63 protein-coding genes and 1 riboswitch (1 of these 64 running past the window's edge) are annotated in these 115343 nt (G+C 40.4%); of the genes, 17 read left to right on the top strand and 46 right to left on the bottom strand.

The window, feature by feature from the left end; all coding sequences use genetic code 11:
* The 4 genes from FLL46_RS26200 to FLL46_RS26185 all read right to left on the bottom strand — a co-directional run.
* Nucleotides 1–812, bottom strand: the beginning of a protein-coding gene (locus FLL46_RS26200; RefSeq protein WP_142935287.1) for a non-ribosomal peptide synthetase. It extends 6556 nt beyond the left edge of the window; only the first 812 of its 7368 coding nucleotides appear in the window; it begins with the start codon at nucleotides 810–812; the stop codon falls past the left edge of the window.
* Nucleotides 809–2644, bottom strand: a complete 1836-nt coding sequence (locus tag FLL46_RS26195; protein WP_142935285.1) for a non-ribosomal peptide synthetase — start codon at nucleotides 2642–2644, stop codon at nucleotides 809–811. Before FLL46_RS26195 ends, FLL46_RS26200 begins: the two co-directional genes overlap by 4 nt.
* A gap of 112 nt (nucleotides 2645–2756) precedes the next feature.
* Entirely contained in the window at nucleotides 2757–13574 is a 10818-nt protein-coding gene (locus FLL46_RS26190) for a non-ribosomal peptide synthetase (RefSeq protein WP_168204328.1), read from the bottom strand.
* A gap of 7 nt (nucleotides 13575–13581) precedes the next feature.
* Nucleotides 13582–16842: a condensation domain-containing protein gene (locus FLL46_RS26185; protein ID WP_142935282.1), complete on the bottom strand. Its 3261-nt coding sequence runs from the start codon at nucleotides 16840–16842 to the stop codon at nucleotides 13582–13584.
* A gap of 400 nt (nucleotides 16843–17242) precedes the next feature.
* Between FLL46_RS26185 and FLL46_RS26180 the strand changes: the two genes are divergently transcribed.
* Nucleotides 17243–17701, top strand: a complete 459-nt coding sequence (locus FLL46_RS26180; RefSeq protein WP_142935280.1) for a hypothetical protein — start codon at nucleotides 17243–17245, stop codon at nucleotides 17699–17701.
* 85 nt (nucleotides 17702–17786) lie between these two features.
* On the opposite strand, the gene FLL46_RS26175 is transcribed toward FLL46_RS26180, so the two are convergent.
* The 20 genes from FLL46_RS26175 to FLL46_RS26080 form a co-directional block, all read right to left on the bottom strand.
* Complete coding sequence (locus tag FLL46_RS26175) at nucleotides 17787–18758, bottom strand: TauD/TfdA family dioxygenase (protein WP_142935278.1); 972 nt, start codon at nucleotides 18756–18758, stop codon at nucleotides 17787–17789.
* 30 nt (nucleotides 18759–18788) lie between these two features.
* Nucleotides 18789–21182, bottom strand: coding sequence for an ADOP family duplicated permease (locus FLL46_RS26170; protein ID WP_142935276.1), 2394 nt, complete (start codon nucleotides 21180–21182; stop codon nucleotides 18789–18791).
* Nucleotides 21182–21964 (bottom strand): ABC transporter ATP-binding protein, encoded by a 783-nt coding sequence (locus FLL46_RS26165; protein ID WP_142935275.1) that lies wholly within the window; start codon nucleotides 21962–21964, stop codon nucleotides 21182–21184. Before FLL46_RS26165 ends, FLL46_RS26170 begins: the two co-directional genes overlap by 1 nt.
* 128 nt (nucleotides 21965–22092) lie before the next feature.
* Nucleotides 22093–23223: an efflux RND transporter periplasmic adaptor subunit gene (locus FLL46_RS26160; RefSeq protein ID WP_168204327.1), complete on the bottom strand. Its 1131-nt coding sequence runs from the start codon at nucleotides 23221–23223 to the stop codon at nucleotides 22093–22095.
* A gap of 205 nt (nucleotides 23224–23428) precedes the next feature.
* Nucleotides 23429–23845, bottom strand: a complete 417-nt coding sequence (locus tag FLL46_RS26155; protein ID WP_142935271.1) for an avidin/streptavidin family protein — start codon at nucleotides 23843–23845, stop codon at nucleotides 23429–23431.
* Between the two features lie 212 nt (nucleotides 23846–24057).
* Nucleotides 24058–25068, bottom strand: a complete 1011-nt coding sequence (locus tag FLL46_RS26150; protein WP_142935269.1) for a fatty acid desaturase family protein — start codon at nucleotides 25066–25068, stop codon at nucleotides 24058–24060.
* 86 nt (nucleotides 25069–25154) lie between these two features.
* Nucleotides 25155–26963 (bottom strand): cyclic peptide export ABC transporter, encoded by a 1809-nt coding sequence (locus FLL46_RS26145; RefSeq protein ID WP_142935267.1) that lies wholly within the window; start codon nucleotides 26961–26963, stop codon nucleotides 25155–25157.
* A gap of 113 nt (nucleotides 26964–27076) precedes the next feature.
* Nucleotides 27077–29509: a penicillin acylase family protein gene (locus tag FLL46_RS26140; protein ID WP_142935265.1), complete on the bottom strand. Its 2433-nt coding sequence runs from the start codon at nucleotides 29507–29509 to the stop codon at nucleotides 27077–27079.
* Between the two features lie 48 nt (nucleotides 29510–29557).
* Nucleotides 29558–31117, bottom strand: a complete 1560-nt coding sequence (locus FLL46_RS26135) for a condensation domain-containing protein (protein WP_142935263.1) — start codon at nucleotides 31115–31117, stop codon at nucleotides 29558–29560.
* Nucleotides 31118–31128: 11 nt separating this feature from the next.
* Entirely contained in the window at nucleotides 31129–32640 is a 1512-nt protein-coding gene (gene hutH, locus FLL46_RS26130) for a histidine ammonia-lyase (RefSeq protein WP_142935262.1), read from the bottom strand.
* 23 nt (nucleotides 32641–32663) lie between these two features.
* Nucleotides 32664–38120 (bottom strand): AMP-binding protein, encoded by a 5457-nt coding sequence (locus FLL46_RS26125; RefSeq protein WP_142935260.1) that lies wholly within the window; start codon nucleotides 38118–38120, stop codon nucleotides 32664–32666.
* Between the two features lie 42 nt (nucleotides 38121–38162).
* Complete coding sequence (locus FLL46_RS26120) at nucleotides 38163–39098, bottom strand: TauD/TfdA family dioxygenase (protein ID WP_168204326.1); 936 nt, start codon at nucleotides 39096–39098, stop codon at nucleotides 38163–38165.
* Nucleotides 39099–39304: 206 nt separating this feature from the next.
* Nucleotides 39305–48304: a non-ribosomal peptide synthetase gene (locus FLL46_RS26115; RefSeq protein ID WP_142935258.1), complete on the bottom strand. Its 9000-nt coding sequence runs from the start codon at nucleotides 48302–48304 to the stop codon at nucleotides 39305–39307.
* A gap of 375 nt (nucleotides 48305–48679) precedes the next feature.
* The gene (locus FLL46_RS26110; RefSeq protein WP_142935256.1) at nucleotides 48680–56155 is read right to left on the bottom strand and encodes a non-ribosomal peptide synthetase; all 7476 of its coding nucleotides are present in this window, start codon (nucleotides 56153–56155) and stop codon (nucleotides 48680–48682) included.
* Nucleotides 56156–56301: 146 nt separating this feature from the next.
* The gene (locus FLL46_RS26105) at nucleotides 56302–57219 is read right to left on the bottom strand and encodes a chlorinating enzyme (protein WP_142935254.1); all 918 of its coding nucleotides are present in this window, start codon (nucleotides 57217–57219) and stop codon (nucleotides 56302–56304) included.
* Between the two features lie 46 nt (nucleotides 57220–57265).
* Nucleotides 57266–57526 carry an acyl carrier protein gene (locus FLL46_RS26100; protein WP_142935252.1) on the bottom strand — a complete coding sequence of 87 codons (261 nt, stop codon included), beginning with the start codon at nucleotides 57524–57526 and terminating at the stop codon, nucleotides 57266–57268.
* A gap of 17 nt (nucleotides 57527–57543) precedes the next feature.
* Entirely contained in the window at nucleotides 57544–59064 is a 1521-nt protein-coding gene (locus tag FLL46_RS26095; protein ID WP_142935250.1) for an amino acid adenylation domain-containing protein, read from the bottom strand.
* The gene (locus FLL46_RS26090; protein ID WP_142935249.1) at nucleotides 59039–59878 is read right to left on the bottom strand and encodes an alpha/beta fold hydrolase; all 840 of its coding nucleotides are present in this window, start codon (nucleotides 59876–59878) and stop codon (nucleotides 59039–59041) included. The genes FLL46_RS26095 and FLL46_RS26090 overlap by 26 nt, the downstream gene beginning before the upstream one ends.
* Before the next feature lie 647 nt (nucleotides 59879–60525).
* Nucleotides 60526–60627, bottom strand: coding sequence for an MbtH family NRPS accessory protein (locus FLL46_RS27980; RefSeq protein WP_210418827.1), 102 nt, complete (start codon nucleotides 60625–60627; stop codon nucleotides 60526–60528).
* Between the two features lie 1216 nt (nucleotides 60628–61843).
* On the bottom strand, nucleotides 61844–62719 hold the full coding sequence (locus FLL46_RS26080; RefSeq protein WP_142935247.1) for a LysR family transcriptional regulator: 876 nt from the start codon (nucleotides 62717–62719) through the stop codon (nucleotides 61844–61846).
* Nucleotides 62720–62845: 126 nt separating this feature from the next.
* Between FLL46_RS26080 and FLL46_RS26075 the strand changes: the two genes are divergently transcribed.
* Nucleotides 62846–63688 carry a PhzF family phenazine biosynthesis protein gene (locus FLL46_RS26075; protein ID WP_142935245.1) on the top strand — a complete coding sequence of 281 codons (843 nt, stop codon included), beginning with the start codon at nucleotides 62846–62848 and terminating at the stop codon, nucleotides 63686–63688.
* A gap of 476 nt (nucleotides 63689–64164) precedes the next feature.
* Nucleotides 64165–65793, top strand: a complete 1629-nt coding sequence (locus tag FLL46_RS26070) for an ABC transporter substrate binding protein (protein ID WP_142935244.1) — start codon at nucleotides 64165–64167, stop codon at nucleotides 65791–65793.
* Nucleotides 65794–65810: 17 nt separating this feature from the next.
* On the opposite strand, the gene FLL46_RS26065 is transcribed toward FLL46_RS26070, so the two are convergent.
* The 13 genes from FLL46_RS26065 to FLL46_RS26005 all read right to left on the bottom strand — a co-directional run bounded on the left by FLL46_RS26065 (nucleotide 65811) and on the right by FLL46_RS26005 (nucleotide 83870).
* The gene (locus FLL46_RS26065) at nucleotides 65811–67673 is read right to left on the bottom strand and encodes a radical SAM protein (RefSeq protein ID WP_142935242.1); all 1863 of its coding nucleotides are present in this window, start codon (nucleotides 67671–67673) and stop codon (nucleotides 65811–65813) included.
* Nucleotides 67674–67686: 13 nt separating this feature from the next.
* Nucleotides 67687–68517, bottom strand: coding sequence for a hypothetical protein (locus FLL46_RS26060; RefSeq protein ID WP_142935240.1), 831 nt, complete (start codon nucleotides 68515–68517; stop codon nucleotides 67687–67689).
* 9 nt (nucleotides 68518–68526) lie between these two features.
* Nucleotides 68527–68895 carry a hypothetical protein gene (locus FLL46_RS26055; protein WP_142935238.1) on the bottom strand — a complete coding sequence of 123 codons (369 nt, stop codon included), beginning with the start codon at nucleotides 68893–68895 and terminating at the stop codon, nucleotides 68527–68529.
* 335 nt (nucleotides 68896–69230) lie between these two features.
* On the bottom strand, nucleotides 69231–71174 hold the full coding sequence (locus tag FLL46_RS26050; RefSeq protein WP_142935236.1) for a J domain-containing protein: 1944 nt from the start codon (nucleotides 71172–71174) through the stop codon (nucleotides 69231–69233).
* Nucleotides 71171–72871: a molecular chaperone HscC gene (locus tag FLL46_RS26045; protein WP_142935234.1), complete on the bottom strand. Its 1701-nt coding sequence runs from the start codon at nucleotides 72869–72871 to the stop codon at nucleotides 71171–71173. The genes FLL46_RS26050 and FLL46_RS26045 overlap by 4 nt, the downstream gene beginning before the upstream one ends.
* A gap of 454 nt (nucleotides 72872–73325) precedes the next feature.
* Complete coding sequence (locus FLL46_RS26040) at nucleotides 73326–76655, bottom strand: hypothetical protein (RefSeq protein WP_142935232.1); 3330 nt, start codon at nucleotides 76653–76655, stop codon at nucleotides 73326–73328.
* Between the two features lie 23 nt (nucleotides 76656–76678).
* On the bottom strand, nucleotides 76679–77416 hold the full coding sequence (locus FLL46_RS26035; protein ID WP_168204325.1) for an RNA ligase family protein: 738 nt from the start codon (nucleotides 77414–77416) through the stop codon (nucleotides 76679–76681).
* A 10-nt stretch (nucleotides 77417–77426) separates the two neighbouring features.
* The gene (locus tag FLL46_RS26030; protein ID WP_142935228.1) at nucleotides 77427–78710 is read right to left on the bottom strand and encodes an AAA family ATPase; all 1284 of its coding nucleotides are present in this window, start codon (nucleotides 78708–78710) and stop codon (nucleotides 77427–77429) included.
* The gene (locus FLL46_RS26025; protein WP_142935226.1) at nucleotides 78697–79371 is read right to left on the bottom strand and encodes an RNA ligase family protein; all 675 of its coding nucleotides are present in this window, start codon (nucleotides 79369–79371) and stop codon (nucleotides 78697–78699) included. The genes FLL46_RS26030 and FLL46_RS26025 overlap by 14 nt, the downstream gene beginning before the upstream one ends.
* Before the next feature lie 179 nt (nucleotides 79372–79550).
* Nucleotides 79551–80120: a 3'-5' exonuclease gene (locus tag FLL46_RS26020; RefSeq protein ID WP_142935224.1), complete on the bottom strand. Its 570-nt coding sequence runs from the start codon at nucleotides 80118–80120 to the stop codon at nucleotides 79551–79553.
* A gap of 79 nt (nucleotides 80121–80199) precedes the next feature.
* Nucleotides 80200–82284: a TerD family protein gene (locus tag FLL46_RS26015; RefSeq protein WP_142935222.1), complete on the bottom strand. Its 2085-nt coding sequence runs from the start codon at nucleotides 82282–82284 to the stop codon at nucleotides 80200–80202.
* Between the two features lie 416 nt (nucleotides 82285–82700).
* Nucleotides 82701–83324: a nucleotidyltransferase gene (locus tag FLL46_RS26010; protein WP_142935221.1), complete on the bottom strand. Its 624-nt coding sequence runs from the start codon at nucleotides 83322–83324 to the stop codon at nucleotides 82701–82703.
* A 57-nt stretch (nucleotides 83325–83381) separates the two neighbouring features.
* Nucleotides 83382–83870, bottom strand: a complete 489-nt coding sequence (locus FLL46_RS26005) for an HD domain-containing protein (protein ID WP_246119408.1) — start codon at nucleotides 83868–83870, stop codon at nucleotides 83382–83384.
* Nucleotides 83871–84273: 403 nt separating this feature from the next.
* On the opposite strand from FLL46_RS26005, the gene FLL46_RS26000 reads away from it, so the two are divergent.
* Both FLL46_RS26000 and FLL46_RS25995 read left to right on the top strand, forming a co-directional pair.
* A complete protein-coding gene (locus tag FLL46_RS26000) occupies nucleotides 84274–85200 on the top strand; it encodes an ABC transporter ATP-binding protein (protein ID WP_142935219.1) in 927 nt (308 codons plus the stop codon).
* Entirely contained in the window at nucleotides 85197–85958 is a 762-nt protein-coding gene (locus tag FLL46_RS25995) for an ABC transporter permease (protein ID WP_142935217.1), read from the top strand. Before FLL46_RS26000 ends, FLL46_RS25995 begins: the two co-directional genes overlap by 4 nt.
* Before the next feature lie 118 nt (nucleotides 85959–86076).
* Here FLL46_RS25995 and FLL46_RS25990 read toward each other — a convergent pair whose 3' ends face one another.
* Nucleotides 86077–86355 (bottom strand): helix-turn-helix transcriptional regulator, encoded by a 279-nt coding sequence (locus FLL46_RS25990; RefSeq protein ID WP_210418826.1) that lies wholly within the window; start codon nucleotides 86353–86355, stop codon nucleotides 86077–86079.
* Nucleotides 86356–86491: 136 nt separating this feature from the next.
* On the opposite strand from FLL46_RS25990, the gene FLL46_RS27485 reads away from it, so the two are divergent.
* Nucleotides 86492–87346, top strand: coding sequence for a glycine-rich domain-containing protein (locus FLL46_RS27485; protein WP_210418825.1), 855 nt, complete (start codon nucleotides 86492–86494; stop codon nucleotides 87344–87346).
* Nucleotides 87347–87488: 142 nt separating this feature from the next.
* Here FLL46_RS27485 and FLL46_RS25980 read toward each other — a convergent pair whose 3' ends face one another.
* Entirely contained in the window at nucleotides 87489–88583 is a 1095-nt protein-coding gene (locus tag FLL46_RS25980; RefSeq protein WP_142935213.1) for a hypothetical protein, read from the bottom strand.
* Between the two features lie 685 nt (nucleotides 88584–89268).
* Between FLL46_RS25980 and FLL46_RS25975 the strand changes: the two genes are divergently transcribed.
* Nucleotides 89269–89499: a hypothetical protein gene (locus tag FLL46_RS25975; RefSeq protein ID WP_142935212.1), complete on the top strand. Its 231-nt coding sequence runs from the start codon at nucleotides 89269–89271 to the stop codon at nucleotides 89497–89499.
* Between the two features lie 195 nt (nucleotides 89500–89694).
* Here FLL46_RS25975 and FLL46_RS25970 read toward each other — a convergent pair whose 3' ends face one another.
* Nucleotides 89695–90171, bottom strand: a complete 477-nt coding sequence (locus FLL46_RS25970) for a nuclear transport factor 2 family protein (RefSeq protein WP_142935210.1) — start codon at nucleotides 90169–90171, stop codon at nucleotides 89695–89697.
* A gap of 620 nt (nucleotides 90172–90791) precedes the next feature.
* On the opposite strand from FLL46_RS25970, the gene FLL46_RS25960 reads away from it, so the two are divergent.
* From FLL46_RS25960 to FLL46_RS25945, 4 genes are all read left to right on the top strand, one after another.
* Nucleotides 90792–94127, top strand: coding sequence for a VPS10 domain-containing protein (locus tag FLL46_RS25960; protein WP_142935206.1), 3336 nt, complete (start codon nucleotides 90792–90794; stop codon nucleotides 94125–94127).
* 684 nt (nucleotides 94128–94811) lie between these two features.
* On the top strand, nucleotides 94812–97376 hold the full coding sequence (locus FLL46_RS25955; protein ID WP_142935204.1) for a glycosyl hydrolase family 18 protein: 2565 nt from the start codon (nucleotides 94812–94814) through the stop codon (nucleotides 97374–97376).
* Nucleotides 97377–97532: 156 nt separating this feature from the next.
* On the top strand, nucleotides 97533–99449 hold the full coding sequence (locus FLL46_RS25950) for a glycoside hydrolase family 19 protein (RefSeq protein ID WP_142935202.1): 1917 nt from the start codon (nucleotides 97533–97535) through the stop codon (nucleotides 99447–99449).
* Between the two features lie 78 nt (nucleotides 99450–99527).
* Nucleotides 99528–102854, top strand: coding sequence for a glycosyl hydrolase family 18 protein (locus tag FLL46_RS25945; RefSeq protein WP_210418824.1), 3327 nt, complete (start codon nucleotides 99528–99530; stop codon nucleotides 102852–102854).
* 182 nt (nucleotides 102855–103036) lie between these two features.
* Here FLL46_RS25945 and FLL46_RS25940 read toward each other — a convergent pair whose 3' ends face one another.
* From FLL46_RS25940 to FLL46_RS25930, 3 genes are all read right to left on the bottom strand, one after another.
* Entirely contained in the window at nucleotides 103037–103633 is a 597-nt protein-coding gene (locus FLL46_RS25940; protein ID WP_142935200.1) for a hypothetical protein, read from the bottom strand.
* A 4-nt stretch (nucleotides 103634–103637) separates the two neighbouring features.
* The gene (locus FLL46_RS25935) at nucleotides 103638–104231 is read right to left on the bottom strand and encodes a hypothetical protein (protein WP_142935199.1); all 594 of its coding nucleotides are present in this window, start codon (nucleotides 104229–104231) and stop codon (nucleotides 103638–103640) included.
* A 175-nt stretch (nucleotides 104232–104406) separates the two neighbouring features.
* Nucleotides 104407–104946: a TFIIB-type zinc ribbon-containing protein gene (locus FLL46_RS25930; RefSeq protein WP_142935197.1), complete on the bottom strand. Its 540-nt coding sequence runs from the start codon at nucleotides 104944–104946 to the stop codon at nucleotides 104407–104409.
* Nucleotides 104947–105115: 169 nt separating this feature from the next.
* Nucleotides 105116–105292, top strand: a riboswitch (FMN riboswitch).
* A 134-nt stretch (nucleotides 105293–105426) separates the two neighbouring features.
* On the opposite strand from FLL46_RS25930, the gene ribB reads away from it, so the two are divergent.
* Nucleotides 105427–106170, top strand: coding sequence for a 3,4-dihydroxy-2-butanone-4-phosphate synthase (ribB, locus tag FLL46_RS25925; RefSeq protein ID WP_142935195.1), 744 nt, complete (start codon nucleotides 105427–105429; stop codon nucleotides 106168–106170).
* A gap of 149 nt (nucleotides 106171–106319) precedes the next feature.
* Here the strand turns inward: ribB and FLL46_RS25920 are convergent, their stop codons facing one another.
* On the bottom strand, nucleotides 106320–107024 hold the full coding sequence (locus tag FLL46_RS25920; RefSeq protein ID WP_142935194.1) for a putative porin: 705 nt from the start codon (nucleotides 107022–107024) through the stop codon (nucleotides 106320–106322).
* A 454-nt stretch (nucleotides 107025–107478) separates the two neighbouring features.
* Between FLL46_RS25920 and FLL46_RS25915 the strand changes: the two genes are divergently transcribed.
* From FLL46_RS25915 to FLL46_RS25895, 5 genes are all read left to right on the top strand, one after another.
* Nucleotides 107479–108441, top strand: a complete 963-nt coding sequence (locus FLL46_RS25915) for a DUF3179 domain-containing protein (RefSeq protein ID WP_142935192.1) — start codon at nucleotides 107479–107481, stop codon at nucleotides 108439–108441.
* A 226-nt stretch (nucleotides 108442–108667) separates the two neighbouring features.
* Nucleotides 108668–110095 carry a 30S ribosomal protein S12 methylthiotransferase RimO gene (gene rimO / locus FLL46_RS25910; protein ID WP_142935191.1) on the top strand — a complete coding sequence of 476 codons (1428 nt, stop codon included), beginning with the start codon at nucleotides 108668–108670 and terminating at the stop codon, nucleotides 110093–110095.
* A gap of 68 nt (nucleotides 110096–110163) precedes the next feature.
* Nucleotides 110164–111675, top strand: a complete 1512-nt coding sequence (locus FLL46_RS25905) for a B12-binding domain-containing radical SAM protein (RefSeq protein ID WP_142935189.1) — start codon at nucleotides 110164–110166, stop codon at nucleotides 111673–111675.
* A gap of 54 nt (nucleotides 111676–111729) precedes the next feature.
* Nucleotides 111730–112209 carry a GNAT family N-acetyltransferase gene (locus FLL46_RS25900; protein WP_142935187.1) on the top strand — a complete coding sequence of 160 codons (480 nt, stop codon included), beginning with the start codon at nucleotides 111730–111732 and terminating at the stop codon, nucleotides 112207–112209.
* Between the two features lie 307 nt (nucleotides 112210–112516).
* Complete coding sequence (locus FLL46_RS25895) at nucleotides 112517–113812, top strand: hypothetical protein (protein WP_142935186.1); 1296 nt, start codon at nucleotides 112517–112519, stop codon at nucleotides 113810–113812.
* Nucleotides 113813–113926: 114 nt separating this feature from the next.
* Here the strand turns inward: FLL46_RS25895 and bamJ are convergent, their stop codons facing one another.
* Together bamJ and FLL46_RS25885 are read right to left on the bottom strand one after the other, a co-directional pair.
* A complete protein-coding gene (gene bamJ / locus FLL46_RS25890; protein ID WP_142935184.1) occupies nucleotides 113927–114547 on the bottom strand; it encodes a BamJ family beta-barrel-assembly machinery protein in 621 nt (206 codons plus the stop codon).
* 421 nt (nucleotides 114548–114968) lie between these two features.
* On the bottom strand, nucleotides 114969–115283 hold the full coding sequence (locus FLL46_RS25885) for a DUF7683 domain-containing protein (RefSeq protein ID WP_142935182.1): 315 nt from the start codon (nucleotides 115281–115283) through the stop codon (nucleotides 114969–114971).
* Between the last annotated feature and the right edge of the window lie 60 nt (nucleotides 115284–115343).

The raw sequence follows: 115343 nt of genomic DNA, 5'->3' as shown, positions 1-115343 counted from the left end.
GCTAAGCTATGAACGTCAGGGATATTTTGGAGTTTATTCTCCCAGTATTGTAAATGTTTCGATAAAACCTCTCCCCTGAAAAAATTTCTTTCCCAATGGGCATAGTCTGCAAATTGGTAATTTAACTCAGGTAAAGGTCTCCCCTTATTTGACGTGTAATAGATATAAAAATGAAGAAACTCTTTTTTGAAAATGTCCTGCGACCACCCATCAGAAGCGATGTGATGTATATTAACTATCAAGTAGCTTTCATTCTCTTTGACATAACATAAATCGACTTTCAATATTTTCCCTTTACTTAAATTAAAAACATGCCCTGCACTAGCGTCTACGACACTCTGGACTTTTTTATGTGCAAGCTGCTGGGGAAAAGTCTTGAAATCATGGAGTTCAATTGAAGCAGCGACAGGTTCATTGATGACCTGATAGACGATCCCCTCAGACTCTATATAGTTAGTCCTCAAACTATGATGTCGTTCAATTAAATCACTTAGTGATTTATTAATTGCATTGATATCTACGATTTCTCGGATGGGTAAGCAGCTTACCATATTGTAGTTACTGCTCCCTTCTAGCATGGTATCGATAAACCACAAACGCTGCTGGGAAAAACTGGAAGGGGCTAGCTGTTTGTTTGAAATAATACCTAACTCTTTATAACAAGATAAAATAGCGCCCTTTTCTTTTTTTAATTCTGCCTTTATTTCATCTGTAATAGATTCTTGTTTACTTTTAATTAGCAGCTTCTCATTTTTTAACTCTACGTAAATGGATAGCTCTTTGTACCTAACTAAGTTTTTTATTATTTTCATAATTCGAACTCGTCCCACTTTTCCTTGCTCGTTGTTTCTTTGGATACTTCGTGTAACCGTGCCTGTAGTTTTCTGGCGACAACATCACTCTGTTCTTCTATTGTTTCACAACCGATAAAATCCAGGGATAAAAAACTAGTTTTAAACTCACTATTAATACCTTTTACGATGTGAATCAACGATAGCGAATCCCCTCCCAATCTAAAGTAATTATCGTCAATGGAAATTTGACGGTTAACATTAAGATGACTCCCCCATATCGCCAACATCCTCTTTTCAATATCATTAGTTGGTTCTAAGTATTTTTTATTAAATAATGCAGTTGGTTCAGGAAGACTGTTTCTATCTATTTTTCCGTTTGCAGTTAATGGCAACTCATCTATCAATATGATGCTGCCAGGTATCATATACTCAGGCAACTGCGTTTTTAAAAAATCAAAAAGGTCACCAATGACATTCGCTTTATCGTAGTACTCATGTTTGGTGATGTAAGCAACAATTTTCGGGAGAGAAGTATCAATCCCATGCGCTGTAACATAGACATTTTCAATAGCACGGTGAGACATGATAATATTTTTTATTTCATTTAACTCTATCCGGTAACCACGAATGTTAAGTTGATCATCCTCCCTCCCTATATATTCAATATTTCCATCGTCCAGGTACCGAGCGATATCACCGGTTTCATACAATCTTATTAAACCTATTGTTTTAACGTGATGAGTAATAAACTTTTGTTGGGTTAACTTTTCGTTATTCATGTAACCCAGTGCTAAGCTATCCCCACTTATATATAACTTGCCCATTTCATTTTGCTTACACAAAGTCATGTCATCATTCAGGATTAGTAATTTATTATTAGCGATTACACGCCCAATGGGGACTGAAGGATGCTCTTTTAAATTGGCGCAGTCGAAAGCGCTGACTTCAACAGTGGCTTCTGTAGGTCCGTACATATTTAGCAAACGCGCATAAGGTATTTTTTGGTAGAAAGTTTCAACATGATTAATTTGTAATGCTTCACCACTGCAAATGACACACTTAATGTTTTTTGAAAAATGAGTACCAGGATGCCGCAGAAAAACATCTAGCATAGAAGGCACAAAGTGAACTAAATTAATCCTGTATTCCTCCATCAGTTCACTAATATAAACCGGGTCTTTGTGACCTTCTGGTTCAGCAATGACTAAAGTTCCCCCAAAGCACAATGTCCATATTATTTCTCTTACCGATACATCAAAGTTAAATGGGGTTTTAAACAGAACTCTTTCACCGCTAGCCAATGGATATATATCTTGCATCGCCAGTACATAACCTACCAGTGAATGATGGCTGATCTTGACTCCTTTAGGTCTTCCCGTTGTGCCGGATGTGTACATTACATAGGCAAGTCGGTCAGCAGCATCAACGCTATCAGGTTCAAAAGCCAAAAATATTTGTTGATTATGCGTTTTTCCCTGGTGTTCCTCGAGACAAACAATTTCGTAATTATTACGATAACAATTCGCATATTTATTACTGGTTAGAAGAGTCCTGACATTGCTATTTTCTAACATATAAGTAACCCGTGCATGGGGTAACGAAGGGTCAATGGGTAGATAAGCATGCCCAGACATAATAACCGCCCATACGGACTCAACCATATCGACTGATCTGTCGAGTAAAATACCTATGACTTCGCTGCTATTCTTAGCCTGAATTAAACTAGCTAAATAGTTTGCTCTTCTATTTAACTCGTCGTAACTATACTGCTTCTCTTTATCAATCAAGGCAACATTTTCTGAATTTTTACCTGCTTCCTGTTTGAACAATTCGTAGACTAGTTTATCCATAACATCCTCAAGAAAATGTTAACGAGAAGAAAATATTAACGAGTGGACACTTAAAAGCTTAGAATCACTTTACTGACTAACCTGAACTCAAGATCAGTAATCACTTTCAGGCTTATATTTCAAATTCGACATCTGTATCTTCATCCATATGCTTTATTGCTTTTTCATCGGGAAGATCACCCTGGCTAAGTTTCACTTCAATAAAATCAGATAATTTTTTAATATCGGGATAAATGAATAGATCTTTGACTTGAATCGAAACGTCTAGCTCTTCCTTAATTTTCGCCAAGATTCTTACGGCAAGTAACGAGTGTCCACCTATTTCAAAGAAGTTGCTGGTTATACTAATTGAGTGTGTCTCTAAATCTAGTAGCTCGCCCCAAATACTCACTAGAACTCGTTCGGTTTCGGTACTCGGTTCGACATATTCTGTTTGAAACGAACGCCCCTCAGGCAAAGGCAACGCACTTTTATCAATCTCACCATCGACTGTTAACGGCCACTGTTCCAGGAACATCAACACAGACGGAAGCAAAACGTCCGGTGACTGTTGCTTTAAATACTGCCTGAGAGCTTCCTCATTAACCAGTGCTTCATCATTTGCTATCGACTCTCGTATCACGTAAGTCACCAGTAACGGGACAGGCTGCACTTGCTCTGGTAATAAGGTGACAACTTCCTTAACCATTGGATGCTCTAACAGTCGTGCCTCTATCTCGACTGTCTTAATTCGAAAATTCCGCTGCCTCGGCTGCTCTTTTACCCGACCAACAAACGCCAGCTCGCCATCCGACATGTAACGCACTTTATTCCCAGTGCGATATAACCGCTCTCCAGGAATTTCGCTAAAAGGGTTTGGCACAAATCGTGTGGCAGTCAAAGGCGCTTTATTCAAATAATCTTTTGGTAAGCTACTTCCACCCAGATATAACTCGCCAATTGTTCCAACTGGAACAAGCCTGTTATCAGCCATAACATAACGCGTCATATTTGATAAGCGCTGGTTAATCGGAGCGTATGTCTCTATCGAGGTTTTTGCGGTTAATTCAACAGGCTCCTTTTCTTGCTTAAAGACTAATGATGCGCCTTTGACTAACGTATTCCATATTTCATAGCAGGATAAACCCGTCGATGAATCTGACATTTGAACTATCGGTTTTTCATTTTCAGGGTTGGTTGAAACGCTATTTCCAACTCCCTCGCCGGGGCTAACTAAACTCACAATACTTTCATGATTGACCGATAAACCCGCCGGTATACTGACATCATTCGGCGCATAGATGACTGATGCCAGGTCTAACGGGCTTGACGAGATAACAGGATTGTCCCTCATCGAGTCTCCCGCTTTTCGAACCCAGTCACCGTCTAAATCGAGCCAGTTGAGTCTTCGTGTTGCTTCACCGCTTGTAGCATCAATATACATTTCGGTTAAGCACTGAGCGCGATTCAAACCAGACTGAAATAGGATTAACTCAATATCACTATCCTCAATCAGATACTTCAATCTCAGAGATGGAAACTCCGGTTCAAGAAGAACATAACACCCTCCGGCTTTTAAAATACCCAAAAATCCAACCAGCATTTCTAACGAATGTTCAGCATAAATTCCCACTCGAACCCCTGGCTTGATCCCTTGCTCAATCAAATGATGGGCTAGTTGGTTGGCACGGTGATTTAATTCGCCATAGCTTGTTCGTTGGGTTCCACATGCAACCGCGATTGCATCGGGTGTTCGCGCTACCTGCAACTCAAATAATTCCTGAACGCATTTATCTTTTGGATAGTTAGCCTCGGTATCATTCATCTCATAAGTGAGATGATGGATTTCTTGTCTGGATAATATCGATAAATCAGATAATTTCGATTCCGGATTTTCTGCTAAATCATTTAACAAACGAGTTAAATGCTTACCTAACATTTCAATATGCACTTGAGTAAAAAGCGAGGTGTCATACCCCCAGAAAAAGTTGATCCCCTCTTTGGACTCCTGGGCACTGATCTCTAAATCAAATTTGGTAACCACTTCATTGCTATCTAAGGGTTTAAAATGCACACCGGGAATGGTTAGCTCATTCTGCCCATTGGTATTCATGGTAAACAGTATTTGAAATAACGGCGTATGCTGTGTGCTCCGGGGAACATTACAATGATCGACAAGTTGCTCAAACGGAATATCCTGGTGCGATTGTGCCTCGAGATTAATAGTTCGAATATGTGCTAAATAATCGGCTATTGTGTCATGGTTGGTATTCGCTCGAAGCACTAGCGTATTAGCGAAAAAACCTATCAGCGGTTCAAGCTCTGCCTGCAACCGGTTGGCGACCGGAGTACCAATAACAATATCCTTGTTATTACTATGCCGAGATAAAACTAACGCTAATGCACCATGCAATAACATAAAAGTCGTCAGCCGGTGTGTCTTGGCAATTTGTTGCAATCGGTGAGTTAAGTCCGCGTCTAGCCGACATGTTACAACTCCCCCTTGATGGGCTTTCATTTCAGGTCGGTGGTAATCCAATGGCAGGCTATGAACCGCTGGTACATTCTCCAGCTGTTTTCTCCAGTAGTTCAATTGCCTGTCCAGTACTTCACCAACTAACCAGTGATTTTGCCAATGGGCATAATCAGCATATTGAATTTCAAGCGGCGGTAACGGGTCACTCGTTCCCTCAATAATAGCTTGATATTGAAACGCAAACTCCAGTAATAAAACTGCAATTGACCATCCATCAGAAGCAATGTGATGCATGTTAAATAGCAAAATACCTTGATTGCTGGATCCTGATGTTGAGAGATGAAGATAAGTGCTTCTGACCATTAAGTCCTGACTGAGATCAAACACTTTCATACTATCTTCTCTCATCAACGATTTGATTTTAGCCTGTTGTGTCTTTTCATCCAGAGCAGTTAAATCATGACGAATTAACTGGAATTTAAACTCGGGTTGAATAACTTGCAAAAGGTTTTCACCATCGGCTCTAAATACCGTTCTGAGCGTTTCGTGGCGCTGTACGATTTGAGTAATCGCTTGCTCTGCAGCATTTAGATTAAAGTCGCCTTCAACCTGCAAAGCAACAGGCATATTATATTCTGCACTCCCTTCTTGCAGTTGATCAATAAACCATAATCTTTGTTGCGCAAATGAGGCAATAACCGGCTCATCTGGTTGACGTTCAACAGGTGTCACAACACTCCTTAAGGTTGCATTAAAACCTGCATCAATTAACTTTGCTAAAGCACGAATAGTTGATGATTCGAAAATAACTTTGATAGCCAGCTCTTGATGCAGTCTGATGCGAATATCTGACACCAAACGAACAGCCAGCAATGAGTGACCACCTAGCTCAAAGAAGTTGGCCGTGACGCTGATAGCATCGGCAGGCAGCTTCAGCAGCTCAGCCCATATGGAGACAAGAATACTTTCGCTCTCACTTTCCGGCGCGATATATTCGTCCTGTAATAATACGGCTTCGGGTGCAGGCAGTGCCTTTTTATCAATTTTACCATTAGGTGTCAGCGGGAATTCATCCAATATGACAAAAGCACTGGGTAACATATAACTTGGCAATCTGTTTTGTAGATTGTCTCGAAGCTCTACAACAAGTTTTGTTTCATCTTCTGATTTAACCTGAGCCAGGTAAGCTATTATACTTTTTTGTCCAACCTCATCTTCACGCACAACCACCACACAAGAAGCCACACTTTCACAGGCGGACAACTGATTTTCAATTTCGCCAAGTTCAATCCGAAAACCACGGATTTTTACCTGCTCATCAATTCGCCCTATAAATGCTAAATTACCATCAGGTAAATAACGCACTAAATCACCAGTCTTGTATAGACGATCATCCGCTTTGTCACTAAAAGGATTAGGAACAAATTTTTCTGCCGTTAATTCAGGTTGGTTAAGATAACCTCTGGCCAGGCCTGCACCTCCAATATACAGTTCCCCAATACTCCCAAACGGCAATAATTGTTGCTTATCGTTTAAAATATAATGGCTATAGTTTTTTAGGGGCCCTCCTAAAGAAAGAGTATCCTGAGACAAGTCATCAACGGTAATTGCTTTGACTAAAGACCAAACCGATGCCTCTGTGGGACCGTAACAGTTCCATAGTTGATGGCTTCTAGCTAACAGTTGCTTAGCCAAACAAATTGGTAATGTTTCTCCACCAGATAAAACAACAAGATCGGTTTTACCAGACCAATTAGCATTTATTAGCAATTCCCAGGTCGCGGGAGTTGCTTGCATACCCTTGATATCATGTTCTTCGAGTAATTGAATTAAACGAATCGGATCAAGACTATCTGCTTTGGATGCCAGGACCACTTGTCCACCTTGAGAAATTGGACCCAATATTTCTAATGATGCAATATCAAACGAAATGGTTGTGACCGCAAGCAGCTTAGAAGGATAGCAAAATATCGAAGGAAACTTATCATTCATTGACATCAAAAAATTAACCAGCGCACTATGCTCAACCATTACTCCTTTCGGATTTCCAGTTGAACCAGAAGTGTAAATCACATAAGCCAAAGGTTTTTTTACTAGTTTTCTGATCTTTGCAGGGTTAGTTTTAGGGTAGTCAAGCAAAGACATTGTAAAACTCTTTAAATCTAGTTCCACTACCTGCACATCATTACTCAAACTAAATTTTTCAGTTAAATCTGACTGAGTCAGTAAATGCTTTATGTTGCTATCCTTTATCATATATTCCAGTCGCGCTTTCGGATAACCTGGATCGAGCGGAACATAAGAACCACCAGCTTTAAGAATCGCAAGAATACCTATCACCATTTCCAAACTACGTTCAACACAAATACCCACCAAATCTTCAGCTTCAAGCCCTCGCTCCTGAAGATAATGTGCTAATTGATTGGACGACTCATTAAGCGCCTGATAGGTTAGATGTTTATCCTCAAACCAAATGGCAATATTATCGGGCGTTTTATTAACTTGTGCTTCAAACAATTCATGAATACATTTATCTTCTGGATGATCGGCCCATGTATCATTCATTTGTTGTGTCAAATGATGGATTTCACGTGTTGAAAGCATCGATAATTCAAACAGTTTCGATTCTGGCTTTTCTGCAATGCAGGTTAATAGGCGATTCAAATGCTCATGCAATTTTTCAATATGCGCCTGAGTAAAAAGCGAAACGTCGTAAATCCATTCAAAACTCAACCCCGCTTCTGACTCTCGAGCGCCAATTTCTAAGTCAAACTTAGCAACAACATCAGTGCTTTTTAAATTTTCGAAACTCAGCCCGGGAATATCTAACTCACCCTGTTCGCTTGCGTCCATGGTAAACAGTATTTGAAATAATGGTGAGTGCTGTGTACTTCGCTGAACCTTCAAATGCTCGACCAACTGCTCAAACGGAATATCCTGATGTGACTGCGCATCGAGATTAACTTTCCGAATATGTGTTAAATAATCAGTTAATGTGTCGTACCGAGTATCAACTCTAAGCACCAGAGTATTCACAAAAAAACCAATCAATAATTCTAGTTCCGCCTGTTGTCTATTCGCGACAGGTGTACCGATAACGATATCATGATGATTACTGTGTCTCGATAAAACGATAGCTAACGCAGCGTGAATTAACATGAAAATAGTCACTTCATTCTCTCTCGCTACATGTCGCAATCGATTAGTTACTTCGCTTGAAAGCCGTCCTCCAACCATTTTGCCGATATGCTGTTTTGTATCCGGACGTGAAAAATCCAGAGGAAGGTTATGAACCACAGGCACATCATCTAACTGTTGCTTCCAATAAGCCAGCTGACTCTCCAAAACTTCGCCTTGCAACCAATCTCTTTGCCACTGTGAATAGTCAACATATTGGATTGCAAGGGGCGGTATCGGATCGGTTTTTCCTTGTTGTATAGCCTGATACTGAATAACAAATTCGTTCACTAAAACACCAATCGACCAACCATCTGATGCGATATGGTGTATATTAAACAGTAATACACCCTCTCCTTTTTCTCCTTTACCTTGTAGATGAATATAAGATACTCTCACCATTAAATCTTTGCATAGATCGAATATTTTACTTGTATCCTTTGCGATTAACTTTTGCAGTTCTTGTTCCTGTATTTCTTTTTCTAAGCCACTTAAATCATAACGAGCCAATTGAAATTGAAATTCATTAAGAATAACCTGTACAGGCCCAGAAGCCCGTTCCTTAAAAACAGTGCGCAAAGATTCATGTCGGAGAATAATGCGTTTAACGGATTGTTCAGCTGCATCAATATCAAATGAACCCTTTACCAACAATGCTATTGGCGTATTATATTGAGAACTCCCCTCTTCCAATCGATCGATAAACCACAACCGTTGTTGAGCAAAAGACAGCGTAGATTCAAATATATCCTGATTTCTTTTTCGGGCAGTTATCGGTGGCAACACCTTATTTAACAGTGTTTTTTCCTCAGATTTCTCAATCCGCTCAGATAAACTTTTGATTGTGGCAAATTCAAACAAATCTTTAACTGATAATTCAATATTAAGTGTTTCTCTGATTTCATTAATCAAACGAACGACTAAAAGAGAATGTCCTCCAATCGAAAAGAAATTGGATTCCGTACTAACTTTGGGTTGATCGAGTACCTTTTGCCAAATCAATTGTAATTTCTGTTCCAACTCAGACTTCGCTGCCACATAATTTCCTGTGTCAATTGCAGTTAATTTTGGCAAAGCCGACTTGTCTATTTTCCCACTATTGGTCAAGGGAAAATGCTCTAAAAGTAAATAAGCACGAGGCAGCATAAATTCAGGAAGCCGTTGTTCTAATTGCCTCTTTAGTTGCGGAACTAACTGATGGGAAATAGTCCTTAACTGGGGAGCATTCGTCCGTTGCTTCTGCTGATAAGGCTGAAATGCCATAACGCCTGGTCTCCGCAGAACTTTATTATCAATAAATATGAGATCTAAATGCTCAAGCTTATCTTGTCCCCAAGTCGCTTTCATTTGATAACCGAATTGAGCCGCAAGCTGTTTTAAATTCGCCAGCTCATCCCAGTCAGCCACGCGTATCTCGCTCTTAGTTGCTGGCAAATCAAAATCTTTATTAGTACGTAAATCTTCGTCAGCTAATATATCCTTATGTATTCGCTGGTTTCGAAATCCGGTAACGCCAAAACAATCTTTCGGCTTTTGAGTAAACAAATCTTTTAACTGGTTTGTATTTTCCCAGTGATGCCATTGTTCTACCTGTGTATTTTTGCCAGTTTTTTTATGCAGCACAACATCGTAACGATAGCGCATCATTTCGTTCATGGCGACACCGTCTTTAACCATAATATCAACCTGATCGATACAAGGTTCTATTTCGGGTAGTGACGAGAAAAAGCTTGGACTAATCAATAATTCGGTTTCATTTTGAGAGGCGGTTTGAGAAGTTTGACGTATTGACTCGACACTAGCATTTTCTTCCGCTTGAAATATTGCCACTGAAGAAGAAAAGGCGCCGAGCAGGTCCATATTACGCAAGTCACCTAAGAAGATTTTCCCTCCATCAACTAAGCAAGTCAGGGTGTCATGAATAACTTTGGATAAATAATTAGCACCGGGAAAATACTGGATCACTGAATTTATTACAATGACGTCAAATTTGCCACCGATAAACTCGGATAATTCACGCGCATCTCCTTGTCTCAACTGAATGTGATTCCATCCTCGTTGAGTGACACCTTCTCTTACTTTACCCAAAGCGCTTGAAGAGATATCGGTTGCTACAACATACTCACACTCATCAGCATAACGATACAATAACATACCGGTGCCCACACCAATTTCAAGTACCCGCTTGGGTTTGAATTCTTTTATCGATTCTATTGTACCGTTAACCCACTCTTCCATCTCAGAATAGGGAATTTGTTCATCTCGATAGCTACAATTCCATCCAGTAATGTCTAGCGTTATCTCTCCACTTGTGGAACTAATACTTTCGATTTTTGTTTGAGAATAGGAATCATCAAATAATTGTGTCCAGTCATCGACACTTTCATTCTGAACGGTACCATCCTGAGCTTCAAGCAAATTACGCGTCGGAAGCAAATAGGCCGCCAAGCTTTTATCTCCCCCTGAAGATTCTTGAACAAGCACAACAGCTTGTTCAATATCCACATTTTGTTGCAACAGACTCTCAATCTCGCCCAGCTCAATTCTAAATCCCCGAATTTTAACCTGATCGTCAATTCGTCCTGCAAATTCAAGCTCACCATTGCTAAGATAACGAACTAAATCACCTGTGCGATACAACCTGGCAGATTGATCATTGTTGTATTGATTATCGATAAAGTATTTTTGGGTTAATTCAGGGTTATTTAAGTAACCTCTGGCCAGTCCTTTGCCTGAAATACAAAGTTCTCCATAAGCTCCGTGGGGTGCGATTTCCAAATTTTCATCCAATACAAAACATTTTACATTCTCGATGGGTGATCCAATAGATAATTGTTTATCGGTTGGTTTAATCTGACTTATTGTCGCAACAACCGTGTTTTCTGTAGGTCCATAAGCATTATAAAAATTCCTGCCTTCCGCCCATTTTTGAGCCAGTGCTAGTGAAACACTTTCTCCCCCGACAGCTAAAGTTTTCACGCTGCTGAAATCCTCAATCGTCAGCGTTTGTAACATTGCTGGCGAAATGAAACTATAAGTGATCTGGTGACGTTTAGCGTATTCTCCAAGTAACTTAGGTGATAACCGAACATGCTGTTGCACAATGTATAGTGTCGCCCCAGCACTTAAGGCCATACTCCAGTCCCAAACAGCTGCATCAAAACCAAATGAGGCTGATTGCAATACCCGACTTCTTTTATTAAGACCAAATAACCTTACCTGTGATACTGCAAGATTAACTAAACCTGAGTGCTCAAGCATCACTCCTTTCGGCATTCCAGCTGATCCAGAAGTATAAATAATATAAGCTAAGTTAGTCGGCTCTTGATCTGTCGTACGACTAAGATTAGTCAGAGGAAAAGTCTCTATTTTTTTCTGCAAATGAGCGGTGTCTAATTCAATCAGAGTGATGTCTTTCGATAGTTCTAATTCGGTCGTTAAACCTGTTTGCGATAATAAATATTTTACGCCAGAGTCTTTCAGCATATATTGCTTTCGCGCTGTTGGATAATTCGGTTCTATCGAAACGTATGCTCCGCCCGCTTTTAATATTGCCAAGATCCCCACAATCAGGTCCAATGAGCGGTTAATACAAATTCCAACTAATATTTCAGCACCAATCCCTTGCTCGCGTAAATAATGAGCCAGTCGATTGACTCGTTCATTAAGAGCTCGGTAAGTTAGTTTATTGTCGTTAAATACAACGGCGATATTTTCTGGATTCAGAGATACTTGCTGTTCAAATATTTCATGGATCAATTTGTCTTCTGGATATGCAACACTCGTCTCATTTAACTCATGAACCAAATGGTGAATTTCACTCGCCGACAACATTGATAAGTCTCGAATATTTGCATCAGGAGCATCAGCTATTTCTTCCAGTAAGCACATTAAATGTTCGTTTAAGCTTTCTACTCTTTCGGGGGAAAATAATAATTTGTCATAAACCCAGGAAATACCAATTCGTCCCTCGGAAACTGTCGCTGTAATATCCAAATCAAATCGAGATGTCGCCTCAAAACGATTAACCTGGGTGAATTGTAAGCTCGGCAAGCTTAAAGTATTTTCTTCGGTCGTATCCATACTGAAAACGATCTGAAAAAGTGGCGTATGCTGGTTACTGCGTGGAACTCCACAATGCTCTACCAAGTAATCAAAAGGTACGCTTTGATTGTCTTGAGCTTCCAGATTTACCTGTCTGACGTGTCTCAAATAATCAGAGAATCCTTTGTAATTTGTGCTAACCCGAAGTACTAATAAATTAACAAAAAAACCAATTAACGGATTCAATTCCGTCTGCATCCTGTTCGCTACTGCCGTCCCTATAACAACATCATGGCTTCGGCTATGACGAGATAAAACCAATGCTAATGCAGCATGAAGCAGCATAAATGGCGTAACTTCATTTTCCAACGCTAACTGATTTATTCGTTGACTGAGCTCAGTAGAAAGATCGCCCGAAACGACTCCCCCTAAATTTCCTCTTGTTTCTGGCCGCGAATAGTCAAGTGGTAAACCGTGAAGCACAGGAACATCGGCAAGTTGTTGCTTCCAATAGGCAAGTTGTTTTTCAAATGACTTTCCATTCATTCTTTCTTTTTGCCAAAGAGCGTAATCAGCATACTGAATGGTGAGTGGAATAGCGGGATCAGGCTTATTTTGCGAAAGAGCTCCATATTGTTCAATGAACTCGTTGACTAACACTCCCAAAGACCAACCGTCAGAAGCGATATGGTGGATATTAAACAAAAGAATACCTTGTTGATTTTCACCGCTCCCCTGTAGATGTATATAAGTCGTCCGAAGCATCAAATCCTGACTTAAATCGAAAACGCGATACATATCCTCATGGACCAAAAATTTCATTCGACTATTCTGTTTTTCTTTCTCCATATTTCTCAAGTCATGGCGAACAATACGAAAGTCAAATTCATCTCTTATCATTTGAAAAGGCTCACCGTTTCGCTCGATAAAAACTGTACGCAAACTTTCATGACGAACAATAATTCTTCTTAGCGCACGCTCTGCTATTTCGACATTAAATTTTCCCACAACGCTAAGAGCTCTGGGCATATTGTATTCAACGCTACCGCCTTCCATTTGATCGATAAACCACAAACGCTGCTGGGCAAATGATAAAGGCAATTCAATATTATCAAGTGCTCGCTGATGCCTGGAGAGTATTTTATTTGACTTTATTTTATCTTTCTTTTTCTTTTCTGCGAGGAGTTTTACCAGTTTCGCTCTACTAGAAAGCTTATCCGCCGCAACACTTTGTTCAGACTTGATAATTGTCATATCTTTGTTAATCCCCATATTCTTCATCAGATAATTTAACTAACATTGCTTCAACTTCTTCATCGGACAGCTCATCAGTTTCTTTTTCAGCTTCTTTCAGGAATATGTCGTTATTTCGTATCAACTCGTCTATTCTGCGACTACAATCCGCTAACACAGGATTGTTAAAAATATCACCGATGGTTAGATCGATTAACAGGCGTTCGTTCACGGCAGATAATAATCTTACTGATAATAGAGAATGCCCTCCTATCTCAAAAAAATTAGCCGTGGAACTTATCTTCTCTGGTTTTAATTTAAGTAATTGCGCCCAGATATCTGTAAGTAGCTTCTCCGTTTTTGTTTCCGGCGCAATGTATTCTCCCTGAGGAAACATGCTGTCGATTGTAGGCAACGCACTTTTATCGATCTCACCATCACTCGTTAACGGCCACTGTTCCAGGAACATCAACACAGACGGAAGCAGAATGTCCGGTGACTGTTGCTTTAAATACTGCCTGAGAGCTTCCTCATTAACCGGTGTCTCATCATTTGCTACCGGCTCTCGTATCACGTAAGCCACCAGTAACGGGACAGGCAGCACTTGCTCTGGTAATAAGGTGACAACTTCCTTAACCATTGGATGCTCTAACAGTCGTGCCTCTATCTCGGCTGTCTCAATTCGAAAATTCCGCTGCCTCGGCTGCTCTTTTACCCGACCAACAAACGCCAGCTCGCCATCTGACATGTAACGCACTTTATTCCCAGTGCGATATAACCGGTCTCCAGAAGTTTCGCTAAAAGGGTTTGGCACAAATCGTGTGGCAGTCAAAGCCGCTTTATTCAAATAATCTTTTGGTAAGCTACTTCCCCCCAGATATAACTCGCCAATTGTCCCAACTGGGACAAGCCTGTTATCGGCCATAACATAACGCGTCATATTTGATAAGCGTTGGTTAATCGGAGCGTATGCCTCTATCGAGGTTTTTGCGGTTAATTCAACAGGCTCCTTTTCTTGCTTAAAGACTAACGATGCGCCTTTGACTAACGTTTTCCATATTTCATAGCAGGATAAACCTGTCGATGAGTCTGGCATTTGAACTGTCGGTTTTTCATTTTCAGGGTTGGTTGAAACGCTATTTCCAACTCCCTCGCCGGGGCTAACCAAACTCACAATACTTTCATGATTGACCGATAAACCCGCCGGTATACTGACATCATTCGGCGCATAGATGACTGATGCCAGGTCTAACGGGCTTGACGAGGTAACAGGATTGTCCCTCATCGAGTCTCCCGCTTTTCGAACCCAGTCACCGTCTAAATCTATCCAGTTGAGTCTTCGTGTTGCTTCACCGCTTGTAGCATCAATATACATTTCGGTTAAGCACTGAGCACGATTCAAACCAGACTGAAATAGGATTAACTCAATATCACTATCCTCAATCAGATACTTCAATCTCAGAGATGGAAACTCTGGCTCAAGAAGAACATAACACCCTCCGGCTTTTAAAATTCCCAAGAATCCAACCAGCATTTCTAACGAATGTTCGGCATAAATTCCCACTCGAACCCCTGGCTTGATCCCTTGCTCAATCAAATGATGGGATAGTTGGTTGGCCCGGTGATTTAATTCGCCATAGCTTGTTCGTTGGGTTCCACATACAACCGCGATTGCATCGGGTGTTCGCGCTACCTGCAACTCAAATAATTCCTGAACGCATTTATCTTTTGGATAGTTAGCCTCGGTATCATTCCACTCGACTAATTGCTGATGCTCCTCTGCGGAACTCATAATTGGCAAATCAGACACTCTGGCTTGCGGTTTAGCGAGAATGTTTTTCAGCAAAACTTCAAAATGATTTGCCATTCTCTCAATAGTTGAAGCATTAAATAGTGCTGTCGCGTAGGTCCAATAGAGACACAATAAACCGTCTCGTTCACTTATATTTAAAGTTAAATCAAACTTAGCCACTGAATTAGATAGCTCAACATTTTTTACTTTAATATCAGCTAGCTCTAACTCTTCTATCTTGTTGTTGTCCATAGCCAACATAATCTGAAAAACTGGTGAGTGAGCTAAATTTCGTTCCGGTTGTAGTTCATCTACCAGCTTCTCAAAAGGCAATTCCTGGTGTTCGTAAGCGCTCAATAAATAGCGCTTGCTACGCTCCAATAAAACTTCAAAAGTGGGGTTATCAGATAAATCAGTGCGCAATACCAGAGTATTGACAAAAAAGCCAACCAAAGGGTCCAGTTCAACCTGATCTCGATTAGCTACAGGGCTTCCAATCAGGATATCTTCTTCGTTGGAGTAGCGCCCCAATAACACAGCCAAAGCCGAATTTAAAACCATAAACAAAGTCGCGCTATGCTTGTGTGCAAGTGAATTCAAACCTACCAGGATATCTGTGCCAAGTTTTTTTTGAAAGCTTGAACCTCTGTAATCTTGCTCTGCCAATCGAGAATGATCCAGTGGAATGCTATGAACTTCTGGCAAATCTCTTAATTGCTTTTTCCAGAAATTTAAGTGATGTTCATAGCATTCTCCTTTAAGCCAATTCCTTTGCCAATGGGCATAGTCGGCATACTGAATTTCCAGGTCGTCCAAAGGAATATCTTTACGATTTACATAGGCGTCATATAATGCACTTAACTCCTTGACCAATATGATCTGAGACCATCCATCCGAAGCGATATGATGCATTGTCACTATCATAATGTGAGATTCTTTCGCTCTCTTAAGAATCTGAACACGCAACATTAAGTCCTTGCTCAAATCAAATGGTTTCGAAGCCTCACCTTGGTAAATTTTTTTAAGCCTTTCTTCTTGTTTTTCATTCGATAAACTAGATAAATCAATCAGTGGAATCGAGAAACCATCGTGATTTCGAATGACTTGAAAGGGTTCTCCTTCCGGCGTTGAGTGAATCGTTGTTCGTATTACCTGGTGGCGCTCAATAATCTTTTTAAACGCTTGTCTAATAGCGTCAACATTCAACCCACCGTTTAACTCCAATGCCATTATCATGTTATATTGAGCGCTACTTGATTGCATCCTATCAATAAACCAAAGGCGATTCTGAGAACAAGACAAGTAGGCTAATTGAGTGCACGAACTTATCTTTAACTCTTCCAACAACTGGAGGATTTTCGCCTTATTTTCCTTTAAAAAAAGCTCATCCTGGCTATCAATAAAACCATCAGACGAAGAAACAACTAGCTGCTTAGCATCAATTTGAACGTCAATTCCTTTTGTAACTAGCTCGATAATTCTTTCTATTATTTCCATTCAGCTCAACCTCTTAAATATTTCCTAATTATTTTTATAAATCCTTGCATCTCTATGTAGCACAGGAGCAAAAACACTTTCTTATCAAATCACTCAATTTCATACATTCATGATGACTTTCGGGGTTATTAATGTATTCAGCACTACTGATTAACAACGCATAATTATTTTTTGCCCCCCTAATTACGACCATTAATGTTATTCAATTTAAAACCACAAAGCAGGCCTTCCCATCAATCAAATATACTCGTAAAATAGAACAGCGATTGGGGCGATAATAAATGCCTTAGTATTTATTACAAAAAAATGAAAACTGTATGAGATAAACTCCAGTTTAAGAAATACTCATTATCAGTTATTAGAAAGTATCGACTATCAAAATTAAAATGGAGTTGCAAATATGAAACAATTTCCTAATAAAAATATTTTCCTTCAACTTTTTCATCTCGGACTTATCATTTATGTCGCAGTGGCGTTAATTACTGTAGTCAAAAAGTTGTTTGTCGATGTTCAAGACATTGAGAGTCAATGTAGCCGCTTTACTTGTTTAGGTGAATGGACTGTTCAAGCTTATGCTTTAGCTGGAATATCTGCGCTAGTCGTCGTCATTTTCTCAATTCGTTGGTCAACAAGTGTACAAAATCGAAAAATAGGAGAACTGATAGAATGGAGTAAACTTCAGTCGTGGCAATTTAAAACGTTTGCAATAACTAAAGAGAACCCTGAAAACCATGTTCATTGTTTGCTTTGTAGTGAAAAAATACACGTTACTGAAGATCCTAAATATGGAAAAGGCTATTCCAACGAAGATCAAACCTGGATGTGTCAAAACTGTTATGGAAATCATATCAAAAATTGACAAAATGACTCTACGACATGAACGAAATAAAGCAGCCGAACATTATTACCCTATCTTAATTCCTGTTTTGGCGTACAGGCTCGGTTTAGGCAAAGGCTGCTGCTACCTTTCTGAAACCGGATCCAGGAGTCCAATTACTTACCGAGTGAGCCCAAGTTAAATTGTTTTGGATAATGAACTCTCCCGGTTGTAGTTTACGCGTAATTTTACACTTAAATAACTTTTCATAATCGCTTCCAAAGTGTCTCACTCGTCGCTCGTTTGAATCGTCTAATATTTTAACATCACAGTTATCAGGTGGTAGTTTAAGTAAACCATCTTGTTCTAAAAGCTGACTGTATGCCGTTACTGAATCATAATCGACACTTTCAATTGTATCCCAGTAAACAAATACTTCATTGTCTAGCAACCTGGAATAAGTTTTTCGAGGTTTAGCCAATACATCAAAAATCGTGAAGTAAGGGCTGACTTTAATTTCCTTTAATATTTCATCGTCATCTTTTAAAACATCTTCTGGCATGTTCAAATGAGCCATTACTTTTATCTGCTCAATTTCGGTGCGAGTTAATTCCTTTGTCGCTTTGCCACGAGTTAGCAACTCTCTTAGTTCCCCCCAAATTTCGCTGGATTGATCCACATTCATAAGAATTGTCTCGCCACCATCCGTACTATTTTCATAACAATAAAAAGACGCCAATTGCAAATTCGAAAAGCTTCCGCCTTCAGAATGCGGTGGTATAAACTGATAGTCTTTACGCTTATTGACACTCATGTAATAGCGTCCGATATTCTCTCTATGCCCTTTACTTGAAGCAAACGCTGCCTGCACTTCTAACGACTCAGCTAATCCAAACTTCGCTGCGATGGAATACATTAAACTATCTGCTTCATGTGGTTCAATGCCTTGTACCAAAACCACTTGATCTTTTTTTAGTAAACCAACAATCAGTTCCTCATTTTTATCGTCAGAACCCAAAGCTACAAGGCGACTCCGATCTTCCGAAATACAATTTTTTGTTTCGGTACAAAGCAATTCAGCATCATTCTTATTTATCATTAATTTGACCGCTCCATGATATATTGAGGTTTATTGGTTATTTAAAGCAACGCCTGGGGATATTTTGGAGGCTCTTATCGCCGGGCCGGTAGGTGCTAAGATACCAACCAATAAAATAATACCGGTAGCGCCCATATACGTCATCGCATCCCAGGCATCGACGCCAAACAGAAAGCTACTTATCAAGTTTGCCGAAATCGCCGACACCAGCAGTCCAGCAGCAATCCCAATTAACACTGGTCTGGTTGAGTCTTTTAAAATTAGAAAACGGATAGTTTTAGGTTTAGCACCAACAGCGATACGCACCGCAACTTCATGTGTCCTTTGACTGATCATATAATTACTAAGGCCATAGATGCCGACGACGGCCAACAGTATTGTGAAAATTGAAAACCCAAGCAAAATCTGTAGCAACGATCTTTGTTTCGCAACTGACTTATTAATTAAGTCAGTTAGTGCATGAAGTTCAATCATTGGAATTGAATTATCAATTTTTGCCAACACCTGAGACATTTCTTTCAACATTTTCTGCGGGCTGAGATAGTTCGATTTTACTACGAAAGTATAACCACCAAATCCAAGTTGAGGCATGAACATAAACATTTCTGGTTTTATCTCAGCATCCAGGTTCGCATGTCGGTTGTCTTCGACAACGCCAACAACAGTGAATTCAATTCTGTCACCCAAACGAGGAAAGCGTATTTTCTTTCCAAGTGGACTCTCATTTGGCCAGCTTTCTTCAGCCATAGCGCGATTAATGATAACAACTTTCGTTTCATCCATTTGATCGCGTTCTTCAAATAAACGGCCCTCAAGCAAAGGGATCTCTAGTAAACCGAAATAACCTTTACTAACCGAGCGCAAAAAAGTTCGAGTTTCTACGCCTATAGGTAACGGTTTTTGTCCGGTGAAAGTGTAAGATTCGAAAACACGCTGCTGGGTTGTAACCGGACCAAAAGGAATAGAACTAATGCTCTCAGCTCCCGCAACACCAGGTATTTCTCGCAACCCTTGTAAAATAGATTGATAAAAATCTATTCTAGCTTTGTCTACATAAGCTTCTTTTGCCCAAACGTGACCGGTAACAATTCCCTGGTCATTAAAGCCAGTCTCCTGTTGAATTGTCTTTACGTAGCTTCTCAACAACAGACCAACAGCGATTAGTAACACCAGTGAAAACCCGACTTCAATGGAAATAAGAAGTTTCCGAAGATTTAGACTGCCTGACGTTCCACTTAAGCGGCCACTTCCTTGTTTTATGCTGTCAATCAGTTTTTCAGGTTGCACGATTTTATAGCTTGGGATCAGTGCTGAGACCAGGCTGACAACCGCAGCTAATCCAAACGAAAAGAGCCATGCGACTATATCAATTTGTATTTCCTCACTTCGTGGCAAAGATGTTGAAACCAGCTCCAACACTAACTCTAATAACCAGATTGAAACCAAAATTGACACTAATCCAGCAACAGTTGCGAGCAACATATTTTCGACAAGTAATTGTTTCAACAATCGTAATTTTGTAGCTCCGAGAGCCACTCGCACTGAAAGTTCATGCATCCTATTATGGTAGTAAGCAAAAGTTAAATTGATTATGTTCAGTATTGCTACAATCAATAATGCAAGTACACCTGCCATAATTAATCCAAGACGCGAAGATACAGAATCCGTTATTTGCTGATGATAGGATGCGAAATTGATTTGAGTATTCTCAACCATTTTATTCGCAATTAAAGCAAGTGACTCTAGATGTTGTTCTTTCATCGCAGGCGTCATATTATCACCGAGTCGACCAACAACTTCTCCACCACGATAAAATGTATCGATTGGTTGAAATACTTTTGCTGTGGGTGCTAAAAATTTAGCGAAGTTTTCAGGCATCACGGCCAACACTGTGTGAGGTTTTTTGTTTAAACTTATCGCTTTGCCAATAATCTCAGCGTCTGAAGAAAAATGTTGCTGCCATACCTCGTAGGTAATAACGATAGCATTACGACCGATATCATCCTTGTTGAACCATCTTCCCATCATTGGCTGAACACCCAACACAGACAAAAAATTATGACTGACCATTAAACTGGTTGCATAAACAGGAGTGTCACTTTCAGTAATGACTGAAGATTCGAAAGTGAAAAATGCCATATCGAGTTCTTCCAACTCTAAGTCTTGCCATTGTTGGTATAAATTAAACTCTATCCATTCATATGGACTACTCTTGCCAGTATTCGCATCCTTTCCGGCTACTTCGATCAATTGATGGGCTTTCGGTACCGGTAGTGGTTGCAAAAGAACCTGGTTAGTCAAACTAACCATCGTAGTAGTAACCGATACACTTAAAATCATGGTCAATAGGACAACCACCGAGTATTTTGGATTTTGAATTAAACTACGAAATCCAATGTTGCATTCTCTCAAAAAGTTTCTCATCACTCCTCCTCAACCACGGCTTCCTCAAGGCTCGATAACGATTTGGTTGCTTCTAGTACTCTATTTGGTGTATCTACAGAGCTCTTGTGATTACTCTTTTCATTTCGAATTTTTCCATCTACCAACTGAATTTCGCGATGAGCAAATTGCGCAAATCGTGGGTCATGTGTCACCATGCAAATAGTTGTCCCATTTTTATTTAGATCGTCTAACAATTGCATCACATCTTCACCATTTTTAGAATCCAGATTTCCGGTCGGTTCATCAGCTAATAACAAAGAGGGTTTTCCGACAATCGCTCTTGCAACAGCAATCCTCTGTTGTTGCCCTCCAGATAATTGATGTGGCCAATGATCTTTTCTATGAGCCATGTTTACCTCTTCAAGTGCAGACAAGACTCTGTCATTAACTTCGTTCTTATCAAGATCTTCCCTGTAAATCAGTGGTAATTGAACATTTTCAAAAATACTTAAATTTGCGATAAGATTAAACGATTGAAAAACGAAACCGATTTCTTTGCATCTTAATTCAGCTTTTTGGTTAATATCCCAATCTTCCACAGAAATTCCGTTTATTTGGTAATTACCGCTAGTAGGAAAATCTAGTAGTCCAAGAATTGAGAGTAAAGTAGATTTTCCACAACCTGAGGCACCGGTAATTGCAAGGTACTCTTTTTCGTAAATATCTAAATTAATATCCGATAGAGCGTGCGTTGTCACTTCATCTGCTTGAAATATTTTGCCGATACCCTGTAAGCGAATCAAAAGATTTGAATCTGTCATAAGCTGAAATCCTTTAAAGTCTATCTAGTTAACCCCGGTTCGGGATAATAAAAGCTATCCAGCACAATCATTTTTTTGTAATGGATTAATTGTTAACATTTTCTAGCTTTTCTTATCCCAAGCTGGGGTTAGTTAATTTTTATTAGCGGGTGCTCAATAAAATCGCTAACATCAGACACGATCACTTTTTCGCCTGCTGCGACGCCACTTAGCACTTCAACAAGCTTGACAGAAGTTCTACCAAGCTTTACCTCCCTGCGTTCAGCAGTTTCTTTTCTATCATCAAGCACAAAAAGAGATACCTGGTGTTGCGTAGACACAGAACTAGGACGATCGATGTAAAGCGTTTGTGCTATATGCTCTACTTCGATGATCGCGGTAATACTTTGATCTGGTCGCGTACCCTTGGGAAGTTCATTGATTTGAACATCGACTTGCACATTGCCGGCTTTAACTCTTGGGTCAACTCTAACTATTTCGCCCATGGTCTTTCCATTACGGGTATCAATTTCTACTTTTAACCCGACTGTGAGATCTTTCGCCTGTACTTCTTGCACATCAAGCTCAGCTAACAAAGGCCATGCCTTGGCTACTCGAGCGATATTACTTCCAATCTCTAATCGTTCACCTTCCTCAACGGTTAAATCCTGCAAAACCCCCGACAACCCTGCTCTGATTTTAAGTTGGTCAACTAGCCTTTGACTACTCTCCACTTTATACTTTAGCTGCTCAACAAATGCTTTTTCTGAATCCAATTGTGCAGTATGTGATTTATTCAAATATGGCAGGCGCTCCTTCAACATTTTTAGTCGAGATTTAGTAACTCTCGTTGCCTGGAGTACTTTGAGAAAATCCAATTTTCCTACAACATTCCGATCGACCAATTTCCGCTGAGCATTTTCAATTTCTTGCGCAGACTCATATTCCAACTGCGCCTGTCTGATTGAAAAATCATACTGTAATCTTTCATCAGTTAATTTTGCCTGTAAAGAGACCAGTTTGGCTTCCGCCACTTTTAAGTCTGACTGGCTTCGGAGTAGGTTCCTAACCAGTAATGGATTACTTAACTCAACTAAGACTGTTTCCGATTCGACAATAACGCCGGGTTTGACAAGAACCTGTTCTACAACGCCACTTGCTTCTGATGTAACCCGACGATCAATCATTGAAACCAGTTTGCCAACCCCTCTCACCTTGCGTTTAAAATCCCCCGCAGTCACTTCGCTAACCCACATTGTTGACGAGTCAATAGTGGGCATAGCATTGCCTATAAAAATGGGAAGTGAGATCAAGAGTACAACTACGATTATACTACTTGCGACAATATATAAGGTGCGCGCCTTTCTCCATTTTTGAGTTTGTTTTGGCGCGGGAACGTCCATCTTATATTTTCCTTCTTGCTAGTTATAGCGCTCTTTAAAAACACGCCTTATTGATTAAAACAACAAGTATTTTAGCCGTTAGCTATTTAGGGAAGAAAGTTATCGAACCTGTGCTCAATCGTTCGTTCGCAGGGGATTTATTCATTCTCACCTGATGCCAGATGAAATCCAACTGAGGTTTTCCATTGACTTTATTACACATACCAATCCAGGAACTTATACTTGTCCATCCTTGCCACCGGACTGCGAAAGTGACTGCATTAGATGAGTTAACCCAACCCTTGGCGACATATTTGGTAGCGTCGATAGACGCAGGAAGTTGATAAAAGCCACTCAATTCCCCAGTTTTAACATCGGCTTTTTCGATAGTAAATATTCGACCAGAAGAATTAGTCCATACTCCTGCAAGGTTGTCACAATCAGTGGCTTTTTTTGCGTAGGTTGGCATTGAGAAAACGGTAGAAACAAACAGACTAATGACAATAAAACTTCTTTTCATAACAATATCTCCATTTAGTGATAATTAAAGTGATTTATTCGCCTAAAATCTCATTAGGCTACAGCTCTATTGATGTAATTCTGAGTGGTGAAATGCAAAATATTTTTTTCTTATAACTTAAAAAAATATAATTTATTATCTATTACGTTGGTTACTTTGTAAATCGAATAATACGTAAATAGCGTTACATTAAAAATATTTAGTGTTGCAAACTAATAAGTGACGACATTATTTATAATATGAAAATAGCTACGATAAACATTTGTCGTATTGTACTGACCGCCTTCTTTTATTACCGTATGTAACTTCTTTAAATTGTAGTATGGAACATTAGGGTACAAGTGATGTTCGATATGATAATTAGCTCTGTGAGGGTGAAAAAAGTAAGCTTGAAGCGGGTTAATAATTGTGCGCGTTGTTAACATGGAATTATCATCCACTTTCAACCCGCCATGCTCACAAACACCTCGTATTCGAAAAAACACAAACAATATACTGAACATTGGAAGAAGCCATAAGATTGGGTACATTAACGTAGCGTCTAACAAATAGAAAAAGAGGATGATTATTCCATTACCCAGGAGCATCGAACTAAGCACCATATATTTGGGCAGCTTATGTGGGTGAGTACGCCTTCCTTTAACGTTCCCCCCGCTATTTTTTATTTCAATTTTTTCGAGCTCCAGGTCTTCCTTTTCGGCTTTTAATTTGTCGGCAATCCGTTTTTCTTCCTCTTCCTTTTTTGCCTCCTCGTCTCTTTCTTTTCTTCTCCTTACCTTTTTTGCAAACGCGACAATAAAAAGTTTCATATAACGAAAATAGGAATAGCAAAAAAGATCCTCTAGCAACTCAACAGCAAATTTACTTTTTTTCAGCGGATACTGGTCGTCATCCGAAGTCGGATGTCGGTGATGATTAAGGTGGTTACTACGATAAACAAATAGCGAAAATAGCGCGGGACCGGCAATTGCAAATTGGCCAATATAATTATTAACTAAAATTGAAGAGTGAAGACCAAAGTGTGCCGCTTCGTGCATCATCATATAGAGAGCATGCTGACATCGAGCGATAAAGACCATAGCAATCAAATAAAACAACCAATGGTCCACCATTATAGCAACGTAAAAGGCCGCAAAGATTTGCAACCAATCTAAAGCCAACGACAAAATCGCATAATTAGGTCTAATTTTCTTTAGTCGCTGAATTTCCTGTTCATTTACCATTAGCACCGCACCTCAAAAATATTCTGGCTAAACTTTATTTATTAGGATATATAAGAATCGACACTGATTAGATAGAGAACCAGTAGTTAGGCAAGTTGCTCTTCAGTAAGTTGTACCTCGGAAACTTCTGCTTCGACAGATTTTTTATCTTTAGTCGTTATGTCTCTAATTTTTCCATTTTCCATAGTGACTAATTTATCTGCGTGTTTGAAATACCTGTCATCATGGGTTATCACCACAACCGTTTTTTGTTTTTGCTTTAAATCACCAAGAATTTTTGTATAAAATATTTCCTTAAACTCTGGGTCCTGATCCGCAGCCCATTCGTCAAATATATATAAGTCTCGATCTTCTAAAAATGAAACCAGAAGTGCTAATCGCTTTCTCTGGCCACCAGATAAATCTATCGTTGAAAACTCATTATCATTAACTGATAGCTTATCATCTAATTGGAAATATTTAAGATAGCTCTCGGCCGTTTCGGTGAGCTCCGATGTTTTCGCGTCCAGTATTTCGTCAAATAAATAGAAGTCCAGGTAAATAGCAGAAATGATTTGACGATAGTCTGCCGTATTTTTGTCACAAATAACACTATCTCCAAAGACAAGATGACCTTCTTCGGGTTTGTACAGAAGAGCCAAAACTTTTGCTAATGTAGATTTCCCTGAACCGTTACCACCAACAATAAAAGTAGTTTCACCTCGATTTAACTCCAGTTGAATAGGCCCAATTGAAAAATTTGTACCTGCAAAATTATCAGCGGTTGATAAATCGGATGGCTCTAGTTCAGATGACTCAAAATCATTAGCATCTGAAATATCCGCATTTTCGAGTTGGTTCTTGTATGTAAATACCACATCATTCAATATGATTTTATCCCATGGTGCTATTTTCTGATTTTCAATTTGAGTATTTTCTGCAGGGTAGTCGTTGAATAAATCATGTACTTTTTTGAGTGAAATTCTAGCCAGCGGTAACGCAGGCAAAACATTGAGTAGTTCAGCGATAGGACCTCTCATATAAAGTAGCGCCATGATTATTCCAATCAGTTCAGCCGTATCAATAGCATAATAATTTTGAATAACAAAAACGACTAACCCTATCACCATAAAACTAAGCAAATCTCCGTACGAAATTGCCAGATACATTGTATACCACCCTTTTCTGGCTCCACTTCTAATTTCATCTTCGGTAGAGCGCAGCTTTTCCTGGTAGAAATATTCTCGTTTTGAATCGTTAAGTTTAAGTTCTTTAGAACCAAGAATTAACCCGCGGATAGACTCTTGCAGTATTTCAGTATAGTGCCTCGCATGACGAAAAAACCTTACTGAGAGGATCATCGGAATATGATAACTCACTATCGCCAGAAATATTGTCAGGATTAGTAATAAGAAGACTTCAACATTCAAGTAAACAAGAAATCCGAGAAGACCAATGATAGTCACTATGTTAATCAATATGACGGGTAACACTCGAACGCCTCCAATAATATTACCAATATCAGTCGTTAATCTAACAATAAGATTTGAATGGCCTATCGACTCAATGTCTCTTATTCTCAATTTGGCTATATGCCGATACATACGCAACCGCAATGCTCGAGTCGCATCGATAGAAACATTACTCATTATGATTTGTGAACCAGCCTTCGAAATCATAATGGTCAAAAATAAGCATAGATATGCAACGGCAAATCGAATATTTGATACTTCCAGAGATAGGAAAGTCGCGCTTGAATCACTTGTTGATTGAAATAACCGAGTGCTTGCTTCCTCTAACGATATTAATATCAGTGGCATTAAGAAAGCAAAACTCAAACCCGCAATGATACCCAAAAGGAGCGAAGCAAATACCTTGTTTGGGGATTGTTTTACAAGTATGTCAAAGAGGCTCATTTTTATACCTACTAAAGTTTAATAATTTTGATTTGAATCGTTCGGGCTAACTGCTTTCATCGACCTGTCATCCGGAATAGTTAATTCAGCACAATTGATCTAATATTCGATAGTTATTGAGGGAGTAATATCAGCTTTTCACCTTCACCATCACTCAATTTCATTTTAATAAAAGACATATCACGATGCGCTTCAAGCGAGTCATTGTAGTGGGCGCTGAAGATGTTTCCTGACTGACCTGGAGTAATGCTAAATCGACTTTTATCTAAATTGCCGAGGTCGACTAATTGGCGATAAGTTGCACCTACATATTGTTCATAACCATCAGTCATCGAAAACGATGATTCGCCAAGATTGATAGTATAGTTATCACCAACAGAGGGAATTCTTTCATCGAAGATAATATCGAGCAGATTTAAACGGCTAAAAGGTGTGTGGGGAAAATAAGCCTGATGCACTTGCTGCCACTCCCAGTCATCCATACTACTGCCTACAAATTTTTCGAGTGTTGATATCGTGTCATCCAAAGCTGCAGATATGGTGTCTTCACAACTCTCTCTGTTAACCGTCCTTACGTTATCGCACCACTTAACGTCCTTGTTTTTTAATACTTTTAAATAAAACGAGTGAGGGATATCATCGACTGCCGCCAGCAAATAATCAGCTCTCGAGGCATTAAGTAAATCCCCCCATAAGTCATCTTGTAGCAGTTTTCCTCGAAAACTCATATACCAGGTTTCAAAAATAGTAGCGCCGACACTTTCCAGTCCGAACTCTCCATTCCAGTTTTTCAAATAGCTTAACGCTTCTGCTTGTTTATCATCAGCCGGCTCAACGGCTAACAGGTAAGGTAAGAGTTCCACCGCAGCGAGACTTAAGCGATCTCCCTGTATTACTTTCATTTGTTCTAAATTCAACTCTTTGGGAGTTTGTTCTATAAATTGTTGTAGCTTCTCAGCAATTCTATCTGCCCTATGTGACGAGGGCCAATCAGCGGTAACGAAATAAGGATAAGAGTTATCAACAAGTCTCTGGTTAGCTAAGACTAAATAACCATTTTGAGGGTTAAAGGCGTTTGGATTTTCCTCGAAAGGAACATAGCCCCTCCAATCTTCATCACTATTCCATCCGTTGTTGGGAGCAGTTCCGTAACCTTGTTTTCTGATTGGAATCTTACCGCCAACCAACATGCCGATGTTATTTTTCTTATCAGCGTATACAAAAGCCAGTGTGGGGGTAACTGCCAGCTTTACGGCACTGTTAAATTCAGGCCAGTCACTGGCATAGTTTATTTGTAATAGAGCCTCATAGGTTTTGTCTTGAGGATCGAAGCCAGTCCACTTTAGCGAGATAAGCTGGTTAGAGGAAATTCCTATTACATCACTGATTATTGGACCATGGATGGTACTGCGTGCTCTCCACTTTTGCGGTGGAATAGCAGCTCTAAGAAACGATGGAAAATCTTGCTTAACCAAAATAGTTTCTTCGACAATTTCCATCTCTCGAGTTTCGCCATCGTAAATATATTGGTCGGGATTAGTGACTTTGACTTGCTCGATATATAAGTCCTGTACATCTGCAGCAAATGATGCACCTCCCCAACTGATAAAATCATTATGACCGAAAACAATAAAAGGCAGCCCGGGAAAGGTAGCACCTACCGCATTTAAATTACCACCTTTTAAATGCGCTAAATAAAACATTGACGGCGTTTTCATTTGCACATGTGGGTCATTCGCTAACAAAGGTAATCCGCTTTCAGTATAATCCCCGGAAACAACCCAGGCATTACTGCCGATATGATTCCCATTCGTCGTAGTCTGTTGTTGGAACTCCTGGGTAAACGATCTGAGCTCGGCCAAAGATTGATATAGTTCGATTTCACCATGCTCGGTAATACTCTGTTGAATACTGTTCTCGCCGAAAAACAAAGCCTGGGCTTTTGACTCTCCAAGTTCATGGGTTAACAACAACCTGTCAATCTCTGTTTTGTAATTGCTCGATAAATTCCAGGCGATCACTTTCAGCCATACCAGCGAATCGATCGGCGTCCATTTTTCAGGTTGGACATCAAACGCAACAAATTCAATAGGCAATTCATGGTCATCTGATAAAAGCCACGCATTTATCCCGGCGGAATACGCGTACAACGATTGCTGCGCGAACTCACTCAATTGAGAAAAATGTTGTTCGGCTAATCTTCTAAACCCTAAGGTACGCATCATTTTATCGTTCGATAGACTTTCACTACCAAATATTTCGCTTAGACGTCCAGATCCCAATCGACGTTGAATTTCAAGTTGCCATAAACGATCTTGTGCATGTAAATATCCAATGCTGAAAAAAGCATCAAGATCATTCTCTGCGCTAACATGAGGTACGCCCCATTTATCCCGAACAATCTCAACTTTGGCTTTAATCCCTTCTATGTGATTCGTACCATTGGTCATTGGAAGACTGGCATTAAAATGAATCAACAGGCCGACCAATGCCAGCCCTACTGGTAATATCACGAAGATTAAAAAACGAATTAGTATCGGTTTCACAATATCATCCTACTATTATTTGTTTGATCATCAATTATTAACTATCAGTTATTCCGTGGCGGCGTCTTTCATTCTGGGAGAGCGATAGCTTATTCCCGGTTTTAATGTTTTGCTGGAACGCTGTTTTCTTTTTTGCCGCCTGACAGCACGCTCTTGTTGTTTAACAAGTGCCTTGATTTGTAAAATCGATTTTTCAGGGCATGCAACTGCAACAGATAAAATATTTTCGAAAACATCAACGATACGTTGTGCAGTTGAAGGTTCGAAATACTCAAGGGAATATTCTAGCCAGCCTTCGATTATCGAGTCTCTTAACGTTAGGTCAATCAAAAGTTCAAACTTCGAAGTTCCCCTGGAAAAAGGTTTTAACTTCATTTTTACTTCCGGTAGCTTTAGGTCCTGTATCGGTGCGTTTTGGAGTACAAGCTTTACCTGAAAAATAGGCGATATGCCTGAGACTCTATCGTGCTTCATTAAATCGACAACCCGGTCGAATGGAAAAGCTTGATGTTCAAAGGCTCGATAACTCAAGTCGCTGACATGAGTGGCAAATTGCTTAAAGGTGCAACTTTCATCAATTTTACAGCGCAATACCAACTGATTAACAAAAAAACCGATTAACTGCTCTGACTCAGCATTAGGACGGTTGGCAATATCGGTTCCAACACAAATATCGTCATCATCACCTAAGTAGTTTAATCCAATATAGAAAGCCGAAAGCAGTGTTATAAATAACGTTCCCCTTTCATCTAACTCTCGGCTTCTCGCAACGGTGTTATCGCTTAATTCCTTCGAAAGGCGAATAGGAATTCGATCGCCTTTGAAAGTGGGAGCATTAACGATATTTTGATCTCTTGGTAATGAAATCCTTTGTTTCGCGCCTTGTAATTCCTTCTTCCAGAAGCTGGACAACTTATCGAGGTAGCTCCCTGATAACATTTGCTTTTCCCAAAGTGCATAGTCTGAATATTGAATAGGAAGTGGTTCCAATCTTCCTTTTTTCCCCACTAAAAAATTCTCATAGAGAATTTTCAATTCACTCAAAAGAACCCCCATTGACCAGCCATCACTGACAATATGGTGCATAAAGAATATTAGCAGGTGTTTATTAGTGCCAGTTTTGATTAACGTTGCTTTACATAAGTGATCATTGGATAAATCAACTTCTGCGGAAGCATCTTCCTTGTAGAGTTGGTAGACTCTTTCATTAACTGTTGCAGATGGCAAATCAGAAAGGTCAATCATATCAATGGGGAACTCATCGACTTGTTGGATTATTTGAACGGGTACGCCATCGACTGTCCGAAATTTTGTTCTTAGCACCTCATGCCTTTGTTGAATTTGTGAAAGCGCTGACTTTAGTGCATTAAAATTAAGTTCTCCTTCTAATTCAAGAAGAATAGGTTCATTATAAAATGAGTTTTCGTTCGAAGAAGTATGCAGAAACCAAAGCCTTTGTTGTGCATAAGAAAGTCCCCTCCCTTCCTCTGCATTATCTTTCTCAATTCGAAAAACGGGGAATAGCGATTCTGGTAAGCAAGCTTTATCCATCATTAGTTTAACCAAACTAACTTGTGGCATTGAAAGTAGCGGTATATTATCTTTCATCGACTAAAGCTCTACTCTAAATCCTTCGACCACTGAGTTCGATTTTCACGAAAAAAGCTGACGGACTTGTTAATATCTTCAGCTTGAAACCGATCATCTACAAGTTCGGGCACAACCTCTCTAAACGCATCATAAACCTGTTCCGTGAATGACGATTTAATCAATCCAGTATTGAGGCTAATAGCCTGCATCGCGGTTAACAACTCGATTCCCAATATATGTTCTGTGTTTTCTACGATTTGCTGCAACTTATAACCGCTTGTTCCACCCATGCTGACGTGATCTTCTTGCAGTTGACAGGTTGGAATTGTGTCGACGCTAGCAGGTGTGCTTAATACTTTATTTTCGTTAAGTAGTGCTGCAGATGTATATTGAGGAATCATCAGTCCTGAATTTAATCCAGGTTTCTTGATCAAATAATGAGGTAAGCCGTGCTGACCTGAGAGTAATTGATAAGTTCTTCGTTCTGAAATATTCGATAAAATTGTAGTGCTTGCCGCCAAATGATCCATTGTTAATGCGGCACTCGCACCATGCAGGTTTCCGCAAGTTAGGACTTCGTCAGTCTCGTAGAAAAACAATGGATTATCGGATACGCTATTGCAATCATTTTCAATCACTTCTTTAGCATAAGAAAATGCTTTTCGAACTGCCCCATGCACTTGCGGCACACACCGAAATGAATAAGGGTCTTCTTTAGGTGGATCGCACTGTGGCAAACTAAAATGATTGCTCCCGGCCAATAGTTTATTCAGATTATTCGCGACATGAATTCTTTCCTTATGTCGGGAAAGTTCATGAAGTCTCACCTGATAAAAAGTATTTGCTGTACTAAATCCTTGCATAGATAGTGCTGCAATTAAGTCTGCAGATTTAATGAGCTCTTCAATGGTCCATAAACTTTGAACGGCCATTGCGTCGAGATATTGGATACCGTTGGTAAGCGCAAGTCCCTCCTTTGGTTTTAACCTTAATGGTTGCAAATCAACAGAGCTTAAAGCGACAGAGGCATCAACGATCTTACTATCTAGATACATTTCTCCCAAACCGATAACAGGTAATGACATGTGTGCTAACGGTGAAAGATCACCGCTAGCGCCAACGGTTCCTTTCTTAGGAATAACCGGTGTTATTTTGTGATTCCAAAAGTCTATTAGTCGCTGCACAACTTCGAGACTGATTCCACAATGCCCAGTACGAAATGTTAATAATTTGATAAACATTACCAATCTGGAAAGTTCCTCAGATATTGGTTCGCCAACACCACACGCGTGCGACATCAATTGTCGATGTTGTAGTTCTGATAAATTTTGTGGCGAGATTTTCGTATTACAAAGGGAACCAAACCCTGTATTAACGCCATATATGGGTTTTTCTGACTCTTGAATTTCCTTGATATATGCTGCGCCTGAACTAATTTTACTGGCGATGGAATCCGACAACTTAATTTTCACATTTGAGCGAACAATATTTTTAATTTCTTCCAGCGTATACTTTTTCTCTGTTATTACATGTGTTTCCACTCTATGACTCCTTGTAATCGGCTCTAGGATTGAAGTTCTAAAATTTTTTCTTTTACTTGTTTGGGATTAAGCTGGATGACTTCCGCTATTATTTCCTGCACCAGTTTATTGTTATCTCGAGACACTTGAAGTCTTTTCCGTTCAAGATTTAGCGCTAAGCTCTCTATCGATTTAGCATCTGTGATATCCTGCAATCGAATATCCAGGCCGTAGTTTTTGTTGATATAATTAATGCATCTCATTGCTAAAAGAGAGTTACCGCCGGCATCGAAGAAGCTGCTATTGACATCGACCATGTCTATCTTAAGTACATTTTTGACAACATCGATAAAATCACCTTCGTTTCGATTAGATGACAAAGGTTGCTCGAATGTTGCGAGAACTTTCATCGATGAATTATTTGCCAACGCTCCTCTATCTACTTTCGAATTGAGATTTCTTGGTAGTCGCGGTAACGAGTAATATAAAGATGGTATCATCGAAGCTGGAATCTGTTTCGCCAGATGCTCTTTCAACTCGGCAAGTAGCTTGCTCTGAGTATTAATTTCGCCAGGCGCGTCATTTTCAGGATGGTTTCTGAATACAACACAAGCACACAAACGTATGTCGCCTTCATCAAATTTCTTAATAAAAGTGCTAGCTTCAACAATTGAGCCGCAAGTTAAAATATTTCTATCGATTTCTTCAAGCTCTATCCTGACGCCATTAACTTTTACCTGGTTATCCTTCCGACCCTCAACAAACAGCTTCCCCTGAAAATCAAATCTACCAAGATCCCCACTGCGGAACACCTTTCCTCTTTTGCTAAAAGGTAGGTCGCTAGAAAACAAGTGACAAAAAGACTTCTTTGTTAACTCTTCCAGTTTCAAATATCCACTTGACAACGCGCTTCCACCGATACAAATCTCTCCAACCTCTCCTTCACTACAAAGCTCATTATTTTCGTTTAGTAAGAAAATCACTCTCTCATCAATTGGTTCACCAATTGAAATCGGATCTGTAGCAGTAGCACTGTTAACTTCATTATGGGTCGCCGCGACGCATTCGGTGGGACCATAAACATTATGAATTTTTGCGCAGGGAAACATCTTAGACGCCATAGCTACCACGTCAGCAGTTAAAGCTTCTCCGACAAATAATATGTTTTTTAACTGGAAGGAATCCCTGGTAGTTAGGTAATCCGAGGATTGAAAAAATATCTCTGCCAGTTGTCTAAAATAACTAGGAACTAATTGAATTACATTAATTTTTTCATCCGCTAATTGGCGCATCAATTGTACAGGGTCTTTCTTAACACACGAATCGGCTAAAGCCAGCGAGGCACCAAAACACAAGGCACCGAAAATTTCACAAAGTGCAACATCAAACCCCATGCTTGCTTGTTGTGCTACAGTCACGTTATTTTCAATTTGGACAGCCTTGGCTTGCCATTGAATAAATGAAACTAAACTTGCGTGTCGATGAACAATGGCTTTAGGCTTTCCCGTTGTACCAGATGTGTAAGCGTAATACGCTATATCCTTACCGCTAATGGGTAAGTCCAGGCGATTTGTCGATTCAGCTTTGACAAGCTGCTTCAGGCTCCCCGACTCGATATCAACTATTTTCGCGTCTTTACTTGAGCTACTAATTGAATCACTTAGAAATTTAAATGCTTCCTTGTCAGAAGAACTATTCAGAAAAATTAGCGCCGGCTCACAATCCTGAACAACATACTGTATTCGTTCCATAGGCTGCTCTTCGGAAAGACAAACGAAAGTCACGCCGGCCTTAGACAAAGCGATTAGAACACAGATAACTTCAACATTTGCAGCTGCAACAACAAGTGCCGGGCCGGAGACAGAACTATTACACTTAGTAACAAAAATATAACGTGCAATTTGATTTGAATAATCTTCAATTTGGCGGTATCGTATTTTGTTTTTCTTGTAACTTAAAGCAACTAATTCCGGCGTATCATCGCACTGCCTCTCGAAAAGTTGATGTAAGGATGGGAAATTTTCAATCTGCTTTTCAATGGGAGTTAAGCAGTTAGTAGATACTTTTTCTATGTCCAGCTGGGCAACAGCATCTGCAATTGGATTTTGTAAATTATCACAAAACCATGTCAAGAATTGAATCCAGCCATCTCCCAAATATTCAGCGAACTCTCTGTGAACAAGATCCTCACGATAGATAAGTTCCGCCTTCAGTTTATTTCGCGACTCTGTGAGCCGTAACTCAATCGGAAACTGGTTATACTCTTCTTCTATCCTTCTACTCTCTAACTTAACTGGACCAAGCGTACACTCAACTTCATCTTCAGCATGAAGAGCAAAATCTGAAAGAACACCACCTAATTTCTCGGAAACCGAAAGATAGGTCAGGATCACATCAAACAATCCGTTTCTATTTAATAGATTCTGACTACTTTGTTGTTCGACTATTTCCGCGATCGGCAGCGAACCATGCGACAAAGCTTCATTGATCAAACGCTCTGTTTTTGAAATAAAATCAATAACGGTTAAGGATTGTTCCACCTGCTGAACCAACGGAACAGGATTAACGCAATATCCGAACAGAGATTGAAATGCGCTTTTGTTTCTTTGATTCAATGCTGTGCCTATCGCAACTACGTCTTGTTTTAACTGTTGTGCGATAAAAGCCTGTAAAGATGCTAATAACAAAGTATAAGTTGAAAACTGACACTTACTTTTGATCGCCTTCAAACGTTTAAACAATATCGCAGAAATCGGCAACTTTTTATTTCGAGAACGATACTTCTCGCTACACCTAGTTTTTTTGCCAGAAAAAAAGTTTAGCCTGGTAATAGGGTTTTGAGCGAGATGAGCCCGCCAGTACTTTCTATCTTCTTCTGCCTTTGTTGACGAACTATATTGAGTTTGATTATCGACAAAATTAGTGAAGTTCCCTCTTTCCCGTCGTGCAACTACTTCGTCACCCAGGATAGTTGAAAGATCTTCATAAAGAATAGCTAATGACTGGAAATCACAAATAATATGATGAAACACAAATAGTAAAACCGGCTTTTCCGCGTTGGAAAAAAATACTATCCGATAGAGTTTCTCATCATACAATTCGAAAGCTTTATTCGCCCATTGATTAAGACTAAGGTTAAGTGCTTTCTCATCCAGTTTTTCGCTGACAATTTGAACAGGCACAGCATCGTCTTGTTTAAAAGTCTGAACTACGTTCCCCATATCATCAACATTGATGATGATATTCAACGCAGGATGAATTTCTTGTAACTTCTTAAAGGCACTTTCAATATTCGCCAAATCAAATGGAGAGTTCAGGTTAAATGCCCTGGATATATGATATAAAGAACTCTGTGGGCTCCTATTTTGTAAATACCAGAGAGATTCCTGACTTTTGGTCAAACACATCGAAAGACTGTTTGTATCAATTGCTCTCTTTCCAGAATCCTTTTGTTGTGATTTTGGTTGTGACTCTGTAATTAGATGCAGCAGTTCGTCATAACCACTGTTGTCAATCAATTGCTGAAGCTCCAACTCAACATTAAACACATCTTCTAACTGGCTTTTAAGCTGCATGGTTAATATCGAGTCGAGTCCTAATCTGTCAATCGAATTTACTGCGAAAACTTGTTGAACCGGCAGGTCACAGCATTGTGAAATAGTCAGGCAAAGCTGCTTTCTCAAGTTAGTGCCATCTGTGTGTTTTTCGAAAATACCTATACTTTGCTCTTCATTAAAAGTTTTCTGTAAACTCTCCGGTGTTGCGAGTTCTTCGTGGATAATTTGCAACTTCTGCTCTTTTAACATTTTTTTGCAGGCGCTGCGTTGAATTTTACCGCTACTTGTTTTCGTTATAGTGCCACGTTTAATCAAGACGACTTTATAGGGTCTGATATAAAAATCAGTAAATATTTTATCGCTTATATCACGAGCAATTTGTTTCCGGTTGTTTCTCGAATTGTTGTTTATTTCCTGAACGACAATCAGCTGCTCCTTTCCTTCAAACTCAAGCGAGAAACTGGCACCACTACCATGACGGAGCGAAATATTCGCAGACCACACACTCGATTCGATATCCTGCGGGAAATAATTTCTCCCATTAATAATAATGAGATCTTTCAAACGTCCCGATACATAAAGGTGCCCATCATGCATAAAACCCAGATCGCCGGTTCGATAAACTTTTTTCTCGTTGGCTTCAATCGTAACGAAACTTTTTCTGGTTAAGGCTCTATTATTCCAATAGCCTCGTGTTATATTTGGACCTGATACGCAAATTTCCCCAATTTCGTTTTCAGCACAAGGTTGGCTTGATTCTTCTCGTAAGATATACAGATTTTGATCAAAAAGAAGGTTACCACAGCTGACAATTTGTCTCGCTCCAGGAGAGTTTTCGGCCACTTGTTTAACTTGCATTTGTTGCAACTTTTTATCGCTCACATTTAATATCTTTGTGCCTTTATCAGCTTCACACCCGCTCACAATCAGGGTTGCTTCCGCTAGCCCATAACAAGGACTTAATGCCTTAGGAGAAAACCCATATTGAATTGATTGGCTCAGGAAGTTATCGAGCGTTTTCGCTTGAATTGGTTCTGCACCGCAAAATGCTGTTCGCCAACTACTTAAATCGATTCGGTGCTCCTTCGAGCGTTTTAATCGGCGAGCCAGTAATTCAAATGCAAAATTGGGTCCTCCATTAACGGTTCCTCTGTAGTAGGATATCGCCTTAAGCCAATTAAGAGGCTCTCTTACAAAATGGTAAGGGTCCATAAAAACACAATGCATGCTGGCATAGACCGTTTGCAATAAACACCCCACCAATCCCATATCATGATGAAATGGTAACCAGCTGACACAAACTGAGTCTCGACCAGTCAGAAAAACACGACAGATTATTTTCTCGTTTGCCATCAAGTTAGCATGAGTAATCATGACTCCTTTAGGAGTACCAGTTGAGCCTGACGTATATTGCAATAACGCTATGTCAGAGCCACAAGGAAAATCATTTTTTAAGTCCTTCGTATCTGCTGGATTACACTGCTCGACTATTAGCCAGTTATCTTCATTTTCGAAAAACTCATCCGTGGAAGAAAGAAAATCACTACTTCGGATGTCAGAAAGAACCTTACTAGTAGTCAGGGCTAGTGACGGTTGACAATCTTTAATGACAGACACTAGACGCTTTGATAAAACTGGATTAGTCGGTGGGTAGACCGGCACTGCGATCATGCGAGCATAAAAGCAAGCGAATAACGAATAAATGTATTCAAGCCCATTGGGCGCAACAATTAGCACCCTGGAACCAGGCTTATAATGCGTTAGATATTGTTCTGCAATAGCTTTAGCAGTATCATTGAGTTCAGCAAAAGTTATCACTGACTCGTCGCTCTTTCCATCTTTAAGAAAAGTAAATAATTTACGATCAGGGTGAATCTTCGCATACGAAGCCAACACTTCAACCATTGAGCTTAATTTATCCATATTTAAGCCATTAACAATCATAACGTATCCTGAAATATCATCTTATTGTATCTCTACTTTTTCTCACTGTTCTAAGCTGTCGACCAGGTGTTTTTTCGAATAACAAAGCTCTCCCATTCCAACCCAAATGGTTCGATTACCACTATAAGTTTCACGAGCGTGAGAAAAGAGCATATTGTCCACTAACAATACATCCCCTTGATTCCAGTCGAATGTAATCCTCTCAGCTTCGTAAGCACCTCTGATTGTCGCAATAACTTCGTCTTCTATTGGTTCACCGTCTCCATAGTAAGTCTGGTTAGGCAAATTATCCTGGCCATAGTAATCGAGTAGATTTTTAGATAGCTCTTCGCCAAGCGTCGAGACATGAAAAAATGCAGCATGATTAAACCAAACAAGAGATTGCGTTTCGGGGTGCCGCAATATTGCTTCCCTGACGCTCGTTATTTCGAGTTGACTTTCATCTTTCCACTTAAAGTCAATTGCCTGTTTTCGACAGTAGTCCTCTACCTGTTTTTTGTCTTCCAGTTGAAAAACGTCTTGCCAGGTTAGTCCATGAGTTGGACTAAAATTTCTAACGTATTTAACTTTTCTTTTATGAAAGTTTTCCTTTATTGGTTGAGGTATCCGGTCGAATACCCTTCGCATATCTGCTATTGGCGTTCTCCCATCACATTGAGCTGGCAGCCTACAATAAAACATAAGTACCTTCGGCCAGCTTGACTGATATGAATTCTCATTATGAAAAAATATCTCTTGATGGCTAGGGTAATCTGTCGACGTATATACTTTGTCGTCTATTTTTGTTCGTGGCGAAGACCTTTCTTTATACTCTAAAGGGTGCTTACAAACCTTATTTAATACCAAAGAAACTTGCGACGCAGAAAACTCGGAAAAACCTCGAAATAACACGGCACCGTCTGTATGAAGTTTTTTCTTCCAAAGGCTCTCGTTTTCCGTCAGCCAATCTAGTAAGTCTAATTTATTATCGTTTGACATTATCACTACTGGAAGTGATTTGGCGCCACTTTGCGCATATTTTATTTGCACAGTCTTGCGCGGCGAGTATGGAACTCTTTTGACCGAAAGAGGGCTAATTTTAGATTGGTTATTTCGCATTAGTTTGGTTTTGGCTAGATTAGGTTATGATAAAAAATCAGGTTGTGATAAAGAGCAGTTTTCAGTTGTTTTTCTATAAGCTTTTTCTAAAGGTTTTTATTTTTCAGGCTGCCCTTTCGAATCCCCTTGAGCAATTCAGCTTTTGAATTTTGAAACTTTTCAACTTCGCCTTTTTTGCTTTTGTCCGCTTCATTCTTGATGATATCAACATAATAGCTAAGGCGTTGCTCAGTACCAGACACCAATAAATTTGCGAGTAGTCGATATTGTTGGATGATGTTCAGAATAGTCGACTGTTCAAATAAGTTGCTGTCATATTCGACCGAAAATTTTATACCTTCGTCGGAGTCGATAGCGTTCAGAAGGAATTCAAACTTCGAAGTACCTCTGATGATATCAACAGGCTGAAACTTGAGTTGGTCAAATGAGAACTCAGACAACGCATTATCCTGAAATACAAATTTTACCTGAAAGATCGATGCTTCACTTCTCACTTTATTTGAGAGCACTCTATCAATTATCAACTCATAAGGTGCATCTTGATGGAGAGAGCCTTCCAGAAAGTTTTCGCGAATAGTTTCAAGCATTTCACTCATCGTAGACTCTGCTGAAAAGTCAGTTTTTAACACAAGTTGATTGACAAAAATCCCTATCAACCTTTCCGTTTCCACACGGCTACGGTTCGCGGTATCGGTGCCAACAACAATTTCTCTATTTCCACTTCTGGCGTATAACAAGGTCTTAAACAACGTCATCAATGTTATAAAAAGCGTCACGCGGTGTTCTTTGCTAACAGTTTTCAGTTTCTTACTGAGGTCGATGTCGAATTCGAAAAATTCAGTCTCGCCTTTATATTCTCTAATTCTTCCTCTTTCGTTATCCGGCACGATTAAGTCTGTTTTCCGATGATTTCTTAAGCGTTCTTGCCAGTAATCTAATGACTCATTAAAAGCACCTGATTCGACTAGTTTATTTTGCCAGCTCACATAATCCAGATATTCAATTTGTGGCACTTCTAATTGAGCTTTACTATTAGCTTTTATGGATTGATAAACACGGGTGAGATCTTGCAATAAAACTCGAAGAGACCAACCATCTGAAATAAGGTGATGCAGTACCAGCGCCAGTATATGCGTATCTTTGTCCAGCGGAATTAAAATAGCGCGGGCCAGATATCCATCCGAGAGGTTAAAGGGTTTCCGTACAGCATCTTCAGCTAATCTCAACCAATCTTGCGTATCATTTTTAGCTATGACCTCAATATCAAATGGTTTATATTCTCCGACCTGCTGCACCGGTACATTGTTGTCGATAAAAAACTTTAACCTCAGTGTTTGATGCACTTTCACTAGTTCATCGAAACTTTTGCACAATATATCGACATCCAGATCTCCGCTAATTTTAATTACTGCCGGCTCATTGTAAATTGAACGGTTTCCAGAAAGCTCATCTGCAAACCATATCCCCTGCTGCGACGCGGACAGTATTTCACAGGGTGACGAATTAGCTCGCTTTTCGATACTTGCGAAGCCCGACTTTTTATTTAATGAAAAACTGGAAATAAATAGGGCGAATGATGCCGGTGTCGGTGCTTCGAATAAACTTTTCAACGGAATTTCGAGGCGGAATACCTTTCGCATCTGTGCAATTGCCTGGCTAGCCTGGATGGAAAAGCCCCCGAGCTCAAAGAAATTATCGTGAGGTTGCATTTCCGCTCTCTTCAGCACCTCTGCCCAGATACTTGCAATAAGTGTTACAACATCACTGCTTGCCTCAGTTCTAACTAGATTCTTATTAGTTGCTGTTAGCCTTGGAGCCGGAAAAGCATTACGATCGAGTTTTCCATTAGCTGTTTTGGGGAAAACATCAATAGTTTGAATGATTGTTGGGCGCATATATTCAGGCAACTCTTGAACTAGATACTGCCTTACATCACGCTCAATAAATTCAACACCGGGCTTAACGATCAAGTATCCGACCAAACCTGAAATTAAACTATTATCTTCGTCGAAATAAGGCAAAACAACAGATTCTGAAATACTAACGTGATTATTGAGGACGGCTTCAATGTCTCCCGGTTCAATCCGATACCCTCGCAATTTGATCTGATTATCAGCACGATTTAAAAACTCGATTTCGCCGTTTTGCTTCAACCTGGCAACGTCTCCGGTCATATATAATCGCGATTCAGGATCAGGCGAAAAGGGATTTCTTTTAAAACGTCTACGAGTTTGCTCCTTCAAATTTTGATAGCCGTCGGCAATTCCATCACCACCGAGATATAAATCACCATAGACATCCCGCGGAAGTAATTGCATCTCTTGCCCTAAAATATATGCGGTGGTATTTAAGATTGGCTTACCAATCGTGACTGTATCATTTGCTGATTCAAACTGTTTTACCGTTGACCAGATTGTCGCTTCTGTAGGACCATACATATTCATCAGTGTCTTTGGTGGAAGCGTTTGTTGTAGACGGTCAGCTAGACTTTGAGGAAGTGACTCACCACCGACTAACATTTTTTTTATGCCGGAGAGCGCTTGCAATGCATTTTCTTGTTTTGCGATTGACGCAGCCAGGCCTGGCGTCATTTGGATATGAGTTATATTATGCCGCTTAATTTGAGCAGTAATGGAATAATCAACCTGAATTGACTCTTCTGCTTTCAAAATCGTCTTTGCTTTATTAAGAAATTCCAGGCCGCGCATGACTTTATCTGTTTCGATACCGAAATCAATTAAACAGCATACCTCGTCAACCCCCAATGTTGTCAGCCGATCGATTTTTTGGGCGCATTGGGTGGGAGTGCCAAACAAGCCGCTTTGATTATAATAGCGTTCAAAGCCAAACTTGAGTACCTCACCGAGATCCTCTGTTGACAAACTCTCAGTCATCTCGAGATTACTCAACAGGCTTTTTGCGAGCCCGACGGAATTGCGCAAATAATTAATGAGAGGCTCTTGCACTATATCTTTAATTTCGTCCGTATCATCCCAGACAAATGTATGAATCATTAAAGAAACCTGTCCGGAATCAGGGTCATAGCCAGCTTTTTCCCTTGCCGCTCGATATAATCGAATTTTTTCCATCAAGTCCTCTTCCGACTGTCCAAGAAAATGGGTGAGCACATTGGCTCCAGCGGCACCAGCAGCTTCAAAAGTTGCTGGGTTACCAGCTGCAGTAAACCAGAAAGGTAATTTTGACTGTACCGGTTTTGGAAAAAGTTCAACCTCAAATTCCTTATTACTTCTTTCTATCACTTGTTTTTCACCGGACCAAAGTCGATGTATAAAACTCAGCCCGCTGCGCAGCACCTCGATCCGTTTCTCATAATTTTCCGGCGCAAAAACAAAATCATTTGCATGCCACCCTGACGCGAGTGAAAGTCCAATTCTACCGTTCGAAAGATTATCAACCACCGACCATTCCTCTGCGACTCTAATTGGATCGTGAATTGGTAATACAACGCTCCCTGAGCGGATGTGAACCTTATTCGTTGTTGAAGCGACTGCTGCGGCCAGTATCGCCGGGTTCGGGTAGAGCCCACCAAAAGAATGAAAATGTCTTTCTGGTATCCACACAGCTTCAAAATCGTTATCATCGGCAAAACCGGACCCGCCTAATAGCAATTCATATTTCTCGCTTCCAGGGTTAACAGAGTTACTGTCTGCTGCAAAATAAAATAAACTAAATTTCGGACAACGTCCGCTGCGCTTCTTCGAAGTTGGGCTACTGACTAATTTGCTATCTTCAATAGTTTGTAATACCAGGGTAAGACCTCGAGTTATACTCCAGAAAATTTCTAATACCGAAATATCAAAAGATAGGTTAGTTAATGCCAACCAGGAATCTTCCGGTTTGGCTTCGCCGATTTCCAGGTCCATTGCTGCGAGGAAATTAGAGACACTCTTTTGAGTAATTCGAACACCTTTAGGTTTTCCGGTAGAGCCAGAAGTAAAAATAATATAACAAAGGTCATCAATTGAATGCTCTTGTTGAATTGGTTCTGCCGAATGGCCCAGTATTTCTTCCCAGGACTGGTCCAATGAAATGATATTTGAAGTGACCCCTTCTAGCTCACTGGCATTCGAAGACAGTGTCAGCATGCAAGATAAACTCACAGATTCGGTGATATTTAGAACTCGATTACGAGGCAAACCTAAATCAAAAGGAACATAATGTGCGCCTATTTTCAATATTGCTAATAGTGAAACGATCATCTTTTCAGACCGATCAAGACAAACACCAATCGAGTCGTTACTTTTAACACCAGTGGATAATAAATAGTGCGCAAACGCGTTTGACATCTGTTCGAGCTGTTGATAGGTATATTGTTCGTTTTTAACTTTAAGTGCTATTTTTTCCGGGAATTGTGCCGCGGCTCTCTCAAATTGTTTATCGACACGTACATAGTTCAACTTGTCGTTCGTCGGCCCACAAGCATCACTGAGAATTTTCTTTTGCGTGGCATTATCCAGCAATTGAGCGTTCAGGTATTTTCCTTCTGGTTGATTTACCATATTCTCCAGTGTATTTTGGTACATAAGAGAAAACTCCTGGACCGCCAGTTTAGAAAAGCACTTCCCTGAACACGCTAAACTACAGTGAACTCTATCGGTCATTGGATCAATATGGAAGTTTCCGACAAAAGGAAAACTGGAGACTTCGTGTGGAATCAGCTCTTGAAACTCAAGCTCTCCGGCTTCAAATGCTTTATCAAAAATATGATAGTGTGTATAGTAAAATAGCGAGTCTGAAATGGGATTGCCATTGTTCATTTCGCGCATTTTTCCTAAAGGAAACCGTCTAAATGGTAAAGACTTCTTTTCTAACTCAAATACATTTTTCGCAAGGTTAGCCCATGTATCTCCAGTTAACTTAATCCGCATCGGAATACTGTTAATAAACAGGCCAAGTATTTTATCGCCTTCTTCCGTTTCCAGTCGCCCTGAGGAAACCATACAGGTGGTAACATCGGATTGATTGGATAGAAAACTAAGTACTCTAAGATGCGCAGCCAAAAGTATATTTTTAACCGGCACATTTATCTTTGAGGACAACGCCTTAATTTGATCGGATAAGACCAAATCGATATTGACAGGCTGTACATGAACAACGGATTCATTACCGTCAGATATATTTTTTGGTAGCTTTGTAAATTCGAAATTATCAATTACAGATTCTCTCCAATAATCGCTAAATTCCTGATTGTCAATTGCCTCCTTTTCCAATTTGACATACTCATAAAATTGTTTTTCAGGTTTAGGAATATCGAACGGCTCGCCTTCGACCAGATTCAGGTACTGTATGAAAAGCTCGCTCAACATAGTTGCGTCACTCCAGCCGTCTATGATGGAGTGATGGAAACTTAGCGTAAATTGAATCAGGTCTTTACCCCGTTTGTGGACATAAAATCTCGCTAAAGGCGGTTGGCCGATATTAAATCCTCTCGACTTTTCATTGGTGATCCAGTCTTGAATGATTTCATTTTGTCGAGTCGCCGTTTGCTCACTGATATCTTCAAACTCGATGATTCTCGCAGGCTCTCGATGAACTAACTGCAAAGGTTCGCTGAAACTGGATAAATCAAACGTGGTTCTAAGCACCTGATGTCGCAAACAGAGCTCCCGCGCTACTCTCTCCATAATCGAGAAATCAACTTTACAGCGTAGTCGATAACTAAAAATATCGTGGTAGACCGAGGTGGCTTTCGCGTCAATTTCATTGTGGTAAATCATTCCACCTTGCAGTACCGTTATGGGGTATGCATCTTCAATTCCTTTTGGTACACGCTGTTTGTCGGCCTCAGAGATCAGACTAAATGGTGAATACCCTTCATGCTTTTTGTCTTCACTTTCCGCTTCAGACAAGTTATTTTTTGATAAGCTATTTTTAGATAAATTTTTCAATAAACTTCTAATGGTTGGAAAGGAAAACATCTGTTCGATGTTGAACTCTATATTCTCTTTTTTCGCCAACGCGATAACCTGGATGCTTCGAATGGAATCGCCTCCTGCAGCAAAATAATTATCTTCCACACCGATTGGTTGCGCGTCGTTTTTGCCTCGGTTTAAAACGCTTTCCCATATGTTACACAAGACAATTTCCTCAGCAGTCACAGGTTCGATATAAACTCGTCGCTGTGCCGGGTCAGGTAATTCCTCTATCGCCACTTTTCCGTGCGCATTTAAGGGTAAGTCATCAAGCGACACCCAGAGGTCTGGAACCATATAGTCAGGCAATATCTTCAACAATTCTTGCTTCAGCTGTTCAAGCTCTTTGTGAGAAAAACCGATATGCTCAATCTCTTTTTCCCGAACAATATAGGCAACCAACTGTTTAGCAGTATTCGCTACATCATCAGCTGAACGGGTCGTTACGCAAACTCGATCCACCCCCGATAATTGTAAAATCGATGATTCAACCTCTCCCAGTTCAACACGGTAACCGTTAATTTTAACCTGATAATCTAATCTTCCTTGAAACTCAAGCCGACCGTCAGACCGGAATCTTACAATGTCACCAGTTCTGTATAAGCGTTCGGGTTCCTTTCCAGCCGCTACTATTTTACTGAGAAATGCTTCATTGGTTGCTGTTGAATTATTTAGATAACCTTTCGCAAGTCCAGTTCCAGCAATGTGCAGTTCGCCGGAATTCCCTATAGGGACGACTTTGCCTAAATCATCCAAAACATATAAACGAGTATTTGAAATCGGACGACCGATTGCAACTGAACGGTTACTCTTATAATTATTGTTATCAAAAACACTGGACTCGAAACCACTATTTACAAAATCGTACTCAAGCGGATCAATCTGTTCTACGCAACAACCAACAGTAGCTTCCGTTGGCCCATATTCGTTAAATAGCCGAGTATTAGTCGCGTAAGTTATCCAGGGTTTTATCTGCCGCACAAGTAAAGATTCACCACCAATGACAATAGTACGAACACAGTTCGACATCGCTTCATGAGACAATCGAGAATTCAAAACTTCAAGGTGTGAAGGGGTCAGTTTTAAAAGCGAATAGTCATCGCCCGTTGACAAAAATTGAATTAGTCCTTCAATACCATCTTTTTCTTTAATTAAAATGGCTCTTTGGCCAATTACTAGTGGACATAGCAGGCTGGTTACAGTCAAGTCGAAACTAATGGACGAGTGGACTAGACTTCCCTTCCCCTCGGCTATTTTATAATTGGTTATCGCGTGACTAATGTAATTTAAAACACTTTCATGGGTAATCACTGTCCCCTTCGGTTTACCGGTGGAACCTGAAGTGTAAATAAGATAAATCGTATCTTGAGGTTTAATCTGATTAGCCGGGTTAGTTTTTGCCATCGATGCACAATCAGCTTCGACTTGATCCCACATAAGGAAATTGAGTTGCGCGTCAGGCTCGACCACAATTGATGATAGTTCATTAGAAACGAATATTTTTGTTACCGCAGCATCATTGATCATATATCTTAACCGCGCACGGGGATAGCTGATATCGAGTGGGAGGTAGGCTCCGCCGGCCTTGAGTACACCTAAAAGAGCAACCACCATCTCAGAATTACGATGCATGCATATCCCAACAATCTCGCCAGCTTTTAGACCGATTGATTGAAGATAAAATGCTAACTGATTTGCCTTTTCGTTTAGCGCTTTATAAGTAAGCTCAATTCCATTATGCTCTAACGCGATAGCATTCGGCGTTAAAGCTGACTGATGCTCAAACCAGCAGTGATAACTATCAAAAGGTTGTGGTTGCTGCGAAGTACGATTCCATTGTTCGATTTGTTTATCTGTTTCTTCTCGTGATATTAAGTTAAGCGTATGATTCTTTCCCTCTGCCTCTAGAAGGATTTGGCTCAACACCCTCACAAATCTCGAGCTCAGCAACTCTATGTCCGAGAGCTCAAAGCTGTCTTTATTAAATATCAGGCTAAAAGATAGTGAATCAATATTCTCTTGAATTGAAAGCTTTAAACTAAAAGGTTCAGCGGTGCTAGTGGTTCGTAAAACTCTCGCGTTCATATCCGCAGTAAACGCATCTTGATATAACTCTGAATACTCGAAGGCATAGGGAGAAAATACTAAACCCTTAACTGAAGTGTTCTCTAATATATCCCAACTGAAGTACTCCTGAATGTCAGATATCTCTTCGTAGTCCAATAGAATATCTTGTTTGGCATCATCAAAACTCGTATTGCCGAATGTATTAATCACGACAGGTATCGTTTTACTGAAGGCACCACACGATGTTTTAAGTTCGTCAGTAATCCGCCCTGAAAAAGAAAAACCAACTGAAAGCTTGGAAAATTGACCTAATTTCAACAGGAATAGACTCCAGAGAACGACGCAATCGTTTTTGCTTAGACTTTTACTTTTCGAGTGCAACTGTTCGGGCAAGTCGATATCAAACCGATCTATTCTCAGCAGGTCTTCAGTATCATAACCTTTGTCAAATGGTATCTTGTCTGGAGTTTTTGTTGATAAATTTCTATCGCGAAATAGTGACCGCTCTTGTAGCGCTTCATCGCAGGATAGTAATTCAATCTGCCATTGAGCTAAGTCCGCATATTGTAAAACTTCCTGAGTATCTTTTTTAGCAAGCGGATCGTTGAGGGGATATTCCAGATATAAACTGGAAGCTTCTTCTAACAGGTTTTTCAGTGTCAAAGTATCAGCAATATAGGCTGGTGCTGTGATGGCCAGAACAGTACTTCCATCTTCAACGCGATAAAACTGCAACTGAAGTGAGGGTTCAAAAGGTGGGCTTTGGCTAAAATCAGGTTGAATATCACCACTGTTTAAGAGTTCTTGCAAAGTAGCTCGTGAGAATTTGTCATAATGCTCTACTTTAAACTCTCCTCTTTCGATTATTTTTTGAAATGGTTCTGTCTCTCCTTGCGGACAAATTAGCCTTGTTTTAAATATCTCATATTGCTCGAACAAAAACTCGAAACACTCTGATAACTTGCTACTATCGAGTTGTCTTTCGAATAAGATCAACAACTGCGAAAACGGGAAAGCCCCTGTTCCTTTTTTAACGATCTTCCACAAGCGAGTTTGCTGTGGTGATGCAGGGAAAACATTATCCATTGTTATTTTCTCCTAGACGCAGTTGGATTACACGATCAATTTGTGACATGTAAAACCAATAGTTATAAAAAACCCGGCCAGTAAAAATACTGATAAGGAATGAGCAAACACTTGAATGATTATATTTTTTTTGCATTTAACTTATTTTAATCAACCATGAAAATACTTAGGCGAGATGATTTTTAATGGAAATTAAAGACTAACTTTTACTTACTAACCTGAATTCTGGATAAGAGTAACCATCCAGCATGACGATATTGGCAGCTCCCCGCGCTGGCGAGCCTTTATAAAAATTTTCCCCATTAATACATAACGATAACTTTGTAATTATTTGATCAGTTGGGATTTTCTGCTTCCTCTTATCCCAAACTCAGGCTAACTAATTTTCAACACCAATTTGTCAGTTGAATTTCGCTTCCTTACAACTTTTGATGAGCGCACCGTTATTCTCTTAGTTATTTTCCTGGAAAACCTATCTCCATCTTGATGAGATTTTGATGAGTTTTCATTGGCAACTGACGCTGCACCAACTTTCTCAGACAACTTAGAAATGGTTGGCGTGTCAAAAACATCACGCACATTGAAGTAAATTTTCTTTTCTCTCAGCCGGGAAACAAACTGTAAACAAGATAAAGAGTCCCCTCCAAGATGAAAGAAGTTACTATTTATTCCGACTCTATCAACCTTCAAAACTTGTCGACAAACTGAACAAAGAATGTTCTCCAACTCATTTCTCGGTGGAATGTATGTATCATCAGCCGAACCAAGATTTAGCTCAGGGAGTTGCTCTCGATCTATCTTACCCGACGGTGTTAAAGGGAAGGCATCGACAAAAACATAAAAGTTGGGAATCATATAGTCCGCTAGCCTTCTCTGTAAAAAGCCTCGAAGACTATCTGACAATTCCAGCTCATTGCTCACCTTCCGCTTTTCAGCGATATTCTTGTTGGTCTCCTGATCATTAGCGGCCGTTTCGCTAGCATTTATAACGTTAATGTGCTGCTCGGGTTCCAGCACGATATAAGCAACCAACTTGTCGCCGAGCGTCTGATCAGATCTTAACAAAACAACGCCAGAACTAACTAAAGGGTGATTGCAAATTTCATTTTCAATTTCACTCAGCTCAACTCTAAAACCACGAATACTGACCTGATCATCAGTACGTGTTATAAAACATAAGTTATCGCTATCGCACCACCGAACAATATCGCCAGTTTTGTACATATAATCGTTCGAGCTTTGTGAAAATGGGTTCTTAACAAATCTATCATCAGTTAATTCAGGACGATTCAGGTATCCGCTTGACAGATATTTACCGCCAATAAAAAGCTCACCGGAAACACCGTCAGGTACTAACGCATATTCTTTATTGAGCACATACATCTCTCGACCTTTCATGGCTCGACCTATCGGTACACTGGGCACGTTTTCACTAATTGTTTGATTTAGAAAGAAACCATGAGCAAGCGATGTAATGACAGTTTCCGTTGGACCATAAGCGTTAACAACTCGACAAGATAATCCAGCCTTTTTTAAATGCTGATAGGTCTGCAGACTTAACCTCTCTCCCCCAAGTATTAGTAGACGAATATCATTTCTCAAATATTCGAACGGTGACGACTTTTCTTCGAAAAGCGCGGAAATATAAGCAGGTGGCAAGTCCAGAATAGTAATATTGTTTTCGCTGCAAAAATAATCAAAATCGCTTCCCTGCATTATCCCCTGATTGTACATACACAAACTCGCACCGGCACTCAGTGCGCAAAAAATCTGCTCTTGAGTCGCGTCCACACCAACAGTAGAAAATTGCAGTACTCTATCCTCTTTAGAATACTCGTAGAAACTCATCATCCCTTTTATGTGGCCTGATAAGTGACCGTGTTTAACCATAACCCCTTTAGGTTTTCCTGTTGACCCAGAGGTATATATCACATAGGCCAGCTTTTCGTGGTCCAGTTTAGCCGTATCCAAATTAATAATTTCACTACAGGATTGCTGAAGCTCTCCCTGCAAGTTCTCTTCGTCGATACACAAGACTTTGCCACTATAAATGGGAAGCCGCGCAGCTAGCTCTTGGTCAGTTATTATCACGGCTAAATTAGCGTCCTCAACCATATACTCAATTCGCGAAGCTGGATAATCGGGATCCATCGGCAGGAAGGCACAGCCGGCTTTTAACAAAGCAATTGAAGAAGTTACAAAACTTGTTGAACCACTTAAAAATAAACCAACTATCTCACCGGGTTTGACCATTCTTGTTCCAACGAGATAATTAGCGAGGCGATTCGCTTTATCGTTGAGTTGTCGATAGGAGAGTTCGAGTTCCTGTTCAACAACGGCGACTCTTTCAGGATGCAAACCAGCTTGTTTCTCAAATAGTTGATGCACACAAAGCTCATGCTGCTGATTAGCTTCTTCATTGCAGGATCGCGCAAACATCCTGCGTTCTTCCTGATGAGGAAGTATTGAGTAAGAATAAACATTTCTATCAGCATTAGCCGAGATCTGATGAAGCAGCAGCGCAAAACCATCAACGATAAGCTGCATTCCAGACTCGGAATATAAAGCACCGTTATAGGCTAGGCTTAAATTGTATTTATTTTCATTATCCTCACGCTGAATACTTAACCACAAATTAAACTTAGCCTTAATCTTTTCCTGTTGACCAGGTAGATAAATAACACGTTGAGAAACTTCGGGATCGGTTACTTTATGGTCCAAATTGAGAAAGATCCGGCAGTTAGATAACTCCTCGCGTGAGTTAGAATCTTTCATATGAGCAATGATTGATTCAAATGACAAATCACGATACGGAAGATCTCGTTTTGACTCCTCAATATGCTTTTTGATCAATGCTGTAAAACTAAGTTTGCTGTTTATATCAGTTCGAATGGCGATGGTACTGATTAGTTTCAGTACAAGAGCGTCACTGGCTTTTACATTAAGACTATTTTCTACGCGGCGAATAAGTACTTTATCCTCGTTACCATGCCGACAGAGTAGTATCGAAAATAAACATTCAAATAACATTAAATCTGAAATTTGGTATTCGTTACAAATTGACTCAATTTTCTTGGATAAATCACTTTCTAAAATGCTCGCAACACTTTTTTCAATGAAGCCCTTAACTTGATAGCTTTTACCAACAAGGGGTAAGTGTGGCGGTTTGGGACAATTCGACAACCGCTTTTCCCAATACGAGAGTTTTTTAGAACCCGGTTGGTTTAACCAATAGTCTTTTCTCCATTGAATGAGGTCAGAATAGAAAACCGAGCCTCTCTTTGCGCATAACTCAGACTCTAAATATTGTCGAGTCGAACAGCTATAAACTGAATCAAACTCGCAATCAACTGACTGGCTAATTTCCTCTAACAACTCCGCAAACAATAAGCTGTAACACTCATTCTGCTCAGCGGTAAACTGACTGGCGTTACACTCTACTTCACCAGTTAGTAACTTTGATTCAGGATCAATATTAAAATGAACGACTAACGGGAAACTACTACGTTCATACGGTCTCGTTTCCAAGAGTTTGATCCCTGTCTGCTGATAAATTCCCTCAAGATTGTGATAGTCAGTGAAGTAAAACAGCGCATCAGAAACGGAATCTAATCCAGTAAAGGTTTTCATTTTTCCATAAGGGTAACGGCGATATTTCATACATTGATTTTCTTCGGAAAACGTTTCCTCAATCAATTTCCGCCAAGTCGCTTTGCGTAGCCCTCCAAACTTAATTCTTAAAGGAATACTATTAATAAAAAGCCCCAAAACTTGATCACCATCCTCACTCACCGGTCTGCCGGCAGAAACCAGGCAAGTGGTTATGTCATCTTGAGCAGCTATTAAGTTCAAGACTCTCATATGGGCCGTTAAAAGCAGTGTCTTCAATGGAACACCGATTGTTTTTGCGATAGCCTTTAAATTATTAGAAACAGGCTCCTCGATAACAATTTGTTGACTATGAACTTTACTGGTTACTTTATTTCTAGATACATTCTTAAGGGCCGGTATAGAGGTATAACTCAGATCTTTCAGCTTATCTCGCCAAAACTGCTTGAACTCAGGGTCATCGAGAGCACTTAGCTCAAGCTTAACGAAATCGCTAAACTTCGATGAAAGAGTTCGTTCTGGAAGCTCTTTTTCTTGAGACAAACTAATGATTGCCGTTAACAACTCGGTTAATAAAATTGCATCACTCCAACCATCAATAATAGAGTGGTGAAAACTTATTGAAAACTGAATTTCTCTGTCGGAAAGCAAGTGAATAAAACATCGCACTAAAGGTAGTTCAGAAATATCGAACCCGGTTTCCTTTTCGCGCTGTATCATGAGTTCAATTTCTGCTTGTTGCCGTTCGTCATTTAGACCTTTAAGGTCTCGAATCACCAAGCTTTCTTCATTTCCTCTTTTATGGACCAATTGCAAAGGATGTTCAAATTCCGACAGAGAAAAGGTCGTCCGTAAGACCGGGTGTTTTCGTAAAATATGCCGATAAGCTTTTCTAATCACCAAGTGGTCGACTTTCAAGTTTTCTGGAAGCATTAAGCGATAGCTAAAGATGTCATGATATAACTTCTCATCCTCGTAAAACTGGTTGTGATAAATCATTCCCTGTTGAAGTGTCGTCAGCGGATAGGCATCCTCGACTGTATCAGGAAGACGCGCACGGCAATCCAAGGTTATCATTTCAAATGGTAGAGTATGGCATTCTTCTTCAGCCTCATTACTTTCACCAATCACCTGAACCAGTTCTGCAATGGTAGGGTTGCTAAAAAGCTGATTGAGAGTGAATACGATACCTTGTTCTCTGGCAGCTGAAATCAAACTGATACTCCGAATAGAATCTCCCCCCAGCTCAAAATAGTTATCCTTTACACCGATCCTTTCGGCGCCAAGGAAGCGCTGCCATAAGTTAACAAGTGCTTGTTCAGTATTAGTCCGTGCTGATACATAAGCTTGTTTATTCTGAGGCAAAGGTAGTTTTTCTTTATCTAGTTTTCCATGCTTATTTAATGGCAAGAAATCCAGCGCGACCCAATGGACCGGGATCATATATTCTGGGATGCTTTCGGCCAACCTCCGCTTTAAAGTTGTGAACAAATCAGGAATCTTAACTTCGCTTTTTACAATATAAGCAACAAGCCCCAATCTTCCATTTTGCGGAGTTTCAATATTTTCGGTTTCGCTATTTTGGATTCCAGTCTTCTTGTTTCCAGACTCTAGTAATCGAACAACAACTTCTTCGACTCCTCTACTGTTCTGCAAAATCGCTTCGATTTCCCCAAGCTCAACCCTGTATCCACGTAACTTAACCTGTTCATCACATCGCCCTTCAAAACTCAGACGACCATCTTCAAGATATTTAGCCAGATCTCCCGTACGATAAAGTTTTTGGTCAGCCTTGCGCCCCATAAGAATAAATGCCTTTTCGGTCATATCGGGGCGATTATGGTATTCGAGCGCTAGTCCCATCCCTTCAATATAGAGTTCGCCGATAACACCTATCGGCACTTCGTTTTGCGATTGATCCAGAACGTGGAGTTTCGTGTTGTGTATGGGTTTGCCAATTGGCACCATCCCGGTTAAAGCTGGATCATGTTGCCGTATTTTTTCAATACAACAACCGACTGTCGCTTCTGTTGGACCATATTCGTTGACGATTGTCATCCCTGGATTATTTATCAACCATGGATTAATTCTATGCCAACTAAGTGCCTCACCACCGACGACTATCACCCTGACCGCATTTTTCATGTTCTCGTGAGAGAGAGCCGCATTAAGCATTTCCAGATGCGAAGGTGTAACTTTCAACAACGTATAATTGTTGTTTTTTGACAGGCGATTTATCAAACCTTCAATCCCTTCTTCCTCTGGAATAAGAATAACCGACTGACCTACAGAAAGCGGCGCTAAGAGACTGGTAACCGTTAGATCGAAACTGATTGAGGAATGAACAAGAGAACCATTACCCTCAGCTAGCTCATATTCAACACCCGCCCATTTAACGTAGTTATAAAGACTTCGGTGAGAAATAACGACTCCTTTTGGTACGCCCGTCGATCCGGAGGTATAAATCGTATAAGCCGCTTGCTCACTTAATACCGAAAGCTGAAGATTATTATTTGGGTACTTCTTTATTTGCTCGCCAATATCATCTAAATTGAGCGTTTCATTGAAGTTAAAAAGATTACCAGACCGGCTGTTCACGATCGTCAGTTTAATCGCTGAGTTATCTGCTATGTAGCTGATTCTCTTTGCAGGATACTCAGGGTCAATCGGGACATAGGCTGCACCAGCTTTCAATATGCCTAACAATGCCACCACCAGATCAATTGAGCGGCCTAATGAAACACCAACGTAGTCACCTAAACTCACTCCTCTATCAATCAGCAAACGTGCAAACTGGTTTGCCTTTGCGTTTAATTCGGTATATGAAAGCTTGTGTTCCTGAAAAACAACAGCGGTATTCTCGGGTGTATCGCCTGCTTGCTTTTCAAAAAGTTGATGGAAAGGTATTAGCTGTTCGAAATGCCGACTTGTAAGATTCCAGTTCTGCTGGTTTTCTCTCTCCCAGGGTAATGTCAGGTCGAGTTGTGACAGCTTTACATTAAAGTTTGATCGAACCTGGTTAAGAACTTTAATATAACGTTCTTTCAAATGTTCAATAGTCTCTGAGAAATAGAGGTCTGGATTATACGAAAAACTCAAGTAAGTTTTTTGATTATACTTTTTAATACTGCACTTAAGTAAGTAAGGCTCAACTTGAAATATTGCCTTTATCCATTTAGTACTCGCAATACCTTGTTCCTTGCTATCTAGATCGTGAAATTCAAAACTGTTAAAACAATAAGAACTCGCGTTGCTAGCATCGGCACTTTTAAGTTCATTCCATCTAAAGCATTCCTGGTATTGCTCACCTTCCGATACTGTAGCAGTAATATTATTAAGAAATTCCTCGAATGTACTCATCCAATCGAACTCAAAAGAAATCGGTAGTGTTAAACTCAGATTACCAATTGCGTCTTTAAGATCATCGAGAGTTCGCCCGGAACACAACTTGCCAACAGAGACTCTTTCACAGCTTGAAAGCTTTGCAATGCAAAGAACCCAGATGCTTAAGAATAAATCTTCGTTTAACTTACTTTGGTCCGAAAAGTTATCACATGACAATAAATAATCGGCAGTTACAACAGAACTAAAATGAGGCTCTGACTTAAGTACTTTTCCATCCAATAGCGGTTGACTTCCAATGGTTGGACAATCTAGTTTTCTCCAATACTTGAGGCCTTCTTTTCCGAGTTCTTCATCCTGTAATTGATTTAGCCATTCAGATAGATCGGCATACTGCAAAATGCCTTCTTGTCCGCTTTGAATACAGTTTTCAGGCCGTCCGTCAATAGACCTGGCTAATAACTGTACTGTTTCTAAATCAACGATTTCCGGCGGCGCCACAAAGTATATTCCGCAGAGTTTTTCACTCGACTGATAAATGTACAGACCAACTCGGCGGTCATCACTTTCAATAGTATTTCGACGTAAGCTTTCTTTTTTTTGCAATAGTTCCTGTACACTAATCTCGTTACTGAGCTCCAACTGCATTTGAACTTGAGGGGCAATTACCTGGACATTTTCTCCGTTAGCGTGGCGTTGTATTTTTGTTCGAAATATTTCGAACTCCTCCATCCGACTGACTAGCTGAGTTTGAAGAGACTCTAATGAAGAATGCCAGGGCATTTCCCATTCACATTCACACATTAAACTCTTTCTGCTCTCCGAAGAAAAAGAACTAAGCCGAGCCTGTTGTGGAGATAGCCTGGAGATTTCTGGCTCAGATATATCTTTCGATAACATCCAAATACCTCAATTTTTTCAATGGCATATATTCAGTAAAAAAGGTCAAGTTTTTCTCACGTTTAACAAAAGGTGCGAGTTTCCAATATTTCGATGAATCTAAACATCTGAACTATTAAGTCAATCGAAATGGAGGATTTCAGTCACTAGTCTTCAGAAGCAAATACGTAACCTCTTGTATTCGAGTTTAGTATTTTATTGTGTTGATAATCATCTTCCCCAGAAACTAATACTGTTCCATATTTTTCAAGTGACAAAACCGTTCCATATTCATCAACAGTATCTGTATCTGGATAGACCTTTACACAAGTGGGTACATATCTCGCAGTAAAGCCTAAACGGGTTTTGTTTGTTGTCGTATTCGGGAAAGATGAATGCATTAAAGTCGACCAAAAAATGACAAATTGCCCTGCTTTCATCGTTATTGATGCGGCTGCTGATTCATCAGGCACAAAGCTAGGATCTTTTTGTAAATTTCGATAGTCATATCCAAAAAAACCTCTTTTAATTCCGTCCTTTTCAAGCTTATTGACTTCTTCTGGCTTATAAGCCATTTCTTTCGACTCGTCATAAAACATTTCTTCTTGCGTACCGGGAATGAACCTGAGACATCCATTTTCCTCGTTAGCTTCGGTTACCGCAGTCCAAACAGTAACGGCACCGCCGAACTCAGAGCTGGGCCATTCTATTTGTGGTGCGCCTGAAGCGTGGGCAAAAGTATCGGCCTGATGCCAGTCGGTACCTTCATCGCCAGGGTATTTGGGAAACAACTCTGAACGCCAGCATAAAATGTCAGGCCCTAAAATGCTTTCCAATTTGTCGAGAATTCGTCTTTGCATGATATGCTGACTAAAGAAATCAATGTCTAAATGTCGATCATAACCTGCCAGCAAGCTGGTATGATCTAAGTCGTAAACCGCGAATTCTCTATCAAACATTTGCGGCCTGAGCTTCTTATAGGTTTCTCCAATCTCTTCAGGGCTATAAAGATCAAATGGGCCGATGTAACCATTTTTTCTAAATGCCGCTAGCTCATCTTCACTCAAACCATATTTTTTATCCATAACAAGACCCACCCTCGATTAATTTGAATATTAAAAATCAAAAAACTTAAACACTAGACTCTTCTACTGAAAGTTCACGTGCTTTTTCTTCGTATACTTCAACCCATTCTTTTACTGTCGGAGCTCCCATCAGTTTGCTCGTTGAAACCTCAAGCCCTAGAGCCTTTTCAATCACTATTTGTAGCTCTACAACTGTCAATGAAGACACGCCAAGCTCGAAAAAATCTTCGTCTTCAGTCAGGTCTTTCATGATTTCTTTTTCTCTGAAAAAACCTAGTATCTTGCTGCTAATTGAACCTTCTATCATTTTATTTCTCCCTATTCTCACCCTTCTATTGTGCTTAAGAATTTTCTGGTATCTATTTTCCCATTATCATTGATTGGTAATTGGGAATTAAAAACGAATTGATCCGGAATCATGTATTTAGGAATAACTAGTTCAAGGCTTGCTTTCATCTTTTTTATGTCGGGTTCAAGGCCTTCAGTAGTTTGAATGTGAGCCACCAATAATTGATCCCCCGACGAAAATTTTTTAGTAATCACGAGTGCGTCGCTAACATTTTCTAACTCAACAATATGAGTCTTGATTTCCTCTAGAGAAACACGATAACCTCGAATTTTCACCTGATTATCTTTTCTACCGATAAACGCCAATTCTCCGTTAGCATTTTCCTTCACCAGATCCCCGGTTCGATAGATCAAGTCGGGCGATATGTCTTTGTTAATAAAAAAGGCATCTCCTTGGTTTTCTTCATTCAGATACCCAAGTGCGACACCTGGCCCACTAACGTATAACTCGCCTACCTGTCCACTCTCAACAATGTTAAAAGCGTCGTCAAGTATATGAAGTGTCGTGCCTGAGATCGCCTTTCCGATGGGCACATTGCCGGAAGGTTTATTCTCCAAAGTCATTAAATGACAACATGTAAAAGTGGTATTCTCTGTCGGTCCATAGCCGTTAATAACTGTTATATTTGGAAAGGTATCCAAAACTTTGTTAACGTACTTGGGATTAAGAACGTCTCCTCCTGCTAACAACACGCGCAAGGGTTCCAGTGCTTCAATAAACTTATCGGTAACCAGGTGAAACAACGCAGCTGTCAGCCAAAGGATTGTTACCTCATTATTCCTGATATCGCTTTTTAGAACATTTGGATCGACTACAGTGCCAGAATAAGGAACCAATGTTGCACTGTTAAGCAATGCTCCCCACACTTCAAAGGTCGAAGCATCAAACGAAGGTGGTGCAAATTGTAAAATTCGGTCCGACATCTTAATTTGAATATAGTTCGTCTCTCTGACTAACCTGATCACTGCACGGTGCGGTACCAAAACACCTTTAGGTGCTCCTGTGGAACCTGAAGTAAACATGACATATGCACCATCGTCTTCTGCTGAAGAATAGCTATTAAATTCTTCGAGATTAGAATTAAACAACGAACTTTCATTAGCTATCAGCGACTTCAATCCATTTGAATAGTCGTTACAAGAAGCGTCTTTTGAAATTATAACTTTAACTTTTGCGGTCTCTAAGATTGCCTTGTTTCTTGAGGCCGGGCTTGCATCGTCAATTGGCAGATACGCTGCTCCGCACTTTAATATTGCTAACATCGAAATAATTAACTCTGCCGAATGACTAAAAGCAATTGCAACTATGTCACTGTGTTGAACCCCAATACCTTGAAGATATTTTGCCAAATAGTTCGCTCTCTCATTCAAATCCTTATAGGTAATATCCTGGCCCGAAAATCTGATAGCCAAACCATTTGGGCTTTGCCTTGCTAGATGCTCAAAAACTTTATGGATGCTTATCATCTTATTAGGCGGCATTTGATTTTTCGACACACAGGTAATTCCAAATGGTCACCATCACACTCGAGTCTTCTCTTAAAATGCCGTAATGATCAGCTTCCGGATCGATGTAAACTTCCGAATTTGGCATGAGTTCGTGAATTTTTTCTGTACTAGTCGCATTAGCTTGCACATCACGCTCACCGCTTATCAACAGCGTTTTATGCGCGACAAAACGAGCTAGTTTTTCAAAGTTGACATCTTTGTATGCGAGGTAGTTTGCCGCATAGCGCCGCAAATAAGCCAATTCAGTAAATGGTAGGTCGATTCCATCAGGTCGGTTGGCACTTTCTTCAAATCTCTGACTTTTTATTTTTTCAAAAACTAGCTTTAAATGTTCTTCGTCGCTTGCTGCAAGCGACAATAAACTATCGATTTCCATTGCGAACTGGGTCGTACACGCAGCGTCATTTAGCATTGTATATTCGCCATGAACCAGGATGAGATCATCGATTAATTGAGGAAAGCGATTCGCCGCAGCCAGAGCAAGTCCTGCTCCAGAGCAATAACCAACCATTATAAATTTTTTTACAGGGCATTCAGTAAGTATCGTGCGTAAGTCTAGAATATGGTTTTCGATATCGAATTCATTCTCTGTAACTCCACGATCTTCCGAATCTAAAATCGAACGAGTTTCCCAGGTAATAACGTTATAACCAGGTCCGAAAAAATCGAAAAAGTGTTTTGCCATCGATAACTTAAGACCGAATGGAATGATCAGTGCGATCCAGGGCTTTCCCGGTTGCGATTCACTGACAGCATAATTGAGCTCGAAGCCATCATGGCTTTGGATTTTTTTCTCTTGCATGAATTTACCTACCTTTTTCTTCTTTTACATTTCCATATTTCATCAAGTCGACATCATTACCTTTAGTCGTTAAAGCCAGCGTGGCGATTATCCCTTACAACTAATTTTCTACCGCGTCATAACTAATGATTCTTACAACTCTGCCAAGGTTTCGTGAGATAATTCAATGGTCATAAAGCTACCGAAAGTTGTAATAATGAAAGCTTGGAAAACTAACGAAATACGAGAAAATTACTTGACGCTTAGCCACTTACATTTCGCTTGTTTTCCCCAAGCCACCAAAATTGAGATGCAACAATCCCGTCACTTCTTGTCATGATTTTTTCAAAACTCGAAGTTAGTATCGATTAGGTTTTTAGTTCTTTCTAGAAACTGACGACAAAGACTTATCGCATTAACTAGTTACTTGAGAGTTAGTTTTTTACGACATAAAGATTCATAGTTCCTTAGTTTGAGTTAGCATAAATTCCTGTTCAATAAGACCTTCACTAAGCTATCGTTTTATAGCCTCCATAGCGTGCTTATTCCTTCACTTGTTTATTTTTTGTGACATTTATTCCAAGTGTTTGCGTAAACTTAGAGGGCGTATATCAATCCAGATATTGTCAATATTGTGCAAGGCATTCCGCTTTAGCTCCTGAAGCTCCTTAGTTCCTCCAGCCTAAAGCATTTTTCCTATCAGCTAACCAATTAGAGTATTGTGCTTCTCCATAAGTGACAACATTATAAGTTCGATTAGCTTCGTCCATATCCTCGATCTTAGTAATGATAACTCATTGAATTGTGATTAAATTTTGTTTGATTTGATTGACTTCAGATGAAGGCACGCTACCGCCCTAAGGTAACCGCTCCCCAACGGTATTAAATCGTCCATATTTTTATGCCTCTCCCAAAAGGCTTTTTTTATTCCATATGATTTTGGAAAATTGAAAATATTAAACGACATTCGAATATGTCGAATGGCATTCGAAAATATCAAACAATATTCAAATACATCAAACAACACTCAAATACATCAAACAACATTTGAAAATACGTGAAGATGCGATGAGAAAACTCACCGTTTTATTGTGAACGCGATCGCCTAGAATCAATCGCTAAAAACAAAAAATGCCGCCCCCAGCATTTACTTTTTGTTTTATATTTTATACAGGTTCATGTATAACATCTCGCGCTACACATTTCTATCTCAGAAATTAAAAACAATATTTTTTTTTGCAAAAAATCTCACATAAGAGATACATAATTACAAGAACATTTAAATTAAATTTCAATTTGAGTTTTTTTAAACAAATAGCAATTCGATTCAAATATATTTTCAGAAAAAATCTATTTTTGAAATCATCAGTAACGCAACATTCAGTTCGAAGTGACAACTTTTTGAACATCAAAATACATTTCGAAAAGAGATTTTTTTTTGTCGAACACAAAACTTTTTGGCGCAATAGCCAATTCTTTATTGAGCTCAATTAAGACTTATCGAATTGGTTGCAACTTACCTACATATCTAAATTCAAGCAAGGTATCTCATACGACAATTCATGACATTGACTCGGAGCTTTATCTTTCTGATACGTGCATAGCTATACAATTTTTGTTCTAAGTGGAACTGAATGTCAGGCTCTTTGACAGGACGAGAAATCTACCAGATAGGCGATTAGTTTTTTAGCGAAGCCCATGTCCAGCATCAATGTGCTAACGAAAATTAACGTTCTGTAAAGTCGGAAGATTATTATCTATAGATTCTCAAGAGACTGTTCGAACGACTTGATTTAACTCTTATCAATTTACCTTTTTTCATAACCAGTTTCTTGTGTCTGAAATATTTTTGTCTGAGTGACCTTCTACAAGAACAATATCGACGAGCCTTTTCAGCAAAAGTGTGCCCCACTTATCTTTCATCAACTTTGCCACATTTTTTGGTGGCAGTAGAGATAGCTTCCAGCGGAGTACGTCCAGACCAGTTCAAGCATACCTCGAATTTTCTCCCTGAATAAGCGACCGTTTACTTTCCAACAGCCCCATCAAATATTCCTTACAAGCCCTGACTCTCGCTGTTGCTCGTAAATCAACATGGTTTAAAACCCAAACACCCCAGTTTGAAGTGCCGATATCTCTGTCTAATCTGAATAGTCCTGGCTGAGTATCTCCGATAAAACATGGCAACTTAGCTAATCCTAAACCGCTGGCCGCGGCGACAGCCATCGATCCAACATCATCCACTCGAACAGATACCTTTGCATTTTTAAAATGTTCTTTCACCCACTGGGGTGATGAAACTTCGCTCTGGAATAAAATGACTTTTACGTTTTTAGAAATGTTTTCCAGCATCGATTGAGAGGCATATATTCCATGTCGTAATTTCATAATTTCTCGACCAACTAAATATTCAGGCGGGTTTGGCGTCATTCGAATCGCGAGATCGGCTTCCATCGCCACTAAATCAACTAAGTCCTTGGTCATCAAAAGCTGCATATCAATATTCGGAAAACGATGGCAAAATTCGCCGATATCAGGAATGATTAATCGATTTGCTAACTCAAATGCGACTGTCAATTTAAGCGGCCCGGCTAAAGCAGAATCAAGGTTTGCGGCCTGGCGATCAATGCTGCCAACTTTTTCTTCCATTGATGTCACGAGATCGAGTAAATTTTCCGCGGCTTGCGTCATAGAGTATCCGTTCCTGGTCCGGTCAAATAAGCGGGTTCCCAAACTTTGCTCTAATGCTTGAATGCGACGAGCCACCGTCATGTGCTTCACGCCAAGCACTCTTCCAGCGGCGCTGACAGTGCCCTCTCTGGACAAAACTAAAAAATATTTAAGGTCGTTCCAGTTTATCATTTCAATTTTCCTAAATTTCTTCTAATGCACATTTTTGAACATATGATGATTATAATAGATTATTTACGCACAATTAAGAACAAGCTATCTTATCGACATGACTGACCAACTACTCAGGAAAAATTCATGAAATCTAGTTCGCTAAAACGCCTAACGGCATTCACTAACAATCCCGAAGGTGGAAATCCTGCCGGCGTGTGGGTTGGAGAGTCGCTCCCAGACCAGGATGAAATGCAGCGTATTGCTGCCGAAGTCGGATTTTCGGAAACAGCATTTGTTGCCCCCTCGTCAGGAAAAAATAGAACCGTACGTTATTACAGCCCAGAAGCCGAAGTCCCCTTTTGTGGACATGCCACCATCGCAACTGGCGTTGCTATCGGACAAGAAAGTGGAGATGGAACCTATTTATTTGAAACCAAAGTTGGGGATATCCCTGTCACTGTCGCAACAAGTGACGGTATAACTAGCGCATCCTTAACTTCTGTTGAACCAAGGTATATGCACGCACCGCAATCTCTGGTAAAAGATGCTATGGCAGCCCTTGGCTGGGAAGAAAACGAATTGGATCCATTGATCCCTCCGGCAAGAGCATTTGGCGGCGTTTGGCACCTTGTACTGGCAGTAAAATCGAAAAAACGGTTAGATGATTTGCAATATGATTTTGAAAAACTAAAAACTATCATGTTGCAAGATGAACTAACCACCCTACAGCTGGTCTGGCGCGAAAATACTCGATTATTCCACTCGCGCAATCCATTTCCTGTGGGCGGTGTTGTCGAAGATTCAGCAACCGGTGCAGCCGCGGCAGCGCTCGGCGGTTATTTACGAGAGGCAAACCTGATCGAAGCGCCTGCAGAAATTAATATTCTTCAAGGCGAAGTAATGGGCAGGCCCAGCCAATTGAAAGTAACCATTCCTGCCGGAGGTGGAATTACCGTAGCAGGTTCTGCGGTCCAGCTACCGGAATGATTTCTTTTCTCTAAAGATATCAAACAATCCCCTGTACTCAACGAAATACCAACCATTTGCTGAATGAGAACAAACAGGGGAAATCTAACTTTAGTTCCGATTACAAATTAATAGAGTCAGAGTAATACATTCTCTGACAATCTCGCCTAATTTCTTTTCAAATTTCATCGCTTAAAAAATTCAAATATAGATGCAATCACAACTAAAGCTCAATCAATATCCCCTCAATCCCATGTAACATTAAAAATCATGTTTGGCTCTCTTGCGTCTTTTATTTATATCTCAAAAGGAAATCTTATGTTCTATAATTAACCAAAGTTCGAGATAAAAAAACCGAAAGAATTATCAATTCTGATTATTGGTAATTGATGAATTATTTGTTAACAGCAAGTAGCATAAATTCAAGTAAATCAATTCGATAAGAATATAAGCCAAGTTTTAATAACTCGTTTATATAATCGGGAAGTAACCACTTAATGAAACCAGGTAGTAAGCTTATATTTTTAAACACTGTATTTTTTATCAGTTTGTTTCTGAATCAAAGCTTACTTGCAAATGAAACAAAAAAACGCGTTTTGGTTCTTCACGCCTATCATCAAGGGTTTCATTGGACAGACCGAATAATGGCCGGTATTAAGTCAGTATTTGATGAACAAAATGACATCGAGCTATTTATCAATTATATGGACACGAAGCGACGATCCGGTCCGTTTTATTTCAAACAGCTAAGAGATCTTTATGCGACTAAATATCAGTTCGTGAAATTCGATGCAATCATTTCCTCAGACGATCATGCTCTCGATTTTTTGCTCAAGTACCGAGACGACTTGTTCCCAGAAACACCGGTTATATTCTCAGGTTTAAATGCTTTTTCGCAAGACAGATTGCAAGGGCAAAAAAATTTCACCGGCGTTTATGAATCTTATGACGTAGCCGGGACCATAGAACTAATGCTAAAGCTGCATCCAGGTACGAAAACAATCAACGCGATTACCGATGAAACTCGCTCGGGTTATATTTTTAAAAAACTCATTGAAAAAGCTGAGCAGAAATTCGCTAACCAAGTAAACATAAACTATATGCACAACCTAACGCCTGAGGAACTGCAGCGCTCGCTTACCAATTTATCTGAAAACACACTGGTACTGTGGGCAATTTATTTAAGAACGCCTTCAGGTACAACTCTGTCAAGCGAAGAAAGTGTCAGACTTGTTAGCGAGGCGAGCCAGTTTCCTACCTATTGTGTGTGGGATGTTGTTGGACAAGGCGTGGTGGGCGGAAAAATAACAAGCCCAAATTATCAAGGCGAAACTGCAGCTAAGATCGCTTTAAATATATTGCAAGGTCAATCAATAGAAAGCATACCTGTAACCGGGAGTCCGTTGATCAATATCTTTGATTTTAATGTGATGCAACGCTTTCAACTTTCGGCAGAGAAAATACCGAGACCTTATATAATCCTAAACAGACCAAAGAGTTTTTACGAACAATACAAAAGTTACATTTTGATTTATTCAGCTATTACTTTGCTACTTGTTACCACAATAATATTTCTTGTTACCACCATGCTATTAAAAAGAAAAAGAGATAAATATGAAGGTATGGCGATGCATGATCAATTGACCGGATTATATAATCGATACTATTTACAGGAAATGGCTAGCCATAAATTATCGGAAGCCAACCGACATCAAACATCCTTGTGTTTACTCGTACTAGACCTCGATCACTTTAAAACTATTAATGACACTCACGGTCATCCTGTTGGTGATATTGTATTGCAAAAACTCGCAAAGCTACTGAATGAGCAAAACCGATTCGAAGATGTTATTGCCAGAATAGGTGGCGAAGAATTTGTTATTTTACTAGACCATTGCAATGCAGAAGAGGCCGAAGAAAAAGCACAGTCTATTCGAAAGATGGTTGAAGCATTAAAACCCAATGGAATTGCTGTGACTATCAGCATTGGAATTGCACAACTAGCTCCCGATGGAGAAACATTTGAACAGCTACTAAAACGCGCAGATGAAGCCGTTTATCAAGCAAAAAGTCTTGGTAGAAATCGCGTTGTGTGCGTGAATTCGACAAAAGCATCGAGTGCTTAACTGTCGTATTTTTTATATCAATCTTTTTCTGGATAGAACGTTTTCACATCAATCAACTCAACGGGAACATCTTTCCAGTAAAACTCAACATATGGAAACGGAAGATTGATTGCCTGAATATGATAAAATGCATTCTTTTTTTGTTTTTCATAATGATACTCTCGCATTTTCCGCGTAGTAACAAACAGGTTATTTCTCACACCATCTAAAAATAATCCTCTATGTTGACTGAAAAATGGCCGTAAATCGAAATGATAGAAATCTTCAACTTTTTCAGATTGCGAGATAAGACTATTGGTATATATGCTGTAGTCTGCTATATGTTCTTGCTTCTCTCTTTTTTCATCTCCATAACTTACCATCGTATTTCTCAACAGCATAATGTGCAATGTATTAGTTACAGGTTCTTTACAATTAATATCAAAAATATTGTGATGAACTTTTAATACCGCCGAACTATTTGAGTCCATAGCAATAATATCGGCAATATTGCTGAGGACAGGACTTCTGAGTTGAAAATCAACACCATCAACTTCGAGGGAAATCAGGGTGTCATCGTAAATCGACGACAATATGGAATCTTCTTTCACCAGAGCAGCCAAAGAATTATTTTCTAACTCCAGTTCCGGTGTGACATTGGTTGTTTTTAACGTCTCAATTTCGTGCGCTTTGAAACTCTTCAAGTTATTTCTATATTTATACTCTTTAGCATAGTTTTTAACGTAATCATCAGAATAGGCTGGATAGCGCTCAGGGTTATCTTTATAGATTTCTTTTTGAAGCTTGCAAGTATAGCTTTTTTTCAAACCCGTCTGCTCTCTCACAAAAACACAGCCTTGATTGCAATAGGGAATGTAGTGGCAACTAAAGCATTCTTCGTCGGCATCCAATGTGTTTTCGATTGATTCTATGGTTTGCCAACCATTGTTTTGTATTGACGAGACAGACTCCTGAAATACGTTTCCATAGAAAAATTTGCGCGACGACTGACCTCTTGGGCAGGCAAACACATCTCCGTTACTTTGTAGTAAAAAAAACTTATCTCCACAATTCACTGCGCTACAACAAAACTCAGGTGTAAACTCTTTAAACCAATGCTCTTTAAAGCCTAATTCTAGCGAACTTCCCTTAAATGCCTTTTTAAGAGTTTGATAAAAAAACACCTGTTGCTCTTGAGTCAACATTTCAGTTCCGGGATATTGCTCGCTAAATTTTTCAGTATTTTTTTCGCTATCGAATGAAAACATCACGTTGAACTTAGTCATATCTAGACCAATGTCTTGATGAATAAATTTAATGTCAGCAATGAACTCATCTAAGTACTTGAGGTGTTCCTGTGTCACGACACACGAAATTTTTTTGTGATAAGGGTACTCTGCCAGCAACTTAAGATTGGAAGTTATTTTTGCGAGCGTGCTTTTTCCTTTTTTGTCTGTACGGTACTTTTCATGAAGTTTTAAAGGTAAGTCGACGCTCGCACTCACACTGACCTGGTATTCCGTAAATAAATCATATAACTGATCAAAATTATATAAATTCGTTTTAATATGAATCGGGTTAAGCGGATATCCAAATTGCTTTATCGTTGCGCCATATTTCTGATAATGCTCACTAGCGACCTGGAGGAGCTGCCGAAGTATTGTCTTAGGTATTGCTGTAGCTTCCCCACCATGAAACGATAAGTTAAACGGCAACGTATTATCTTTTAAAAACTGGCTCAAAGTAAACTTGAGCGTACTGACAATTTTATCTTTTTGGGTCAATTCGTCAGTACCTGTTCCAAGATAACAATATTTGCACCCCATATTGCAAAAATTCGTTGGCGCATATAACAGATGGATAAATTTACCTGGCTCTGTCTGTGTGTTAGCAAAAGTCATTCAATAATCAACCTTATTTCTTAGCAAGCGACTTTATATATTGCCCAAATATGAATACAGACGCCGCAATAACCACTGACAATGTCACGAATTGACCTGCCTCAAATGCTGTACGCCCCCATCCCCAAATAGCGACAAGTCCTCCCAAAATTAGAAAAACTAATAAAATTGTTAACTTTGTTTGATTCGCCATTTTGCTCAAAAACTCACCACGTGTTCCGTTAAAAATCAGTGGTGGCTTGGTGCTTTCCTTCGTATCACCCAGTAAAAAGCCGCTGTTTGTTTTCTTGAGAATCTTGCCCCAAATAGTCAGTTGACAGTTTTTGGGAAGAGAAAATATGGTCGACTCATATGATTGATATTTAGCTTTCCAAATTTCAGGTTTGACGGAGACTTGCTCTTCAATCTTTGGCGGCGAGTTCGATTTTACCGTATCTTTATCTGAGTTAACTATAAGTCCTAAGTGAGACCTAAATGTCATTTGAGCACACATAACACCATTTGACACCATAAATGGAAAATCTTCTGAACTTGCCTTGAGAATAGCTGGGCGGTGAGTTTGCAGGCCTTTGTTTGGTTTTTTTCGCCTTGTTGTGAATACAGCTTTTATGATCAGCCCCCAATACCCGCAAGTTTTTTTATTAATTGGCGCTTTGGTTGGCGGTGTCGACAAACGACCATAAAAATAAATATAATCGCCGATACTTGATTGCTCCGACAACTGCTCGGCTTTAGATAACCCTTTTTTTGTCTTAGAAATAGTTTTTAATCCAGCTAGACTTTTAATCAGCAAGTAAAGCATAAGAAAGCTACATAACGCTGCAACAGCATAGACAAATCCCATTCTACTCCCCTATCCGTTGTTGTTTCCGTTATTATTGTTGTTATTGTTATTATTGTTGTTGTTATTACTAGACCAGGATCCCGACACGCCTGACGCAGCAAACAGCCCGCTACCGACATACTTTTGAGGGTTTTCTTTGGTTACTTTGCAACCATCGAAAACGTAAATTGCGCTATTTTCCTCCTGACTGGCTGTAGGCAGAGCATTATTGATCATCCCTGCGGTATAAAAATATAACGTTCCTCGCTTATAAACGACCTGCTTTTTAGCACTCTCTTCCCGGAAAAAATCTAAAATAGAAGCCCGAAGCTCACTTCTTTTGCTACTTTGCCCAATTCTGTCTAACAGCAATTCAACCTGTTTAGTGATGGCCTCCATATTTTTCTCCTACCTTCTCAAAGTTTGTTTCACTCAGATAATTCGCCAAAACCAGATTACCTGATATGGTTAATAGTTTCTAACAGCCTCCCAATATTCAGGAAGGCAAACCATAAACAGAACGGCAACAAAACGTGTTACCGAACATCTTATTCCATGTTTTTGGATGCTAGTAACTTTACTATCATTCGGGAATTTCTATCCCTTGTTAAAATTATAGAGATACCCACAATTCCTGTGGATAAATCTGTCAGTAAACATTTTATAGATGATCACAGCTCAATAAACACGTAGCCTGCGACGCCATGATCAAATTTTGATCGTTGACTTCTGTACTAGTTAATATTCAAGTTTAATCCCTTGGCGTTTTTTTCACCAACGAGTTTAACAATCTCCTCACGGACTAAAGCGTACTGGAGCCGCTCAAACATTTTTCTAGCGTCACCTTCATTAAACTTTTGAAGATACCGTTCCTGCTTCAAATACAGCTTCGACCGCGACTCGTAGTCGGTTATTTCTTCATCAAGCGCTGCATTAGTTAAATCTTCAGACGCCGATTGTTTCAAATGAATTATTGCATTGAGCTGCGTCACATAAGCCTTGGCAAAATCTCCCGAAGCGGCATAAATTGCAGCCAGTGTATCGACATACCGAGGATTAGTTGTCGGCTCTGGAATTAAGAAATAGTCAGCATAGTTCATTGCTGCATTTGAACCATTTAACTGTGGAATATCAGACGTAGCCAAAAACCACGCGACTTCATTAACTTGTTCGATATCACCTGCCGTGGCGAGTTCTTCAAACCACTTCAGCGACTCAGGTAAATTTTCATTCATACCAATCCCAAAAAGATTAGCCATCGCAAGCAAGTTGAATGCTCTTTGATCGCGCTCTTCAATTTCTTTCGAAAGAAGTTGCTCGACTTCATCAGCGGTCATTTTATCATTGAGTAATATCGCACTGGCGAGCATCATCGGTGCATTTTTATGACCTTGAGACAACGCCTTGCTCAGCCAATACTTTGCTTTTTCAATGTCCTTGTCCGTTGAAAGCGAATATTGATACTCAAATCCTAAAATCAACTCGGCCACAACACTGCCCTTTTCAGCTGCGCTTGTTAAGTAATCAATTCCAGCTTGATGACTATTATCGCTGGCGATTGAGAACAAATTCTTGATACCCAAAATTTCCAGCGCCTTCACATTCCCCGAAGTAGCTGATTGAATACATCTGAGGACAGCCGATAACTCATGGTACTCACTTAAAATTAGTTGGCAATTTTCAAAATTAGACAATGAACTAAAGGACTTTTCCTTCAGCGGCGCTCGCTTATAATATGGCTCCTCTTTTGGACGTTCAGTGTCTTTAAATAAGGCGCTGAAAACTTTAGGTAAAACAAACACTGCAATAATCCAAAATAACCAATACCCACCTGAACCTGAAGACTTTCTTTCCTCTATAACTTCAGTCTTCGGACTCGCCGCTAACCCGTACGCATAAGTCATCACATTGTCAATTTGGTGGGTTTGATAGTGATAGGTTAAACTGATCTCATCTTCTCGCCAGCCGAAAAACTCGCTCACCCGTTTAACAATGTTTGGCTTTATTGGTGGATTTGAATAATTTTTAAATTCGCTATCTAAAATATTGCTGAAATAGTGAAACACTCTGAAGCGAAGAATTTCCTTTGCTTCTATGTCATCAAGTCGCTCGTCCTCAAACAGCTCTCGCCATAAATCGAGATTATTTCTCTTCTTTTTCGTTCGGCAAAGCTTATCAATTTCTTCTAAAAAGTATTCAATAAATTCGTAAATACTTGTCTCTTGATTTTCGGCAACATCCTCGCTCGACTGAACAATAATTTCGCTGTTACTCCAGCTTCCATCCTCTGTCCAGCCCTCGCTATCACTTTGCATGAAGGTATTTTGAACTGACTCCTTTTCATTCGTATTACCTTTGTTAGTTTGGCTATCAACCTCATATTCTTGCGGACTCCATTCAAAACCATCGGAAATCCCTTCGTCGAAATTAGAACCATCAATATTGGTAAATTCTGAGTTATTAGCAGAACCCACCTCGTCTTCTACCATCTCACTTTCTATCGAATCCTCATCCACAAACTCTGCCATTGAAAGTGCCGATTTATACGATTCAGATAATATTTGAAATGACTCTGGATCATCTTCCGGATGGGTCACTTTCAAAAGTTTCGAATAAGCTCGCTTGATATCCTTTTTATTGTTGGTTGGTTCTATTTGTAAAACCTGCCAACAATTCATGCGAAGACATCCTCTTCAAGTGCGCTAATCTCCTCGTCGAACTCAGCTTTGTGCGAGGAGATTTTCGCTAAATCCTGAGAATTTAGCGTCGCTTCAAATTGTGCAATCAGTGAAGCAACATAATCTCTTTTATCACCCAAAGACTCCTCAAAAAGCCTTTCTGCTTTTGCCAAGCTCAGTCGATTTTCGGCCTGGTCTCTTGGGTGAATCTTTAACTTTTCTAGCTTTTTTAGACTCTCTTCTATTTCTTTCTCACTCAGACTGCACTCTTCGCTTTTGATAATAGTTCGTTTGACTTCACCAGTAGAAACCACTTTAACACTGACCTCTAAAATACCGTTAATATCATAGGTAAAGCGAATATCGACAGATTCTTCACCAGCTTTATTTTTAGGAACTTTCACTTCAATGTTTCCTAGCTTGATATTATTTTTAACTAGCCGACTTTCCCCCTGATAAACAGAGCAATCGATTACCTTTTGATTATTGGCGATAGTGCATAAAGTTTGAACTTTACTGACCGGAATAGTGGTATTTCTATCGATTACCGGCAAAAAGTATCCCGATTGATGTTGGTTCGCTGATACCTGCTGCGCAATTTCGACTCCCAATGTATATGGACAGATGTCAGTCATAACAATATCTTTTAATGCCTTGTGACGTGACTTTAGTGCCGCTTGAACGGCCGCACCTAGAGCAACAACTTGATCCGGATCGATTGTACAGGCGGGAAGGCGTCTGAAAATTCGACCAATTAGTGAGCGAATAAGCGGCATCCGAGTAGCACCGCCAACCAACAAAACGTCATCAAGTTCGCCAGGTCTGATATTACTGTCTCTGATAGCGCGTTCTATCGGAGCTTTCAGGCGACCGGTAAGTTCAGACAGAATTTTCTCCAGACTATCTCTGGTTAACAGCAGCTCATAATCTTGACCCTTTAAGGTGATTTTGAGGTTGTATTCATCATTGCTCGACAACGCATGCTTCGCTTTCTGAGCAAGTTTTTTAAGTTGATTAATCGAAGCTTTATCGAGCTGTTTAGCCTTTAAATTGTGTTTTCTCAAAAACGAACTGGCTATCTCATTGGTAAAGTCATCTCCGCCCAGAAAGTTATCTCCAGCCGAAGCATGAACTTCCATAACCCCTTCAAAAAGTTCAAGTACCGATACATCAAAAGTACCGCCGCCAAGGTCAACAACGAGAAAGTGACTTTCCTGTTCACGATCGTGGACCCCATAAGCAACTGCAGCGGCAGTTGGTTCATTAATTAACCTCTCTACCTTCAACCCAGCTAGCTCTCCAGCAACTTTAGTCGCCCTGCGCTGGGCATCATTAAAATAGGCAGGAACACTGATCACCGCTTCAGTTACCGGCGCACCTAAGAATGCCTCAGCGTCTTGTTTAAGTTGACGAAGCACTAACGATGACAGCTCTTCAGCTGTAAATTCCTTTTTGCCGAGTTTAATCCGACTCTTAGTACCCATTTTTCGTTTGAAGCCAGCCACGCTCGATTCTGGATGAGAGATCATTCTCTCTTGTGCTGTCTTCCCAATTAATATTTGGCCATCCTCATCAATGCTAACCGCTGACGGCGTTATTACATCGCCGAGCGCATTAGGAATTAACTGAGGTTTTTCTCCATCCCAGTATGCAATTAGACTATTGGTTGTTCCTAAATCGATTCCTATATGTGTCATTTTCTTCTCTAAATACTTTCTAAATGGGTTCTTCTCAATAAGTTCTTCTAAATAAGTTCTTCTAAACAATTTACTCAAAAACGAGCGCACGTAAAATATGCGTTATCTTCATTAACGGTTTTTGTCGGTATACAGGTCTAGTCAGTGTATGGGTCTAAAGGAGTATGAACACTTGAAATTTTAATTCTTGCGAACCCAGAGTTGGGTATTAAGGCAATTATAATTATTGTCTAACAAATTAACTATTGTCTAACAAACTAGTTGCTGCTTAGCAGATTAGCGAGTGAAAAATTTATGTTTCAACTCATTTTTCACTGCGATAACAGGCTAACAATCTCCCAGGCTCCCCAAAAAACGACCTCTTCCCTATCCAATACAGTCGAGCTGGTTAATCATACATTATTGGTTGCTTATTAACCATATTTTCACGTCTGACATCACAAAATTCTTCAGATTAAGAACAATTTTCAATTTTGTACTGCTCTGCAATTTGCCTCGCCTGATGTTCTCTACCAAGCTTATTGAGTGACTTAACGGCCACCCTTGCTGTCGCCGGATATAAGTTGTTTCGCCAGTTACCTGTCCAGGTATTTCCAAGCTTCTTAACCACTTTTAAAGCATCTGAAGGATTATAAGAAGCGACACGATACCCAAGTTCAGGGTTAAACCATTTTTCTCGACGAATCGACGCCATTAAACCGCACATTAAATCTCGGCGAAAAGCCTGATAAAATTGTTCACCTGCATTGTTGTCATCTGCCATATAAAATAGCTTGATTTTGTCATGCTCGCTTAGCCGAGTTATTTTTCTCGCAATCTTGATCAACGCAGGAATCAGCTGGGGACATTTTTTAACTTCTGGCAGGTTAATTATCAATGGGTAAGTTAACTCATTAATTGGAAGCGGGCTTAGCGCCTCTGTTAACTCATTTTCAAATGTACTCTCGTTCATTTGGGCAAGTTGCCTCCGAAATTCAGAACCATCTTTCAAACATTTGATATTGTTACCGACATCAATCGCACCGTCATCATACCACTCGGCCGCTACGAGCTTAGGAATATATCCTTGATCGGTTAGCGTAAAGCCCGCAAACTCAGCCCATGATTGAATATATTCCATCACTTTTGTATGAAACTCATCATCAGAATGATGACAATAAATATTAAACACCGTCATACCACCCGACGGTAATAATCCAACTAATACTCGACCGATAACTTTTCCGTCGGTATTCTTTCCGTATATTACCCTTTTGTTTATATCGGCAATATTCGCAAATACGGAAAAGTAGTTGAAACTTCCCGGGCTTAAACACGTCTTAAAATGACCGCCCATATTCAAGATTTCCAAGGGATCCTCAACGACGTCAATACAAATCTGATTTGATGATTTAGACTGGTAATTTTTAGGTCCTATTCCGCAGAGCCAAGCACCACGGTTAAATCCCTCTTGTTCAAGATTGCGTAAAAATGTCTCGTTTTTTGGATGGGTTGTGAATTGCCAGTCAGTGGTTGTTGCTCGGTGCTTGATAACGTATTTCGCCAAGGTTTTAGAGCCAGCATTAAAATCCATTATTGGTAAAAGGTAATGAATCATTTCTTCGCAGAACAACCAATCTGGCAATTGTTCGTTGTCGGCGTCTAAAAACTTATTCCAACTAATCTTAAATTGATGATCGAGTTCACTTCGCCAACTTCTAAACTGCTCTTTTTTAATTCGCTCTATCAGCTTTCCTTGAATTTTCTCTTTCATGGCACAACTGGCAGTTTTGTGGCTTTTTAGTTTATTTTCGAGACTGAGAATTCGATTTTGAATAGTCGAATTTGCATGTTGACTGTAGCTTTGAGAGTGGGACTTTAACTTCTTCAACTCAGACTTAATAAATTCCCTTGGCCACCAGGTTGATAAAAATATTTTTCTGGCTTTTTTTTCAGCGGAGCCAGATAAGTGGTTTAATAAAGTAAGGTTGGAATGAAACTCTTCTGGATATTGATTTAACCATGAATCTTCAATATCTAGAGTCAAATCCCCTGCCAGATCCAATGGGAAGCAAGGAACCTGGGTAAAACCATGTATTTTTTTAATAATTCTTATCTGATTACTACAGCGTCGCAATAGCGAAATATGTTCTGAAAAAACAAGATTAATAAATAGTTCAGAGGCACCGATACTGATAAATGTCTCATAAATCACTTCAAGCGTATCGTCATCAGTATATTCTTCATCAAGCTTATTCCAGATATCGATAAGCTTACTAACTTTACCTAAACTCAGCTTCTGTTCTTTAGCAATCTTAAGCGTTATCCTGGAGACCTCATCAATTTTTTCGACTTGAATCAAGTAGGTTGTTAATTCATAAGCTTTATCAATTGAAAAATTTGCGGCAACAATTAGTGATATCCCTCGCATCCAGTCTTTAGAAACTTTTCCACTATCTTTCAAATAAATGCGCAATAAGAGGTCGAAGAAGTCACTAAAATTCGACATATTAAGGTTTTCAAAGATATAGCTTTCACTACTCAACCAATAACTACTTTCAAGATCGCTCCAAGGTTCTAGTGCAGCGGTGTTTTTCGCACTATCAAGATATTTTGCCAAACAACTAACATAGTGCGAAAAGTACTTTTCGCTTTTTTCACTTTCGCGGAAGCACTGTTTAAAATGAAATAAAAATAAGACATTCAAATACTTATTTTTTTCAAGCTTTGAGTAGCTTCGAAAAAACTGATTAATTGATCCACTAATATCTGGACTTTGGCTAAATTCCTGAATAATTGAAAATATACCCGATATATCGAAACTACCGGGAAACCGCGTTCGATAAGATTCCAAAGCATCTTGTAGTTCCGCTAGAAAAGCACTCTTATTAATATTTGGATAATTGATAAGGTTTGAAATTTTCCCAGTTAACTGGTCGACGCCCTGCCACCACAGCAGGTACTTACTGATCGTTTTATCAAGTTCAATGTTTTCAAATAGCAATAAAGCTCTCTTTCTTCTATTGCTATTTAGCGCTAATAACCAATCAACACTTTTGAGTATAAGTTGAGAAGTATTATCTTCAGGTTTTATTGGGAAACTGAAGAGTTTTTTCTTTTTAGGTTTGTATCGATACTGAATGAAAGGCGTAATGTAAGCAGGACCATCTTTGGTCACAGTAGAAACGCCATGAGGGTTAAAGTGAAGGCGGAGATACGCCAGCGCCTTAGCTCCATCTAAGACATAAATGTGACATAGCTTACTGGCTAACACAATATCAGGCCTATGCTGGCTGGGTAAATTATTGATAAGTTCAAAAATAAACTCTAATGACGCTGTCAACGGAGTGCGGTTGATAAAGTGCATCCATGATACAGCCCTGCCTAATTCGCTATTCAAGACATTTTGATTAAAACGCTTGCTCAACTTTGCATGAAAACTATCATCAAGTTCAAAAAGTGACTCGATTTCAGCCTTATCGGAATTAGCAATAAGCGCCTTAGTCAAACCCAAATATGTCTTACATCTTCTTTCCCACTCTGTAGAGTCTCCAATAACACGAGGAAGCGCAGCAGGATAATCTCGACGCAACTCGTTGATAATGCGATGAGCTTTACTGATCATCTTTGCAGTAATAGTGATTTTCTGTTTGTCTAAGTCAGGCAAGTATGGACAACACCAATAAACATTTCCCTCCCTTAAATAAGGAAAACCACTTAACCAATAAAGATGCGCTCGAATCAATGTTTTAACTCGAGCTTCTCCTTTATATTTATTAATCGCTTTAAGGTTTTCAGGTTTCATAAAATTTCTAGTTTTAAAGTGATTTAATTACTCTCAACCGGTTTTAGCTGATTAACCTTTACATCCCGGCTCTTCCAATGACTTCCGCTCGTAACAATCTTCTCAATAAATTCTGGTCGAATTAATTTATATCGTCCGAGCACAGCTGCGTCGTTCTCAACTTTTAAATACAGCCCCTCCATCAGACCAGTAATATCAGTTTCTCTCAATTCAGATCCCTTAAGTTGATTAACTTTTCTCTCTGATATAAAAGCGGATGCTCCTATCAAGTCTTTCAGCATTCTCAAAGTAGGTTTCAAATACCGTCCAATCACTCTAACCGATGAGATAAACTCAGTTTCTTTTAGAATTTCCTGCCGAGAATTGGTACTCAAAAATACACCTTTCCTTCGATCAAAAATATCGAATTCCATGAAGTAATCAGGGAGTAAGTCATAGTACATAGTATGTTTTGCGAAAAGCCATTCACCAAAAAGAATATAACGATTGCTCAGGCAACTAAACAAGGCGGCATAATGTTGCCAAGCCCATTGTTTTAATAATGAAAACTCGGGTTCGGAAGAAACATAAGCCCCTCTAGACTGAATCTTAAGCTCACCGCTATTTCCAAAACTGATTCCAACCTGACTCCCATCCATTTTCTCTTCAACAATCATATGTAACTTATCACCCGCTTTTGCTTCCCTTGCGAGACTGAGTAGACAGATATCAGAACTCACTACTTCTTCAATATGTAGGGTTTTAGGACACTTGATAAACATATCCATACTCCTATATTTCATTATCAAATTCTAAATAACCAGAACGATGTAAAATAGCTCCCTTGCCATCAACGATACACAATTGATGAGCCTCATTTACAAGTGGAAACTGAAAGTCCATTAGTTGTTTTTTTAGTACTTTTTCAGGAACCGAAAAATCTCGACTATCATTATTTCGAAAGAGTTCACCTTCCGGTTGTAAAAACACTACCAGCGTTACTAACGCGTTATAGTCTCGACCGAAATCACAGAGTATTTTACGAAAATCAGAACGTAGGTTAGTTGCATCCCAAACGACATTTTGCTTATTTCTCAAACAAGCTTTTAGTCTCTCCTTCGCCAACTGTAGTACCTGGCCTTTACTTTTCTGGTTAGCACGACAGCCATTTATCTCCTCGCGAATTTTATCTAACGAAATTAAGGTGAAGTCTTCGCAATTTCGTTGAACCCAAGTCGACTTCCCTGAACCGCTTGGGCCGCATAAGACAATTAAGTTTGAGTACCTAGCCTTATGTGTAAATGATCTCGCCATCGCCTCAACCGGCAAAGAAATAATCTCCTTCTCTATTTCATAGAGCGCCCGTGAATAAATATAAGCCTTTTCACTTTCGTTTTCATTGGCGAATAAATTCAACAGTTCACTTTTCAAATTGTGAGTTTTCCCCCATACATCGTACTCTTCAGCAAACATTCTAAACTCATCGAGGTAGTCAAGTTGAGTCGAAAGATCGGAGCATATCCTTCCTCTCATATCAGCGACTTCTAACCAGTAAAGCAACTCAACATCAGCTCTCCTTGAAAGGGAGAGGTAATCTCCTTTAGTTTTGTTTTTCACTACCAATAGTTTTGGCATATGGTGTTCACCAACAAGACCTAGCACAGTCCAGATAGCATAAAAAGGAAGATCCAACTCCATTAGCTTGAAAGCCAAATAAGATCGTCCGATCGCTTCATGCTGAGGACAAGCAATTCGAACCACACCATTAATTTCGACTTCTTTTGTCCGAACCGTTTTTCCAATATCATGTAGCAGCGCAGCTAATATTAGCGCTTGTCTCTTAACACCTTGAATGTGGGACGCTTCGCGGCCTAAAGTTTTATATAACTCTACTAACACCATGCCGGTATGAATATGCACATTTCCTTCAGCGTGCCACTCAGGATCCTGATGTGTATTTTTCAAGTCATAGAGCCACTCGATATATTTACCTAAATATGCAATACACTCATTAATATCCGGCGTTGCATCATGAGCCAGAGAAGCTAACCAGTCAGCAGTTTTATTTACTCTCATCTGCTTTCTCCTTATCTATTTTGTCAGTCTTGCTCGGGCATGCCAGACCGTTAGTCTTGATTTCTGAGTACATCCAATGTTTATCGGTTTGTACGTGCCCACCACGAACCCATTTAGCGACACTTTTGTCAAAGTCACCATAGTGAAATTTATTTTCAAGTCGGACAACATATCCCTCAACGGAATTCACATCGACATTAATCGAGCGCACCAGTTTTTCATCCCACAAACCGCGATAAATCACCGGTGGCGCAGTCAAACCTAACACTTCAAACCATTCCATGGTTTCTGTCCAGCTCAAGCAAAAGTTCTCCTCATTCCAGATAGAGAAACCGTAAAAGTAACTACTCAATTGTTCATAAACAATTGAATGTTGCGCATACAAATTCTCACCGCAAATCCGCCAGTTTCCAGGTATTTCATGAGCTATAGCGGCATGAAGACGCTTGATCCAGTTTCTTGACGAATGATGGCGACTATCGACTGAACGAGCATGGGTATGATCGTTATAAAGCGTTGTATTTTCGCCATCCATTTTCTCAGTAATGACAATTTTCTTATCAACAAAAATGTCAGTGGTAACGCAACGCGTGTCATCTTTTGTTGCTCCCGGAGACCAAGGCAAGTGAGGCGTACGCGGATACTTATATCGAGTATTCATTATTCCTACTCCTTAAATTTCTAAATGTGCGCGAGCCTACATCAAGTGAGATAAGGCTCAGTTTTCTAATGATTATTAAGATGTAGGTATTACATGACTCTTTATGAAAGGTTTCCTTTCACTCCTTAAAATAAATTCTTAACTTGGAAAGCACTATTTCTCCACTAATAGCAGTTTAATTAAATCCTATCTTTCCCAATAATATAAGGCATTAACCTAGCCATATTTCTAGCATCGTCAATGCCACGATGATGAGTCCCTTTAAGTTCAAGTCCAACCATTTTCAAAGCACCAGCCATTCCAAGCCTCTTTTTTAAACCTTGTGTGATCGAAAACAATTTTTTAATATTCACATGCGCTGCACCTATCGGGAAAGCAGTGCGGTGATAACGGCTATCTTGTTCCAATTGTTTTTTGTCGTAATCACCCCATGAACAAAAAACAAAGTTTTGATATTGATACAGCCACTCTTTAAATAACTTTGTCGCTTCAGGGTAGAGTGGTGCTCTATCGACTTGCCATTGGGTAATGCTCGTTAGCTCGCTGCAAAACACCGTCAACTTCGGATGCCTTACAGGCTTTATAAACGTCATAAACTCATCAATCACCGTTAACTCTTCAGCATCGACCATCACGGCCCCAATCTCGATTGTTTCCATTTCATGCCTAGGAACAGAACCTTTATCACAACAAGTAGCTTCAAGATCGACGATCAAATGGTATTGATAATTTTCTAATTCAGTTTCCATCTTATTTATTTCTTCCCAAGTAACACTAAATATAAAAATGAGAAAAACAAGGGCAAATAATCCGCCCTTATTTCTCTGTTTATTTTAAGAACTCCGCATTTATCTCATTGATATGAAATGGAGTAACACCTGCTTCAAGCGAGAAAACAGTGTCAGCTTTCTCCACGGAGTCTACTAACTCACCTCGCCCAAAAACATGCAGCTCGAACAATTCATACAAAGATAGTTTATTTCTGCTATGCACTATCGCTTCCAGTTTTTCTTCGATTGATGCGGCGTTGGACTCAACATTATTGCCTCCCCAACCAGTTCTTCTTGATGTTGCCAAATCAACCCAGATAGCTTTCCTGGTCACCAAGTCGAACATAATTGGAATAACATTTCTGCAATTCCCATTAACATCGATCTTTTGCTCAACAGTCGCAGCATCGAAAACTTCATTGCTGTTCGGTGCAGAACGCGACATCCAACCAGCATAACAAACTTCATGATTAGCAAATGTCGGTCCTGAATAAACCATCACATTCATAGCTAAATATCTCGCACCTTTTTTAACTGCAGCGTCCAACGTGATATCGATAAATTCGCAAGCTCCCTTTGGCGCACGGGTTATATCTCCACTATGATAGGCTTTAAACGCCGATGAACGCAGATGAGTATAACTAACATATTCAATCAGATTGAATTCTGCGTCATGAAAACTAGCGCTTAAATCAATATCCTGCCCCTTCCAATAAATAAAAAAACGCAAGGTATCTTTATCGCCAATTGGTAATTGCGTGCCACGTGCCACATTAAATAGCCCTTCAGACGCGCTTCGCTGTTGCGTAGGTAAAGGGCAACCCATTAAATCAGGATCAATCCAGACTTTACCTAACGCTTCTTGTCGAGAAAAACGCTCGACTAAGCAATTTTGAATTCCCATAATAATCTGCTTTTTAACAGACCCGGCAAGGTGGTGATTAACGCTATCGATCACCACCGCTTTTTGAACTACTCCTTTAGGGAAAACGACTCGCTTACCATCTCCGTTGTTTCGACAATTCATATGCCCTAGAAGCTGGCACAAATTCCTTGTCGGAATTTTATCGATAACGCTTAAGAACGCTCCCACAATTTGCTTCTGCTGTTCAGCGGACGCAATTCTCAATACCTGATCAAGTCGACGACCAAATTCGCCAGGCCGTGTAACTAATATGCGAAGCAACGCTTCAATATTGTGCGTTTCAAAATAGTGTTCAAGATATCCATAAAAGCTCTTAAGCGTTTCGTTGTTACGTGCTTTTGACGCTATTTTAAAAACTTTATTTGAATAATCTCCAACATGAAGATTATGAAACAACTTCACCCACTTGCGACGATGGCGTCCAATATCTTCTTCACTAATCACTCGCTCAAGCGCCCCCACCAATTTTTTACGAGTGCTTCTCGGTAATGATACAAACTTAGTGTTATTTGCTAGAGAAACGTCTCCTTCCGACAAAAAAGTGACGATACGTAATACATCTGTTGCAGTCTTTACCAATGGAGAAATATCTTTACCCTGCTTAAGTAGTAACCCAGCGACAACACATTTATTTTCGTTAAATGGAATTTCTTCTGGATAGGCTAATTTCTCATCTGCGACATTTTCTATAAACCAGGAAATAATCGACTTATCTTCTTCGGATAATGAGTCACTCGATTTTAATAATGTTGTAAAAAGAGCACCAACCTTCTCGTCGGTCACCAAATCGATCTGGCGATATTTAATCGACTCTAATTGAAATTCCCGATTTAGCGTTTCGTATTCTGGGCTCCAATGTCCGAATGTCCAATAGTGCATGAGCGCGTTGAAGTATAACTCTAAAACGTCCGCATCAATTACTTGTTGCGGAAAGTTAGGGTACATTGGTTGATAAACAACATCATCGCCCTTTAAGTTTTTTAAGATTGAAATGACCTCATTAAATAATGTCACTAGTCGCTCATATCCTAATTGCAGAGCCGCGCTAAACAACGACTCACTCATCACATATCCTAAACGCATCATTTCCGCATTCAGCGTTGAAACTAGTATCTTATTGGTGCTTCTTTGCTTTTGATTAAGTTCAGTACTTTCATCATGCTCAAGTACTAATGCGTCTAATTTTTTCAGTGCAATTCTATTTTTTGTTAATGTCATTTTTATCAATTCCTTTAATTACTTCACAAGAGATTGGCAGCGCTAATCGGTAGATTAAAAGTCTACTGCTCATTGAGCAGTTAGAAGGAAGCGACTGTCATAGCCTATGAGTGAGGAAAGTAAAAAATCTTTTTAAGTCTATTGCTCTAACCATCTGAGCTACAACTGCTCGCGCAGTTGGCTGGACTCGAACCAGCGACCTATAGATTACCAGTCTTTTAGAAGGAAGATTTTCTATAGCCTCAATCGCCACTGAGCAGGTGCCGTGCCAGTTATTTTCAACCTTGAAAAAAATAATCATAACTATTTGATAAATAAGCTTTTTATTTAATAGCAAAATAAAACACCACAATCCGTCTTAATATTTTCATATCCTACTTCATATGGAAATATCTAAATAGATAGGAAGTATTAACTTAAGAAATATACTCTTTCCACGCTTCTGAATGCTCATTCATCACTAAATCTCTTAACTTTGACGCTGACAATCTTTCAATCGGTTTACCGTCGGTGCTACTCCTTCCTCTCACCCTGATTTCATTTTCCGGGTAAATCGAAAGCTCAACAGGATAGTCAAAGTCCAGGTAGATGTGGGTAAACTCTGCAGGTCGACCTGACTTTTGGATCCAGATTTTTTTTAGCGAATAGCTCCACTTAGCAGCTTCAAGGTGCGCTTGAAGATTTTCGAGGCTATTGGTGAAAACATGCAGATCGATATCACTTCCCTGACGAACTTTCCCGGTGCTAACCGAGCCAATTAACCTTGGACTAAACTCTGCTAAATTCTCCATCACATCCATTGCGAGGATTCGCATCTCGAAAAGAGTCGCTTCTAATTCATCACCTTGATGAAATTGAGATAACTGAAATAGCTCCTCTGCAATTTCACCATTCGACGGCAAGTCACGAGTTTGTTTACCCAGTATTCGTTTAGCGGCTTTTCGTTTTGCATCAAGGTATTGATCAACACCTTCTTCATACATTAAACGAGCAGCTTCGCGAACCAGAAGCCTTCTAATATCATTGCGTTTTTTTCTCATTGTTTTGGGGCGCTTTTCACGCCGATTGGTTGAATGACAAATCTTAGCGAATGCGTATCAAATGGAATGTGAAAGTACGCTTAGTGTAATATCAAGCGCTTCGTCTGGTAACCGCACAATCGCTGTTGGCGAACGACCGGCTAAATCCCAATTTCTCAGTTGAGTCAAATCAGTTAGTCGTTGTGTATTCGCCAACCGCTGTCGAGTTTTTCCAGGCGAAATCATAAGGTCTAAATGGTGTTCAATTAGCCATACGACGCGCTCAGGGAACAGACCTGCGACCATTTCAGCACCTATTTGAGCGTGATTTTTTGAGTCAACTGATTTGCCTACATCGTGAAATAGTGCTGCGAGCCAAAGTTCGGGATCTGCCGAATTTTGATAAGCCAACTCAAATACCTGGAGCGTGTGATAAAGTGCGTCAGACTCTGGATGATATTCAGGAGACTGAATAATACCATCGAGCGAGAGTAGTAATTCTAAAAGGTATTCTCGTTGTTCGTAAATGATAGCTTTATTACCAGCATCATTGAAATCAGCTAGCAAATTATCAGCTTGAGTTTCGAATGAAAAATATTCTTGTCGCGATTCGTTTTGAAATGATTGGTTTTGAAATGAATGGCTTTGAAGATGCTCTCTTTGAAAACACTTTCTTTGAAACCTCTCCTTTTGAAAAGGCTTAAGTGATAGAGCTCTTTCAATTCTATAGAGCTGGCGCCCTGGTTTTGATTCGATTTTCGATTTGATGTTTTTCAATATGCATTCGGTTTGCCCGACTGTCAGTTTAGTTACGCTCAACATTATAATAAGAATTGACGGAAAGTAAAGTGCCGACATTTTGTCTGGCTCTGTCAAAACACAAAAAAATTGATATACTTTCGGCATCCTAAATTCAGCACAAATTTTTCTGTTGAGTTTAAAAATAGTAACCTTTGCCAAAGGAACAAAAGTGCAACCAATCATTTCAATAAAAAACTTGAATAAAGTCTACAGTTCTGGATTTAAAGCACTCAACAATATCAATCTGGATATTAATCGAGGCGAAATATTTGCCCTGCTTGGCCCTAATGGCGCGGGTAAAACAACTTTAATCGGTTCAATCTGTGGAATAGTTAATCCAACTGACGGAGAGATCCTGGCCGATGGTCACAACATTTCGACAGACTTCAGGAAAGCTCGTGAAAAAATAGGCCTGGTGCCGCAAGAACTCACCACTGAAGCATTTGAAAGTGTAAAAGCAACAGTTACCTTCAGTCGCGGGCTATTCGGAAAACCTGCAGATCCCGCATATATTGAAAAAATTCTAAGGCAACTATCACTGTGGGATAAACGTGACTCAAAAATGATGGCCCTATCAGGTGGAATGAAACGACGCGTGATGATTGCCAAAGCTTTATCCCACGAACCACAAATATTATTTTTAGATGAACCAACTGCCGGCGTTGATGTTGAATTAAGACGAGACATGTGGGATATGGTTAGAGGCTTACGCGATAACGGTGCAACGATAATCTTGACCACACACTACATTGAGGAAGCCGAAGAAATGGCTGACCGCATCGGTGTGATCAACAAAGGTGAAATCATTCTGGTAGAAGAAAAGTCCGAGCTCATGCATAAACTCGGTAAACGGCAATTAACACTGCACTTACAATGTCCTGTTCAATCGATTCCTGAAGAGCTAAAGCACTTACCACTTGAGCTTATCGATGATGGCAACGAACTAATATATACCTTTGACGCGCAAAGCGAGCATACCGGCATCGCCGAATTATTAAAACAACTCAGCCAACACGGCATAGATTTTAAAGATCTTAATTCCACCCAAAATTCTTTAGAAGATATTTTCGTCAACCTGGTCAAGGAACAGTCATGAATTTTTATGCCATCAAAGCAATCTACAAATTCGAAATGGCTCGCACCATGCGAACATTAATGCAAAGTATTGCTTCTCCCGTTTTATCTACATCACTCTATTTTGTTGTATTTGGTGCAGCAATCGGTTCACGTATGGGTGATATTGATGGAGTAAGTTACGGCGCATTTATCATTCCAGGCCTGGTTATGCTAGCGCTGCTCAGCGAGAGTATTTCTAACGCTTCATTCGGCATATTTTTTCCCAAGTTTTCGGGAACCATTTATGAAGTATTGTCCGCCCCAATATCCTACGTGGAAGTCGTGCTGGGGTATGTTGGCGCCGCCGCGAGCAAATCAATTGTGCTGGGGCTCCTTATATTAATTACTGCACGTTTCTTTGTGGATTACGAAATCGTTCATCCCTTTTGGATGGTCGGCTTCCTCGTACTAACTGCAGTCACATTTAGCCTTTTCGGATTTATCATTGGTATTTGGGCAGATAATTTTCAAAAGTTACAAGTGATCCCTCTGATGGTCGTCACTCCACTGACTTTCTTAGGGGGTAGTTTCTACTCAATTAGTATGTTGCCTCCCATCTGGCAGAAAATTACTTTGTTTAATCCAGTGGTCTATCTTATCAGTGGTTTTCGTTGGAGCTTCTATGGCGTCGCTGACGTAGATGTCGGTGTAAGCGTGGGCATGACTTTAGTATTTATGATTTTATGCTTAACTGGTATCTGGTGGATATTTAAGACAGGTTATCGCCTACGACAATAGTAGCGATCCAAAAGTCGACTTTTGAAACAGGACAAAAAACATCAAAATATTAAGGTGAGTTTCGAAATAAAATCGACGCTTTATTAATTTCTACAGCGTCTGATTAATATGCTCGAACTCATTTAGCAATGATATTAATGACCGAAGCCAGTGTTTTATGGGACTCTAAAGGGTGGCGTAACGAGCAATCCAGGTCAAGTTCGTACCGATTACGTCTGCCAAATCGGTGCCTGGTAACCACCCCTGCCTCTTCTAGCTCACCGATAATCCGTTGAACGGCACGTTCGGTAATACCCACATCATCGGCAATTTTACGCAGTCTGGCTTCAGGATCGCGCACTAAACACACTAAGACGTGCGCGTGATTACTCAGGAAAGTCCAATGCTTACTATTCATACTCTGCAAAGCCCCGTTTGACATTTAACAAAATACACGATATTTTATACATGAAATTTAATTCATGTATTTATATTCATAAATTGTATTTCAGTAATCATAATTAATGAAATAGATTTCATCTATAGGAGTTATTATGCAACATCAAACAGACTTGAATCAAATTAGCCAAAATTCAATTAGTAAGACCTCAACTATTCAGACCCCGATTAGCCAGACCCCAATTAACCTGAACCAAACTGAAAGAGAAATCTGGCAACGAATTTGCGACCACTCATTTGACTCTATTGGCGATCAATTGTCTTTCACCCAGCGATTAGCCCGTGAAAACCGCTGGTCTATTCACTTCGCCAAAAAAGCAATCGAAGAATATAAGCGCTTTTGCTTGTTGGCAGTTATCGCTGGCCATCCGATTACCCCCTCTATCGAAGTTGATCAAGTGTGGCACCTACATCTCACCTATTCATACGATTATTGGGAGGAATTTTGCCCTAATGTACTCGGAAAAAAGTTTCATCATGGACCGACACAAGGCGGCCCGTCAGAGGACAATAAATTTCGAGAATGGTACCAGAATACTCTGAATAGTTACCGAAAGTTGTTTGGCGAACCGCCCGTTGAATGTTGGCCCAATGTGAATGAGCGATTTAAAAATGCGGGTGGGATGGTACAAGTCAATCATGCCGACGTATTTTTGATATCCAAGAAGTGGACTAAGCGCTTGTTAGCCGCAACCGGCATTGCAGGAATTGCCACATTTGTACAATCGACCGCTGCTGCGACAGAATCAGACTCAAACTCAGCTTTCCTGGTGTTTGTGCTCATCGCATTTGCCGTTGTCCTAATTGTTGGCCTCGCTGTAAAACATAAATCCAACGGTAAAGAAAACAGTAGCGGCGGAGCATATGGGGGATGTGGCAACAGTAGTAATAGCAATGGCGATGGTGGTTGCGGTGGAAGCGGAGGCTGCGGCGGAGGATGTGGTGGTTAGTTGGTTCCAAAGATAGTTTATCTATGCAATCAGTCCATGCAGTCACCCGGCCAAGCGTTAAAAAATAAACGTCTGAAAATAATGATTTCCAAATGTTTATTTTTTAACGATGATTTCCAAGCACGTTAACTACCGACTAAATCTAACGATCAACTTTCAGTTCTTTAATCAGTTTTCTGGAAGAATTAACAAAAAAATCTTTTGGTATGTCCTTTTCAACTTTCCAGGTTCTCCTGGCAGAATACGAGTCACTAAATCGGTGTGTGCAACCTTGCGTACATGGTGTGTAGTAAAAAGTGTAGGAACCCACCATATCATTTTGTTTGACACTAATCAGTTTGAACTCAACCATTGCGCCATTAAAGGTAATTTCTCTGGCAGCGGTTTGGCTACTCCCCTGAGAATCGCTAAAAGTTGTTATTTTGTATGGTTGCTTGGTTGTGTAGGTCAATAATTCAAGAATAAGATCCGTTTCGGTAATTAATCCTATTTTAGAATAATCTTTTGTTTCCTGTTCTAAAACCTTGGCGAATAACAGCCGGTCTCTCACGATAAAACCGGCTTTCGCAAATTCCTTTTCGATAAGATTATACAATACACTATTCGCTTGTTTTTGCTCTTCGGTTACTTTATCTCCAGGATTGGGTACCCGAAGCACCATGGATAAATTTTTTGATGACTTTAAGATATTAGATAGCTGTGGCTTAGTAAAAATCTCATCCTTTTTTTGCTGAATGGTAAAAACGCCAGTCGTATAAACAACAGGTTTTCGCGGCGGTGGATCAGGAAAAAGACAAGCCATAATTGTTAAGGAAAAGATCAATACCGAAATAGTTCCTACGATATGTTTATAGAAGTTTTTCATAGAAAAATACCTCTTTGAGAAAAAGTAAATAAAAACCGCCAGGTAAATCAACAAATCCAACCAATCAAATGTTCCGCTTATTAATCCTGTAGCTTGTAAAATTTCACTCGATATCGGCATAGAAAGAAGTAATATCGAATAAAATTTTGGAACACCGGCTTCAATGAGCTTCAAGGCAACTTGAGTTAATGCGATACACCAAACCAGGTCAGAGAAATAGTTTTTCAAAAAATAAAGATAAATATTATCAGCAGATAGTGGCGTGGAGTTTTGAATTGGGAAAAGATAAAGCAAGTAAATGTTGGTTCTAAAAAGCCAGTAAACAATAGCGCCGGCCAACAATAGAAAGGTAGGCAAAAGCATGCTTTTCATGTAATACCTGGAGCTTGGCAACTGAACATCCCCTAATTAAGCAACTTGCAGGTGAAAATATCTTAAACTTTGCTATGTTTAAAATATTCGCTACAGCTCGCTCAACAATTCGTTCGATAACCAGGCCCGACTTCCGACAAGTTAAAATTTGTCAAATAGCCGAATCTCTATTGAACAGGAGAGACATGGAGTTTCCCCCATAAATTTATTGCTGACTTCAGCTCGCAACAATTTTTTCCTTGATCAGACATTGATAGACCTTTTTAACTAATCTTAGTCAAAAAGCAGCACTTTTCAATTTTTTCTCAAAAAGAGATAAACAACCTGATATTTCTTACTTTCAGCCAAATATCTCAACATAAAAATCTCATAATAAAATATATCTTTAGTTTTAGTTCTCACGAAAAGATAACCGGCAAAAGTGGGCTATATGCTCACAAGCTTAACTAACAATCGCTTACAAAAAAACGCTCTATTTACGGCTTGTCAATAAGTGAAAGATCACTCATTATTAACATTGCTTTCTCATCACGAATGATGGCTCAGCAATTTTTAGTAAAAAACGTAGTAACGAGTAAATTGATCTGGCCTGAATCGAATTTTTTCCAATCAATTTACCCCTTTTGTTGACTATATTCGTTAAGTTTGACGATGAAGACATAATCCTTATGCAGGAGAATATTAAATGCTAAAAAACATACCTCCCCCGGAAAAAACACTTTACACAGTAAACGCGATTGAACGACTGCTAACTATAAGCAATGCCGCTAATCAACGGCTTATTGCCGAAGACTTAGCGTTTAATATCAGAGAAGTTGCTGAAGGTCGCTTGAGCGAATTAGAATTTCTAAGCCAACTTATTAGCATGGTGAACACAGTAGAAAACGAACGCACAGCGCGGAACGAGATAAGATAAAGCTAAATCGATAAAACTGGATCGATAAAATAAACCCCATAAAAATATGGCCAAGAATATCATCTTTGGCCTTAATAATAGCCCGCCTCAACATTGAAAGTTAATAATTATCATTAAGACTCTGATTACTTCTTGAATACTCATTTATGATTTCCAACTAGCTCGACATGATGTCCTTCAAAAAGGACCATTTAGTCAACGGGTCTTCGCGTCATGAAAAGCCGCCCTTTTCCAACTATCTTCAATCTTGACCCAAAAATGCGTAAATCGAATATCAATGTTAAACGGCTCCTTTCCTTTTACGCCACTGGCAATATTACGTCCCGTGACTACAGCAGAGTCGCCATGAAAATAAACCTTAAGTTCTTCAGTTTTATAGAAATCATATTTCAGCAACCCATTGTCCAGTTCTTGTTTTCTCGTTTTTAGCCATCCTAGCCATGCTTGCTTTCCAAATGGTTTACTACCTGAGTTTGTATGAACATAATTATCTGTCAGCATTTTATCCAGTATTTTTAAATCTGCTTTTACAAACGCACTGGAAAACTTTTCGATAGCGCTTCTTAGTAATTTCTCTTCTGGTGAATTTTCAGAAGCAGAAAATGCCAAGCCACTCCATGTTATGGCTAATAAAAAAACGCACCAACGAAATAATGAAAGATGCTTCAGCATAGTGTTCCCCCAACCTTTTTCAGGTAAATAACTTATTTAGTTTAATTACAAAAAACAATACCAGTAAATAATTCCGTTTTCGCCCACTTTGATTTAAGCTGTTTTCTCGAATAAAAAATACAGCCAAAGGCGTTCGAGTTGTCTAGACCCAATAAAAAAGTTCCAGAAAAAACAATCAATATTTATTGTAAAAAATGTAAGGCTTTGTTGTACAAATATCACAAAGGCGGCAAAGGCGCATTAATCAAATGTTTTATCGAGCGTATCGCAGTTGACTACACTCAGCAACCCTGTACTTGTCCTAATTGCCAACAGGTCTTTGCACGCGAAACTTTAATTCGAGGCATTCCTGCTTATAAGATGATTAGCGGAAAAGTTCAATTCAAATAAACTCTCGGTATCTCAGCGAGCAAACCCGCTACTATTCACATAGGTAGTCATTCACTTAGACAGCCATCACAAAAATATGTTATAAATTGCTGAAACTTCACTGAAAAACGAAGATAAAAATAACAAAACAGAAAAGGCCTATTATTCTCAACGATCCTCGATTTAAATTGCTTTCAGATCCCAGTGTTTTCGAATCTGAATTTCAATCGTGCAACTAATTGGAGTAACTGATGATAACAAAAGCACGTGTATTGATCGCTTCCTTAGCAGCGGTAGCAACATTTTTAATTGCCTGCCAACCGCTAATTGCCAAAGACGAAAAAGAAACGCTGATGTCGAGTGATACATTTGCGGGACTGCAACTCAGAAACATTGGACCTGCCTTTATGTCGGGTCGTATTGCAGATATTGATATATCGCCCGACAACAAAAACATCTGGTATGTCGGTGTGGGTTCCGGCGGTGTTTGGAAAACCACTAACGCAGGAACAACCTGGACCCCCATCTTCGACAACCAGGATGTTTACTCGATTGGCACTGTAACAATTGATCCGAATAATTCCTCAACTATCTGGGTAGGAACAGGTGAAAATGTTAGTGGCCGACACGTTGGGTTTGGCGACGGAATTTACGTCAGCCACGACGCAGGCGCTAGCTGGCAACATAAAGGGTTGAGAGAATCTGAACATATTTCTGAAATCATTGTTCATCCAAACGATCCAAATACACTTTGGGTTGCTGCACAGGGGCCACTCTGGTCGAAAGGTGGTCAACGCGGTTTGTTTAAAACCACCGACGGCGGCAAAAATTGGAAATTAGTTTTAGGGGACAATCAGTGGACAGGCGTAACAGATGTTGTTATCGACCCACGCAACCCGAACCGACTTTACGCTGCAACCTGGCAACGTCACAGAACTGTAGCTGCACTGGTTGACGGTGGACCAGGAACGGGTTTATTTCGTTCAGAAGACGGTGGAGAAAACTGGGTTCAATTGAATCCCGCCAAACACGACCAAAAAGATCTTGAATCACTTTCAAGCAAAAGTGGTTTACCAAAATCAGATATGGGAAAAATCGGTTTAGCAATTTCACCGATTAATCCTGATGTTGTTTACGCAGCAATCGAGTTAAATCGGCGCAAAGGCGCTGTTTATCGTAGTGATAATCGCGGAGCGACCTGGGAAAAACAGTCCGAAGCTGTTGCCGGTGGTACCGGCCCTCACTATTATCAAGAACTTTATGCAAGCCCACACCAGTTTGATCAAATATTTCTCGCCAATGTCCGAATGCTGCAATCTAATGACGGTGGTAAAACTTTCAAGGCGATGAAAGAAAAACACAAGCATTCAGATAACCATTCACTGACATTTACCGCAGACAAAAACTATTTATTAATGGGGTCTGATGGTGGAATTTACGAAAGCTTTGACAACGGTAAAAACTGGCGCTTTATTTCTAACTTGCCAATCACCCAATATTATAAAGTGGCAGTTGATGATGCCGCCCCTTTCTACAATGTATTCGGCGGCACTCAGGACAATGGCACACACGGTGGTCCATCGCGTACCGATAATAGAAACGGTATTCGAAACGCAGATTGGGAAGAAGTGTTATTTGCCGACGGTCACCAACCAGCCACCGAACCCGGAAACCCGGATATTATGTATGCCGAATGGCAACAAGGAAATTTAGTCAGAGTTGATAGAACCAATGGTGAATTAGTCTACATCCAACCACAGCCTGAGGAAGGCGCACCGGAAGAACGCTTTAATTGGGACGCACCTATTTTGGTCAGCCCACACAAACCATCTCGAATTTACCATGCCTCTCAGCGCGTATGGCGTTCTGAAGATCGCGGCGATACCTGGATCGTTATTTCACCAGATTTAACCAATAACCTGGATCGAATTGAGCAACCTATCATGGATAAAGAACCTGGTTGGGATTCTGCCTGGGATATGTGGGCAATGTCTCAATACAGCACCATTACCTCATTGGCTGAATCACCAAAGCAAGAAGGGCTCATTTATGCCGGCACTGACGATGGCCTTATCCAGGTTACAGAAGACGGCGGAAAAAGCTGGCGAAAAATAACAGTAAAAAGTTTACCGGGGATCCCTGCTACAGCATTCGTCAATGACATTAAAGCGGATTTATTTGATGCCAATACCGTTTACGTCGCCCTGGACAATCACAAATTTGGAGATTACAAACCTTATCTTTTAAAAAGTACCAACCGTGGTAAAAGCTGGCAGTCAATTAGCAGTAACCTTCCCAAAAAACACCTCGTTTGGCGAATCGTTCAAGATCATGTTAACCCTGACTTAATGTTCACCGCTACTGAGTTTGGATTATTTTTTACCGTTGACGGAGGTAAGAACTGGGTAGAGTTAAATGGCGGTGTGCCAACAATTTCATTTCGAGATCTGGTTATTCAAAAACGTGAAAATGATCTGATAGCTGCCAGCTTTGGACGCGGCTTTTTTATTCTCGATGACTACAGTGCGCTTCGTTCAATTTCAAAAACTGAACTGAATAAAGAAGCCATTTTGTTCCAACCACGTAAGACCTGGTGGTATATCGAAAATGGTCCGCTCTCGCGGTTTCAGTTGAAAGGTTCACAAGGTGCCAGTTATTATTCGGCGCCGAACCCACCTTTCGGCACTACTTTTACCTACTATCTAAAAGATAGTTTAAAAACGCTAAAACAGAAGCGTCAGAAAGAAGAACAAAAACTCAGAAAAAATAATAAAGGTATCCCCTTTCCTGGCTGGAAAAATGTTGAGGAAGAAAGAAGACAACTAGATCCGCAAATATGGTTAACGGTAAAAAATGATAAGGGCCAAATTGTCAGGCGCATAAAAGGATCAAACAACAAAGGGATTAACCGCGTTACCTGGGATCTGACTATTCCTGACGCTGACGCCATCACCAAAGCAGAAGCGTCACCGGATAATAGTTACATTAAGATTAGCCTGTTATCAGCGCCCGGAGATTACAACGTAAGTTTGAGCAAAGAAGTCGACGGAGAAGTGACAATACTCAATGAGCCGGTTGCCTTTAAAGTAGAGCAAATGACCAAAGGTGCACTAACAGGTTCTAGCGCCAATGAAGCAGCCGCTTTCTGGCAAGCGATCAATGACGTAAAGCGCGATTCAAGTGCAACCCACTTCGTTTTAAACAAAGCACTCGAAAGAGTAAAAATGATCAAACGAGCGATTTCAGAATCGACTGCTGAACCCGGTATACTAGATAAGGAGATTCATCAAATTCGCGCTCACCTGTTAGACATTAATCACAACCTTAATGGCGATCAGTCACGCGGCGAAGTTTACCTTTCAAATGTTAAAACAGTGTCCAACTTAATTGATGTTGCAGAACTTGGCACGGCTTTTTCAAGCTATGGACCAACTCCAACCCATCAACAAAGTCTGGAGCGAGCAAAACAAAAATTACAAAGTGAAAAAGCAAGACTCAAAAAAATCATGGAAGTTCAAATCCCAGCACTTGAAACAAAATTGCGCGAACATGGTGCGCCTTGGGTTAATGGACAAGTTCTTCCATAATAGTTCCGATTGAATAAATACACCTAGTTTCAATTAAAAAGCAGCGCATTTTAAGCGCTGCTTTTTTATCTGTAGAAAAAAACTGACTAGCGCTTCACAAAAATACACTTTCAGTTTAATTTTATTAACGCGAAAAACAATTTAAATATCTCAATTATATTAAGTGATAAAGTTCACAATCTGGCATTGTTCGAATACCAAAAAAATGCAAATCAGGTCAAAGATACTGACTACAATTTTCGTCTCAAAAAACTCAAAACAACATCAAAAAATCGCGCAATAAAAATACAATAAATTGCCCAAATTCTTCTAATCGAATTTCAATCTTCATCAGCAAATACCTCAAAAAATTGTTCGATTAACCACACTACATAATCATAAATTTTGACGAGTTTCCCGTTTTTTTTGAAATTATGACAATTCAATTAAAATATCTTGAATTGTTATTGACAGCGCTGTCAAAAATATGTAATGGTCAAAATATACTCACGATTGAGATTCGAAAAATTGTTATAAGAAAATAAATTCTAAGAGAGGAAATTCTATCGGCAATTAATTTTTATTACCTGTTATAAGTTTTCAGAAAGCGGTTTTCTATTACAAACAAAATTAAAAAAATACCCAAAGTTCCATCTCTTTCAGATGGAGCAAATAAGAAAAAACTGAAACGTGGATGGAGAGGAAATGAAAAACGAAGTCAAACTGTCTCGACTGCTTTTGTGGTCGCTCTTATTTTTATCGCCCAATCTTTTTGCTGCTCCCGGTACACCAAATATCGCCTGGATGCCAACGCAGTATGATGCACCCGCACAATTTACCGTTACCTGGAATATGTGGTGGGGAGAAAACGGAAATCGATGGTACTTACTAGAAAACGGCTCAACTATTCATTCAGGAGATTTAACGCCGAATGGAAACAACAGCCAAACGGGCTCTTTCAATGTCAACCAAAGTGCTGGGGGTCAGTACGAATACATCATCAAACTATGTTCGGGCAATGGAGCAAGTGAATCTTGCACCCAAAGCGCCGGTAAAACAATTACAATCTCAGGCGGCGCAGAGAATCAACCGCCAGCGGTTAACGCAGGCGCAGATGCTTCAACCGAAGTAAATGTCGCCACTCCGCTCAACGGTAGTTACGCCGACGATGGTTTGGCTACACCGGTTACCGCCAGCTGGCAAGTGGTTTCCGGTGCAGGCGCGGTCTCATTTGTTAATCAAAACCAGGCAGCTACTCAAGCAACTTTCGCCTCCGAAGGCGCCTACGTTTTACGCTTAACCGTTAGCGACACTGAATTTACAGTCAGTGACGAAGTTAACGTGACTGTTGTTGCGGAAGCAGTTAATCAACCACCAGTTGCTAATGCCGGCGCAGATATTAACGCCTCAGTCAATCAATTGACTCAGCTTAACGGGAGCTATACTGACGACGGAAAATCATCACCAATCACCGAAAGCTGGACTAAAGTTTCCGGCCCTGGTGTGGTTGTTTTCACTGATGCTGCAAGCGGAAGTACCAGTGCAACTTTCGATGCAGTTGGTAACTATGTTCTTGAATATTCGGTGAACGATTCAGAATTTACTCACACAGATCAAGTTGCAGTAACTGTCACTGACGCACTGCCACCGGAGCAACCTGGAACACCAACCATCGGTTGGACAAACGGCGAAGTTGAAATTCAAAATGGCAAAGCCGACGTGACCATCAGCTGGAACTTGTGGTGGGGAGCTAATGGCAATGAATGGAGACTACTACAAAATGGCGAAGTCGTTCACACTGCCGCACTAACATCAAATGGTTCGTCCGCCCAATCAGGAAGCCACACTGTATCGCTCACTCAAGCCGGTACTTACGAATTTGTAGTTCAGTTATGTAACGTGTCTGGCACTCAGGAAGCATGCAGCAATAGCGCTTCAACGTCCGTGAATGTTATCGATATTAATGGGTGGCCAACAACGCCGGGCGACTACCCTCACCCACTAAAACAGCATAATGAATCATACAACAATACCAGCGGAAAAATGGTAGCCGCCTATTTTGTTGAGTGGGGAATTTATGGACGTAATTATCATGTTGCTGATATACCAGCCGAAAATCTGACTCACATCTTTTACGGGTTTGTTCCGATTTGCGGCCCAAATGAATCCCTACGTCAAGCCAATCCCAGCGGACATTCCGCATTGGTAAAACAATGTGAAGGCAAACAGGACTATGAAGTGGTAATACACGATAAGTATGCAGCGCTGGAAAAACTCTATCCCGGTGATGTAGACGGCAAAGGTGTCGCAGGCATTTTTGGCCAACTTCACCGAATGAAATTAGCCAATCCCGATATAAAAATAATACCGTCAGTGGGCGGTTGGACACTTTCAGATCCTCTCTATGAAATCGGCATTAATCCTGCGGCAAGAAAAATCTTTATTGATTCTATGATTAACTACTTGCGTGATTATCCGTTTTTTGACGGGATTGACATTGACTGGGAATTCCCAGGCGGCGGTGGCGCAAATCCTGATCTGGGTACACCAGAAGACGGCGCTGGCTTTGCCGATTTAATGATCGAATTAAGAGCAGCACTCGATCAATTAAGCGCCGAAACGGGACGAACTTATGAGCTTGCCGCAGCAGTGAATGCCGGATTAGAAAAGATTAGCCGAATTGACTGGGAGCGCGCGCATCAGCCTATGGATCACATTAATGTTATGGCTTATGACTACGCAGGAGCGTGGAATAACGAACTTGGCCATCAAGCATTATTGTATGAAAGTGACCTTTACCAAAACACCAATGTTGGCTTTTACACTGACGCAGCTATCCAGCACTTAATCAGTCGCAATGTTCCCCCAGGGAAAATTACAGTGGGTGTCGCTATGTATGGTCGCGGTTGGAAAGACGTCACAGGTGCCACCGAAGGTAATCCATTTACCGGTACTGGTAACGGTCCAATCAAAGGAAGTTGGGAAGATGGAATAGAGGACTACAAGGCTCTCGAAGAAAATTTCATGAATGGCCCATCCGCAGGGGCTAATGGCTTCGAGCTAGGATGGGATCCCATAGCCAAAGCTGAATACCTTTGGAATTCAACGACAGGAACTCTAATCAGCTTAGATACTGTTCGTTCGACAATCGAAAAAGGTAGTTACGTTAACCAACACAATTTAGGTGGCGTATTCGCCTGGGAAATCGATGCTGACAATGGTCGAATTCTCAACGCAATGCACCAAGGCTTAGGCCACCCTAAAAAATAATATTTCCTCATTAATAAAGGCTCGCAAATCGTGAGCCTTTGTCATTTAAATGAAAATTTGCTGTTTTTGTTTTGGTTAATACATTGCAGTTAGGCCAAGACAATTTTCAGTAACTTCGTTGAAGAAATATTAAAGCAATTAACTGAGGAAAAAGTCATGATAAAGAAAAATAAACTAAGCACATTGTTGCTATTAGTTGGCGGCTCCTTCTCTACATTATCCACTGTCAGTTGGTCTGCGCCTGCTGCACCGAAAGCGCCTAACATCGCATGGATGCCCACAGAGTATACGCTCAACAACGGTAAAGCCGATTACACCATTACCTGGAATATGTGGTGGGGAACCAACGGCAATCTATGGCGCTTAAAACAAAATGGTGCCGTCATTCATTCAGCTTCATTACAGGCAAACGGAAATAGTGCGCAGTCGGATAGCTACCAGGTAACAGTCAACGCCGACGGTAACTATGCCTATGTTGTCAGTCTTTGTAATGTTCAAGGTAACGAAGAAACCTGTGTTGATAGCGCCACTAAAAACATCCAGGTGGGTGCAGGCGATGGCGGTGGAGATCCTGGTGGATTAAAAACACCGGCCGCTCCTAGCTTATCAAATATTAATGGCAATCTGGATTTGAGTGTGGGTGCAGTAGAACTTGCTCTTGAGTGGAATAAATGGTCAGGAGAAAGTGGAACTGTCTGGCACGTTAATCAGAATAATTCGCGCGTTCACACCCAATCTATCCCTGCTCAAAGTCAACAATCAGGATCACATACAGTTAACCTGACAGCTGTTGGAGATTACGTTTTTAAAATAGAGCTTTGTAATGCTAATCAGCAGCAAGAAGTTTGTTCATCCAGTAACACAAAGACAGTAACAGTCACTAAAAGTGGCGGCCAACCCAATCCAGATAAACCGAACCCCATCCCTAAACCTGGCGGTGGTTACACCATGACCCAAGCCGAGATTGATGCAATGGAAGCTCAGTTGACCTCCAGCGAATTATTCCAGCTAGTGAAGGCGTCGATAGCCATTCGCGACAACGATGTGGTAGAAGCAGTGGTGCCAAACCGAGCGGCAAATCCGGAAAACGTTAAACGCGTTGAAGCAATTTTAAATGAAGATCAATGGAACTACACTTTCATTGAAAGACACGAAGATTACTCCTATACGCGATTCTTGCGAGCCGTTGCCAAATTTAAGGCCTTCTGTGGCACCTACACCGACGGTCGGGATTCCGATGCGATTTGCCGCAAATCCCTGGCCACAATGTTCGCTCATTTCACTCAGGAAACCGGTGGCCACAATCCAAATTCAGCGATCGAAGAATGGCGTCAAGGATTGGTTTACTTGCGCGAAATAGGCTGCACTGAGGAAGGTCCTGGATGCGGGTATAACGCAGAATGTTCACCTTCTACCTGGCAAGGCAAAACCTGGGTTTGCGGTAAAAATGCAGACGGCAGCTATAAAAAATACTTTGGCCGCGGCGCTAAACAGTTAAGTTATAACTACAACTACGGTCCGTTTTCTCAAGCCATGTTTGGCGACACTACTGTTCTCCTGAACGATCCTGACCGCGTTGCGCGAACCTGGCTTAACCTGGCATCAGCGGTATTTTTCTTTGTTTATCCGCAGCCTCCCAAGCCAAGCATGTTACATGTCATCGACGGCACCTGGACGCCCAACGCTCATGATTTGAGTTTAGGCATTACCGCAGGCTTTGGCGCCACCACCAATATTATTAATGGTGGTATCGAATGCGGTACAGCTAATGGTCAGGAAAAAGCTCAATCAAAAAATCGAATTGCCTATTACAAAAAACACGCTGCGGCACTCAATGTACCAATAGCCGCTGACGAACAGCTCGGTTGTGCTAATCAGGGCAGGTTCGATACTCAAGGCGCAGGTGCCATGCTAATCAGTCTGGACCAGGACTGGAGTTACCACGCCGATATGCCCGAAGGCAAAAGTTTTATGTGTAAAACCGTAGGTTATCAAACAGCCTACTCTGCGCTAATTCCCGGAGATTATCAAAAATGTGTTGAGCATTATTTTGATGTGGAAGTGGTGCAATAGTTCGTTCAATGCCGGATTTTTTCTCCGGCTTTTTTTAATTAAAACAATCAAAACCAATTCATAATAGAGTACAGAACAATGAAACCAACTAAGCAAAAACTTCTAATAGGTTTAGCTGGCTTGTTTTCTTTAAACAGCCATGCCTTTACCTATGATTGTACCAACCTCCCTGCTTGGCAAAGCAATATTGCCTACACCGGTGGCACTGAAGTACAACACAATAACAAAGCCTATAAAGCTGCGTGGTGGACACAGGGCAATGATCCGGAAACTCATTCTGGACCATGGCAGGAATGGAAATTTCTGGATGACTGCGCGAGCGATAATGTTGCTCCTGAAATCTCGCTGACAGCGCCGAGTGATAATGCTAGTTACACCACTGGTGATAACGTTTCAATTACAGCCAATGCTAGCGATTCTGATGGAACAATTGATAAAGTTGAGTTCTACGTTGATGGTAATTTAACCGCCACCGATAGTACGCAACCTTATTCAACTAACTGGACTGCTGTTTCCGGTGACCACACAATTTACGCAATCGCCTACGATAATTTGCAAGCGAACACGTCGTCAACAAGGGTCAATGTTAGCGTGAGTGACGCACCAAACATACCGCCAAATGTTAGCGTCTCTCAACCCGGCAGCGGTACAGTCGAAGGCAATACCATCACTTTCACCGCAACAGCCAGCGATGATGACGGAACCGTAACAAAAGTTGAATTCTTCGTCGACAATAAGTCAGTTGGCGTTGACACTACCGCTCCTTACTCTATTGAATGGCAAGCGGCTGCTGGCGACCACCAGTTATTCGCTCGTGCGACCGACAACCGCAACGACTCAACCGATTCTACCAGCGTCAGTTTTTCAGTAACTGCCAATGCAGCACCGACTGTCACTGTGGATACGCCCGCTGGTGATATTAAGCAAGGCGACGCAGTTACCTTCACCGCTTCAGCAAGCGATTCTGATGGTGACGTTTCTTCAGTCGAGTTTTTTGTCGACAGTCAATCGATCGGCATCGATACCTCGGCGCCTTATTCTGCAAGCTGGACTGCGACTGCCGGTCAACATAATTTGACAGCAACGGCCACCGATAATCATGGCGCAAAAGGTAACTCAAACAGTGTTAGTTTTACCGTGGCTGGTGACGGCGGAGGCTCTCAAGAAGATTGTCGGCCTGACGGACTATACAGCACGCCTGATGTGAATTCCCAATACTGTGCCATCTATGATCTTGACGGACGAGAAAAAATGGGCGGCGCGAAACGTCGAGTGATTGGTTACTTCACAAGCTGGCGCACGGGTAATAACGGTCCCGCTTATCTGGCCAATCAAATCCCATGGGAGCAATTAACACACATCAATTACGCATTTGCGCACGTTGATCAAAATAATCGCGTATCGGTCGGTAAAGATGGACCAAACAATCCCGCAACAGGGATGGAATGGCCTAATGTTCCAGGCGCTGAAATGGACCCCTCTTTCTCATATAAAGGTCATTTCAATCTTCTTAATAAGTTTAAGAAACAACATACGCATGTTAAAACTTTAATATCTGTCGGTGGCTGGGCAGAAACTGGTGGCTACTTCGATGATAACGGAGATTTTGTCAAAAGCGGTGGTTTCTACACTATGACCACTAACGCTGATAACTCAATTAATCACGCAGGGATCGATACATTTGCCGATTCAGCGGTCGCGTTTATTCGCCAATATGGTTTCGATGGTGTCGACATCGATTATGAATACGCAACATCGATGACCGACGCAGGAAACCCCACTGATTTCCCTATTTCCAACGCTCGTCGCGCGGGACTCAACGCTTCTTACGTTGTGTTAATGAGAGTGCTTAGAGAAAAACTGGACGCCGCTGGGCAAGCAGATTCAACTCACTACATGCTGACTGTCGCAGCGCCTTCTTCAGGTTATCTATTAAGAGGAATGGAAGTTTATGAATCTGCCAAGTACCTCGATTATGTCAACATCATGTCCTATGACTTACACGGTGCGTGGAATCAGTTTGTCGGCCCCAACGCAGCGCTTTACGATAACGGTGAAGATGCAGAATTGCTTGCGTGGAATGCCTACGGCGGACCATACGAAAATATCGGTTACCTGAACACGGACTGGGCTTACCATTACTTCCGCGGCTCACTACCTGCCGGTCGAATCAACATTGGTGTACCTTACTACACCCGTGGCTGGAAAGAAGTTCAAGGTGGAACTAACGGATTATGGGGTACAGCAGAACTACCAAATCAATCAGAGTGTCCAGATGGCACCGGTACCGGTGATACTAACAAATGCGGTTACGGCGCTATCGGCATCGATAATTTATGGCATGATAAAGATGCAAATGGCAACGAAATGGGCGCTGGTTCTAACCCTATGTGGCACGCCAAGAACCTTGAACAAGGTATTTCTGGTGATTATCTTGAAGCCTATGGACTGGATCCTGCTAACAACCCTGATCACCAACTTAAGGGCACTTACACCCGCCACTACAACACCACCATGGTTACTCCCTGGTTATGGAACTCGGAGAAAAAAGTCTATCTTTCAACCGAAGATTTAGAATCAATTAATACCAAAGCTGACTACGTGATTGACAAAGGACTGGGCGGAATCATGTTCTGGGAATTAGCAGGAGACTTTGACTGGGATTCTCAAAATAATCAATACATGATGGGTAGTTCAATGACTCGCGCCATCGCTAATAAATTTGCCAACGCAGCACCTTATGGAAATAAACGTGCAGAAATCGATATGCCTGCTGAGCAAGTCGATATTCGCGTTGAGCTACGTAACTTTGCGTTAGGTGATAGTAACTATCCAATCACACCTGAATTAGTGATTAAAAACCACACCGGCAGTGTTATTGACGGTGGTTCTGAGTTTTATTTTGATTACTCAACCTCAGCGCCTGGTTCAATGAATGATCAAAGCGGTGCTGGTTTAACTGTGGTAGTCGACGGTTCAAATTCAGCGGGTAATAACATTGGCGGTCTGGAAAACAACTTCCATCGAGTGAAGTTTACCTTACCAGCATCACAGACCATACCAGATGGCGGAGAGTGGGCGATAAAAATCAGATACTATCTGCCAACATCAATGCCTTCAAACTGGGTAATAAAAACAAAAGGATTTGAATTTGCCATTAAGCAGGAGCACCCAGAGTTACCGCCAGGCGATCTTAATTCAGGCGACGGATGCTCTGCTTTAGGTGTCGACCCAACAGACTACAATGAGTATCCTGATTGGCCACAAACCGACTGGCAAGGTAACCCAAGTCACGCAGGTCAAGGGGATCGGATGCGTCATAACAGTGCTGTTTATCAAGCCAACTGGTGGACTAAATCGACACCAGGAAGCGATGGAAGCTGGGAATTTGTGTGTAGTTATTAGGGGGGGAATGTTTGATTTAGTGAGCATCAATTTAGTAATTCTTGAATGAATAATTATGAATTATAAGTTATGAATTACTAACACGAGACGCTAAATTAAACACCGAGTAAAAAGCCACTCGCAACTTATGTTGTGAGTGGCTTTTTTTAATTCTCACGTCAATCACACTCTAGCCAGAGGTATTAATAACCCAGCTGATCAAACTCATTCATATTTTCAAGCATCAAATAAACACTTTGCTCGACGGCCTCTCGCGTTTGTGCTTTTGATAACTGGCGCATGCTATCAACGGTTGCTATCCACCATCGCATGTGAACTGCGCTCAATTGTGCTGCGACTGGAATCATGTCCCTGGCCAGAGAAATCGTTTCAATACTTTCGCGCTTTAACGATGTCATGCTGCGTAAATTTAAACGGTTTCCTTCAAGTTCTCGCATCAACGTGCTGACAACCTGCATATCCTCTTCTAATTTTTTTGTTGCGGTTGGTTCAGCATTGGGAGATAGAAACGCAATATCTAACTGGGATAACAAGCCGCGCAAAACACCGCGTAAACTTAACCATAATTCTTTTCTACGCGCTCTTTCTCGCGAAGTTTGAATTAATGATAAAAGCCCTACCAGAAAAAAACCTTCCATGCAAAAACCGATAAGCTCAGGTACAAGGTTATCGTGAAATGGCCCAGGCGGCGCTGGAAAAATAAAGTAAATGTATAAAGCGATACCCGAAAAACCAAAAATAGCTAACGGCGCAATCAGTAACATACGGCTAGTATTCATTTGACTATGCCTCCGACTCTTGAGATTGCGCCAAAGCCTGGATCACTTTTGCTATTTTGAGTGCTTCTTTTTGGGTCAGGTCGAGTGGCAAATTTTGAACATAAACCGTTTTATCTTCTCTTAAAGGAATTGAGAAAATATCCGCTGCCCTCTCACTTGTTGCGAGCGTGATTTCTTCCAATGCTTTTTGCTCAAATGATACTTCTTTTTCGGAAGCTTTGTAGCGTTTGTCTTTGCGGATGGTGTCACCGCCGATAGAAAAAAACGAACCGGGATCATCCAGCCAGGAAAAATAATCAACTAAAGCCGCGCTGGTTCTTTTATGATAAAGCTCTAAAACTTCAGGCCTGATACTGCTATCGTGTAATTTGTGAAACCGCGAACACAAAACATCTACATCGACCAGACGAAGATCTTTTCGCTCTTCGTCAGTGAGTTCAACAAATAAATTTTCAACTGCATTTAATCGACTTTTCGCGACAGCCGGATTTAACAATCCCTCAATAGTCGCCCCTCTTAAAAAATTAATTAAATGTTCCTGAGTGTAATCTTCCGCAGAGGTCGTTTGTTTTGTTGACTCAGTTTTTTTCGTAGACATAGCATTCTCAACTAAAAAATATTCTCGACTAAATAATCATCACTTCAACTCGATAATCTGGTAAACACGATTGAGTAAAAGTTTTGAAAAGGTAAATTCTGTAAAGTAAACTCTGTAAAGCAAGCTCTGTAAAAAATCCTGTTAAATAAAACTCCTCTTGTAACGGCTAAAACCATTACTCATGGTTAACATAAAATATAATATCGTGACGTTTTGGATGTGTTTTTATCCACTCTCTAAATTCATCTGCTTTTTCCAGATCTTCTTTTCCCAAGATAGTTAAGAACCGTTGGCGTCTGGTATCCTCTGAAATTTGCTCTCTGACTTTCTTTTGCCATCGCTCTGTAAATACCAGCGGCATCTCTTTACTCAACTCCAAAGCTTTAAGCAATTCCCACTCGCCTCCGTCTAACCAGGCCTCGTCACAGGAAGTACACAAATCAAGACGATTATTAGAGCAGCCTGAAATTCTAAATTTTTGCATTAGTTTGAGACACTTTGGACAACTTAAAGCAGTAGGCGTATCTTCGCTGTCAAACCCTTTAAGCAATTCTACTTCAGGCGCATCATGCACCGAACCCGATCGCTCCGCCCAATCTCGATAATAAAGCAATGAAACGAATGCTCCCTGGCACTGATTACACCCCATCGCCGACAAACCTTCATCAAGTTTGGTGGGCTTAAGATCGACATTTCGACATTTAGGACATTGCATTAATTCTACTCCTTGGCGTGATATAGCGGTTATTTAAATATAACAACGCATTAAGACACAACAAATTTCTTCAAGTAAAGCTCAAATAAAGCGCTTTAGCGATCATTTATTGCCTCAATGGTAGCGATCAATTAGGATCTGGGTGCAGCTCGACTGCGCACAATTTACTTTTAATTCTCAGGGCGGGGTGAAATTCCCCACCGGCGGTAGTTTCTGAACTTTTATCACAGAAAAAGCCCGCGAGCGCTTATCAACAACCATTAAATTTGCGTTATGTTTGATAAGGTCAGCAGATCTGGTCAAAATCCAGAGCCGACGGTGATAGTCCGGATGGGAGAGAATGAACTGGTTTTCAATGTTTTGAAGGCTGGTTTTCTGGCGCGCCTGTAAAATTCTCAGGTGACCTTAAAACGAGCTTTCAAACCAGGAAGACTCCGTTCAATAACGCCCTGATTCTGGTATCAATATGAGGAAATTACCATGAATCAGTTAACCGACAATCAATCCTTAGCCGCTCGTCTATCGTGCAATCATTCGTTTTCTAGTCCGCCGTTAGACAATCAATCGCGACCAAACGGATCTTTACTTTGCCAATTCGGTAACGCCACTGAGCGCGTAGAAAAAGCCATTGCGTTACTTCAATCCGGTCAAGGTGTTTTATTAGTCGATGATGAAGACCGAGAAAACGAAGGCGACCTGATATTTTCTACTCAATTTTTAAATGAGTCTCAAATGGCAATGTTAATCCGCGAATGTAGCGGAATTGTCTGCCTTTGCCTCACCGACGAAAAAATCGCACAGCTTAAGTTACCACCAATGGTAAAAAACAACACTAGCCAGTACGGGACCGCATTCACCGTTTCAATTGAAGCGGCAGAACATGTGACTACCGGTGTCTCTGCCTCGGATCGAGTGACCACCGTGAAGACTGCAGTGGCTAACAACGCTAAACCCAGCGATTTAAACCATCCAGGTCATGTCTTTCCACTTCGGGCGCATCCAAAGGGTGTACTTGCGCGTAGAGGTCACACAGAAGGAACGATAGAATTAATGCAACTTGCGGGTTTAGACGATTCCGGCGTGCTATGTGAATTAACCAATCCAGATGGAACCATGGCCAGGCTTCCAGCGATAATTAATTTCGCTCAGCAGCATAATATGGTTGTACTTTCGATTGAGGATCTCGTTGAGTATCGTTTGAATCAAATCGACAATGCTAGCTAAAGTTAAAGCTCGGTTTTGAATCGATAAGATTGAATCATAAGGTTGAGTCGAAAAATTTGACTCGGTAAGTTGAACTTGATAAACAAGGAAAAAAATAGCCTCACGTTACGCGAGGCTATTTTTAACCATAACTGCATTTTCCGCTTCAATTAAAAACGGGCAGTTACTGCGATTCCAGTTGTATCGTCAAAGTCAGCTGACCAATAACTTAACTTAAGGGCAACTTGATTGTTGAAGAAATGCTGAAAACGTAATCCATAATCAAACCCTTCGGCATCGGATAAGATCAAACCCGCACCTGTTTGTGCAGACCAGTAGTAGTCACCGATTACAGTGACATCTTCTGACTCATCATTGTAGGTTGCTTCAACATTAAAGTAGCGATCACCGCCCAGGGCGCCAACATATTTAGTATTTACTGAAACCGAATCTTCAAAATCACTATCAATTGCAGAAATCGAAACTAACCAGTTTTTGTCAAAGAAATAACCTAACTCACCTATCAAAACTGTGTCACTTTCTCCAATATCTGGATCAACGTCAATGACTTCGATGGCTCCGTAAAGATTATTGCCATCTTTACCAAAAAATTCACCGGCAAAACTCAGTGCATCTGAACCGCCGCTGAAATCACTATACCCGACTGAAACGTTACTATTTCGTCCCATAAAAGCAGATTCCACCCAGGCGGTATTATCGGTGGTCACCTTTTCAAAATAATAAGTTCCACTTAATCTTGTTGTGTCAACATCATCTCGTTCCAATCGCTCAATATCAACTTGAGCATTATAAGTGTCAGCCATTGCTGTACACGATAGTAATCCTAGCCCCACAATTAAAGACTTTGCTTTCATCTTTATTTCCTTATTAACCTTTTTACTGATGTCATAGAGAGGAAACTAATTTTAGAAAAACGAATGAAATATTTTTCAGCAAATTGCTTACCTCACTCCGTTTAAGAGTGAGCGCATTATAGGCATAAAGTTTTTAATCTCAACCTTGAATTGCAATTTATTACAACTAGTTCAAAAAACTCTCAACCTATTCATCTCAATCACGTGAAAGCTAGATAGAAAACCAATGAAAGAAAGGAAAACAGTTTGAACAAAAAAAGAACAAAATGTAACTTGAACAACTTTTGTACGTCTCTAAACGATAAAAATAAGAATCTAATTTTATTTCAACTACACTTTGATAGTTGCGTAAAAACATCGCACTCATAAAAACTAATGAAAGAGCACATCATTAGTGCTACGGAAATGATGAAATAACAATATCGACCTGAGTAGCTAAAAACGGTGATCCGAAATGAAAAATTCATTACTAATCTGCCTGATAATTGCCTGTGTACTTTATCCGTTCAAAAATACTCAAGCTTCAGATAAAAGACGTAGCTATCCACAGGATATTTTGACGGAAACATTTCAGTATAATGACCAATCTAAGCGCAGCATTGAACTTTCAGAACTTTACCAGGGCTGCCCGGCGAGAGATTGTATTCCAGCCATTGATAAACCCCGATTCAAATCCATTGACCAAACATCATTATTCAATGATGACGATTTAATGTTTGTCGTGAGCTACCAGGGGCTCACCAAAGTATATCCCCGAAAAATAATGCAAGTTCACGAGATTGTGAACGACAGATTTAACGATAAGCCAGTGGCCATGACTTATTGTCCGTTATGTGGCTCTGTGGTTGTTTTTAAACCTTTTATTGACGGCAAGCGGGTTGAGTTTGGCGTTTCCGGTTTACTCCACAATAGCGACCTGGTTATGTATGACCGATTATCAAATACACTTTGGGGACAGGTCACCGGCAGAGCGATTGTCGGTCCGCATACGGGAAAACGTCTTAGTACACTGAGCTCATCGGTCGGGACTTTTAAAGAGGTCAAGTCGATTTACCCAAATGCATTAGTACTTGAGCCTCCTAAAGCCGAATCTAACCAGTATCAAAAATTCCACTATGAAAAATATACTCAATCCGACAAGCTAATGTTTCCTGTGACTGCCGCAGACGCCAGGTTAGCCAACAAAAAATTGGTCTATGGCATTGAAATTGATCAAAAATTTATCGCGATTGAAGAAGAATACCTGAAAAAACGCTCTCCCTACGTCGAAAGTGTTGGAAAACGCACTTTAAGCGTGACCTATAAAAATGGACAAGCGATTGCAGTCGATAAAAAGACTGGTGAGACACTCAAAACCCTGAGGCTCTATTGGTTTGCCTGGTATGCTTTTCATCCTGATACCGAGTTGCGCCATTAAAAATTGGGGTAATTGAAGTTCCCTGTTCCACTCACCAAATCATTAATTCGGCAGGCAGGCTCTAGTGAGGGCTTAAGGATTAACCCATTAGCTGCGGCTAATCTTAACTCTTGTCAGTCAACAGCCTACAATTGCCAAAACTGTCTATTTTTTAACCTGCACCTGCGGCAATATTAGGGTATAATCCGCGCACTTTTATGTTCGACCAGCAGTAGTATTATTAACCATGACAGTTGAGACTTTCGACCCAGCCGCTAAAAGCCCGCTTCAATCTGCTAAATCAGATAGCAGTATCGATACAAAAACCGCTGATAATTCAGGTACTTCGAATCAAAGCGCCGATTCCAAAATCGGTTTTGTCAGCCTGGGTTGTCCCAAAAACCTGGTTGACTCTGAGAGAATACTCACTCAATTACGCACCGAAGGCTACGACGTTGTACCCAGTTACAACGACGCCGAGCTAGTGATTGTTAACACCTGTGGTTTTATTGACTCGGCAGTGCAAGAATCCCTCGATACAATTGGTGAAGCGCTTTCTGAAAATGGGAAAGTTCTGGTCACCGGTTGCTTAGGCAAGAAAGAAGATGAAATTCGCGAAATTCATCCTCGCGTGCTCGGTATTACAGGACCACATGCTTATGAAGAGGTTTTAATTCAGGTTCATAATCATGTACCTAAACCCGAACACAACCCATTCATTAACCTGGTTCCTGACCATGGCGTGAAGCTCACGCCAAAGCATTTTGCCTACCTGAAGATATCCGAAGGTTGTAATCATCGCTGCACATTCTGCATTATTCCTTCAATGCGTGGCGATCTTGACTCTCGCCCAATCGGCGATGTGCTTAGCGAAGCCAAGCGGCTGGTTAATGCTGGCGTTAAAGAATTACTGGTCATTTCTCAAGATACTTCGGCTTATGGCGTTGATACCAAATATCGAACCGGATTTTGGGATGGTATGCCAGTTAAGACCCGGATGCTTGAGCTCTGCGAACAATTAGGAAAAATGGGCGTCTGGGTACGTTTACATTATGTTTACCCCTACCCTCATGTTGATAATGTTATTCCGCTAATGGCCGAAGGAAAAATACTACCTTACCTGGACATCCCTTTTCAGCATGCCAGTCCCAGAATTTTGAAACTAATGAAACGTCCCGGTAATATCGACAAAACATTAGAACGCATTCGCAAATGGCGTGAAATTTGCCCCGAACTGGTTATCCGTTCAACTTTTATTGTTGGCTTCCCCGGAGAAACAGAGGAAGAGTTTGAAGAACTGTTGGACTTTTTGAGAGAAGCTCAATTAGATCGTGTGGGGTGTTTCAAGTATTCACCCGTTGAAGGCGCTAAAGCTAACGAACTATCTGATCACATTCCGGAAGAAATAAAAGAAGCACGGCTGGCGAAATTTATGGCGGTTCAAGCAGAGATCAGCACTCACAAACTTAAACAGAAAATCGGTAATGAGTATCAAATCTTGATTGATGAAGTAACCGCTGACGGCGCCGTTGGACGTACCTATTCTGACGCACCGGAAATCGATGGCGTGGTCCACCTCACAGATGAATTTGACGTTAAACCCGGTGACAAAATCTGGGCTCAAATCATTCATTCCGACGAGCATGATCTGTGGGGCGTAAAAGTTGAAGATTAATCTAATCTTGTCCGACAATGGTTTATAAAAGATTGATTGTTATCGAAGTCTGTAGAAGGTTTTAGTGCATGTCACAAATTGTTCTTGCAACACTCAACGCAAAATATATTCACGCGAGCCTCGGCCTGCGTTATTTATACGCTAACCTGAACGACCTTCAAGAACAATGCGAAATCAGAGAGTTTACAATTAAAACTCGAGCAATCGATATTGTCGAGCAACTTTTAGAATCAAAACCGTCGATTATCGGTTTCGGTGTCTATATCTGGAATACCGTTGAAACCACTGCGGTTATCAGCCAACTAAAAACGATTGCCCCGGAAATTAAAATTGTTCTCGGCGGCCCAGAAGTTAGCTATGAAACAGAAACTCAATCGATTTATGAATACGCAGACTATATTGTTACTGGAGCGGCAGATTTAAGTTTCTACAAACTTTGTAAAGAAATTCTAGCGGATACTCCTCCTGCCAGTAAAATTTTACGTTCAAAACCAACCCAATTAAAAGATCTTGAACTCCCCTACCATCTATACAGTGACGAAGATTTAAAGCATCGTCTTCTTTACGTTGAAGCGTCGAGGGGTTGCCCATTTAAGTGTGAATTTTGCTTATCCGCACTGGATAAAACCTCATACCCTTTTGAGTTGCAACGCTTTCTCGATGAAATGGATAAGTTATACCAGCGAGGTGCGAGAAATTTTAAGTTTGTTGACCGAACGTTTAATTTAAAAATAAAAACCACATTGCAAATTCTTGACTTTTTCCTCGAGCGGATGGACGAAGCTCTCTTTCTCCACTTCGAAGTCATTCCGGATCATTTACCCGACAAGCTAAAAGATAAGCTCGGCTGTTTTCCTGAAGGAACTTTGCAATTTGAAGTCGGCATTCAGACTTTTAATACTGACGTTCAAACTCATATCAGTCGCAAGCAAAATAATCAGAAGTCAAAAGATAATCTTCGTTGGCTGCGAGAAAATACCACAGCCCATATTCATGCCGATTTGATTTTTGGTCTGCCGGGAGAAACTTTTGAAACTTTTCGAGAAAGCTTCAATCAACTCTATGACTGCCGCCCCCATGAAATTCAGCTCGGCATATTAAAACGGCTTAAAGGCAGCCCAATTATTCGCCATACCGAAAACTTCGATCTTCGTTTTAATCCACTGCCGCCATTTAATATCTTGTCAAATGACACTGTCGACTTTGCGACCATGCAACGAGTTAACCGTTTTGCAAGGTATTGGGATATGATTGGAAATTCTGGTCGCTTTAAGCACTCGCTGCCATTCATGCTGAATCCGCAACCTTTTGATGACTTTATGGCGTTGACCGATTGGATATACAATAAAACCGGCCAAACTCATCAAATTAACTTGAAAAAGCTCTACGAACTGGTCGCACAGGCAACAGAATATTTATTCCCGGAAAGGCACCAAACTGTGATAGAAGCGTTGGAACGAGACTACGCCAATTCAAAGCTAAAGGGCTCATTTAAAGGTTTGATACTGGTTTCCTCCAGTCATGAAGAAGTCACTTCTCAACATCGACGTTCCAAGCGCCAACAGCGACATTTGGGATAAAATAAACGATAAAATGCAGTCATAAACTGCTGTTCTTAGACGGAGAATTTAACGATGAAGTTAAGAGAAAGTCTCGAAAGTGATTTTGTTGAGCTCGGTCAGTGGTTCAAGTCAAAGGAAGAAGCCTTAACCTGGGGGGGGCCTAAGATTAACTTTCCCTTCGCACATCAGCAATTGATTAAAGACCTTAACTGGCCAGAGACACCTTCTTATTCGCTTATTGATAACGATGGTCATTTAGCCGGGTTTATCCAGGTATTTGATCGATTTGGCAACAATCACTTGGGCAGAGTAGCAATTCACCCAAATATGCGAGGGAAAGGTCTCGGTAAAAAATTAATGACCTCAGTTTTTACTAAAGTTAACCCAGGTAAAAAATTGTCTTTATATGTTGTGAAAAATAATCTTGCTGCGGTGAATCTATACCAACGACTAGGTTTTGTTGAAGTAACACCACCAGAGAATTACCCATTAATGGAAAATTGCCTTTATATGGAAAAACCGGCACTAGTAAATAACCTCAGCAGTGCATAAGAAGAGTCATTGACAGTCAGTACTGGTAGGCATTAAAACCAAAAAACAAGTCTTAAGGATAATTGGGCCCCTCGATGTGAAGCCAGTGCAGCGATTTGAGTGGTTAGCGAGGCGAGTTTGTGCAGTAATAGCAAGCTATTAAAAACAAGCTCAACGAAGAAAACCGCTCAAAGCGCTGTATTGGCTGGCTCTTCTTATGCGCAGCTGAGGTTATATAGCTAATCGCCCCCCTCAAAGCAAACTTTTTCAGTTACAATACCGACTTAAAATAAAAAATAGACCTATTGAATTGGTAGTTGCCAAACCTATGACGCTAACTGAACAACTGAGAGAATCCCTGTTTTATTCTCCCCTATCGCTACGTAATCTAAAACGAAGCTCAACTAAATGGCTTTTTATTTACTTTGCATTAGGCCTTTTTGTATTTTCTTTGTTTGTTGGCGTATCACTAAACAATCAAGAAGCTATCAAAAGTCTGTTGCTCAATTATTTCTTTCCACAGTCTTGGCACGAAATTTCCGAAAAGCTGGGCGTATTTCTGTTCGAATCGCAAGCAAAAACGGTTTTGAGCAATTTGATTCTTTCTGGCTCATTAGTTCTCGCGTCAATATTTTTATTCCCGATTAAAGAAAAGTATTCTGCAGAGTTTGAAAAAGACGCCAAATACGCAAAAGGCTCAATTCAAGAGTTTCCGTTGCTTATTCAAGGATGGGAAGAAACAAAACTCTTTCTATTTTATGTTACTGCACAATCAATTATTTTATGGATTGGCTATTACCCTTATGCCTGGTGTAACTGGCTTTCGATTGCATTAAGCTACCTGTTTCTATTCTTTACTTTTGGCCTGGACTTTATTTCTCCAACATTGCAGAGGCATAGAGTTTCTTACACATTAATACTCAAAGTTTTGTTAAGAAACCCGGTTGTTCCGCTGTCGTTCGGTTTACTATTTAGCTTGCCGACAGTTTTGTTAAGTAAGTACATATTCACCATTGAAGATCTAACGCTAATCGAAATTGCCAGTATACTCTTTCTGGTCAACATTATTTTCCTCACTCTGGCTGTCCCTGCCGGCACCAGAGTAGCGAGGAGACTGATGCCGACAGTGAAACGGACTCTGCCACCGTTGAAAAAATCCAAGATATACAGCTATTCAACCATGCTCATACTATTAACTGTCATGCTGTTTCTTCATGGGAAACTGATCGCGAGCATGCACCACAAAAGCCAACTCCTCAAAGCAGAATACAATGTTGATTGGTCATCAATTGACTATGATCTGCCTTCTCTTTCCCAATTTTTTAACAGTAAATCGCTGAGCAACCTCTCATTTGACGTCGAGATTTATAATCCGACGGAATACGATATCATTATCGAAAAAAGTCAGATTTTTGTTGAGAAAAAAGAAAATACTATTGCCACCATTGACCTGGATGGATTTGAGATTCCATCCGGCGAAAAGCGCAAGGTGAAAGTGAAACTAGACTCACAGTCTGACTTGAGTAGCATTACTAACTTTAGAGAAATTTTAGAAGACTGGCGTGTTGATTTACACTTGGAAGTATGGCCGGGTATTCCATTTATTCTTAATATTACCCGCTAGTAAGGATTAATAAAAAAGGCGTTTTAACGCCTTTTTTATTTACTTCAGAACTGGATATGATTAAGTTTTTCAATTCGCCCGCCAACCTTACGTCAGCATTGAATCAACCAGAACTTAACCAACAATTTCCAACAACTCTACATCGAAAACTAAAGTCGAATATGGCCCAATAGCAGCGCCGGCGCCACGCTCGCCATAGGCGAGTTGATACGGAATGCTAAGTTTCCATTTTGAGCCGACAGTCATCATTTGTAGTGCTTCAGTCCAACCAGGAATCACACCATTAACGGCAAACTCTGCTGGTTGTCCTCTTTCATACGAACTATCGAATACCGTACCGTCAATTAAGGTACCATGGTAATGGGTACGAACAGTAGAAGTAGCGGAAGGCTTCTCACCAGAACCTTCGTTAATCACTTCATATTGAAGCCCAGACTCAGTCACGGTCACACCATCTTTGGTCGCATTTTCAGCAAGAAACTTTTCACCTTCTTCAATGATTCCTTTTGACTGCTCCGCTTGTTTTGCCTGAATTATCTGGCTGATATGCTGAAATGCCGCATCCATTTCTTGTTGACTAACCGGGCTCGGCTGTCTTTTAAAGGCGTCGACAAGGCCGTCAACAACGGCGTCGATATCAATTCCGTCGAAGGGCTGCTCAAACAATTGAGTCCCCATGTTTCGCCCTATGCCGTAACTTGCTTTTAGCTCGTGGCTATCGTATTTGTTGCTCATTAATATGCTCTTTAGAGAAAAAGAGCCGAATTGTACCACAGCCAGTTCAGGCTTGTCTGAGAATGAGGGAAAATGGTCCGCCTACGTCAATCTCTGTTAAGAGATACGATTTAACTGTCAGCAAGACAGGCTGCTCAGGAAAACACTTGGAAATTCTGCAGTTTAACCTATTCGTTAAGCTTATTTCTTACTATTAATCACAATATCCCTATACGCGATCGATTAAGCAAGCTCGTTAATTTTCAAGCTAAGCTGTCTCGCTAGTAATCTCATTTGTTTTCTTCTATCAGAGTCAAGTCCACGATCTTTGTGAAGCCGTTTTTGCAACTCTTGCAGAATTTCTATTAACTTTTGCTTTTCCATATCCTTTTACCCATTTCCGCCTCTCCAAACAGCTTCCTCTCCCAGGTTTCAAAGCGGCTCAAATATCGTAATCCATAAAATATTGATACTTTTCAAGGTCAAGGTTAAGTCCGGTTAATCGTTCAATCAATGCGACTTGCTTTTGAGTAATCCGATAACTCAACAACATAGGATTATCTGGACTAACATCAAATATTTTTTGCAAAACTTGAATATCAATCGGCATCACCTCATGTTGTCCTATGAAATCATAGGATGCCCTATCGTATATTCTTATACGATGCGTTACTGGGACAGAGTTCGTATTTTTGAGAGATATTGGGTGATTTAAACTGCCTTTATTCGAACTTTCTTTTTTAGAATAATAGCTCACTACACTTCCCCTTAATTCCATTTATTCACAATCAAATTAATTGATTGCCTACAACAAACT

It is taken from the genome of Aliikangiella coralliicola, assembly GCF_007004725.1.
GTDB lineage: Bacteria > Pseudomonadota > Gammaproteobacteria > Enterobacterales > Kangiellaceae > Aliikangiella > Aliikangiella coralliicola.
This window is presented reverse-complemented; position numbering and strand designations above follow the sequence as displayed.

Coding starts and splice junctions, on each gene's coding strand:
- FLL46_RS26195 (WP_142935285.1), bottom strand. CDS start 2,644: ATGGATAAACTAGTCTACGAATTGTTCAAACAGGAAGCAGGTAAAAAT.
- FLL46_RS26190 (WP_168204328.1), bottom strand. CDS start 13,574: ATGACAATTATCAAGTCTGAACAAAGTGTTGCGGCGGATAAGCTTTCT.
- FLL46_RS26185 (WP_142935282.1), bottom strand. CDS start 16,842: ATGGAAATAATAGAAAGAATTATCGAGCTAGTTACAAAAGGAATTGAC.
- FLL46_RS26180 (WP_142935280.1), top strand. CDS start 17,243: ATGAAACAATTTCCTAATAAAAATATTTTCCTTCAACTTTTTCATCTC.
- FLL46_RS26175 (WP_142935278.1), bottom strand. CDS start 18,758: ATGATAAATAAGAATGATGCTGAATTGCTTTGTACCGAAACAAAAAAT.
- FLL46_RS26170 (WP_142935276.1), bottom strand. CDS start 21,182: ATGAGAAACTTTTTGAGAGAATGCAACATTGGATTTCGTAGTTTAATT.
- FLL46_RS26165 (WP_142935275.1), bottom strand. CDS start 21,964: ATGACAGATTCAAATCTTTTGATTCGCTTACAGGGTATCGGCAAAATA.
- FLL46_RS26160 (WP_168204327.1), bottom strand. CDS start 23,223: ATGCCCACTATTGACTCGTCAACAATGTGGGTTAGCGAAGTGACTGCG.
- FLL46_RS26155 (WP_142935271.1), bottom strand. CDS start 23,845: ATGAAAAGAAGTTTTATTGTCATTAGTCTGTTTGTTTCTACCGTTTTC.
- FLL46_RS26150 (WP_142935269.1), bottom strand. CDS start 25,068: ATGGTAAATGAACAGGAAATTCAGCGACTAAAGAAAATTAGACCTAAT.
- FLL46_RS26145 (WP_142935267.1), bottom strand. CDS start 26,963: ATGAGCCTCTTTGACATACTTGTAAAACAATCCCCAAACAAGGTATTT.
- FLL46_RS26135 (WP_142935263.1), bottom strand. CDS start 31,117: ATGAAAGATAATATACCGCTACTTTCAATGCCACAAGTTAGTTTGGTT.
- FLL46_RS26125 (WP_142935260.1), bottom strand. CDS start 38,120: ATGATTGTTAATGGCTTAAATATGGATAAATTAAGCTCAATGGTTGAA.
- FLL46_RS26120 (WP_168204326.1), bottom strand. CDS start 39,098: ATGTCAAACGATAATAAATTAGACTTACTAGATTGGCTGACGGAAAAC.
- FLL46_RS26115 (WP_142935258.1), bottom strand. CDS start 48,304: ATGGATAATGTTTTCCCTGCATCACCACAGCAAACTCGCTTGTGGAAG.
- FLL46_RS26110 (WP_142935256.1), bottom strand. CDS start 56,155: ATGTTATCGAAAGATATATCTGAGCCAGAAATCTCCAGGCTATCTCCA.
- FLL46_RS26105 (WP_142935254.1), bottom strand. CDS start 57,219: ATGGATAAAAAATATGGTTTGAGTGAAGATGAGCTAGCGGCATTTAGA.
- FLL46_RS26100 (WP_142935252.1), bottom strand. CDS start 57,526: ATGATAGAAGGTTCAATTAGCAGCAAGATACTAGGTTTTTTCAGAGAA.
- FLL46_RS26090 (WP_142935249.1), bottom strand. CDS start 59,878: ATGCAAGAGAAAAAAATCCAAAGCCATGATGGCTTCGAGCTCAATTAT.
- FLL46_RS27980 (WP_210418827.1), bottom strand. CDS start 60,627: ATGGACGAAGCTAATCGAACTTATAATGTTGTCACTTATGGAGAAGCA.
- FLL46_RS26080 (WP_142935247.1), bottom strand. CDS start 62,719: ATGATAAACTGGAACGACCTTAAATATTTTTTAGTTTTGTCCAGAGAG.
- FLL46_RS26075 (WP_142935245.1), top strand. CDS start 62,846: ATGAAATCTAGTTCGCTAAAACGCCTAACGGCATTCACTAACAATCCC.
- FLL46_RS26070 (WP_142935244.1), top strand. CDS start 64,165: ATGAAACCAGGTAGTAAGCTTATATTTTTAAACACTGTATTTTTTATC.
- FLL46_RS26065 (WP_142935242.1), bottom strand. CDS start 67,673: ATGACTTTTGCTAACACACAGACAGAGCCAGGTAAATTTATCCATCTG.
- FLL46_RS26060 (WP_142935240.1), bottom strand. CDS start 68,517: ATGGGATTTGTCTATGCTGTTGCAGCGTTATGTAGCTTTCTTATGCTT.
- FLL46_RS26055 (WP_142935238.1), bottom strand. CDS start 68,895: ATGGAGGCCATCACTAAACAGGTTGAATTGCTGTTAGACAGAATTGGG.
- FLL46_RS26050 (WP_142935236.1), bottom strand. CDS start 71,174: ATGAATTGTTGGCAGGTTTTACAAATAGAACCAACCAACAATAAAAAG.
- FLL46_RS26045 (WP_142935234.1), bottom strand. CDS start 72,871: ATGACACATATAGGAATCGATTTAGGAACAACCAATAGTCTAATTGCA.
- FLL46_RS26040 (WP_142935232.1), bottom strand. CDS start 76,655: ATGAAACCTGAAAACCTTAAAGCGATTAATAAATATAAAGGAGAAGCT.
- FLL46_RS26035 (WP_168204325.1), bottom strand. CDS start 77,416: ATGTTTATCAAGTGTCCTAAAACCCTACATATTGAAGAAGTAGTGAGT.
- FLL46_RS26030 (WP_142935228.1), bottom strand. CDS start 78,710: ATGAGAGTAAATAAAACTGCTGACTGGTTAGCTTCTCTGGCTCATGAT.
- FLL46_RS26025 (WP_142935226.1), bottom strand. CDS start 79,371: ATGAATACTCGATATAAGTATCCGCGTACGCCTCACTTGCCTTGGTCT.
- FLL46_RS26020 (WP_142935224.1), bottom strand. CDS start 80,120: ATGGAAACTGAATTAGAAAATTATCAATACCATTTGATCGTCGATCTT.
- FLL46_RS26015 (WP_142935222.1), bottom strand. CDS start 82,284: ATGACATTAACAAAAAATAGAATTGCACTGAAAAAATTAGACGCATTA.
- FLL46_RS26010 (WP_142935221.1), bottom strand. CDS start 83,324: ATGAGAAAAAAACGCAATGATATTAGAAGGCTTCTGGTTCGCGAAGCT.
- FLL46_RS25995 (WP_142935217.1), top strand. CDS start 85,197: ATGAATTTTTATGCCATCAAAGCAATCTACAAATTCGAAATGGCTCGC.
- FLL46_RS25990 (WP_210418826.1), bottom strand. CDS start 86,355: ATGAATAGTAAGCATTGGACTTTCCTGAGTAATCACGCGCACGTCTTA.
- FLL46_RS27485 (WP_210418825.1), top strand. CDS start 86,492: ATGCAACATCAAACAGACTTGAATCAAATTAGCCAAAATTCAATTAGT.
- FLL46_RS25980 (WP_142935213.1), bottom strand. CDS start 88,583: ATGAAAAGCATGCTTTTGCCTACCTTTCTATTGTTGGCCGGCGCTATT.
- FLL46_RS25975 (WP_142935212.1), top strand. CDS start 89,269: ATGCTAAAAAACATACCTCCCCCGGAAAAAACACTTTACACAGTAAAC.
- FLL46_RS25970 (WP_142935210.1), bottom strand. CDS start 90,171: ATGCTGAAGCATCTTTCATTATTTCGTTGGTGCGTTTTTTTATTAGCC.
- FLL46_RS25960 (WP_142935206.1), top strand. CDS start 90,792: ATGATAACAAAAGCACGTGTATTGATCGCTTCCTTAGCAGCGGTAGCA.
- FLL46_RS25955 (WP_142935204.1), top strand. CDS start 94,812: ATGAAAAACGAAGTCAAACTGTCTCGACTGCTTTTGTGGTCGCTCTTA.
- FLL46_RS25950 (WP_142935202.1), top strand. CDS start 97,533: ATGATAAAGAAAAATAAACTAAGCACATTGTTGCTATTAGTTGGCGGC.
- FLL46_RS25945 (WP_210418824.1), top strand. CDS start 99,528: ATGAAACCAACTAAGCAAAAACTTCTAATAGGTTTAGCTGGCTTGTTT.
- FLL46_RS25940 (WP_142935200.1), bottom strand. CDS start 103,633: ATGAATACTAGCCGTATGTTACTGATTGCGCCGTTAGCTATTTTTGGT.
- FLL46_RS25935 (WP_142935199.1), bottom strand. CDS start 104,231: ATGTCTACGAAAAAAACTGAGTCAACAAAACAAACGACCTCTGCGGAA.
- FLL46_RS25930 (WP_142935197.1), bottom strand. CDS start 104,946: ATGCAATGTCCTAAATGTCGAAATGTCGATCTTAAGCCCACCAAACTT.
- ribB (WP_142935195.1), top strand. CDS start 105,427: ATGAATCAGTTAACCGACAATCAATCCTTAGCCGCTCGTCTATCGTGC.
- FLL46_RS25920 (WP_142935194.1), bottom strand. CDS start 107,024: ATGAAAGCAAAGTCTTTAATTGTGGGGCTAGGATTACTATCGTGTACA.
- FLL46_RS25915 (WP_142935192.1), top strand. CDS start 107,479: ATGAAAAATTCATTACTAATCTGCCTGATAATTGCCTGTGTACTTTAT.
- rimO (WP_142935191.1), top strand. CDS start 108,668: ATGACAGTTGAGACTTTCGACCCAGCCGCTAAAAGCCCGCTTCAATCT.
- FLL46_RS25905 (WP_142935189.1), top strand. CDS start 110,164: ATGTCACAAATTGTTCTTGCAACACTCAACGCAAAATATATTCACGCG.
- FLL46_RS25900 (WP_142935187.1), top strand. CDS start 111,730: ATGAAGTTAAGAGAAAGTCTCGAAAGTGATTTTGTTGAGCTCGGTCAG.
- FLL46_RS25895 (WP_142935186.1), top strand. CDS start 112,517: ATGACGCTAACTGAACAACTGAGAGAATCCCTGTTTTATTCTCCCCTA.
- bamJ (WP_142935184.1), bottom strand. CDS start 114,547: ATGAGCAACAAATACGATAGCCACGAGCTAAAAGCAAGTTACGGCATA.